The organism is Bacillus cereus group sp. BcHK124, assembly GCF_027712065.1.
Classification (GTDB): Bacteria; Bacillota; Bacilli; order Bacillales; family Bacillaceae_G; genus Bacillus_A; species Bacillus_A pacificus.
This window is the reverse complement of record NZ_JAQFPJ010000008.1, coordinates 1-115,343: the sequence shown is the minus strand read 5'-3', so window position 1 is coordinate 115,343 and position 115,343 is coordinate 1. Positions and strand designations below refer to the sequence as shown.

Sequence of the window (115,343 nt, the reverse complement as noted above, 5' to 3'; positions counted from 1 at the left end):
TCATCAATACGCTCTTTCATAAAACGTTCGACTTCCTCATATCCTTTATGATGTAACGAAAGTGGGTACGAGATAATTTGTTTTACATCACTTAATAACGTTTGAAACAACGGAGACCGATCCTCCCGAAACCATTGTCCGCCCTCGCCCGCAATGTGATTTAAATTTGGCAATAACTTTTTCCCTACTCGAAATCTTTTATTTAAACACACCATCATCGGAATTAAATGGATACGTGCTGAGCTACTCAATTCAAATATACTGAGGGGGGAATCATTCTGTAGAAACATGATTGGTGTTGGTAAATGAAAGAGTGAAGGATATTCATATTCTCCATGAATTGCTAATAAAAACTTCGTCATAAAATGAGCACGCGCCACGCCTCCGCGTTCCTTAATAAAATTTTCCGCTCGCTTCATATTCGCATCTTCTTTTGTATATTTTTTCGATGCTAGCAAGGCCGCATAAGATTGAATGGTAGCTGATAAATTACCTCCCACTTCATCTTCATACAATTTCCACGTTCCTTCATTTGTTTGAAGTGATGCTAACCTTTTTACAAACGGTTCTATCTCTTTATCTCTACCTAATAATTTTAATAAAAAAATCATATGGCAATCTGTTAATGGAGCTCCTTCAAAACAAAATCGCCACGTACCATCTTGCCGTTGCATCGTTTGAAGTGCATTTGCTCTTCTCGCTATTTCTTCATGCGCTTTTTCATATAATAACAAGTTACTCACCCACCCTTTCGAAATCCGTATAACGATATTCAAGAAGGTAGCTGAATATGTATGAATACAAAGAAAAGCAGAACATATAAGATGCTCTGCTCATAAACAATATCCTACTCCGACAATAATCCCTAATAAAGCACCAACTACTACTTCATACGGCGTATGCCCGACAAGCTCATTTAACTTCTTATATTCTGTTTGTCTACCGTGAAAAAACTCATTCAATATTTTCGCCTGTTTACTTACTGCCAGCCTTACTCCTGAAGCGTCATACATAACTATAATGGCAAAAATAGCAGCAATTGCAAATAAAGTACTTTCCACACCTTCCACAACGCCAACACCTGTCGCCAGTGCTGTAACAGTTGAAGCATGAGAACTTGGCATCCCACCTGAAGCGAAAAACTTTGCAAAATCAAATTCACCCGTTTTGAATAATTTAAAGACTACTTTCGTTAATTGTGCTAAAAACCATGAAATTACAGCAGCCATAAGCGGATCGTTATGTAAAATTGTTTCCACGTTCTCAGCTCCCTACTAGCTATAATGGAAATCCTATAGTATCAGTATAAAGAAAAATGCGTAGAAAATACTACGCATTACGATACTTTTGCTGATTTATTTTTTATAAATTTCGGTTGTTTCTGCACTAAGAACTTTGTTTTCGCTACCGAGAATACAACTAATGCAACCCATATACAGAAAAATGCAATCATATGAGTAGATGTGAAATGTTCACCAAATACGAATACACCTAAAATTAAACTAATTGTTGGCGCAATATATTGTAAAAAACCTACCATATAAAGTGGAATAAGTTGGGCTCCTTTTGCAAAATAAAAAAGTGGCAATGCTGTAACAATGCCCGCTCCTATTAATAGTAATGTCGATAACATTGAGATAGAGCCAAATGAGCCGAAACCATGTACTCCTGTCATTACTAGATAAATAATCGCAAACGGTGTCACTAACATCGTTTCCATCGTAAGTCCAATTGTCGCATCATAGTTTAACAATTTTTTTGTTAATCCATATAATCCAAATGAAAGGGCAAGTGATAAAGAAACCCATGGAATAGCCCCGAAACGTACTGTTAAAATGATAACTCCTACTCCAGCTAAACCAACTGCAACGTATTGCCAAAAGTTTAACTTTTCCTTTAAAACGACTGTACCAAGTAAAATACTAATAAGCGGATTAATATAATAGCCAAGACTTGCTTCAATGACATGATTATGATTAACGGCCCATATGTAGACAAACCAGTTTCCGCTAATCAAGACTGAAGCTATTGTTAATGACATTAATAATTTAGGTCGTTTAAAAAGATTCATGAACTCTCCAATAAACTGACGAAATCTCTTCGTAACACCTAATACGATTAACATAAACACGAACGCCCAAACGATGCGGTGTGCTAATATTTCATCTGCTGGGACTTCCTCAACCCATTTCCAATAGATTGGTAGTATTCCCCACATCGTATACGCACCAGCCGCATATATAATCCCTTTTTTTTGCTCTGCTGATTGACTCCCCATCTTCCTTTTTCTCCTCTTCTCATTTTTTCTCCATTATACGTTCCCACGTGCTCACTTTACCAATAATCAATCTGCATTTCTTTCGACATTTCTCATACAACGAATAATAAACATACCGTTATTACAACAAGTAACGGTATGCCGAAAACAAATTTCTTTTTATGAGTTTTATGATGAAACATATACATACCAATCCAAGCTCCAACTGCTCCCCCAGCTGCTGCTGATAAAAACAACGTACTTTCTGGCGTTCTCCACTGTTTCTTCTTCGCTTTTCGTTTATCAAGCCCCATAAGGCTAAAAGCTATAACGTTAATAATAATAAAATAAATCCATTTCATCGCTTTCTCTCCCTATGAAAAATTCGCTTAATGGTAACATGAAAAAATGATGGAAACAACTGAAGAACGCTTTTTATTGATTAGTTACCTTCATATTTACATAGCCAATTAAACAGAAAGATGTTATGGGCAAGATCTTATATTTCATTCCCTTCACCCACTACCATAGCATCGAAAAAACTTCTCTCAATCTCTTTTTCATCAAAATGAAGAACTACGATTAGCCCCACATATAAAGAAACGAAATTTAGAAACCATTCCTCATTATCATCTTTCTTAGCTAAACATTTAAATATCTCTTGAAATTGCATACGCTCGTCTACAGCAATAATCGGTCGCACGCCAAAATATTTCAATACAAGATGTAGGTTTAGCTGCACGGATAATGATAAAATATACTTTAATAGCTCCGTATAATGAGCAACATTTTTTTCACTATATAACTTCACAAGCTCTTGATGTAAAGTAGAAATCGATAATTCTTCTTTAGTCACTTTTGTTGCTTCTATCATTTCAATCATCTTTTTCATATCCATTACATTTACCCCTCCTGTTGCAAAACAAAAGCCAAAGTGTATTTATTTTATAATCAGCAATAATTGAGTATTTCTCGCCTCTCTTTCTTCTTCACTTACTAAGTCATACTTTTTTAAAAGGTGAAATACATCATTTAACATTTCTTGTGAGTGATTACCTTGCAAAAATTTTTTTAACCCTTTAAAAATATCTTCAGATAAAAAAATCTTTTGACTTTCAAGTTTATTCATTACATCTTCAATAGAATGATCGATATTACACGCCATAAAAAATTCCTCCTCTATCCTTTATAAATAATATCTTCTGCTAACGATGTAAACACTTCTCCAACAAGAGAATCTTCATCATATACAGATGAACCGCTATTTTCTTCACGTTTTGCAAAAGGTACTTGTGCGATTACTTCTGTTTGCAATTGTTCTGCTAACATTTCGCCTCCGCCTTTTCCAAACAGATAATTTTTCGATCCATCTTGTTCTTCATAATAAGCCATGTTTTCCACAATACCTAAAATCTCGTGTTTCGTATGTTTTGCCATTACGCCTACTCTAGATGCTACGAATGAAGCTACATTATGTGGTGTTGTAATAATAATTTCTTTCGCCTGCGGAATCATTGCTGCAACATCAATAGCAACATCTCCTGTACCAGGTGGTAAATCAAGAAGTAAATAATCTAATTCTCCCCAGTGCGTATTCGCAAGGAAATTTTGAATCCATTTATTTAACATCGGTCCGCGCCACATAACCGGATTATTTCCTTCTGTAAAAAATCCCATCGACATGATTTTAACACCGTGACTAATAACTGGAATTGCTGTTTGATCAATCATCGTTGGTTTTTGATTCGTTTCCATCATAGCTGGAATGCTAAAACCATATATATCTGCATCTAATATCCCCACTTTTTTGCCCATACGAGCTAAAGCTGTTGCAAGATTAATTGTTACAGTTGATTTTCCGACTCCACCTTTTCCGCTCGTTACAGTAATAAATCGTACTCCTGAATCAGGACGAAGCATGCTCGGCATACCAGTTTCTGTTCTACTATTTTTCTTTAACTTTTCTGTTAGCGCAGCTCGTTCTTCTTGTGTCATAGAACCAAACGTCAAATCTACTTTAGATGCACCTATTGCGTGAAGTGATTCTTCCACATCTTGTTGAATTTTTGCTTTTAACGGACAACCTTGAATCGTTAGCACTACTTCAAGTTTAACCTCTGTTCCATTCATTTGTATATTTCTAACCATGTTTAACTCTACAATACTTTTGTGTAATTCTGGATCCTCTACATGTTTTAACGCATTCATTATTTGTTCTTGAGTAATCATAAAACTCATCCCTTCTCGTATTCTAATTTATCCGACTTTAACTAATAATCAGTGGGGGATGAAGAACCCCCCCACTGATTAAAGTTTCACTTTATATACAACATCTTCTTGTCGTTGCAAGAAACACTTATTATCCACCACTAACAGGCGGGATAAATGCGACGATATCTCCAGCTTGTATCATCTCGTCATTCGTTACAAACTCTTCATTAACAGCCACCATCACTCTATCAAGCGATTGTAAACTATAGTTTGCTTTGAGCCATTCTTTTAATTGCTGCACTGTCATTTCTTCTTTTTCTGAAATTACGAATCGATCTAATTCGACTTCCTCACGCAAATTTGCAAACAGTAAAATTGTAATCATTTTCTCATTCTTCCTTCTTCGGTTTTCCTGCTGGATATGGTGTATTTTCAAGTTGATCGCCAATCCACATCGTCCCATCTTCCCAAAATTCTTTTTTCCATATTGGGACGATTCGCTTTATACGTTCAATTGCGTATTCATTCGCTTCATAAGCTACTTTGCGATGCGGTGATGAAACTGCAATGACTACCGCAATATCCATTATTTCTAGCCGGCCTACTCGGTGAGTAATTGCTACTTTTGCATCCGGCCATTTTTCACTAATTTCTTCACCAATTCTCATAAGTTGCTTTACTGCCATCGGTTTATATGCTTCATACTCTAAATGTAGCGTTCGTTTTCCTTTTGTTAATTCTCTCACTGTACCAATAAAAGTTGTAATCGCACCTGCCTCTCTTCTTGCAACTTTATTCGTTACTTCTTCAACTACAATCGGTATATCAACAATCTCAAATAGCACTTGTCCCATTGGAACCACCTCTCACTTTGCGAAATGTCCAAGGCCATTCACTACCTTCGTTATCTTCCAATAAAAGAACATCCACAAACATATCTTTTTTATATCCTCTTGTCCCACCTGGTAATACGATAAAAACATTCGATTCTGCTAATGAAGAGACCGAGCTAGATTTATCAAATCCTGAAGGACAAGCAATTAACTGACCTTCGTTATATGTCAGTTTCGCTCGTACAAATCTTGTAAATGGATTTGGCTTTAGAAAGTCTTCTCCTAATAACGCTTTTTCTCTCTTTACATGTGCTTTTTCACTAAACATATACGTCCGAATACAAGGTCTTACAAATAATTCAAACCCTACGTAACAAGCAGATGGATTTCCTGATAAACCAAATAATAACTTGCCATTTAATTGTGCTACAGTCGTAACACTTCCTGGCCTCATTGCAACTTTATTGAAAAGAACAGATGCACCTAACTCTTCATATATAGCTGGTAAATAATCGTAATCCCCTACTGATACACCGCCTGTTGTAATGAGCATATCTACTTGGCCAAGCGCTTCTTTTACAGCTTTGAAACATGTATGAAAATCGTCGCTAAACTTCCCAAAATACTTTACTCTTCCGCCCGCTCTTCGAATTTGAGACAATATCATATACGTATTACTGTTTCGAATTTTCCCTGGCTGTAATGAATCGTTTACGTCCAGTAATTCACTTCCAGTCGCTAATAGTCCAATTACAGGCTTTCTAGCCACCGGTACCTCGCTATACCCAAACGTAGCAAGAAGAGCTGAAATACCTGGATGAATGTATGACCCTTTCTTTGCAAGAACCGTGCCTCTACAAGCATCTTCACCTTGAAAAGAAATATTGTCGCCCGTTTTGAATGATCGCTTCACTTCCATATATTTGTTGCCATCCTCCTCATATTGACGAGTTAGCTCTAACATAACAACCGCATCACACCCATTCGGAATTTGCGCTCCTGTCATAATTCGAACTGCTTGAAATGGACCTACTTTCTCATCGAATAGCGATCCTGCACCGATTTCACCCACTACTTCAAATACACTTGGAGTTTCATAACTTGCTAAATCCGTATCTTTTGCTCTAATAGCAAACCCGTCATACGGTGAACGATTAAATGACGGCACATCATGGTCAGCTACTAAATCCTCTGCTAATATACGTCCATAAGCTAATTCAATAGGTAGTAGCTCCTTTAAGCCGTTATGAGCAAATCCCATCACTTTACGAACAGCCTCTTCAACTGTGATTGGTACTCTTCTTTCCATTGTTGACAACCCTTTCTATTAGCCAAATACGCGATAATATAGTTGTTTCGCTTTCGAAATATCATTTGTGCCATGAATAAAAACACGACCATCCTGAAAAACAACGATGCGGTACTCATCTAATTGGCAAGATAGTAAATACGGATTCCGATTTACTTCCCCCACTTTTTTTAATACTTTTTCTATATCATCAAAATTGTATTTTCTATTGTCTACTGATCTAATTTGAACTGTATTTCTTCCGCATAAAGCAGCTACCTTCGTTTGGTTTTCATATGATAAATAAGGATAAGTTCGATTCAAACCACATGAGAGACAAGCATCTGTTTTTATTTTCCCTAGTTTTATAAAATGGTTTTGATTACTCCATATATCAAACATGAAAAATGTTTTTCTAATTGCTGCAAAATCTTCTACTAAAATTTTGAGTGCTTCCGCCACTTGATATGCTGCGACGATTTGTACAGTCGGGCTAATAATTCCAGCTGTATCACACGTCACACCTGTAACTGGAACGTTCTTCAGCACACAATGTAAACACGGTGTCTCTTGTGGAATAATTGTACAACTCATACCGTACGAGCCAACGCAAGAACCATATACCCACGGGATATTATGTTTTTGTGATAAGTCATTTATTATAAATCGGATATCGAAATTATCTGTTGCATCAATGATTACATCGACATTTTCTAATAGCTCTTCCAAGTTTTCTACACATGCATCCATTACGAAAGCATGTATTTGTACTTCCGCATTAAGTTTTTCTAGCCGATTTTTAGCAGCGATTGCTTTTGGCAATTTCTCTCTTGCATCTTGTTCAGAGTACAATTGTTGCCTTTGTAAATTACTCCATTCAACGTAATCGCGATCTATAATCGTCAACTTGCCAATACCTGCACGTACGAAACTTTCGGCACTTGCACTTCCTAATGCGCCTACTCCTACAATTAACACATGTTTATTTCGAATTTTTTCTTGCCCTCTACTCCCAATTGGTTTAAACAAATGTTGTCGTGAATACCGCTCAGCCATTACATACCCTTCCTCTCACGAACTCTATTTCATATTAGAATGTTGTTTTTGATAACAAGCAAAGTACGCAAATCCAACAAAACCAGCTCCGCCAATTACATTTCCGATAAAGACAGGAACAAAATTTTTAGCAAGATCCATCCATGTCAAATGACCTGCAAAAATAACTGCTGAGATGACAAACATATTTGCTACCACTTGCTGAAATCCAATCACTACAAATGCCATAATTGGAATCCAAATTCCGATTATTTTTCCGACAAAATCACTCGTCCCATAAGCGAGCCAAAGCGCCAAACAAACGAGCCAATTACACCCAATTGCTAAAATTAAAGTTCTCCCAAATGATTCATGTAACTTTCCTTCTGCTATCGCTACCGTTTTATTTAAATAATCTCCCTCTGTTAATCCGCCAAGATGACCGAAACAATACGCTACGAAAATAGCTCCTACAAAATTCATGAAAGTAATCCAAATCCAGTTATTTAGCACACTAACCAATGTAATTTTCTTTGCATATAGCGCCATAGATAGTGACATCATATTTCCGGTAATTAATTCTCCTCCTGCTAATACGACGAGCATGAGTCCAACAGGAAAAACCGCTCCTCCTAAAACATTCACTAAACTCCCCCAGCGCTCAGGCAAATTACCTAAAACGCGAATGTTAAGTAAAAAACCTAGCGAAATAAACGCTCCTCCTAAAAAACCGAGAATAAGCATTGCTGGCAAGGTCTGACTTACTTTTTGAACACCGGCCTCAATTACAAGCTCAGCAATTTGTTCCGGTTTATGAAATGCCATTACTAATTCCTCCATTTTCTCCAAATAAAAAAGCAGCTTCAAAAAACCTCCTCAAAATAAAGGTTTTTGAATGCTGCTTAATTTCTCTGCACATCTTTTACAGAGAGATCAATCATCACTTTTACTATAAAATAGAAAATCTACAAACGTTGCACATCTTCCATTTTGTATATACTGCATCATAGTGTCACTTATATATATCAACCACCAATATGTGACATTTCAATTTTAGGTGCTCTTTTTTTACTTGTATGACTTAAGCGTTCATCTGAATAACGATCTTCTCGGTTGTTCCATATATCGCTTACGATATCTGTTATTTCTTCATCATTGTATTCAGATCGAAGCAATTCTCTCAAATCATTTCCTTTAGAAGCGAACAAACAAGTGTATAACTTTCCTTCTGCAGAAATACGGGCTCTCGTACATGAGGAGCAGAAGGAATCTGTTACTGATGAAATAATACCTATTTCTTCATCACTTCCAATATAACGATAGCGAGTCGCAACCTCTCCTGCATAATTCGCTTCTATTCGTTCTAATGGCATAACTTGATGAATCGTATCTACTATTTCTTGTTTAGAGACAACCTCTTTTAAATCCCAACCGTTATAATTTCCAACGTCCATATACTCAATAAAACGAAGAATATGTTTATTTTCCTTAAAGTATTGCGCCATCTGCAAGATATCCTGTTCGTTTTTCCCCTTTTGAACGACCATGTTTATTTTAATTTTCATACCGACTTCAGCTGCAGCTTGTATTCCTTCCAGAACCCTTTGTACTTTGCTTCTATTACCATTCAAATAGAAAAACCGCTCTTCTTCTAAGGAATCTAAACTAACTGTCACACGTGATAAACCCGCCTTATATAAATCAGGAGCAAACTTTTTAAGTAACGATCCATTAGTTGTTAAACCGATATCCTCCACACCATTTATTTTATTCAGGCGCTCGATAAGCTGCGGAAGACCTCTTCGAAGTAACGGTTCTCCGCCTGTAATCCGTAATTTTCTAACACCTAAAGAAACGAAAATACGCGTTATCCTTTCAATTTCATCAAAAGATAAAATTTTATCATTAGACAAAAACGAGTAATCCGGACCAAATATTTCTTCTGGCATACAATATCGACAGCGAAAATTACAGCGATCAGTAACTGAAATACGTAAATCCTTTAACGGACGTTGTAGTTTGTCTAATGTGACAGATTTCATATTTATTGCCTCGCTTTTACTTATTTTATATTTAAAACACGCTCCGGATGCGTATATACATTTAAGGATTCATTCCGAATAAACCCTATCGTAGTAATACCTAATTCTTCAGCTAGCTGTAAAGCCAACTCAGTTGGAGCTGATTTTGACAGTATAATTTCACAACCAATTTTTGCAACCTTCAATAGTATTTCCGAAGAAATACGACCACTAAAAACAATGATTTTATCTCTTATAGAAATATTATTTTTTAAGCAATAACCGTAAATTTTATCTAACGCATTATGTCTACCGATATCCATTCGGCTTAAAATAATACCATTCACATTGCACAAAGATGCATTATGAACGCCGCCTGTATGATGAAATGTCTCTGCAGATTGCTGCATTTCTTTCATTAATCGAAAACAGTCTTCTGCAGCAACCTGTACATGAACGCCATTCATTTTCTTTGCGCTTAATGCATCATTTGCAAAAACAAACCCTTGTCTACTCATGCCACAGCATGAAGTAATATAGCGTTTATTTTGCATTTGTTCGTAATAAGGATTTACTTTTGTCGTCGTGACATGTACAAATCCTTCTTTCTCTTGTACCCATATGTCATCAATATCTTCATACTTCCGAATAATTCCTTCAGATGCTAGGAAGCCTATTACCATATCTTCTATATATTCTGGAGTACTAACCATTGTAACAAACTCCTGTCCGTTCATTTTAATCGTGACTGGAAACTCTGTTACAATGCTGTCCTCTATATGCTTAAACGCCCCTTGTTCATAACGAAAGATTTCTCTTTCTACCTGTATCGGTTTCACGATCAGTATCCTTCTCTCACGTTATATTTTTATCAAAAACAAATACCGAAACTGCAATATCTTCTTCTACTTTCATATCTGAAAACAAATTCACTAATTTCGCTCCAACAAGTTCCTCCAAATGTTCACGGGAATTCGCAGCATACACTTCTTGAATCATTTTCGTTCTAGCCATATGAACCATTTCCGCACCGTCCATCGTACTTGAAATGAATTTCTCAGTAGGTGTTAAGTTTCCGTAAAGAGTCGCAATCGCCATATTTTCAGCAAAAACAGTATGAATTCGTTCTGGCCCTTTTCCGAAAAGTTCCTTTCGAAGTTTTCGAATCATATCATTAAATTCATGTACTTTTTTTGACATACCATTATACCTCCCAAAAGCCTCATTTTACTTTATTATATATTTTACCAAAATGAGCCTTCCGCCCAAACTATTTCGTACAAACATTTGGGCGAAAGGATTCACCTCGTGAAGGTTACTCGTCTTTTAACCCTTTACCCATACCTTTTAAGAAATGAAGCCCAAATCCAATAGCACGGTTAATGTCTGGATCTTTCAATACTTTCATAAGATCGAATACCCCTACTTTTTTATTACTCTCTAGATGTTCATTACCTTCTTCTAGCCCTACTAATAAGCTACCTATAAGCTTTTTCGTAAGTTCCGGATCAAGTTCTGTTAAAGCACCTGCAGCCCCCATCATATTATTAATTAAATTTGTAACAGGCTCACGAGTCACTTGGCCAAGAACAATTTTTGCGATTGGTTCTTTCGCCTTTAGCATAGAATTAGCTGCTTCTAACATGCCAATATCATTCAATTCCCCTACAATGTTAAACATTTGATTTAGAGCGTCTTCATTATTAGCTAGAAGCTCTTTTAAATCATCTAATTTTTTCTGTTTTATTTCTTCCTCAGTTAATTCTTGTTTTTGAATCATTTTTATAGGTGCAGCCATATTTTTCTCCTCCTACTTATCCGTTAAATGCACATACCCTGGACGTGCCCACTTACGATGTACCTCAATACCAGCTTGAGGGTGACGTTTTTTATTACGCGGATTCGCTTTTGGCATCGGATTTTCACCCTCAACTTCCAGCACTTCCATACGCACTTTCGTCTGTTTATAAGCAGGTGTGTTCGTACGCGTATCAACGGCAGGACCTGTTAAGAAATTAATTGCTGTTTCATTATCTGTAGAGTTCATCGGTAAATATAACTCATTCGCTTTTACACGATCTGTTACAAGTGCACGTAATTTTAACGCTCCAAACGGAGAGACAAGACGGACTAATGAACCAGTTTTTACTCCACGTTCTTTTGCAAGTGCTGGAGAAACTTCGACGAAAACGCCAGGCACTTTCGTTTGAATACCTGTTGATTTATTTGTCATATTCCCTTCATGGAAGTGCTCAAGCATACGACCATTGTTAATATGAAGGTCGAACTCAGCTGGGAATTCAGCTGGGCGCACCCAGTCAGCAATCGCAAAACGAGCTTTTTTATCTGGGAAGTTAAATCCATCTTGGAAAAGTAATGGTGTATTCGTGCCGTCAAAACTTCCCCAATGGAAACTATTCCATCCTTCCAGTACTTCATAGTTTGCTTGTGAGAATAGTGGTGATAAACTTGCCATTTCAGCAAAGATTTCACTTGGATGGCTATAATTCCAGTTTGCACCTAATTTATTCGCAACTTCCTGCACGATCCACCAGTCTGGCTTCGCATCTCCAAGCGTAGGAAGAACTTGATATAGTCTTTGAACACGACGCTCTGTATTTGTGAAAGTACCTTCTTTTTCAAGAGATGGCGCTGCTGGTAATACAACATCTGCATATTGAGCCGTTTTAGATAAGAAAACATCTTGCACAACGAAGAAATCAAGGCTTGATAATACTTCATGTACATGATTTGCATTAGAGTCTACAAGAGCCATGTCTTCTCCAACAAGATACATAGCTTTCATTTTCCCTTCGTCAATCGCGTGAAGCATTTCAATATTATTCAGACCTGGTTCACTATTAATTTTCACTCCGTAAGCCATTTCAAATTTCGCACGTTCCATATCGTTCGTAACGTGCTGATATCCAGGAAGCCATCCTGGTAAAGTACCCATATCACAAGCACCTTGTACGTTATTATGACCTCGAAGCGGATATGCACCAGCGCCTGGACGACGATAATTACCTGTTGCAAGTAGTAAGTTTGAAATCGCAGCGGAAGTATCAGATCCACCTGTATTTTGCGTTACCCCCATTCCCCAAAGGATACATGTACCATCTGCATCACGAATCATTTCAGCCATTTGAATCAGTGTTTCTTTTGAAATACCAGTCATTTCTTCTGCATATTCAAGTGTATATGCTGTAAGGCTCTCTTTGAAATCTTCAAAGAAATTTACATTCTCATCAATAAATCGTTGATCGTGCCAGCCTTGATCAATCATATATTTTGTAACAGCCATTAACCATACTTGATCTGTTCCTTGTTTTGGACTAATAAAGACATCTGAACGCTCTGCCATTTCTGTTTTACGAAGATCAGCTACAATTAATTTTTGTCCGTGTAATTTATGTGCACGTTTAATACGTGTAGCTAAAACAGGATGACCTTCTGTCGGATTACAACCTACAATAATAACAAGACCAGATTGTGCAATATCTTTAATCGTTCCAGCATCTCCGCCCATACCAATTGTCCGGAATAATCCGTCTGTCGCTGGTGATTGACAATAACGTGAGCAGTTATCAATATTATTCGTTTCAAATACTTGTCGAGCTAATTTTTGAATCACATAATTGTCTTCATTCGTAATTTTAGATGAAGAAATAAAACCGATAGCATCTTTACCGTACTCTTCTTTAATCGCTCCTAATTTACTTGCAACTACATTCAATGCTTCTTCCCATGTAGATTCAACAAACGTTCCATTTTTACGAATTAAAGGTTTCGTAATTCGTTCTTTAGAATTTACGAAGTCCCAACCGAATTTTCCTTTTACACAAGTAGAAATTGCGTTAACTGGCGCATCAGAAGAAGGTTGTACTTTAAGAATTTTACGTCCTTTCGTCCACACTTCAAATGAACACCCTACACCACAAAATGTACATACTGTTTTCGTTTTCTTCGTACGAGTATCACGCATGGCCGCTTCCACTTCTGATACCGCAAAAATACCGCTATATCCAGGCTCAACTTCTTTAATTAAATCTACCATTGGTTCAAGAATATCTGGTTTTAATCCCGTCATAAATCCAGCTTCACCAAGCATCGTTTTTTCCATTAAAGCGTTACAAGGGCAAATCGTTACACATTGACCACAGCTCACGCATGAAGAATCATTAATATTTACTCCTTCATCCCAAATCACTCGTGGTCGCTCCGCTTCCCAGTCTATCGATAACGTTTCATTTACTTGTAAGTTTTGACACACCTCAACGCATTGGCCACATGCAATACATTGATTCGGGTCATAGCGATAAAACGGATGCGTCATATCAACTTTACTTACATCTACTTTCGGTTCATAAGGATATTTTTGATGTTCGATTTCCATTAATTCTGCTGTATTATGCAGTTTACAGTTCCCATTGTTGTTGTCACATACTGTACAGTATAATAAATGATTTTCTAATAACCGATCCATCGCCTCTGTTTGTGCTTCTTTCGCACGAGTAGAGTTACGTTCAATGTTCATACCTTCTGTCGCTACTGTCGAACAAGAGCGCATTAACTTTCCGTCAACTTCTACAATACAAGTGTCACATGTTTGAATAGGATCTACTTCTGGCACGTAACAAATTTGCGGATGTTCAATCCCGTTCTCGTTCATAACACCCAATATCGTTGAACCGGGCTCCGCTGTATACTTTTTTCCGTCAATTGTAATATGAACCATGTTGTTATTCATGGTCTTTCCCCCTTTTTGAGAATAAAAAAACTCCACCACGAAAATATACGCACCACATTTCGGCACGTTATTATCATGGTGGAGTAGTTTATTAGCACATCTTGCTAAAATACCAATCCATTTATTCATAAATAAAACGATAGATTCATAACAGGTCATATCACGATTCCATCTTTAACACTATAATTATAGCGTTAAAGTTAAAAATATACAATATAAAATTTAAACTACGCATATGTGAGCTTGGAACTATCCATAATAACCCATATAAAGTGAAACTTTAATCAGCCCTCACCAATCGGGATAAAACATAACAAGGAGTAAGCAAACAAATGGGGTCTTTTAATAAATGGATTCGTGGTGAAAAATCTTTTTCTACCCAAGAGCAAGCTGATCATACATTAAATAAACTTATCTCTTCTTCCCTTTCCCTTAATTTAAAGCATTTGTCCAAACTGTTTAGCGGTATTCCAGAATTAATAACACGCACTTTTCCATTAAAAAACGGACAGGAAGCTGCACTTATATATATGGAAGGACTTGTAGACAAAACTGTTATTAACGTAAACATCCTTCGTCCTCTCTTATTTAAAGAGTGGAATGAAGACGATTTTTGGGAAGCCTCTGTTTCTATCGGAAATATTAAAAAAGTTCAACAGTGGACAGACATTGAACAATCTCTTTTGCACGGCAAAAGTATTTTATTTATAAACGGGCAACTATCCGCTTTAGAGCTTGATACGCAAGCGGCACCAAAAAGGAGCATTGAAGAACCTACAACAGAAAGCGCCATAAAAAGCTCACACGAAGGATTTAATGAAGTAGCAAGCGACAGCCTTGCACTTATTCGTCGATATATTCCAAATCGCGAATTGAAAGTAAAGGAATTCACTGTTGGTGAACGAGCTACTTCAAAAGTTTTTTTGCTGTACTTAGCAGACATTGCAAACGAAGATGTTGTACAAGAGATGGCCTGCCGCATCGAATCAATCAAAGTAGATGCCATTCTTACTACCGGAGAATTAGAAGGATTTGTTGAAGATAATTCCTATACTCTCTTTCCGCAATTATCAATAACTGAACGCCCTGACACAACAGCACATCATATTCTGGATGGGCGAATTGCTGTTGTTGTAGATCGTTCACCAGGCGTATTAATAGGACCAATGACTTTTTCAGCTTTTTTTCAGACGATAGATGATTACAGCTTCAGACCAATGATTCCATCTTTTATACGATTACTTCGTTTCACTGGATTATTTATTGCAATTTTTGCTCCTGCTCTTTATATTGCTATGATTTCCTTTCATTATGAAGTGATTCCCCTTAAATTATTGTTAACGATTGGAGAATCTCGAGCTAAAATTCCTTTTCCTCCTATATTAGAAGCACTTTTGATGGAATTAGTACTTGAAATGCTCCGCGAAGCTGCAGTTCGGCTTCCTGGACCCGTTGGACAAACCATTGGTGTCGTAGGAGGAATTGTTATTGGACAAGCTGCAGTTCAAGCAGGAATAGTAAGTAATGTTATGGTTATCGTCGTATCTATTACTGCAGTCGCTTCTTTCATCATCCCTAACCTAGAAATGTCTGCAGGAATTCGCCTTCTTCGATTCCCAATGATGATAATTGCCTCTTTATTTGGTGTCATTGGCATTATGGTTGGGATGGCAATCATTATTATTCATATACTTTCCATGGAATCTCTCGGTGTTCCTTATGGTAGTCCGTTTTCTCCGTTATTTGCTTCGGATTTAAAAGATATTCTTATACGTTTACCATGGAAAATAATGAAGAAACGCCCATTATCCCTTAACTTAAAACAAGAGAATCGACAAAGCGATATAGAAGGAACGGAGGAAGAGAAGTGACAAAGCGTGCAAAGAGGGAGATTAGTTTATTTCAATACATTTTAACGATTAGTGGTGTTCAAGTAGGATTCGGTGTCCTTACACTTCCTCGTGAAGTTGCACAAGGGGCAAATACAGATGGATGGATTTCTATTATTATTGGATGCGCTATCACTACTTTAGTCAGTCTATGTATTGTGAAAATCATGGAAAAACACCCTGGGTATACTTTACTCGATGTGCTAACTCGTTATCTTGGGAAGTGGCTAGGAAGAGCAGGAATGATTTTTTGGATTTTATATGCTGTCCTTGCAGCTATTTCCTTAATTTTTTCCCTCTTATACGTTATTCACATTTGGATTTTACCTAGAACTCCAATGTTTTTAATTATGATTTTACTATCTATTCCCATGCTTATGCTCGCATGTAAAGGCGTTCTTATTATAAGTCGCTATGCTGTTTTCACTGTGTTTTTCACACTGTGGATGCCTTTGCTATTGTTTATCCCTCTTAAAGATGGGCATTGGATATACCTTCTCCCTCTCCTCAAAGAGGGCTGGATACCAGTTTTAAACACCGTAAAATCAACTATTATTGCATTTCTTGGATTTGAGTTTGCATTTATCCTTTATCCTTATTTGAATAACAAATCCTCTGCAAAAAAAGGGATTGTTATCGCAAATTTAATTACACTATTTCTCTATCTTCAAGTCACGTTCGTTTCTTTCGTTTATTTTAGTCCAGATGGTATAACAAAGTTTTTATGGCCCACCCTTTCTCTTGTTACACCATTTCACTTTTCATTTCTTGAACGGTTTGAAATTATCTTTTTATCTTTTTATCTCTTCATTATTTTTGATTCTTGCATTCCTTACATATTTACTGCTTCAGATGGAATCAATCAATTACTTAACAAAAAAGGGAGTTCCTTACCTATTTGGTTTTTATTATTCGGGTGTATTGTTGTCTTATTCTTTTATATCCCTTCCTCTTACCAAATAAGTGCTTTGCGAGACTTTTGGGGAACTGCCAGTTATTTTATCGTTTTTCTATTTCCAGTCGTATTTCTCTTATACATGACACTTTATCAGCATTGGAAAAGGAGAAGAGTTTAAATGAGGCGCTTTATTCATTTCACTATACTTTACTTTCTCATAACCTTTTTAACAGGCTGTGGAGATCGACTCGACTTAGAAAAACAATCGATTTCATTAATTTACGGCTTTGACGCAAAAGCAAAAGGAAAATTAATTGTGTACCACGTAAATCCTATTTTTAATGAAGACGTAGAAAAAAAGTACGAAACACATGAAGCGAAAGTACGTACACCTCGAGAAGCAAAAGCAACGTTTAATAGTTCAAGTGGCGGTTTAGTATCTACAGAAAAGTTACAGCTCATTTTATTTAGCACAAATTTTTTAAAACAAGAAGGGGCTATGCCTTACCTTGATGTTTGGTATCGTGATCCTAAAAACACTGGAAACATGCGTATGGTTGCAGTAGACGGTCCAATTTCTTCAGTTATATATAATAACTTTAAAGACAAGCCTGCCCTTCCCGAGTATTTAACAGATTTAATTAATACGAACAAACTGTACAATCGGACCGTTTTTACAACATTCCATGAATTTCACAGGCAAACGTTTAATAAAGGTATAACACCTGCTATTTCAGAAATAAAAAAAGGTAAAAAAGATGTTATCGTTACCGGTTCCGCGCTATTAACTTCTCGCGGAATTTATAAAATGTCATTAAATCGTTATGAAAGCGCCCTTCTTCTTTTGTTACAAAAGAAAGCGAATACACCGGTTTCGCTTACATTGAAAATCCCTTCTACTTCAGTTGAAAGTAATAGTGATTTAAAAGATACCGATGGCGGCGATTTCGTAACAATAAATGTTCTTAGCATGAATCGTGATATCCATACAGACTATAGCGATAACCGCTTCAAATTTAATGTTAAAATGAATTTAAAAATCGCTGTATCTGAACTTACATTCAATATGGATATAGACAAAGATAGAAAGAAATTAACTTCTCTTATTACAAAACAACTAAACAAAGATTTGAACGATTTAATCCACAACATTCAAAAACAGCAGCTTGATCCATTCGGATTTGGTGATTATGCGAGAGCGTTTCAATATGAAGAATGGAAAAAAGTTGAAGACGATTGGCCGAGTGCCTTTTCAAAAGCTAACGTAAAAGTAGCACCTACTATTAAAATTTTAGAAAATGGGATTATTAAATAGCAAAAACACGCTACTCGTTCTTATACGTTTAAAGAACAAGTAGCGTGTTATCATTTTTATTTTGAAGCTTCTTATACAGTTACACTTCTGTTTCTGGTTCTTCGTTTTCCACTTCTTCCAATCTTTGCTGCTCTGCAAGCTCAGCTGAAATCATTCCATAATAAATTTCTGGATACAATCCAAATATTTGATATACACTTCCTAAAAACGGCATCGGAATCCCTCTTTTCTAAAGTTGTATTGCCACTTTTAAGGATTCCCTTTTCATTCATTATACATTCGTTTTTGGCGTTTCTTCTTCATCATGAACGCTTAATAAATTTTGCCACTTTTTATAAGGCGCACTATTTGGATCTACATATCCTTTCGCGTACGAACGATCCCACAATTGTTTAATAAACATCTCTTTCTCTTTCTTGGCAACCATATCAGCACCTGTACCGTAATAGTTTTGGAAATATAACTCAATTTCATCAAGGAACAGCCTTAATAATTCATCAGAAGTTTCTTCTAACGTTGGATCATATTTCGCTTCACGGTCATACATTAAAATCATATCTAAAATATTATGGACATGCTCTTTACGTAGCCATCTAATATCTTGAGCACCTAATACAAATGGATGCGTATATAAATGTCCACCTTGTATCATCGCCTTTTCTTGTTCTTCTTCAAATCTGGACAAAATGTTTTCATAAATAAATGGGTTATGAAGCAATGCTCTGTGTAATTTATAACTTTCACTTGAAATATTTTTACCCATCGACTGAATTAAGAAGCTACGTCCAACACCGTTATATTGATACACGAACTGACCATCAACAGCAACTAAACTTATCCAGCGATACATATACGCGTATAGAAGAGCTCGATTACATTTATCATAATCTAACTTCGTTTGCGTTGCATTTAAGTCTGGCATGAATGCTGGTAAGTGCCAATACTTATCTAAATGCGGTGTTAAACTAGATTTTTTACTATTCAACTTGTTTACACGGCGATAGTACGACTGAAAATAATCACCTTTATCATTCATAAATCCATTTGCAATATGTCCAGACGAAAGCTTAGGAAAGTCTTGTAGTGATAAACCATAATGTGCACGATAACAAATGACTTCAAATGGCGAGAAAGCTTCATTTACTGTATCTTTTTCTTTAAACATTTCTTGCATTAATTCCTCTTGCAGTTCTTTCTTTAAAGATGGATGTATGCCCCAATATTGTAATTCCCTATGATGAGAAACTTTCGGCACGAATGGACTTGCTAAATGGAACAAGTCTTCAATTTTTTCACGAACATATTCATCACGATCACGATTCTTATAATCCGCTTCTTTTCGTAATGCCTCAACGATATTCAGCTCTAATTTATCGCGATAGCGTATTTGTAATTCGTCATAGCAATAGCTTAGTATGTGCTCACGATAAAAGTCTTCTACCTTTTTCGATTGAATCTCTTCTGTTTTCGCATCCCGGCAATATTCCCCGTATAAGCTCATATAAATTTCTGCTGATATATCTTTCGGTAATACACCTAAATTTAAATGTTGTTGCATATCTTGCCATATCTTTTCTTGTAACTTCTCTTCCGCTAATACGTATACATTCGTTGGGTTTGTTTTCCCTTCAAATTCTTTGCTTCGTTTTTGAATTTCGAACAATAAATTTTCACGTGTTTCATGTAAATTATCAAAAAACCTTTCCCAATATTGAATCATTTTATTAACCGCTTGATATAGCGATTGATAAACGAGTTCTAATAGCATTTCTTTACGGTATTCGTTTAATTTGTGTACGTACTGCGTTACAATATCTTCAAATTCCTTTTTAAATAAACGCTGCTGGTTATTAATCATTTTTCCGAACCAACCTTGTTGTTGCGCAATTTCTACTCGGCGTACAGCTGTTACCGTTCCATCAATGTTACTCACATTAAATTTCTTATCGTAGTTTTGAATTAAATTACGCTTTTGTTCATTATTTTCATGTAGTCGATTCATTTTTTCCACTAACTGCTTTCGAATTTCATACAACATAAAACGAGCTGCTACTGGATGAACTGGATCTGTTTTCTTTAAAAACCATGTATTTAATTGATATGACTGGCCTTCAGAACCACTCGGTGAAAAACGGTCTGATTCAATCATGTCATATAAAAGTGTCGTTACATGTTCATGTACACGGCTCGGAATCGCATACGCATATAAACGAACCGCATGATCGACCCTTGCTACTTCACCTTTCATTTGTTCCATCATTTTCAGTTTCGCAGCCGAAATTTTACACTCATGCTGCAGACGATTTAATTCCTCGTCTTTTTGTACCGTACGCTGTACATAGCTTTCTACAGCTTCTAAAAACAGTTTAGATTTCGCAACACCAACCTTACCGCCTTCTGCTCCTTCACGCGTTTCATTGTACATTTGTCTATAGAAAATATGAGCCTGCTCTGGACGAGTAGCAAGATGTTCTAAATCTTCTAAATAACTTTTCCCGCGCTCTGGCTTTTCACGCTGCATACCACGTTTTACATCTTGGTCATATCTATGCTTTTTCTCTTGAAACAATTGATCTAAATGAAGCCACGATTCATCTAAACCTTGCACGGCCCATTTTAAAGCACAATATTTTAACACATGCTCATACGGATAAATAATCTTTGCCGTTCCTGCTCCGCAATATCGTCCTTTCCCACTTGATTCTGCTAATTGCTGAATTTGATTATCTTCCTGTGCAAAATGATTTGCGGACATCGGACTAAATAACTGTAAATAAATCGTATTTGCCATTTGCTCCATATAATCTGATAAATTGTGCAGATGGTGTCCATGTAAATTTTCGTAATCATATAAGAAACAATAATTGTACGGTAAATGGTGTTGTTTAATTGTATGATTCGTTCTTCCGTCCTCATCTACTTGATCCGGTCGATACTCTAATTCAATCGTAACCCCGCCGCGTTTTGATAATTCTCCAGTAGAGCCAAGCGTAATAGCATGTAATTCTTTTAACGAGGCATAGCCATTTGCTTGCACCGTTTCAAACTCTTTCGCACTAACCGTTCTCGTCTTCACTAACACATCCGGCATTAGAAATGCACCGCGTATTAAAATGTTGTGATGCTGCAGTTTTTTCCGAAGCATTTCACGTAAATATAATGCAATTTGTAGAAACATTCCTGAACCTGTTCCGCCCGCTAGTGATGTTACGATAATGACACGCACTCCATATTCTGTTTGATCGCTCGTAACTGGAAAAATCTTCTCAATTTCTTGCCAAAAGGACGTGAGTTTATCTTCTTTCATCGCAGCACGTAACGCTAAACGGGAAATAACGCGTAACTGTCCTGCCCCTTCTGTCAGTGGTTTATCAAGTATAGTCGGGTCCATCGGAAACCATTCTGGAATCGTTGGATCTCCTGCAATATACTCCCTAGGCGTTTTGCTCGAACTCGTTTGCGTCTTAAACTTTCGAATATGATCAAATTTACTCAATGTATTCACGTCTGTATCAAATACGTGCATTGCTACCTTTTTTCGACGCTCCTCAGGCAGTCTTTCATATATTTGATGTGTCACAGTACTACCGATTCCACCTAAACCAATTAATATCGTTGGAACTTGTAACGTCATGTGAACCACCTTCCTATTCTTGCTTGTTTGAAAAGAGGAGGGAAAGATAACATTCTCCTCTTCTCCCCACCTACTATTCACACTCGTATTTGTAAATCTCCTTACCATATCCTCTATCAATTACTAAAAGTTCATTTGGATATAGTGTCTTATGTTCCATTCCAACCTCATCCTCTGTTATAAACATCCCATCAATAATCATTCCTACTACTTGTGACTCTTTCGCTACAAATATCGATTTTGATCCTTTCTTCGCTATAAACGTAACGGATTGCACAGTCTTTCTTTCTGCCCTAAACGGAATACCAAAATAATGCTTCCACCATTTATTTTTCAGTAATTCTGGCTCAGATTGATATAACCAATCTTTCGCTACCTCTTGATCCCATTCGTAATACAATAGTGCTTTACGGTGAAATCTCGGACGGACAATCCATCCTAAAACGATTATTCCTACTATTAACAGTAATAAAGTGATAGGAATAACAAACTTAAAAATAAGCGCATACTTTTCATAAAACGGTGCATCTTGAATGTGGAGTTTTATGTTTTTCTTTACTTCTTGTAACTTTGAATCCTGCACTACGATGGTAGCTTCTACGGTGCCGGTATCTGTAAAATTGAACGTGTCGGAGTAATGAGGTCGAGGATAAATATAAATTTGATTACCATGTTGTTTTATTTCATAGTTGATGGATTGTTTAGATGTGACACCAGTAGATTTTAATAGTTTTTTTACAGCCTCTTCTGTCATCGGCTTATCATCTAACTGTGGTTGTATAATAAATGGTTTACTACTCTCTAAATTCGTTACTTTTTCTTCATAATCTTTCGTGACAGTTCGAAGAGATAATTCAGGCTTTTTCGTTGTTTCGATTTTAAATTCTTTCGTCTGTCTGTAAAATCCTTTTATGTTCATATGAACTTTCCCGCGTACTAATCCTTTAGTAAGCTTCGTTTCGTAATAAAATACATGTCTTTTATCGTCCCACTTCATCGCATATTGCTTTCCGCCTATTTCTACTTCTGCCTGAAAGTAAGAAGACTGAACTGGCAACTCAGTAGGTTTTGCTTCAATAACAGCTGTCACACCTTCATACATTTCCTCAACATTTTTTCTATCCTTATCCTCTTTGTCATAAGTAGAAACAGTATAATTAAGCGCCGGTTCGACTAGTACTTGTAACCCTTCTTTCTCAATATCTCGATCCACTTCTATCGTATACGTTCCTGGTTTAATAACTTCTTCATTTTCCGTACTGATATGAACTATATTTCCGAACAATTTCGCTTCACCTGGTGCATGTATGGAAAAAGAAGATTGTAATTGTAATGGTTTAGAAATTTGTGTGACCTGATAATTAGACAAAGAAGGCGATTGTCGCACAAGCGTCATACGTTTTAACGGAAATGGTGTTGTAATCTCTACTTTCTTTCCTACCACTTTCGTTTTCACAATCGATTCAACAGAGGAGAACGGATCACGATTTGCAACTAATGCCGCCACTTGATTGACGCTTTTTACAATACCATCCTCTCCACTAGATGGCATCGTAACTCCATTTATCTCTTTTTTCCATATTTCTTTAAACGTATTTAGTTGTGCCTTTTCTTGCTGTCCTAAATCCTCTTCCATCGTAATTAAAATTGGATGTAACGATATCTTTTTTGCATCCATTTCTTTCTTAAACTGTGCTAACTTTTGTGTAATTTGTTCTTTTCCGCCAATCTTATCTTTCTCTAAATCATTAAATGCCCCGTCAGTTAAGACAATAAGCCAAAATTCACGTTTCCCATCTATATCTGCTTCCTTTTTTATAGATTGCATCGCCGTTTCTACTGCGCTAAACGGAGTATTTAAATACGTTTTCCACGCTCCAATTCCCTCAATTTCCGTTTGTCTCTTATCCTTCGTTAACGAAATGTTTAATGGATCATTCGGCTTGCTCATTGGAACGTAAGAAAATTTATCTTTTTCATCTAATAGCGCAACTAAACTTTGCAAAGCATAATTGGCATATTTCCAGCGATCGTTATTTCTCATGCTGCCCGAATCATCATATACAAGTGAAACGACCCTTTCCTTTGCCTCCTCTCCTTTTGCAAAAGTCCAAAAAGGATGTAACCATATAAATAGAAACAACATGAATGTGGCACAAATTCGAATTTTCATGATGAGGCTTCGCCACCTTTGTAGACAAATTCCTATGTTTAAATTTATGAGAGGATACAAGATATATGACTTGTATTTTAGGACAACGAACACAGCATAACTTTATTATGTAAACAGTTATAAAAGCTGAATATGATTCCTTCTAGCGTTTTCTATCCGATACTATAAGTAAAAAAGCCTGTTTAAGCTCTACACTTAAAACAGACTTTTCCTACTTTTTATTTTAAAAACACATAGCAAAAAGTTTGATTTTTGAATTAACACATCACTTCTATTGTAAATCCACCAGGTGCTTCCACGTCAACTACCCCCACTGAGATAAAGCCTTTCAGTAGGGGCTTGAGTTCGAACACTAGGTCTTTTCGTCTATCGCTAGACAGTTTGACGCTCTAGCATTCATGCTACCCTACGGTAACACCCCAAGTATGTTTTTGGTTGGTACTGACAAAGAACGATTGTTTTCCCACTTGCACCACCCTTTCGAAAAAGAGCAGTTCTCCCTTGTGGAAGAAGCCACCACTCAGATGACTCCGGCGTGTGCTACAAGCCCCGACAAGTCGCGTACACATGGATGGTTGACGCACCCACTAAGCTATGCGCGAAGTAACAGCCTTACGTTTTTTCACTTCTAATAGAATCGGCGTTTTCACTTTCAGATTGTCATCCAATTCTACAACTCCTGATTTTTTCAATATATTCAGCGCACCATTAATATCAGCATGGATACATGTTCCTGCTTTACTTTGATACAGACCACGCGTAATTCGTTTGCCACTAAAGCGATACTGCGTCTTATCATCCTTAGACCAAACCGGAACCGGATCTTTATCAAGAAAACTAGCTTTTGAAGTATAGCTTTCTTCTTGTTTAAAAAAGCGAATGCCTTCTTTTACACATTTATTCTCAATCGCTGCAATCAATTTCTGAAATGGGATTTGAACAAACTTTTGATTATTCTTTTTCCCCATATGAGATTTTTGTTTCCAACCAGCGTTATACCCTATAACAATCGTATCTATATCGAATTCTTTCACTTTTTTGAACAATAGGCCCACAGTTTGTGCAATGTAACCGTTTATTTGTCTTTCTCGTTTATGCCAAAGTGCAGCGATTTTATTCGTTACAATACGTTTTGCAATTCCATTGTCCATATTTTTCTGTTGGAGGTTACATATCATTTTGTTGAAGTACTGGTTTATGGATTTTAGTTTTTTTCCATCAATTAAGAAGGCATCACCTGTATTGGTTACGCAACTTACTAATCTGTCTACACCTAAATCGCAACTCAAAGCGTTACTCGTAGTCGTGGGTGGTTTCTTCATTTGAGAAACGTGCATTTCATATGTATAATGCACCTCAAAGAACCGACCTTTTTGCTTCGGTACAATCTCAATGTAGGAGATGTTTTTATTTCTTAAATTTTTTGGCATACGTATTTTAATAGAACCGAATTTTTTTCTAAATGCAACATTCATCGGAATCATCCAATACCCGTTCTCATCCACTTTTGGCACTTGATAGATTTCAATAATTCGTTTGTCAGTGGAACGAGAATAATTCGGAAACTTCGGACGACCTGTGAACTTCTCGGGATTTTTCTTCCACTGTTCCAATGCCTTAAAAAAGCTCTTCCCTTCTGTAAATAAGGCTCTACGAATCGCTTGAACAGAGTTTGATTGAATGCCCGAGTAGTTCATATCATTTTGCATGGCAGTGTCCACTTCTTTGACAGTAGCCATCCTGTTATGATTCAAGTAACTTTGTTTCATCGTGTACAATCCAACATTTCGCAACGCTTTTGAACTATGCGACATACGCTGAAGTAAACGAAATTCTTTTGCAGTCAGACAAGCTCGTCCGATATTCTGTTTCTGCGTGAATCGTTGCATCGTTTCTCTTTTCTTTTGTTTCCGTAATACTTTCACTGCTTTCTTTCTAGCCATTGTTTTCACCACCTTTCTTAGAAGGAGTATTAAAATTATTTTTGACAAATTAATATTTAGAAAGAAATGGAACAAGTAGCGGAATGAGAATCATTATCTAATTTCGTTGTCTTACAATCTATTTCCTCTTTATCTACATGATATCGTAAGAAAAAAAGAAACAAACATTCGTCCTCAAATATTATTATGAGCGAAACAAAAGAGTTCAGCCTACCTGCTGACGGCAATTCATCTCCACCTGAATTGTTGGGTTTCACCCGTAATACAAATCAGATGGAGTCTTCTTTCCGAAAGGATAAACCCATCATTATCACGCATAACTGCAAAGCCATTTCCCCTTGTTCCGCTACAAGTTAAGCCAAAATACTTTTCTAAAAACTCTCTAGCTGCTGTTACATCTGTAACTGTTAAATTAAGATGTTTAATTCCCAATCCTTCACCTTCTTTCTTAATTTTCTAATATTTTATCATATAAAGTGAAACTTGAATCAGTGGGAGTTTTGTTCATTTCCCACTGATTATTAGCCCTCACCAATCGGGCTTTTACGGGCAGTTAATCCTCTACCTAACTTCTTTGCTTCCGCTGAATTTTGAGGTGAGGGGCTTACTGCCCACAAATAGCGGGACAATTAAAAAACACGCCTTTCACAGCGTGTTTCATTTCTTCACATACACTTCAACAATTGGATTATCTTTATGATCCGCATGCAAACGTATATTCTCTTCACTTGTACTATAAATACTAGCTAATAACATAATCGTTAGCACATTAGGAGTTTTTGCATCGCTCCCGTATTTCCTTTCCAGTGCTTCCTTATATTCAAAATCCAAATCCCCTTGCACATATGTATACACTTCAAAACCGTCTTCTAAATTGCAAACTACTGTATCAATAATATCTGCCCCTACTTGTTTCTTCATTTCCTCTCGCAATGCTTCAATAAACTCTTCCCATGATACTTCGTATGTCTGAAACTGATCTGTAGATTTCATGCCTTTTCCTCCTTATATATCCTCTTCCTATATTTCCCCTTTCCTATAACAATTATGATAGATAGGGCATTCGTACAAGCCGCACTTGTCCCCTTTACATATCGTATTACTGTAATGCGGAAGGAGAAGAAACATGCATAGACAAAAATGTTATGATACGTGCCGACGTTATTTCGGTAAAGTTGTTCGAATTGAAGACATTGATGGTCGTATTCATTTAGGTAAAATAATCGATGTGACAAAAGATTCCGTATGGATTGAGCCCATGCAACAGCATTCATCTTTTGATACAGGATTCGGATACTATGACGCATATGCAAACGGTGGCTGTGACCTTTGCGGTGGCCTTAGTAGATGTGACAGCTGTGGATTCGGTTGCGGCGGTGGATTCAGTGGTTGCGGTTGTGGTGGTCGAGGTTGTGGTAATTGTGATGGCGGCGGTTGTGGCTGGGGCGGCGGTTGCGGCTGGGGTGTTGAACTCGGATTTGGTTTTATCTTCGGAATTACATTAGCTGCATTATTTTTCATTTAATATAAGTAAAGAGTTGACTATTTTTAGCCAACTCTTTTTCTTCATTTTTCACATATAAAAATACGATGCCCTAAAATGTGTTGGTACATAAGCCTTATATTTTCATGTTGCACCCATGCCTCATATAACTCATTCGGAATAAATTGTGATACATTCCATTCCGGCTCTTCTATATAAGCAGTGATTGTTTCTGCAATTGTACCACCGCCAGCAATAGTAACCCGCTTAAAATTTGCTTTCTGAAATAATTGTACCCACTCGCTCTCAGTTAATAGTTCTTTCATCCCGTATAATTGAGCGATTTTTTCTTCCTCTTCCCTCCCAATGTGGGCATTAATAATCATTTCAATTACAACTAACTTTCCGTCCTTCTGTAATACACGATAGCACTCCGAGATAACCCTTGCTTTCTCTGTAAAAGCAAGTATCGATTCTCCGAGTACGAACTCAAATGAATCATGTAAACAAGGTAATTGCTCTACATTTCCTTCAATTAATTGAATGTCCAGTCCTTCAAACAACCATCTATCTTTCGCCTTTTGAATCATAATTTCATTCTTTTCAACCGCCGTTACTTTATAACCACACTCTTTTGTCATATACGCTGCTGTTTTCCCCGTACCGCAGCCGAGTTCAAGGACATTTGCTCCATATCTAAAAGGCAATTGTGCTAACAGTTGTTTTGTTAACGTAAAACCACCAGGATGAGCACTCCCTATTCCATAATAAGCTAGGAAATCGATGTATGTGTTTCGTTTCATAAAATTCTCCTTTAAATTTTCTATAATACATATATTCACCCATCCATAATTAGTGCACATAAAAAAGCATTCCCAAGTGCGATACCGCAACTTGAAAATGCTCTTCTCTTTTTTATTTCTCTTCAATATACGCCCATTTAAAGCTATATTCCGGACTAATATTATGTTTCACAATTCCCTTTACATTCGGTTTCATAACATATGATTTAGCACTTTGATATAAAGGTACAAGTGCTACATCTTCCTCAAGTAACAATTTCTCTGCCTTCCCTAATTCTGTCCAACGTTTTTTTGCATCAGCCATCCATTCTGTCTTACTTTTATTAATAACGTCATCATATTTTGAATTTGAGTAGCTCATCTGGTTTTGCGAATTTTTTGTTTCAAACATATCAAGGTATGTCATTGGATCCGCATAATCTGGATTCCAGCCACCATATGAAAAATCATAATCTTGGTCTGATTCTAATTTTAGTTTTTGCTTAAATGGTTGCAACTTAATATTTACTGTCACACCTTTTAAATTCTTTTCAACTTGATCTTTTACATACTCCCCAACTTTTTTCGCATTACCAGTATCATAATTTAAAAGTTCAATTGTCACTTGATCTTTTCCAAGTTCTTTTTTCGCTTCTTCCCATGCTGCTGCTGCCTTTTTGGAGTCTTGTTTTAAACCATTCTTAAACGTTTCTGCGAAATCTTTACCGTCTGGTCCACTTGCTAAACCTTTTGGTACTAAGTAATCCACTGGTTTTGAACCATCATTTAAAATAACATTCGTTAAAGCTTTCTTATCAATTGATAATGCAATTGCTTCACGTAGTTTTTTGCTCTTTAACGGTGTATCTTGCCCACCACGTTTTTGATTTAGACGTAAGTAAAACGTACTTGTTTCCGAATATGCGCCAAACTCTTCTTTATTATTTCTATACTTATCAACAAATTCACCTGATAAAAGCGCGAAATCAATCGCACCTGTATCATATAAGTTCACTCTAGTAGCTGGTTCTTTTACTACACTATAATTGATTTCTTCTAGCTTCACAGTCTTTTTGTCCCAATACTGCTCATTTTTCTTTAATTTCCAGCCTTGCTCATGCTTCCAATCAGTAAGCACAAATGGACCATTATAAAGTGTTGTATCAGACTCTAAACCAAATTTATTCCCTTTTTCTTTCACGAACTTTTCATTTAATGGATAGTATGACGCAAATGCCATTAAGTTCAAGAAATATGGTACTGGTCTTTCTAGTTCTACTTCAAGCGTATAATCATCTACCGCTTTTACACCTAATGTCGAAACTTCTCCTTTTCCTTGATTAATCGCTTCTGCATTTTTAAGATAGTAAGCAATAAATGCATACTCAGCAGCTGTTTTTGGATCTACTAGACGTTGCCATGCAAATACGAAATCTTTCGCTGTTACAGGATCACCATTTGACCATTTTGCATCTTTCCGTAATTTAAATGTATATTTTTTGCCATCCTCGCTTTTTGTGCTAGATTCCGCTACAGCTGGGATTGGCTTATTATCTTTATCAAGGCGATATAAACCTTCCATTGTATTCCCTAAAATTTGTGAGCCAAGTGTATCTGTATTTTTTGAAGTATCCATCGTCGGAATTTCATTCGTTTCTGTACGATTTAACACTTGCTTTGCTGCATATTTAATATCAGATTTCTTCTCTTCCCCACCATTATTAGACGTTGTAGTCGTTTTTTTCTCCCCACCAGAAGATCCAGAACATGCCGTTAAAGCCATACTCATTGCTAAAACTGGCGCTACAACCGCCGTAAACTTTTTCATCTTTTTCTTCATTTTTGTACCCTCCCCAATTTATATGTACGAAACTAACTTTGAGAGATTTTTCTATGAACTTAGTTATTAATACCTTTTCACTAATTAACATCCTGTTAATTATCCTCATTTTTGAAGTTTCACTTATTTTATTTTTATAGTAACTAAGTATTTTACTATTACTACTATACGAATTCTCCCCCATCTACTATATGTCAGTACCACTTTTCTTATTCTTCTCTATTTAATTTAATAGAAAAAGAGCGTGTTAAAGGTAATTATCTTTTAACACGCTCCTTTTTATTATTTCCCTTCCGTTACATAAGCCCACTTAAAGCTATACTCTGGACTAATGTTATGTTTCACAATGCCTTTTACATTCGGTTTCATTACATATGCTCTACCTGTTTGATATAAAGGTACCATTCCTGCATCTTCTTCAAGTAATAATTTTTCTGCTTTCCCTAACGTTTCCCAACGCTTCTTCGCATCAGACATTAATTCATTCCCTGCTTTTTTCACCATTTCATCATATTTTGGATTCGAATAACTCATTTGGTTATATGGGCTCTTCGATTCGAACATATCAATAAATGTCATTGGATCCGCATAGTCCGGACTCCAACCAGCAAATGAAATTTCATAATCTTGTGCCGATTCTAATTTTAGTTTTTGTTTGAACGGCTGAATTTTCGTATTAACCGTTACACCTTTTAAGTTTTTCTCAATTTGATCTTTAAAGTAGTCAGCAATTTTTTTCGCTGTTCCATCATCATAGCTTAGTAATTCAATTGTAACTTGATCTTTACCAAGCTCTTTTTTCGCTTCTTCCCAAGCTGCTGCACCTTTTTTCGGGTTATATTTCAGACCATTTTTAAATGTATCTTGGTAATCTTTACCATCAGGTCCTGTCGCAAGCCCTTTTGGAACCAATTGATCTGTTGCTTTTGAACCGTTATTTAAAATAACGTTTGCTAAACCTTTTTTATCAATTGATAATGCGATTGCTTCCCGTAGTTTTTTACTCTTTAACGGTGTGTCTTGTCCATTACGTTTTTGATTTAAACGTAAGAAGAATGTACTTGCTTCTGAGTACTCACCATACTCTTCTTTGTTCGATTTATATTTATCAACAAATTCTCCTGATAATAGTGTGAAATCAATTGATCCTGTATCATATAAGTTTACTTTCGTCGCAACTTCTTTTACTACACTATAGTTAATTTCTTCTAATTTTACAGTCTTATTATCCCAATACTTATCATTTTTCTTTAGCTGCCATCCTTGTTCATGTTTCCATGAAGACATAACGAACGGCCCGTTATACAACGTTGTATCTGCTTCTAAACCGTACTTATCACCTTTTTCTTTTACAAACTTCTCATTTAACGGGTAGTATGATGGGAATGCTACTAAGTTTAAGAAATACGGTACTGGCTTTTCTAATTCTACTTCTAGCGTATAATCATCTACCGCTTTTGCTCCTAAATCTGTTAGAGGTTTTTCACCTTTATTAATTGCTTCTGCATTTTTAATATAGTAAGCAATAAACGCATATTCTGCTGCTGTATTTTTATCCAGTAAGCGCTGCCATGCATATACAAAATCTTTCGCTGTTACTGGATCACCATTTGACCATTTTGCATCTTTCCGTAATTTAAATGTATATTTTTTGCCATCCTCGCTCTTCGTACTAGATTCCGCTGCAGCTGGGATTGGCTTATTATCTTTATCAAGACGATATAATCCTTCCATCGTATTTCCTAAAATTTGTGCCCCTAACGTATCAGTAGATTTAGAAGTATCCATCGTCGGAATTTCTTGGTTTTCTGTACGATTTAACACTTGCTTCGCTGCGTATTTAATTTCGGATTTTTTCTCGTCCCCACCACCACTAGACGTCGTAGTTGTTTTCTTCTCCCCACCAGATCCAGAACACGCTGTTAACGCCATACTCATTGCTAAAACTGGCGCTACAACTGCCGTGAACTTTTTCATCTTTTTCTTCATTTTTATACCCTCCCCAATTATATGTACGAAACTCATTTTGAGAGATTTTCTAATAACTAGTTATCAGAAAATTCTTATTAATTAATATTCTACTAATTTTTCTGGTTTTGTAAAGTTATTTTTAAAATATTCTAAAAATTATTTTTTTGTAATAGTAAAAGACATTTTTCACAGTTGTTACTATACAAATTATCTATCGGTTCATTTACATTTAATCTCATAATAAAAGAGCATTCCAAAAGTCAATAGTCTACTTTTGGAATGCTCTATCATTTTATCTTTCTATCGTGGACAACGAGATTCTTACTACAAAATAAGCTAAGAAACTTGTATGCATCCACTTCAAGATAGTATTATTCTTTAAAATTATTTCCCATCTTTTTCAGTCATATATGCCCACTTGAAGCTATACTCTGGGCTAATGTTATGGTGAACGATGCCTTTTGCATTTGGTTTTTGAACGTATGCATCACCACGTTGATATAAAGGTACAAGTGCTACATCTTGCTCAAGAAGTAATTTCTCAGCTTTTCCTAGCTCTTCCCAACGTTTCTTCGCATCACCCATTAATTCTCCGCCAGCTTTTTTGATCATATCATCATATTTCGGATCAGCGAAGCTCATTTGGTTATGAGAATGATTAGACTGGAACATATCTAAGAATGTCATTGGGTCAGCGTAGTCAGGTCCCCAACCAGCATATGATAAATCATAATCTTGCTCTGTTTCTAATTTCAGTTTTTGTTTGAATGGTTGAAGTTTAATATTAACAGTTACACCTTTTAAGTTTTTCTCAATTTGATCTTTTACATATTCCCCAACTTTTTTCGCATTACCAGTGTCATAGTTTAATAACTCAATTGTAACTTGGTCTTTTCCAAGCTCTTTTTTCGCTTCTTCCCATGCAGCTGCTGCTTTTTTCGCATCTGGTTTAATACCATTTTTAAATGTTTCTTGGAAGTCTTTACCGTCTGGTCCAGTCGCTAATCCTTTTGGTACTAAGAAGTCCGCAGGCTTAGATCCATCATTTAAAATAACATTTGATAAATTCTTTTTATCAATTGATAATGCAATTGCTTCACGTAATTTTTGGCTCTTTAACGGTGTATCTTGCCCGCCACGTTTTTGGTTCATACGTAAGAAGTAAGTACTTACTTGTGAGTATGTGCCAAACTCTTCTTTATTGTTTCTATACTTATCAACGAATTCACCCGATAATAGCGCGAAGTCAATTGCATTTGTATCATATAAGTTTACTCTTGTCGCTACTTCTTTTACTACACTATAGTTAATTTCGTCTAGTTTTACAGTCTTTTTATCCCAATATTGATCGTTTTTCTTTAGTTTCCAGCCTTGCTCATGCTTCCAATCAGTAAGAACGAACGGTCCGTTATATACTGTCGTATCAGACTCTAAACCGAATTTATCCCCTTTTTCTGTTACAAATTTCTCATTTAACGGATAGTACGATGGGAATGCTACTAAGTTTAAGAAGTATGGCACTGCTTGTTCTAATTCAACTTCTAAAGTAAGATCGTCTACTGCCTTTACTCCTAGTTCCGTTACAGGTTTTTCGCCTTTATTAACCGCTTCTGCATTTTTAATTGGGAATGCGATAAATGCATACTCAGCAGCTGTTTTTGGATCTAGTAAACGTTGCCATGCATATACGAAATCTTTCGCTGTTACAGGATCACCATTTGACCATTTTGCATCTTTACGTAATTTGAATGTATATTTTTTACCATCCTCACTCTTCGTGCTTGATTCTGCCGCAGCTGGGATTGGTTTGTTATCTTTATCTAATCGATATAAACCTTCCATCGTGTTCCCTAAAATTTGAGAACCTAATGTATCTGTATTTTTAGAAGTATCCATTGTTGGAATCTCATTTGTTTCAGTACGATTTAGTACTTGTTTCGCTGCTAATTTTTCTTCTGATTTGCTATCTCCGCCTGAGCTAGAATTTGTGCTTGTCTTCTTATCTCCACCTGATGTAGAACATGCTGTTAATGCCATACTCATTGCTAAAACTGGTGCTACAACTGCTGTTAGTTTTTTCATTTTTTTCTTTTTCACTTTCTGTACCCTCCCTAATTCTTAACGCTCTCATTTAAGAATTTTCTGATAATTCTGTTTTTCTTTATATATTTATCAGAAGATTCTTATTAACTATTATTCTACTAATTTTTTGAGTTTTGTAAAGTGTTATTATTGAAAATTTTTAAAAAATTATTTTATTACAGTAATATTCATAAAAATTCCATAATCTTTCGAAACACTATATCTTATTGAATCTTATGTATTGATTTAATAGTCTTTATGTCCTTTCACTATAAAACACTTGTAAATTATTGTTAGTAAATAATGTATATCGTAACAAACCTCTTTTCTACAAAAATAAAAAAGTCAGCTTTGCTGACTTTTTACCCGGCCATTTTTTCTCTTTTCATTTCCTCTACTACTTTCATATACTTCTCGTTATCAAATTCATTTTCACTTTTTGCAACAACTACAGTCGCAATACCGTTACCAATTAAATTAACGATAGCACGTGCTTCTGACATGAAACGATCTACACCAAGTAATAGCGCTAACCCTTCTAGTGGGATAACATTCATCGCTGACAAAGTAGAGGCTAATACAATAAATCCCCCGCCTGTTACTGCCGCTGCTCCTTTAGATGTAACTAATAAAATAGCTATTATAGTTAATTGTTGACCTAGTGAAAGGTCGACGTGAAAGACTTGCGCTAAAAATATAGTAGCCATGGATAAATAAATTGTTGTTCCATCTAAATTAAAAGAGTACCCCGTCGGAATGACTAAACCTACTACCGGCTTCGAACATCCGAAGTCTTCCATCTTTGTCATCATTCGCGGCAATACTGATTCTGATGATGATGTCCCAAGAACAATAAGTAATTCTTCTTTAATATGCGCTAAATATTTCCACAAACTAAATTTGTACAGTTTACAAATAAAATTTAAAACAATAAAAACAAATAATGCCATTGTCGCATATACACAAATCATTAATTTACCAAGTGGAATAAGTGTACTTAAACCATATTTGCCAATTGTAAACGCCATCCCGCCGAATGCTCCAATCGGTGCTAATTTCATTACAATTGATAAAATGTTAAAAAATACTTTCGATAATCTTTCAAAAAAATCGATTACCGGTTGTCCATTTTTCCCTAACATCGTTAACCCAGCACCGAATAAAATGGAGAAGAACAGCACTTGTAAAATATCACCTTTTGCAAATGCTTCAAACATGTTAGACGGTACAATATGTAAAAAGAAATCCACCCACTTCATTTCTTGCCCGCTTTGTACATATTGCGAAACATCTCCGCCCTTTAGCTTTGAGGGATCTAATCCATCTCCGGGACGTACAACATTCGCTATGATGATACCAATAATTAAAGCCGCAGTTGTAACAATTTCAAAATATAATAATGCCTTACCACCAACACGACCTACCTTTTTCATACTTCCCATACTTGCAATACCAAGCACAATTGTTAAAAAGATAATCGGTGCAATAACCATTTTAATCATATTGATGAACGTTTCACCAATTGGCTTCATCTCTTGTCCAACACTCGGCCAAATAGCTCCTACTGCAATACCACAAATAATGGCCACAATAACTTGAAATGTTAAATTCTTTACGATTCTCATTTTTGATACTCCCCTGCTTCTTTCATTTCTCCCATACTTTTTCAATAATTGCTAATGATATATTCTATGTAATAGCCCCCCTGTTATGTAACTTAAACTACAATTTTATGTTACACTATTATCTTAAATTCGGAAATAGTATATAACATTAATGAATAAAGTACATACTATTAAACGTAATAAAAAAGCAGACATTACATCTGCTTTAATTTTCCTCAATCTGTTTTTCACTTAATCCTAAATGTGTTCTAAGCGTATTACTCAAACTCTGCAAATCTTTTTTATTAGGATTATAATAATATACACGTTGCCCATTTGGACCATTAGGTAAGTATAAATCATCACCTGCTAATTGAATTTTTTCAATCGAACAATTTAAACCGTATTTATAAAAAGATAAAATATCATCCATTACTAAATTTGTTTTAAAATCACCATCAACCGCCTCGACTATTTTTTCTAGCTTCGTAATTGATCCTACACTTTTTAATTTACTTAAAATCGCCTCAATAACAAGTTGTTGGCGCTGTCCTCTCATTGCATCACTATCAATATGGCGCGTTCTTGCTAAGGCAAGCGCTTCTTCCCCTGTTAATTTTTGTAGTCCTTTTTTCAAATGGATCGCGTCAGGTTCATCTTTACTATTTTGCTCCGTAAATTCAACTGGGACATCTACTTCAATCCCATCTAATCCATCAACAATTTTAGTAAATGAATTAAAATTAAACTTTACAAAATAATCAACAGGCACTTGTAATAACTTTTCTACCGCTTCCACTGAAGCTTGCGGCCCTCCATCTTTACCATTTTTAACGAAACCACTTCCATATGCATGCGTTATTTTATCTTTTTTCTTTTCAACCGGAACATATGTGTATGTATCACGTGGTATACTCGTTAATTTCACAGTCTTATCATCTTTATTAAAAGTAGCTAACAGTAGTGCATCTGTATGAAATGCACCATTATACTCCTTTTGTCGTTCTTGATTTTCATCAATTCCCATAATTAAAAGTGAAACATTATTCGTAATCGGTTTTACAGTTTCCTCACGTAAATTTGATTTTTCACCACGTGCTAAATTAACATTTGATTTTTGTACGAGATTAGAAGTTTTCATATATACGTAAGTACCATATCCAAATCCGCAAAATAGTAATATCGCTAACAATACACTTATTATCGTTGTCTTTTTATATTTTCGTTTATTTTTCTGTTCTCTTGAAGAAGAATGATTCTCCATATAGTTTCCTCCGTTTTCTATTCATCTAATATATTTTTCAATTTTTCATACTTAGCGCTATCCTTTTGAAATGCATTCTCTTTCAACCCTTTGTTTATTTGTATCCATTCAGTCGTAATCGAATATTGAATCATACCTTCGTGGAAACTAAGGAATTTTAGCATAATCCCTGTATTTTTCTCTACAACCATTTCAAATTTCCCTCGTAAATCTTCAGATGTACTTACAGGCATTTCTATATTTATTGTCCCTTCTATTTTGTAGCAATCAAGTCCAAGATACTTCGCTTCTTTATAATTCCAATCTTTATATCGAATTAATAGATCGGCAAATTCGGATTGAATACTATACTTCGCGAATCCCACATATTCATCATCATATCTTTTTTTCTCACCTGATTTTCTCAATAACCTTTCCGTAGGATTTAATTTTAATAGTTCATAGTTTCTTTCTTTCGGGCTCCATTTTGTTTCTTTGTATGTATACTTCTCGTCATCAAACTCTTTTTTCTTGCCCTCGTTATATATAATGGTTCGTTTTTTCGCTAGTTTATCTTCTTTCGAAGAGATACCTCTTTGTTGCTCCGTATCAATCGCATATTTGTATGTTGTAGCAATCCTTGAAGAACTAGAATATTCCTCAAATTGTCCTGAAATATTATTAAAATGATCAATAGAATCTAGCATCTTTTCATGAATCTTTTCTTTATCTGGATAATTTGCATTCGCTTTTATTTCCTCTTCGTTTTCGTAATCAGAAAATGCCTTTTTCTTTACATATTCAAACACTCCGCCGTTTTGAGCAAAAATTTGATCAGAAAACTCCGACATAGACACAATGGAAAGTGCTAGAACCGCAGCACTTATAGCCATCATATAAACTCTGTAACCTTTCTTTTTTACCGGGAGATTATGTAGTGTACAATTGATCTTTTCATTTAACTCTGGTGGCACTATAACACTCTCTTCTTTTATTCTCTTTTTTAATTTCTCATCAAATATTTTTTCATTATCCATCCTTTGCACCCCCTATTCCATCTTTAATCGTTTCTGTAGTTGTTCCCTCGCACGTGCCAATCTCGATTTCACTGTTCCTTTTGGTACTTCTAAAAGCTTCGCTATACTCTCTTGATTCATATCTTCATAATAATAAAGCACCGTAACAGCTCTTAACTCTTCATGTAACGATTGAATCGCATTACACAAATCTATATCTTCATACTGATCGCACGCACTCATATTGTAATCATTCTCTTCTGTCACAATTATCTTTTTATACGTTCTAATAATGTTATTACATTCATTCATTAAAATTCGAATCAACCAAGTTTGAAAAAACTCTTCTTTCTTTAATTTTTTTATATTTTCATAGGCTTTTAAAATTGTTGTTTGTATCGCATCCTCTATATTTGTCTCATCACGTAACATAGCCTTTGCAATACGATACATCTTTACTTTTTCTGTATGTATAAGCCTCATAAATGCTTCATGATCACCTTTTTTCGCTAAAGAAACATCGGTTTCTTCTTTTACAAGCATTTTATATAAAGGGATTACTTTCACAATTGCTCCTCCTGTTTCATCCTCACTTCAAATTTAACTTTACATGTATTAGACGGATGAGCCTAGAAAAAGGTTCATTTTTTTGAATATTTTCATAAAAAAAGGTAAACATTTTTCATGTTTACCTTTACTTAGATGTAATTCTAAGGAAATACCCATCTGGATCCACAATTTTAAATCCTCTCATCTCCCATGGATAAGTTTGAATTTCTTCTTGTATTGTGCACCGATTCTCTTTACAACGTTCATATACTTCTTCAATCCGATTGACAACAATAATTAGTTCAAAGCCATTCCCCTTCATCTCTTTTCGATTGTAAAAATAGTGATTTTCATTCAATCTTGAATCACTAACTAGTAATAAAGAAAACTGGTCGAAATTAAAACGTGCTGCATGCATATTTCGTTTATACAACTTTAAACCAATTACTTCTTCATAGAACAATAATGACTTTTCTATATCATTTACATATAGCTGCACCCGGAATAAATGATCCACTAGTTTCCTCCTCATCAAAAAAAGTCCACTCATATAGTGGACTTTCTACTCTATAACGGTAAATCCCTCTTTCTAAACACCACAATTGCTGCTATAAAAATACAAAGTGCTCCCGCAGTTAAACCTATACTTACCGGCCATATATTATACGTTCCCTCAGCAATTTCTTTTGGACGAAACAATGTAAATAATGATAGGTTTTTCATCCATTCTAACTTATCACTTAACTTCCCTACCATATCCAGCACGAAAAATAAGATCGTTAAACTTGCTGAATAACTTAATGCCTTTCTTTCGTCATTACATATACAAGAAAAGAAAAATGAATAAGCACTAACGACTAAAAATATGAGCCCTCCTACTATATTTATCTTCAAGAATAATTCTTTAATTAAGTTATTATCTTGTAAAAACCATTCCGCACCTACTATGCCCGCTACATACGTAACAACTACAATGATCGATAGTCCCAATATGAGAACAGCGGCTTGCGTGATTGCAATTCGTACTCTAGATACAGGCGTTGCCAGCAAGTATGCCATTGCTCCTTTATCTACATGCCGTGCAATTAAATGTGTTGCAACTGTTACACAAAAAATCGTTAAAATAATAATAAACAATAGACTATAATATTCGCCAGCTAAAAAATCCATTACGTTTTGAATCGGACTTTCCATACCAACGATTTTTTTCATACTATCAGGCATAGCACTTATTAATTCATTTAAACCTTTCGCTGATACCATTGAAGGGAAGATCCAAATTAACAACCATAAATAAAGTGCAGCACCCATAGCATAACTTAAAATACTTTTTTGCGCTTCTTTCAAACTAGCTAAAAACAATTGCTTATTCATGCTTTACCCCTTCTTTCTTATCGTAATAATGCATAAATAAATGTTCTAAATCCATTGCTCTCGTTTGAAGTGCCGTTACATTATAGTTTGAAAGTATTTGTAAAACAGTTTGATAATTTCCTTGTACAATAATAGATGCCGCTCTACCTTTCACCGCTTCAAATTGTAAATTACATTGCGCGAGAGAGGCAATCTCTTCCTCTGATGATACAGTTACATCTATCACCTGTCGTCTCATACTTTGTAAATCATGAATATTTTCAACCGTTACAAGGCGCCCATCTTTAATAATCGCTACTCGGTCACATGTACGCTCAATTTCAGTGAAAATATGTGAAGACATAAGAATTGTTTTTCCTCTTTGCTTTTCCTCTACTATTAAATCTATAAACACTTGCTGCATAAGTGGATCAAGTCCTGATGTCGGTTCATCTAAAATTAACACCTCTGGATCATGCATAAATGCAGCGACAATCCCTACTTTTTGCTTCATTCCTTTAGACATTTTTCGAATTGGTGTTTTCACATCAAATTGAAGACGTTCTATTAATTCATCTCGTCTTTTCGTATCCTTTAGCCCACGCATTCCTTGCATTAACTTCAAAAACTCTAATCCGTTCATTCCTTCAATAAAAGAGATTTCTCCTGGTAGATAGCCAACTTCTCTTTGAATTTTCGCTGCTTCATTCCAACAATCCAATCCAAAAATTGTCGCTTTACCATCTGTCGGTTTTATAAACCCCATTAAATTACGAATTGTTGTGGATTTCCCGGCACCATTTGGTCCTAAGTAACCGAATACTTCCCCTTCTTTCACTTCAAATGTAATATGAAACAAACCTTTTCCATTTGAAAATTTTTTTGTGACATTTTGAACTGAAATCATAATTCCACCTCATTTTTTGAAATATTTAATATGTGATATTTCAAAATTATTGTACTCCTCCTCTTTCATATTCGCAACAACTTTTTGAAATATTTATATGTCCATATTTCAAAATTATTGTTTTCCATTATTTTTTCTTGTATATTTTAATTGAGGTGATTGCATTGAACGGCTTTGAAAAAGTGAAAGAAAAGAAAAAACGTGCTATTAAAGAGGCAGCCTTCTTATTATTTTCAGAACGCGGATTTAATGAAGTGAAAATAGAACATATTGCAAAAGAAGCAAACGTTTCTCAAGTTACCATTTATAATCATTTCGGAAGTAAAGATGCGTTATTTCGAGAGCTTATACAAGAATTTATTATATCTGAATTTCAATATTATAAAGATCTTGCAGCGGAAAAATTACCTTTTCATGATATGATGCAAAAAATGATTGTAAGAAAAATGAATACTGGTGGGTTATTTCAGCCGGATATGTTACTACAAATGATGCAAAGAGATGAAGAGCTCCGAGAGTTTATTTATAGTTATCAAAACGAAAAAATTTTGCCTTGGTATTTAGAAATATTAGAACAAGCACAGCAAAAAAATGAAATTAATCCCCACCTTACTAAAGAAATGATGTTACTTTACATTCAAATGTTCACTAAATTAGGGGATGATTTCGGAGCACAACTTCTTGAAAGAGATCGTGAAAAACATATACAAGATATCGTTACGATGTTCTTTTATGGACTGTCCGTCCCAGAAAAATAATTGTATCTAAAGAACAAATAAAATCAACAAAAAGCCCTTTGATATTTAAATCTCAAGGGCTTTTTCATGTCAAATAAATGGCTAAAACTAACTTTATCTTAAAGAAGTGAAATGCTGCTTTATAGATAACACCTTATTATAGATTAACTCTTTTAGCATAACAGGCTGAATTGAGATAATCGTTTCACCGAAATTCAGAAAATAGTTCGAGATAAAATCAACTTCTTGTTTATTGAAATAGCCTGTTATAATATAATGTTCATTTTCTTTTTGTATCCTCATGGAAGGATAATTCTCTTTATCAAAAATGTCTTTTCCTCTTTGATTAACAATGACAATAAAATCAATTGCATCAGGTTTTCTGTGAAAAGTAGCAAGATAATTTAATAATTCCTCAAGATTTTTTGGCTTCGTATTACTTGTTTCCACAATAGAAAGAATTTTATCACATCTAATTATTTGAACATTATTTGTCTCAAAATTAAAGATTTTAGCATACCACTGGCCAAATTTAGATTCTATTCGAATAAATTGTGCAATCAAGGCTTTCTCCACATCTTTTTTTAAATATGTTAAATGATAAACTCGCTCAGCAAAAATCCCCTGCAAAATTTCTTTTAAGAACGGACTAAAATTACTATGATTTGTTACTTCAAAAGAAAGCGTTCGTTCCATAATTGCAATATTTTTACGCACATTATCAGGTAAGACATGTTTAAATTTATTTTCAAGCGCAATACTTTCTATATTGAATGGTTTTGTCTTGTATCCATTTAATGTAAGAATTAAAAAATATAATGCATACATTTCATCCACACTAAAATAAATTGGTGACAACACACTATTTTCTATAATTTTATAACTTCCATTTCTTCCTAGTTCAGAATATATTGGTACACCTATTTCTTCTAATGATTGAATATCTCGCAACGCGGTACTTTTAGAAATATCATATCTAACCATTAAATCTTTTAAATTAAAATATCTTTTATTATTTAAGAAAATAAGCATATCATTTATTCGTTCCGTTTTTTTCATATTTCCCTCCTCGAAAGGTGTCATGTATTGAAACCTTTTTAGTCTATATTATAATTATTAACTAATAAAGGAGTTATAAATTTATGACATTAGAAATAGCTATTTTTCTTTCAATGAATGGGCAAGCAAAGGAGGCAATTCATTTTTATATACGTAATTTAGAAGCCAAAAAGTTAATGGTTGTTACGTATGAAGAACTGGCGAAAAGAGATAGTTCTTTCAAAATTACAAGTGAAAATAAAGATCATATTGCTCACTCTGTTTTACAAATTGGGAATACAAAGCTAATGATAGCAGAAGATACAATGAATCCTAACGAAGGTTATAACATTGGAAATAACATGTCACTTTGCATTCAAAGCGCTAATTTAGAAGAAATACAAAGATTTTATAATAATTTAATTTCCTATAAGAATGTGAAGGTAATCTCTCCACTAGAAAAAAATGTATTTAGTGAAGCATATGGTATTATTGAAGATCCTTACGGCATCCAAATCCAGTTAATGTATGATAAGCGATTAAACTAAATAATTTTTCATATTCCTAATAAAAAAGACACGAAATTCGTGTCTTTTTATTTTACAGTGATAACTCTACCCGTTTCACTACTTTCAACCGCTAATTGAATTAGCTTAATTACTTCTAAACCTTCTTGTGCTGTTACAGGTGGTTTCTCACCATTTATAATGCTATCTCTTACACCTTTATAGTACATGTCATAACAGCCAACTTCTGATGGAATACGTACTAACTCTTCTTCTGTTTGTAGAGTAACAAAATTCTCTTCAGCGTCTACTCCATAACCGTTATCCCCTGGCTTCATTCCCTTTTTTAATTGTTCTTCCTGTGAATCCATACCATATTTTACGATAGAACCTTTATCTCCATGCAGTGTAAAATGTGGACCTGCCTTTTTCACATAACTGCTACTACGTAAAATGACACGTTTAACTCCGTAGTGAAGTACTATGTGGAAATAATCATCCACCTCTGCACCTGGTCGCTGCTTAATTACATCTGCACGTATCGCATTTGGTTTCCCAAATAATGATAATGCTTGGTCAATTAAATGCGATCCTAAATCATATAATATTCCTGATCCTGGTAAGTTCTTTTCTCTCCAGCGATCACGTACATGTGGACGGAAACGATCAAAATGCGCTTCATATGCGTATAGATTCCCTATTCTATTTTCTTCTAATAATTTCTTAATTGTTAAGAAATCATTATCAAAACGGCGATTATGATATACACTTAATACCACATTATGTTTCTTTGCTAATGAAATAAGCTCTTCCCCTTCTTCAATTGAAACAACAAATGGTTTTTCTACAACAACATGCTTACCGTTTAATATTGCTTCTTTTACATATGGAAAATGAGTTGTATTTGGTGAAGTAATGACGACTAAGTCAATATCAGCTCGCTTCACCAATTCATCAATTGTACTAACGACGTTAGCACTCGGTAATGTTTCTTTTACTACCTCTTCTTTTGAAGATAATATGGCACGAATATCGTATTCTTCTATCGTTTGTAATAATGGGATATGAAATGTTGTACTAGAAAATCCAAAACCTACAATCCCTACACCTATTTTTTTCATGTTGCCCCTCCATTTATCCCGCTATTTGTGGGCAGTTAGACCCCCACTCATTTAAGTTTCACTTCATGAGAACGATTTCATTCAATTATTATAACAAGATTATTATTCACATAATAAATTGCCTAGAAAAAAGCATCTTGCCATTATTCATGGCAAGATGCTTTTTTTATTCCGGGCGTTTTTTCGTCCACGTTTCAATAACTTCACCAGTATCATTAACATCTAGTACTAAACTACCGTTACTATACCTGTCCTTATTTCGATACGCTTTCGGATCAATTTCTTCTACGATATGTTTCTCTGTCTTCATGTAAACTAGTTCATCGTCTCTAACGATTTCAATACCGACAATGCGGTATGGATTACGTTTTAACTCTTTGAAAATAACAAGACCTCGCTTCGCCCTCGTTGATTTCTCAATTTCTGATGCTTTTAGGCGTTTTACAGCACCACGCTGCGTTACGAGAATAAGTTGATCTTTGTCACCATTTAATGGCTTACCAGCAGCAACATAGTCATCTTCTTTTAAATTAATTGCTTTCACACCAGCGGCTCTTACACCGACTGGACTTACTTCATCTTCATGGAAAATAAGTGCATATGCACCGTGTGTAGCAAGAACGATATCACTCGTTCCATCTGTCGCAAATATATCAACAACTTCATCATCTTTTTTCAAGTTTACAGCAACGAACGCTCTTGAGTAACGCTGTACTTTATATTGGTTTAATTCTGTCTTCTTAATCATACCATTCTTTGTTACAAATACGATAAATCGCTTTTCTTCCTCAAAGTTCGGTACGACAGTTGCCCAAATAATGGTTTCATCCCGGTCGAGTGAAACGATATTAGCAACGTGTTGACCTAAATCTTTCCAACGAATATCTGGCATTTCGTATACTGGCAAATATATATAGTTTCCTTTATTCGTAAATAAGAGGACTGTCTCTGTCGTATTCGTATCGAATCGTTCAAGTAAGATGTCACCCTCTTTCATACCGAAGTCTTTGCCGTTTGAGGCATTATGTGAGCGCCATCCAGTACGTTTCACATATCCTTCTTTCGTTACAGTAACGATGACATCTTCTTGTGGGATCATCACTTCTACATCGATTTTAATTTCCTCGATTTGATCTTCAATAATCGCGCGTCGATCATCACTATATGTTTTCTTAACTCTCTTTAAATCTGTTTTAATTACTTGAAGTAATCTTTTTTCACTTTGTAAAATTGCCTGTAGCTCAATAATTTTCTTATTAAGCTCATCTGCCTCTTGTTGTAGTGCTGTAATATCTGTATTCGTTAAACGATATAATTGCAAGGATACAATTGCTTCCGCTTGCGCTTCTGTAAATCCAAATTTCGCACTTAAATTATCTTTTGCATTACGCTTATCTTTTGAAGCTCGAATCGTTTCAATAACTTGGTCTAAAATCGATAATGCTTTCTTTAAACCTTCCACAATATGTTGACGATTTTCTGCCTTTCGTAATTCATATTGCGAACGTCTCGTAACAACTTCTTTTTGATGTCCAATATATGCATCCAAAATTTTCGGTAATGTCATAAGCGTTGGACGGCGATTATTAATCGCTACCATATTAAAGTTATATGGTATTTGCAAATCTGTATTTTTATATAAATAATTTAAAATACCTTCAGAATTTGCTTCTTTTTTTAATTCTACGACAATGCGAAGACCTGTACGATCTGTCTCATCACGCACTTCAGCAATGCCATCTAATTTTTTATCTAGACGTAACTCATCCATTTTCTTAACAAGGTTTGCTTTATTTACTTCGTATGGAATTTCAGTAATTACGATTTGCTGTTTCCCACCACGAACCGTTTCAACTTCTGCTTTCCCGCGAATAATAATTTTACCTTTACCTGTTTCATACGCCTTTTTAATACCGTCAATCCCTTGAATAATACCACCTGTTGGGAAATCAGGTCCTTTCATAACTGTTAATAAATCATCAACAGTACTATTCGGTTTATCAATACGCATCATTGTAGCGTCAATAACTTCTCCAAGATGATGCGGAGGAATTTCTGTTGCATAACCAGCGGAAATCCCTGTAGATCCGTTCACTAATAAGTTCGGGAACGCTGCTGGTAAAACAACCGGTTCTTCACTCGTATCATCAAAGTTGGATACGAATTCTACTGTTTCTTTATCAAGATCACGTAATAACTCAGATGCAATTGGTGATAATCGGGCTTCCGTATAACGCATTGCTGCTGCTGGATCCCCGTCAACACTACCGTTATTACCATGCATCTCAACTAAAACATTACGCACTTTCCAAGTTTGGCTTAAACGTACCATCGCCTCATATACAGAGGAATCACCATGCGGATGATAATTACCAATAACGTTACCGACTGTTTTAGCTGACTTACGGAACGCTTTATCGTGTACGTTTCCTTCTACATACATAGAATATAAAATACGTCTTTGTACCGGCTTTAAACCGTCACGCGCATCTGGAAGCGCGCGATCTTGAATAATATATTTACTATAACGTGCAAAGCGATCACCTAACACGTCTTCAAGCGGGAGGTCATGAAACTTCTCTGCTTGCATGTTATTCCACCTCCGTCTCCATGATCATTTCATTTTCTAAAATATTTCCTTCTTCTTGCATACCAAACTGTACATTGCGCTCAATCCATTTACGACGCGGTTCTACTTTATCACCCATTAATGTTGTAACGCGGCGCTCTGCCCTCGCTGCATCATCAATTTTCACACGAATTAATGTACGCGTTTCAGGATTCATCGTTGTTTCCCATAATTGATCCGCATTCATTTCGCCAAGTCCTTTGTAACGCTGTAACATGTAACCTTTTCCAACTTTTTTCGTTACTTCATCTAATTCATCATCTGACCATGCGTATTCAATTACTTCACTTTTTCCTTTTCCTTTACTTACTTTGTATAAAGGAGGAAGTGCGATAAACACTTTACCAGCTTCGATAAGTGGTTTCATATATCTGTAGAAGAATGTTAATAACAATACTTGAATATGCGCCCCGTCTGTATCAGCATCGGTCATAATGACAACTTTATCGTAGTTAATGTCTTCCACATCAAATTCATTGCCTACACCGCCGCCAATTGCATAAATGATTGTATTAATCTCTTCATTTTTAAAGATATCAGCAAGCTTTGCTTTTTCTGTATTAATTACTTTACCACGTAATGGTAATACCGCTTGGAAACGTCGATCTCGTCCTTGCTTCGCAGAACCACCGGCAGAGTCACCCTCTACTAGGTACAGTTCATTTTTCTGCGGATTACGTGATTGTGCGGGTGTTAATTTACCACTTAATGTACCTTCTGATTTCTTTTTCTTTTTACCAGTACGCGCTTCTTCTCTCGCTTTACGAGCGGCTTCACGTGCCTGTGCTGCTTTAATTGCTTTTCTCACAAGAAGTGTAGCTACGTCCGGGTTTTCTTCTAAAAAGTAAGCTAAATGCTCTGATACAATGGCATCAATTGAAGAACGAGCTTCACTTGTACCTAGTTTCCCCTTCGTTTGTCCTTCAAACTGAAGTACTTCTTCTGGTACACGTACAGAAACAATAGCCGCTACACCTTCACGAATATCTGTACCTTCTAAGTTTTTATCTTTTTCTTTTAATAGCGAAACTTTACGAGCATACTCATTAAACACACGTGTCATTGCTGTCTTAAATCCAGCTTCATGTGTTCCACCATCTTTTGTACGTACGTTATTTACAAACGATAGAATATTTTCTGAGTAGCCATCGTTAAATTGAAATGCTAGCTCTGCCTCAATTCCATTTTGTTCACCAGAGAAATATACAACTGGATGAATCGAATCTTTCTCTTCGTTTAAGTATGAAACGAAAGCTTCAATTCCTGTTTCATAATGAAACACATCTTCTAAATCATTTCGTTCATCTTTTATTGAGATTTTCATCCCTTTTAATAAAAATGCAGATTCGCGTAATCTTTCACATAAAGTTTCATAGTTATAATTTGTTGTACTGAAAATTGTTGTATCTGGTTTAAAATGCATTGTCGTACCAGATTCTTTCGTCTTTCCGATTTTTTCAAGCGTCGTTACAGGAACACCACCATTTTCAAAGCGTTGTTCATAAATATTTCCGTCACGCTTAATCGTTACGACTAACCATTCTGATAAGGCGTTTACAACTGATGCCCCAACACCGTGTAAACCACCGCTTGTTTTATAGCCACCTTGACCAAACTTACCGCCTGCATGAAGTACAGTTAAAATAACTTCAGGTGTCGGTTTCCCAAGTTTATGCATTCCCGTAGGCATTCCTCGCCCTTTATCAATAACGCTAATACTATTATCTTTATGTATTACGACAGAAATTTCGTCGCCAAATCCCGCTAACGCTTCATCAACGGAGTTATCTACTATTTCGTATACTAAATGATGCAATCCACGGCTGTCCGTGCTCCCGATATACATACCCGGGCGTTTTCGAACGGCTTCAAGTCCTTCTAACACTTGAATCGCATCTTCATTATATTGGAACTGATGCTTCGCCAAACTCCTTGCCCCTTTCCTAATCCAAAATCAGAACATATGTTTCTATTATAGAATAACGCCTCGACTATAGTTTTGGCAAGTTATCTTATCTCTTTTATATACCATTTTCAATAGAAAAATCCTTGTTTTTTCACAAGGATTCCTCTAGGCTACTATTTCAGAAAAATAATCGTTTGTCAACGAGAAATGGATATGTATTCCAAGATTACACATTCCAAACCTTTATTATGATCCAAATGATCAATATCCAAAACGGGATTACAAGTAACAATCCCCAAAAACAGCCTTTAAAAAATCTCATGATGAACACCTCGTTCATCGGCCCTACTTATCTATAATAAGGGCTGAAGCAATCTTTCTAACTTTACAATCTATACTATTTTGTCATTGCATGTTCTACTTTTATGCAACGATCCATTATTACAGTATAGTCTTTTTCTTTTAAAAGTTGATATGTATCTTCATCTTGTACTCCTAATTGTGCCCAAAAAACATCTGCATCAATCTCCACAAATTCTTTTGCAACATCCATTAAAAATTCTGAACGGCGGAATATATTTACAATGTCAACATGTTCCTTAATATCTTTTAGTGAAGCAACTGCCTTTTCTCCAAGCACTTCATCTACTGTTGGGTTTACTGGAATAATGCGATACCCAGCATCTTGCATTGCTTTTGAAACCATATACGATGTACGTTCTGGCTTATCTGATAATCCAACAACCGCAATTGTTTTGCTTTTCTTTAATACTTCACCAATTTCCGTACGAGTTGGGTTTTCAATCATCATAATTAATCCCTCCTATTCCTTTAGTATAGCCGATAAAGAAAGTCTCTTTCAATATGAAAGAGACTTTCTTTTATTCCGATTATTGATTCTTTGTAGCTGAGTTATCTGCTAAAGTAGCTGTTTTCGTCATTTTTTGACCGTTACGATAGAATGTAACTTCCACTTTCTCGCCTACTTTTTTCTTTTCATATAAATATTTACGGAATTGAAGAGCATTCTCTACTTTTTGATTATCTAATGCTACTACAATATCATATTGCTCTAAACCAGCTTTTTCGGCCGGTGATATTGGGTAAATTTTACCTAATACAACACCGTTTGTTACGTCTTTCGGTACTTTCAATTGATTTACTGCATAAGCTTGCACATCTTCTAATGAAACAACACCTACTCCAAGGGCTGGACGTTTCACTACTCCGTCTTTTTCAAGTGATTCAATAACTGGCTTTGCGATATTAATTGGAATAGCAAATCCAATTCCTTCAACTTCTTGTTGTGCAATTTTACTTGAATTAATCCCAATTATTTCACCGTTTTGGTTAAATAACGCACCACCACTATTACCTGGATTGATCGCTGCATCTGTTTGAATAACTTGTGCTTGCCAATCTGGACGTTTGTCCCCATCAATATCAACTGGAATTTCACGTTCTTTACTACTGATTATACCTTCCGTTACACTTCCATCAAACCCTAGTGGGTTACCGATCGCAATTGCTTTTTCACCCGCACGGATTTTACTTGAATCACCTAAAGTGGCAACTTTATTTACATTAGATCCATCAATTTCTACAACCGCTAAATCTAACCAAGGGTCTTTCCCTACAAGCTTTGCATCTACTTTTTTACCATCACTTAGTTTTACAGCAAGTTTATTTGCTCCATCTACTACGTGGTTGTTTGTTACAATATATGCTTTATTTCCTGCTTTTTTATAAATCACACCTGACCCTGAACCGGCTTGTTGTTCTTGACCTGTCGGTTGCATTGCAAATGGATCAATGCTTTGTTGCATATTAATAACACCTACAACAACATCTTTCGCGCCTTCAATCATCCCAGGTAAATCAGTCTCATTTTTTGCTTTATTGACAACAGGAACTACAGTACCTTCTACTTTCGAATCTGAACTAAATGATGATACCGCCGCTCCATTATTTTGAGCCCATGGCATATATGGTGCTGCAAAACTAATTGAAACAGCCCCAACTACAGCTCCGACTAAACCTGTGAAAAAATAACCTTTTTTACTTCCTGATTTTCTCACTTCTCTCGTTTCACTATGCTCTTCATTTAAATTTGGTCCGTCGTAATATCCCATGTTTACTTCCCCTCTCTGGTGAATTCGTATTTTCAGTATAGTCACGTTTTGTGTCCTTCTTGTGAACTCATCGTGAAATCCAATTAAAAAAATACTCTTATCTAACATTGTAGACAAGAAATGTATTTTTTGTACATTCTGCCTGCCAAAGAGGATATAAAATCGACATTTCCCTAGGCTAAAGTACACAATCCGTTACGATTATTCTTCAAACTTATAACCTACTCGAATAACAGTACCAATATGCTTCGCTTTATCTCCTAGCTTATTTCGTAGTTTTTTAATATGAGTATCAACCGTTCGGTCATCACCGTAATAGTCATATCCCCATAACTGATCTAATAAATGTTGACGTGATAACACAATTCCTTTGTTCTCCATTAAATAAACGAGAAGTTCAAATTCTTTATGTGTTAATATAATTTCTTCTCCATCTACTAAAACGGTTCTAGATAGACGATTCACTTCTATTCCAGCTAAAGACATAGCATTTTCTTCTGCTACCCCTACCACGCCATCCGCACGTTTCAGTAACGTCTTCGCGCGAGCTACTAACACTTTCGGGCTGAAAGGTTTCGTTACATACTCATCTGCACCTAATTCGAACCCTAGTAATGTATCATCCTCATCCGAACGTGCTGTTAGCATAATAATTGGTACTGCTGATTCTTTTCTAATTCGTCTACAAACAGACCATCCATCTATTTCTGGTAACATAATATCTAACATAATTAAATCAATTTCATGCTCTGCAAATAATTCTAACGCTTTTTTTCCGTCTTCTGCTTCGATTACTTCAAAGCCTTCATTGCGAAAATAATCGCTAACAATTTCACGTAATCTTCTTTCATCTTCAACAAGTAATACTGTTTTATTCATATAATCTATCCCGCCTTTTTACTCTTTCAATCGAATAATACGTTGATTGGAGCTTCCGCGAAATGGAAGTGTTAAATCTTTTTTCTCGATTTCAAATCTTCCATCGACTAAAATATCCCCATAATGTAACAACTCTATCATATCATTATTTTGAGAACTCTGTATCTCTTCTAACGTATAACCTGTATACATCCATAAATTTTTTTTCAAATCTTTCACTGCTCTTGCTACTTGTTTCACTTCAGCAGCTTGAAAAAATGGATCTCCACCTGAAAATGTTACATCAGTTAATGGATTACTTGCAATCTCTTTCACAATTTCTTCTACTGTCATTTCAGTTCCATTACAAATATTCCACGATTTCGGATTATGGCAGCCGAAACAACGATGCGGACAGCCCGCAAAAAACACGACTGTCCGCAACCCTTCTCCATCTACTACACTATCATGAATGATGTTCATCACTTTCATTTATGCTTCACCCGATCCATCTCTTCACTACGTTTCGCACTATTCCACTTCGACATATCTCCTACAAGATAACCTGTTATACGGCGAATTCTTTCTATGTTAGCCTCATCTTCATTTCCGCAGCTCGGACATTCATTTCCAATAACTCCGTGATAACTACAGCACTTACAACGGTCAACAGGGTGATTAATTGAACCGTATCCAACGCCATTCTCTGCCATCGCTTGTACAATTTGTTTTAATGCCTTTTTGTTATGCATTGCTGCTCCATCTAGTTCAATATACGTAATATGTCCCCCGTTACATAGAGCGTGGAACGGGCCTTCTAAACGAATTTTATTTATCGCCTGAATGTTATAATAAACTGGAATATGGAATGAATTCGTATAATAATTATGGTTCGTTATACCGCTAATCACGCCAAATTCTTCCCTATCCTTTTTCACAAACTTCCCTGATAACCCTTCTGCAGGAGTTGCAATGACTGAGAAATTCAGTTCATGTTCTTCTGTCGCTTTATCCATTCTATCTCTCATAAAGGAAATAATTTCATATCCGAGTTTCCATGATTCTTCATCTTCTCCGTGATGCTTTCCTGTTAAAGCTACTAAACACTCCGCAAGACCGATAAAACCAAGACTTAACGTCCCTTGCTTTAAAATCGATGCTACAGAATCTTCAGGCTGTAACTTTTCTCCACCACGCCATACACCTTGTGAATATAAAAATCGAAAATCTCTTGCTCGTTTCGTACATTGATACTCAAATCTCTCTAATAATTGCTGGATTCCTACATCTAAGTAATAATTTAACGCTTCAAAAAACGCTTCTTGTGAACCACTAATGAGTGCTAATTTCACTAAGTTAATGGACGTAAATGATAAATTCCCTCTTCCAATCGCCGTTTCTTCTCCATGTATGTTAGACATAACACGAGTACGACATCCCATGTAACATACTTCACTTTCCGGTCTTCCATCATAATGCACAGCATTAAATGGCGCATCTAAAAATGAAAAGTTAGGGAATAATCGTTCAGCCGTTGTCTCTAACGCTAATTCAAATAAATCATAGTTCGGATCGCATTCTTCAAAATTCACACCTTTTTTCATTTTAAAAATTTGAATAGGAAAAATTGGTGTTTCCCCTTTACCAAGACCAGCTTGTGTCGCTTTTAAAAGTTGTTTAATTAAAAGTCTTCCTTCTTTCGATGTGTCTGTTCCATAATTAATAGAAATAAACGGTACTTGCCCCCCGCCCCTACTATGCATACTATTTGAATTATGAATGAAAGCTTCACAAGCCTGATACGTATCATTTTCTGTTTCTTTCCACGCAAACTCTTCTATTTGTTCTTTCGTAAGCGGATATGACTGTAATCGTTTCTTATGTCTCTCTACTGTTTTTCTCACATATGGAGCTAAATCGACATCAAAGAGTGCAAACGATTGACCACCATGCTGCATATTTTGATTCGCTTGAAAAATAATAGATGAAAGAGCTAATGCACTTTTAATGTCTTGCGGTTGTCTCATATGTCCATGTCCGGTATGAAAACCATTCGCAAGCATTTGCGCTAACGGAATTTGTGAACAAGTTGTCGTTCCTGTCGCATAAAAATCTAAATCATGTGGATATAATATATTTTCATTTATCGCTTTTTTCACTTGATCTGACAATAAATTTTCAACAGCGTAATATTTCGCACTCTCAGATGCGAACGTTCCCATTACTCCCATCGGAGAGCGGCCATCTACATTTGCATTTTCTTGCATTAAATCTTGTTCATTTCCGTGGACTATTGTCTCAAACACTTTCATTAATTCTTCTTCTCCACGTGTATTATTTTGTAACATTTATAACCCTCCACCAATATGTTGTTGTCTTTTGATTAAAATGTTACTACATATAGTCTTAGTGTTTCTGTGAGAAATGTAACATTCCTGTGAAATTTTTTGCACGAAATAATGAATTTTTCATTTACAAAAAAGAAATGTGCTCTTTACAAATGTATGGTACAATATACGGGAAAAACTCTTTTTACCCTTTATCAACACATTTGAATAAAGGAGACTGAACTTATGGTTACTACATATCTTTTATTTATCGTTGCCTACTTACTTGGCTCGATTCCATTTGCACTAGTCGTTGGAAAGATTGGTTATGGAATTGATATTCGTGAGCACGGAAGCGGTAATTTAGGCGGAACCAATACATTCCGCACACTAGGGAAAAAAGCAGGTTTTATCGTTACAATTGCTGACATTTTAAAAGGTACATTAGCAACGAGTCTACCGATTATTTTCGCGTTAGACATTCATCCACTATGGTTCGGATTAGCAGCTGTTCTTGGACATGTGTATCCGATTTTCGCGAAATTCCGTGGTGGTAAAGCAGTTGCAACTTCTGCTGGCGTGCTATTATGCTACTCACCAGTTGTTTTTGCAATTTTAGCTGTTGTCTTTTTCAGCCTTTTATTTACAACAAGATACGTATCACTTTCTTCTATGGTAACAGCTGTCGTTGCCGTTATCGCATCAATTGTTAGCGGGGATAAAATCTTCATTATTGCGATGTGTTTATTAGCAGGTATGGTTATTTATAAACACCGTGCAAATATTGGACGAATTATAAATAAAACTGAACCGAAAGCAAACTTTTCAAAAAAGCAAAAATAAGATCGTAACCCACATAACGCAAAAAGAAAACGTGAAGCATATTAATAGCGTCTTTTTGCGTTATTTTTTATACTAAAGAAAAAGCAACATAATTTGGAGGAACTATACATGAATCTTTCCGTAACAAAAGAAGCAGCACAATGGTATAAAAACGAATTAAACTTACAATCGGGTGAAACACTGCGCCTTTTCGTACAATATGGCGGTTGTAGTACTGTGCAAAAAGGACTTTCTTTAGGTATTCGTAAAGATGATCCTGCACATCCTGCTGTTCAAATTCAAGAAGAAGGTATTAACTTCTTTATTGAAAGCGATGATGAATGGTTCTTCGATGGACATAATTTATCTGTTACATTTAACGACGGTGATGATTTCCCGCAATTTAATTATGAAAAATAAAAAAACGTGGCTTCCGCCACGCTTTTTTATTTTTTCTTAATTTCCTCATATTTCGCATACCACTCTGGATAGAACTTTTTAAATGATACAGGGCGAAATCCTTCTTTTTTCGCACAAATATTTGTCGTACTTGCCGTAATACAAAGTTCACCTTCACCATTATATATTTCATATCCATATACAACGCGAAGCGGGCTCACTGTATCAACCCACGTTTTTACAATTGCTTTTTCCCCGTAACGCATTGCTTTACGATAAGAAATTTGCAAATCTAACACAGGAGAAATAATTCCTTCTTTCTCCATTTCAACATATGAAAACCCTAAATCTTGTATAAGTTTCGTGCGACCTAATTCAAGCCACACCAAATAGTTTGAATGGTAAACAACACCCATTTGATCTGTTTCCGCATAACGGATTTCAACTTCATGTTCTGCTACAAACATATATATTCGCCTTCTTTCACTTCTGCTACCTTGCATACATTTAATCATAATACAGTGAAATCAAAAATAAAATAAAAACAGTGAATCTTTTACCGAAAGGAGCAAGCATATGATTCAAATTGTAACGGTTCGTAGCGGTGATAGCGTATATAGCTTGGCATCAAAATATGGATCAACACCTGACGAGATAGTAAAAGACAATGGATTAAATCCAGCTGAAACACTCGTTGTTGGTCAGGCACTGATCGTGAATACGAAAGGGAATAATTATTATGTACAGCCTGGCGATAGCCTATATCGAATCTCTCAAACATATAACGTTCCTCTCGCTAGTTTAGCTAAAGTGAATAACTTATCTTTAAAATCCATTCTCCACGTTGGACAGCAATTATATATACCGAAAGGGACGAAACGTGCAGTAGAATCCATCGCTTATTTACAACCTTCCACTATACCTATTAAAGAAAGTTTAGTTAATGCTACACGTGCTATTAATCCATTTTTAACATACTTAGCTTACTTCAGCTTCGAGGCAAAAAGAGATGGTACGTTAAAAGAACCAACTGAAACAGCTAAAATCGCTAATATTGCAACGCAAGGTAATACCATCCCTATGCTCGTTATTACGAACATCGAAAACGGAAATTTCAGTGCCGATCTAACATCCGTTATTTTACGGGACGCAACAATCCAAAACAAATTTATTACAAATATTTTGCAAACTGCTGAGAAGTACGGTATGCGAGACATTCATTTTGACTTTGAGAGCGTGGCACCTGAAGATCGCGAAGCGTATAATCGCTTTTTACGAAATGTAAAAACACGCTTGCCTAACGGGTACACATTAAGTACAACACTTGTACCGAAAACAAGTTCAAATCAAAAGGGAAAATTTTTTGAAGCTCACGATTATAAAGCACAAGGACAAATCGTTGATTTCGTCGTCATTATGACATATGACTGGGGTTGGCAAGGCGGACCACCGATGGCTATTTCTCCTATCGGTCCTGTAAAAGAAGTACTTCAATACGCAAAATCTCAAATGCCTCCACAAAAAATTATGATGGGGCAAAATTTGTACGGATTCGATTGGAAACTACCGTTCAAACAAGGAAACCCACCAGCAAAAGCAGTTAGCTCTGTTGCAGCTGTTGCACTTGCTCGTAAATACAATGTTCCTATCCGCTATGATTTCACAGCTCAAGCTCCACATTTCAACTACTTTGACGAAAACGGTGTACAACACGAAGTTTGGTTTGAAGATGCGAGATCTATTCAAAGTAAATTCAATTTAATGAAAGAACAAGGCATTGGCGGTATTAGTTATTGGAAGATCGGCTTGCCATTTCCACAAAATTGGCGTTTACTCGTTGAAAACTTTACAATTACGAAAAAGGGCTGACAAAAGTCAGCCCTTTCTGTACATTCTGTTAAGATTCATCTTTGATTTCACTTTTTAATGAGTCAATACTTTCTAAACGTCTTTGATTTTTTGCTTCAATAGCAGAACGGTCTTTTTCATTAGAAAGCTCCGCTGTTTCTTTTGCTTCATTAAAGTTATCAATTGTATTTTGCACCATTTCTTGTAACTTTTCAGCGTTATCACTTCGATTATCTGGATTTGGCATGTACTTTCCTCCTAATATTGTATATACACACCATCTTAAATTACCTATCTTCCCTCAAATTTATACATAAAAAAGGAGAATACAATATTCTCCTTTTCTTTAACCGTTATCAACAATCGGTTGTTTGCCCGTTTGGTCTTGCATTTGCTTTCCTTTATTGCCACCAGCTTTTTTTGATTGTGTTCCAATATGATTCGGTGCAAAGTCTTTTGAATTCTTTTTCGGATTACCCATTACTATCGCCTCCTTAACAGTAGTATCGTACTAGTGTTAAGAATTATTCAGCCTGCTTAAAAAGTTTCATTTCATAACGTTTTTCAATACGCTCTTCAATACGATCGATTGCATCGCGATCACTTAATAATTGTTGTTTATTTTCTTTCACAAGCTCGTCAAACGATTTACGGCGACTTCTTCTCATGCTGTTCACCCTCTCTCCTTCGCTTTCTTATTACATAGTATGAGCAAAGGAAAAACTATTTAATCAGATTTGCAAGAAAATTTTATGTTTTAGTACTCCTAAAAAAACTCCGTGTACAGTAAAATGTACACGGAGTTTATCACACCATAATATTCAAATATTCTTTTAGTTTTTCATCTGCATTCATTTCACTTTGTTTATAATCATGCAGCGCTTGCAATACAAAATCATACTGTTCTAAAATATAACTTTCTAATTTCAGGACGTCCTCTAAGCTATTCAGCATAATTCTCGTGTTACCAACTTCACTTTTTAACGCCGGTTCACAGGCTAAACTCGTACATATTTCTTTCACATCATCTTCTAATATGTCTGTTAATACGTATTTCTTTCGCCCTTTTACCTTTAATCTCATAACTGGATAAAAAGCTTTTATATCTAAATAGCTCCCTACATTCATGCAACGAATCCATTCAATATCACGTTTATTTCGTACAAGTATCTCTTTTACCACTTCATATACTGCTGTTTCATCAAGTACTTCTGTATTCGATTTCCTTTTCGCCTCTTCTTCAATAAAGGCACATTTTTGATAAACTGCTGCACAAGTAATACAATCATCAAATGCATTATGAGAACTTAAACGAATTCCAAGCATTCGCTTTAACGTTTCAAGTTTATGATTAGGCGCGTGCTTCATATATTTCTTTGCTAGAAACACAGTATCAATCACTTTATTTTGTGGTTCCGGTAAACCAAGCATATTCACATTACTTTTCAAAAAGCGCATATCAAAAGATGCATTATGAGCGACAATTACATTTGTATGTAAAAATGCTAAAAATAAAGGTAACACTTCTTCAATCGTCGGTGCATCCGAAACACGATAATTTGTAATACCTGTTAAACTCGTTATTCGGTCCGGAATTGGACGCTCCGGATTCACATAGGAAACAAATTGATCTACTAGTTCATGATTACGATATTTCACTGCTGCGACTTGAATAATTTTATCATTATAAGGGTTAAATCCTGTTGTTTCAAAGTCAATTACAACATAATCTAACGGTAAGGATATATTCCCCACTCCAAATACACTCCTTTATCTCTCAACGTTTATATTTCTTTCATCATATCATGAAGCTTTCACTACGTGAAAAAGAAAAGGCAGAAATGATTATATTCCATCTCTACCTTTTCACTGTTATTTTAATTTAGCAATCCGTTTCTCCATCTCTTTTTGCGTCATCGGTCCAATAAACTTATCTTGAATGACACCTTTTGTATCTATAAAATACGAAGTTGGGATCGTAATGACTTTATACGCTGTTGTTACATCAATGTTCTTGTCCAATAAAATAGGAAAAGTAATTCCTTTTTCCTTAGCAAAATTACTTACCTTTTCTATCCCCCCGCCTTTTTCTGAAGGCGTATAATTTATTGCTAAAATTTCTACATTTTCTTTATGCTCTTTATAGAAAGCCTCCATATCTGGCATTTCTTGCTGGCAAGGCCCACACCACGTTGCCCAAAAGTTTAAAATCACTTTCTTTCCTTTTAAATCTGATAACTTTACATTCGTTCCATCTAACTTCGTTAATTCAAAGTCTGGCGCACTCTTCCCTATTTCAATACCATTACTTGCAATCATTTCTTTCATAGCAGCTTCACTTTTTGTGCGCTCCCCTTGGACCTCCTGATCGTTTTTACCAAACTGTTCATAAGCTGCATATCCCGCTAAACAAAGTAATACTACAATAATCGTAAGCTTCCGCCACATGTTATATCACCCTAACGTATTTATCTTCTTTTAACATATTTATCAAAATACTATATACCTTATTTTAGCTTATACGGACAAGCTTGGAAATATTCACAGTCTAAATAATTAGAATATTCTTATTTAAAGTGCATTTTTTTCCTTTTTATCATATAATTAGAAAAATAAATGCAGTGTTGTTTATTTTCTTATGGACCTATTCACCTTTTTACTTTCGTAGTTATATAAACTTCAACAAAAGGGGGGTTTTTTATGAATTCATTCGAAAAAATAACATTATATATTCTTAGTTTTCTTTTATACCCAATCGGTATTATTACATGGATCATTTCACTCTTTAGTAACGATCTTGAAAAAAAGAAAGTAGGGCGTATTTGTCTCTACGTTTCTCTAGTCTCATTCGTCCTTTTCTTAATTCTTGGAATTGCAACTTTCCTTATGACAGCTACTTTTAACGTCGATCTGAATCATTCAGAATCTATCGAGTATCAAATAAATGACGCTGAATAAAGATAAGAGCATTGTTCTTATCTTTATTCACATCTCTTAAAAAATGAATGACTATTTATTAATTTTTCAGGACTTCCACATGCTACAATACTTCCTTCTTTCATGATGACAACGCGATCTGCTAGTATTACTTTCTCTACATCATGTGTCGCCACAATTCTCGTGACCTCGCCTCCCAGCCCTTCTATCATATTCCAAACAATTTCTTGATTGCTCGGATCTAATCCGGCAGTCGGTTCATCTAAAATAATAAGATTTGGATTTGAAACAATTGCTCGCAATAATGCAAGACGTTTCCTTTCTCCTCCCGAAAACTCTTCACCACTTTTATGTAATACAGTTTGAATCCCTTCAGGCAAGTCCCTAATAATTGATGTTCCATTTACAAGTTCAATATTTTTTTCTAACTGGTGTTCTATATACTCTTCACCGAAATACATATTCTCTTTTACTGTCGTCCGAAAAAAACGTGGTTCTTGCCACACTGTAGTCAATCGAGCCTCATTTCCATAATAAGCAACGCTACCGTTAGATGGTTTATACAAGCCTGCCATTAATTTTAAAAGCGTTGTTTTTCCTGCACCACTTTCTCCTACAATCATAATGAGTTCACCAGGTTTAATTTGCAAATCAATATTATAAATTCTGCATTTCTCTTCATCATTCTCCTGAAATGAAACATTTGTTAATGTCATCCCCATCGCTCTTTCTACATTACTATTTGCCACTCGCTTATCTAAAAAGGAAAAAACTCTATTTGCCGAAGCAATTGCAACTTGTGTCATCATTAATAAATCGCCCACATAACGGACAGGGAAAAAGAGCATTTCAATTGTCGCTAACGCTGCAACAAGTGAACCAACTTCTATTTCCCCCTTCATTATTTTTTGCACACCTATAATGAGAACAACGATATATGCTCCTGTTTCAATCACCGTTCCAACTACCCCAATGCAATGTTGCATCATCGTCTTCTTTACTTCTGTTTTATAAGATTGTGCTGTTACTCTCTTAAATAAGCGAATGGCCCACTTTTCTTTTTGTAAACTACGCAAATCTTGTACTCCTTTTACAAACTGTGACAACATCTCTACAACAGTTGACTGATTGTTTTGAGCAATACTTGCAATATTTCTTACCTTTTTCCCCATCAATATCGGAACCGTTGCACTTAAAAATAAAAACGGAGTTACCCACAATATAAACTGTATATCTATATGTTGTAGTGCTATGAACGCACCTATAAATTGTGCAATGGCATGTATATATTCTATTAATATAGAACCATATAATCTGACCCAGTTTGGAATATCAGACACAACTAACGTTTCTAACTCTCCTTGTTTGATTTTCTCACTCTCTTCAAATGGTAATAAGAAAAAATGGCGCAATACATCTATACGCTTCTTTTGCAATATTCGTTGACTTGCTTTTGAGCTTACATAATCAAATGAAAGATTGTTCACCCACATCAACAAGCGGCTAACTGCAAACAAAGTAATGTAAAGATACGCTCCCTTCAGCTCTCGTTGAATTAGGTTATCTACAATTAGTCCCATGAATAGTGGACGAGATAGATTTAAAATAGCTGCAAAAATCCCACTGCATACAGCTGCTATTACTAATATTTTTTCTTTCTGTAACGGTAACAAAATTCTTTTATATTCTTTCATAATATCCCCTCCATTTTTATAGTAAAAAGAAAGGGATGAAACCAAATGGTTTCATCCCTTTTCATAAAGTGAAACTTTAATCAGTGGGGGTTTTCTTCATCCCCCACTGATTATCAGCCCTCACCAATCGGACTTTAATGGACAGCCCGCCCCCCACCTAACTTCTTTGCTTTCGCTGCATTTTGAGGTGGGGGTCTTACTGCCCATTAAAGTCGGATAAAATAAGGAAGCTAACAGTTGTTAGCTTCCTTATCATTCATTTCAATTGTTTAGTTCGACACTTTAGACTCTTCGATTTTCTCACGAAGAACCATTTGCAGAATACCACCGTGACGGTAGTAGTCAATTTCTACTTCACTATCGAAACGAGCTACTACTTCAAATTGTTTTTCGTTGCCATCTGCATCAGTTGCAACTACTTTTACAAGATCGCGTGGTTTAACTGTTTTGTCGATTTGAATTTCAAATGACTCGTTACCAACAAGACCTAATGTTTCAGCGCTTTCACCATCTTTAAATTGAAGCGGTAATACGCCCATTAACACTAAGTTACTGCGGTGAATACGCTCGAAGCTTTCTGCGATTACTGCTTTAATACCTAATAAGTTTGTACCTTTTGCAGCCCAGTCACGAGAACTTCCCATACCGTAATCTTTACCTGCAACAACTAGAAGGCCTGTGCCGTCTTCTTTATATTTCATAGCAGCATCATAGATTGATGTTACTTCACCAGTTGGCCAGTATGTTGTATATCCGCCTTCTGTGCCTGGTGCAATTTGGTTTTTAATACGGATGTTCGCGAATGTACCACGCATCATCACTTCATGGTTACCACGACGAGAACCGTAAGAGTTAAAGTCAACTGGTTGTACGCCGTTTTCTAATAAGTAGCGTCCAGCTGGTGTATGCTTACCGATTGAACCTGCTGGTGAAATATGGTCTGTCGTTACAGAGTCACCAAATTTACCAACTACGCGTAAGCCTGATAACGTTTCAACTTCACCTGGCTCTTTAGATAAACCTTCAAAGAATGGTGGATTTTGAATGTATGTTGAATCATTATCCCAAGTATATAAAGCTTCGTTTGAAGTTTGGATTTCATTCCAACGCTCATTGCTATTAAATACTTGTGCATATTCTTTTTTGAATAGTTCAGATGTAACAACGCTTTGAACTACATCTTCAATTTCTTTAGCTGATGGCCAAATATCGTTGAAGTAAACAGCATTGCCATTTGCATCTTTACCGATTTCATCATTTTTCAGGTCAATATCAACAGTACCTGCAAGTGCATATGCCACAACAAGTGGTGGTGATGCTAAGTAGTTCGCTTTTACAAGTGGATGAATACGACCTTCAAAGTTACGGTTACCAGATAAAACAGATGTTACTAATAAGTCGTTTGCTGCGATTGCTTCTTCTAATTCTGGCGCTAATGGACCAGAGTTACCGATACAAGTCGTACAGCCGTAACCAACTGTTTGGAAACCTAATTGATCTAAATATGTTGTTAAACCAGACTTATCTAAGTACTCTGTAACAACTTTAGATCCTGGTGCTAATGATGTTTTTACGTATTCAGGTACTTTAAGTCCTTTTTCAATTGCTTTCTTCGCAACTAGACCTGCTCCAATTAATACGTACGGGTTTGATGTATTTGTACAGCTTGTAATTGCAGCGATTGCAATTGCACCTGTTTTCATCGTTACTTCTTTATCTTCTAATGTAACCTTCACCTCTTTATCGAACTCTTGCTCATTAAATCCAAGTCCTTGTGTTCCAACTGGTGCTACAACAGCTTTGTGGAACGCATCTTTCATATCTGAAAGTGGAATTAAATCTTGTGGGCGTTTCGGTCCAGAAAGGTTAGATTCAATTGTATTTAAATCAATTTCAACAAGATCAGTGTAAATTGGATCTTTGCTGTCTGCTGTATAGAATAAGCCGTTCGCTTTACAGTATTCTTCAACAACTCGAATTTGCTCTTCATCTCTACCTGTTAAACGTAAGTATTCTAATGAAATATCATCGATTGGGAAGAATCCACAAGTTGCGCCGTATTCTGGTGCCATGTTTGAAATTGTTGCACGGTCAGCTAAAGGCATGCTCTTTAGTCCATTACCGAAGAACTCAACGAATTTACCAACTACACCTTTTTGACGTAATACTTGCGTTACTTTTAATGCAACGTCAGTTGCTGTAGTACCACTTGGAAGTGTACCAGTTAATTTCACACCGATTACTTCAGGTACTGGGAAGTATGAAGGCTGTCCAAGCATTCCTGCTTCTGCTTCAATACCACCAACGCCCCATCCAAGAACACCGATACCGTTAATCATTGTTGTATGTGAGTCTGTTCCAACTAATGAATCTGGATATGCAACTAAGTCACCTTCCGCATTTTTCACAGCGTGAACAACTGGTGCTAAATATTCAAGGTTTACTTGGTGTACAATACCTGTAGCTGGTGGAACTGCACGATAGTTATCAAATGATTTTTGTGCCCAGCTTAAAAATTTATAACGTTCTTCATTACGTTTAAACTCTAAGTCCATGTTGAATGCAAGCGCGTCTGCCGTACCCGCTCTATCAACCTGTACAGAGTGATCAATTACAAGGTCTACAGTAATTTCTGGATTAATTTTATCAGGATCCCCACCCATGTCTGCCATTGCTTTACGAAGCGAAGCCAAATCAACAACAGCTGGAACACCAGTGAAATCTTGTAAAATTACACGAGATGGTTTAAATGGAACATCGATATCTTGCACATCTTTCGTTCCCCATTTCGCTAAATTTGTAACATGCTCTTCTGTAATTACACGTCCGTCTACTTGACGAAGTACTGATTCAAGTAAAACTTTCACGGAATATGGTAATTGAGATACGTTGCCAACCCCTGCGTTTTCAAGCGCTTTCAAATCATAATAATGATACGTTTTTCCATCTACTTCAAAAGTTGCGCGTGATTGAAATGGATTATGTTTGACCATTATGTTTCCCCCCTGTTAAACGTGACTAAGTTGTCTGAATATAAAATGTAGACAAACTTTTCAATACCTTACGATAATATCTTATTACAACTTTCTAAATAAGTAAATAATAAGAAACTTATAGATTATCATAAGTTTTCTTTATGTTTCTAAATTTGAATAGTGTTCATGCTCCTTATGAATACTATTACCATAAAGTAAAGTGCTCTATTAGCGCTTTACTTACAGTTCATACATACTATGAACTGCTCATCATTCAACTTACAAAAAAAGTTATAGAGGTGAAATAAAATGGGTAAAAGAAAAGCAAATCATACTATTTCAGGAATGAATGCGGCATCTGCACAAGGACAAGGTGCTGGTTATAACGAAGAGTTTGCAAATGAAAACTTAACTGCTGCAGAACGACAAAATAATAAGAAACGCAAAAAGAACCAGTAACGAAAAATCCCAAAAGGAACATTCACCTTTTGGGATTTTTTCTAATGTTTATAACGTAACAATTCCGAAACCTTTACAAATCGATAGCCTTGCTTTTGAAGCTCCGGTAAAATTTTTGCTAGCGCTGCTACTGTTTGACTACGATCATTTCCTCCATCATGTAACAATACAATATCTCCACTTTTAGCATTTTTCACTACATGATTTACAATGGATTCAACACCTGGATTTGCCCAATCACGTGGGTCTTGGTGCCATGACCATAGTACAGTTTGATACCCAGCTTCTTTCGCTGTTTTAAATACAGCATCGTTAATATATCCACCAGGTGGACGGAATAACAAAGGTTCTTTTACCCATTTTTCAAAATATTTCTTTCCATCTAAAATATCTTTTTTTAATTTTTCATCTGATGAACTATTCGCATATAAATGATTCATCGTATGATTTCCAATTTCATGTCCCTCTTTCAACACTTGTTTTACTAAATATGGATTGCGCTGCACTCGAAATCCGATCATAAAAAATGTCGCTTCCGCTTTATATTGACGTAATAAATGTAAAACTTGTGTTGTATAAGTTGGATCTGGTCCATCATCAAATGTAATGGCAATAATCTTTTCATTATTAGGTACTTCCCACGTTACATAGCCAGTTGGTTCTAGCTCTTTTCTGAGCAACATTTTCGCTTCCACTTTTTCCACTTGAAATATATGTACTGCGCATAGTAAAGAAAAAATTACTAAAAAAACTTTCTGTTTTAGCATAATATTCATTAAAGTAAGAGATTGTCGAACACCAACAATCTCATTTACTTTTCTAATTGATCTACATTTCGCATAATGTTTTGGAGATTACTTTCATATTGCTCAAGTTGTGGACGTTGTGTTTCTGAAGCTACCTCTAGTGCATTTTGAATTTGTTCATATGCTTCCTGAACCTCTTGGCGTAATTCTTTTAAATCATGACCGTAGTTTGGATCATTTTTCACAATGTTGTTAAATGCATTTTCTGCTTGTGTAACGCCTTGCTGCGCTGCTTGAAAAGCTTGTTGCTTATCTTTATGATATGGCATTATACAATCCCCTTTCCATAATAGTTAGTCCCACTTATCTTTACCTTTTTTTCTAAAAACATTCTCGTATAAATTTGCAAACTTCTCTCATTCTAAAAAGAAAGAGGAGGTGTCATAGACAATGAGCAAAAACAATCGTGAAGCGAAAGAAAAAAAAGGACAACCCGAACCATTAAGCGGATCTCATAAAGTAAAAAACCGTAACCATTCACGCCAAAAACATCATGCACATCATGATATGTAAAATAAAAAATGCACACTAGCTACCTTTTCCACATACAATGTTTATATTTTTCCATTTATTCTTCACCCCTACTTCATTCATGCATAACATAGTATGAATTGAGATTTTACGGAGGGTGTCTTACATGGGCAAGAAAAAGAAGGATTGTCTTTTTCATGTTGATGGTTTCGAAGAATGGATGGATCAGTTTTGTTCTGATTCTTGTAGCAACTTTAGTTTCCCAAATCAAATTCATATTGACCTTTGTGAAACGGAACAAGAATACATTTTGGAAACAGATGTACCAAATGTAAAAGAACAAAATGTAGTCATTAAAAAGATGAAGACAGGCCTAAACATTTGCATACTTCATAAAAATATTTCTTTGCAGAGAATCATTCCTTTACCCGATAATATTATTTATAAAAAGATGCTAGCCTGCTTAGAGAATGGATATTTAGCCATTCATATTTCCAAAAATGAAGTTGCTCATAAACATGAGGAAAAAGTTCTTTTTCAAATTGAGAAGTAAAATAAAGTAAAACTTTAACCAACAGGAGTTTTACTGCCCGTTAATAGCGGGATAAATACAAAAATAAGCCCCAGCAGGTGACTGGGGCTTATTTTATTTCGCATGTAATCCCATATTAGAATTTCCATCATATCTTTTTTTCAATAAACTTTTCGTAACTAACAGCACTGGAAACGCTACAGTTGAAAATATAGCTAGCGCTGAAAATACTACAAACCCATTTTGGTACCCGTAATAATCGAGAAGTATGCCCCCAAACCACGGACCAATTACTGCTCCAATTCCCGAAAAGCCCATCGCCCCGAAGTATGTTCCTTTTAGATGCGTGACAGCAATATCATCAATAAATACATCCGTCATTGAAAACATTAAGACTTCTCCAATTGTAAAAATAATTGTGCAAATGGCAGCACCTAGCGTAGATTCTATTATTCCAAATCCAAACAATCCTCCGCTCACAAATAAAGTTCCAACCATAATGGATACTAACGGTGTATACTTTTTACATATTTGAATAACAGGGTATTGAATTACGACTACAACAATCGCATTTAAAGCTAACATATATGAAAATAATGTCACTCCATCCTGGAATATATGTGCATTTGCAAAATATTGAGATACCGTCGTCGTCAAATGTGAAAAACCACAATTACTCAAAATAATACCGACTAAAGCAACTAAAAATACTATATCTTTTCGCAATATACGCATTGCATTTAGCATTGTAACAGGTTTTTCTGTACTCACTTTCTTTTTTTCCATTGGATACTTCTTAAATTGGAACGCTAGTATAGCTGTATATAGAATATATACCCCAGCTGCTACTAAAAAAGGAATTGTTGATTTTGCACTTCCAATCTGTAGTCCAACAATTGGTCCAATTGCAACTCCAACATTTATTGCACCATATCGCAAGTTATAGACGAGTAACCGATACTCAGGCTTTGTTAAATCTGATAATAATGCTCTTGATGTTGGCTCAAAAAACGACCTACATAATCCATTTAAAGCGTTTAATAAAAAGAAACTTAAAACATGATCTGCAAGTGAAAAACCTATAAACACAAACATCCAAACAATCATGGACCAGAGCATAATCATTTTCCGGCCAAATCGATCTGATAAATTCCCTCCGATAAAACTAGCAAAAACACCAACAAGTGCACTCGTTCCAATAATAGCACCAGTCATTCCAGCTGATACACCTTTAACAGTCGTTAAATAAATCGCTAAAAAAGGGATACTCATTGACGTGGCGAACCTCGCAAATAAAGTCCCTATTATAATTGTCATTCCTAACGGATGAATATTTTGTAACTTCCCCTTCATCTTAAAAACCTACTCTCCCTGTTATCACATAAAAAAAGAAAGCAAAGGATCTGCTTTCTTTTCCCTTTTTATACTTGAGCTGTTGATACCCGAGCTGTTCTCGTTATATCCATATCTATGCCATATGTAAACTGTAATTCTTTACAAACATCTTTAATTAAAATTGCTACATTATACTTTTCATTAAATTGTAAAACGATATTTTCTACTTCTTCATATGTATACTTATATTCCCCTGTAATAACACTTTTTAGATCAAAGCATTCATTTATACAAAGTTGCACAAGTAGCTGGTCATATTTCTCAATTACATCTTCTTTCTTCCACAGTACCTCTTTTACATATAACCGATCAAACTTCACACTTTCTCGATTACAATCCGTTAAAATCCGGGTCATTTCATTTAATTCTCGATACAATTCAGAAATATTTTTGCTTAAACTAAGCAGTTTATCTACGCCATTTTCATATAACATATTCATTCCACCCCCGCATTTTCTTTTTCTTATTATAGCAAGAAAATTCTAAAAAAAGTTTCTTTCTTCTGAAATATTAGGAAACTAATTTCGATTGCTTTACAATGAAACTAGTGAACACGAAAGGGGAAAGAAAATTGGAGCAAAAATTATATTACACTGACGCTTATAAACAAGACTTTACTACAAAAGTTATAAAGCAAGATTATGATAAAGACGGTAACTTATACGTTGTTTTAAACGAAACGGCATTTTATCCGACAGGCGGCGGACAACCACATGACACTGGAACTTTAAATGGTATTGCTGTACTCGATGTTGAAGAAGTCGATGAAGAAATCCGCCACTTCATTACAGAACAATTACATACAGAAGAAGTAGAAGGTAAAATTAATTGGGAGCGTCGTTTTGATCATATGCAGCAACATGCGGCTCAACACATTTTATCTGCTGCTTTTTGGGATCATTTTAACATACCTACGATTGGATTCCATCTTGGTAGAGAAACGGTAACAATTGATTTAGAAACAGAAAATCTGCATACAGAAACAGTTGAAAAAGCAGTACAAATTGCAAACAATATAGTTTTTGAAAACCATCCAATCCGTATAGAGTGGATGAACTTAAAAGAAGCGAAAACGTTACCCCTTCGTAAAGAACCGACTATGACTGAAAATATACGCGTTGTTATGATCGAAAACTTTGATTATAACGGCTGTGGCGGAACACACCCGAAACGTACTGGTGAAGTAGGTCCTATTCAAGTTCTTAGCTGGGAACGCAATAAAGGTGGCATACGACTAACGTTTATCGCTGGCTGGCGCACACTAAAACTTGTGGGGCAACAGCAACAAATTATGAAGGATGTTTCCAAACAATTAAACAGTAGCGAAAGTGATATTCCAGCAAAAGTAGCACAACTGCTTACTTCTCAAAAAGAAAACGAAAAAACAATACAAACAATGACTGAAAAATTATTATATGCAGAGGCAAACGAACTACTTCAACACCCTACCGAAATACATGCTGGCATACTTATTTCTAAAATGTTTACAAATCGTTCTATGCAAGAAGTCGCAAAGCTTTCTGCTATTATTACAGAACAACAAGAGCACGCCATTACATACTTTGTCATTGAAAATGATGACAAACTACAATGCATCCTCGCTTGCGGAAAAACAGTCACGCTCGATATGAATGCTCTTTTAAAAGAGGCACTTCCTACAATCGAAGGAAAAGGCGGCGGAAATAAAAAGAGTGCACGCGGCGGCGGAAAAGCGGTTATGACTGGGGATGAGTTTTTAAATCAACTTGTTTCTTCTTTACAGTCAGCAGTGTAAAACATGTTTATGAAGGATAGCTAACGGCTATCCTTCAACTATATTTACAGGCCTACATTTTGTTTCAAGCCTTGATAACTCCCTGCATTTGCAAACCCTTCATTTACCAATTTTATAAAAGTTTCCGAAAAACCATAATGACTTAATTCGTTAATCGGTACCATTTGCACATCATGAATTGGATTATGATCAAACTCATTAGAAGGTAGCGTAATTTCTCCCTCAATCCTTTCAAGCAGAAACGTAATATGTAATAAAGATGGCCTAACATCTGGTTTATCACAAACATAGAGTAGCTTCTTAATTTTAACTTCTAACCCTGTTTCTTCTCTCATTTCTCGAATCATCGCTACTTCTAACGTTTCACTATTCTCTACCCTTCCCCCAGGTAAAGACCAATTGCGATTAGCTACTTTTTGGTTTACTAGCAATAACTTTTCATCTTCAATTAAAATTCCAGTTACACGAACTTGCATTACATTTTCCATATATAATCTCCTCTTCCCGTTATATTTACAAATTAATCCTTCCACAAAAAGAACGTATGTTTTATAATTAAAGAAAATTATGGAAGAAAGAAGTTGTTACATTTATGCGTCCACTTTTAACAAAGTTTATATCACTTGAAGATTTCCAAAACTATTATTGGTTAAAAGCAGAACTCCAAACATTTTGTCGTGAGCATGGTTTGCCAGCTAGTGGCTCTAAGATTGAAATAACCGAGCGTATCTCCCATTATTTACATACTGGTAAAATATTAAAAAACAGCTCTGTTCAAAAGGTGAGTAAAGCTTCCCTCTCTTATAAAGACCTTTCTCTTCAAACAATTATTACTAACAATCACCGCTGTAGCGAAGATGTTCGTGCTTTTTTCAAAGAAAAAATCGGAGCAAACTTCCGCTTTACAGTAGCTCTTCAAAAGTTTTTTAAAGAGAATGTTGGCAAAACATATGAAGACGCGATAACGTTTTGGTATGAAGAGAACGAACGAAAAAAAGATCCTACTTATAAAACAACTATCAGCCCGCAGTTTGAATACAATCGCTTTACTCGCGACTTTTTCGAAGATCCAAATAACAAAGGGAAATCAAAAGCTGATGCTATCGCTGCTTGGAATGAAATAAAAGTAAAACCTGGTAGCAATGCTTATGTTCCTCAAAAAGTAGAAAACTAGTTCCTTTCTAGTCTTCTACTTTCTCAAATAATAAAGCAAGCCCTATTCCGCCCCCAATTCCTAACGTCGTAATTCCATACTTCATATACTCTCTTTGCGCTTGATAAAACAAACGTGTTACAAGCATAGCCCCAGATGCACCGTACGGATGACCGAGCGCAATTGCACCACCATTTACATTTAATTTCTCGTACGGAATTTGTAACGTCTTTGCACAAGCAACAACTTTTGAAGCAAATGCTTCATTTATTTCAAAATAATCAATGTCCTCTACTTTCATATTCATTTCGTTTAGTAATTTGTTCACCGCAAATATTGGACCAGTCCCCGGAAGGTTGGGATCCACTCCAACTACAGCACTGCGAACGAAACGAAGAACAGGTTTGTATCCTAACTTTCGAGCTTGCCGCTCTTCCATTACAAGAACCGCACATGCCCCATCATTTACACTACATGAGTTTCCTGCCGTTACTGTACCATTTTGTAAAAATGCAGGTTTTGTTCTTTTAATTATTCTTTCATACTTTATTTCTCGTTTTATAGCCTCATCTAAAGACCCATTAAAAGAAAGTATTTCATCTTGTAAATATTCATTTTCTAATGCTTGTAGTGTTCGTTTATAACTGAGGCAAGCATACTCGTCTTGCATTTCTCTCGTGATGTTATAACGTTCTGCAACATATTCAGCCGCTACTCCCATACTAGGATCGCCAGTTGTTTCCGGTGAAAATCGCGCTCTATTTTGAAAAGGTGATGTACTTGTACTCTCTACTCCTCCTGCAATATAACAATTACCTGCCCCGCCTTGAATGAAATAACATGCGGTGCGAATCGCTTCCAACCCGGCACCACATTGCCGGTCAATCGTTACACCCGGAATATGTTGACCAAGCCCTGCTTCTAAAGCAGATAATCTCGCAATATTCCCTCCTGGCCCAACAACATTCCCTAATATAACATCATCTATTTCTCTCTCAATTCCTTTACTTAAAAATGTGAGAAGCGGGGCTGATAGGTGCTGAACTTCATAGTCTTTTAACATCCCATTCTTCTTACCAATAGGTGTCCTTTTTGCTTCTACAATAACCGCTCTATTCATATATCTTCTCCCGGTTTTCAATCATACTTTTTGCTGCAATACGAGCGATTTTCCCGCTGTCTGTATACGGTATTTCATCTACAAAATGCCACTCTTTCGGTATTTTAAACGAGGATAATCGTTGTAAGCAAAAACTCCTTAATTGTTGCCTCGTAGCACTTCCTTTGACGATGGCGACAGGCTTTTCACCCCAATAACTATCATTCACACCAACTATAACTATTTCATCTACAGCTGGATGTTCATGTAATACACTTTCTATTTCTTCTGGAAAAATATTAATTCCTCCAAATAAAATCATATTCTTCTCTCTACCGACAATATAAATAAAGCCTTCTTCATCTTCATAACCTACATCTCGCACCGTCATCCAGCCATCTGCATTCAACTCTGGAACTAAACTTCCGCCCAATATGTATCCCATAAAAAACTGATCACTTTTCACATAAACAGTTCCTACCTCACCTTTCTGTACTTCTTCACCTGCTCCATTACATATTCGAACTTGCACATTGTGACAAGGTTTCCCTACTGAATTTGGCCTTCTTTCACTCTCTTCATCAACTAATGCTGTTACAAAACTTAGTTCCGATGCACCGTAAAATTCATATTTTTGCGCATAAGGAAATATACTCTTTATTTTTTCTTTCGCCTCAGCTTCCCATTTCGCTCCTGACGAAATAATTTTCAATGTATTTTCTATTACTCTCTTTTCTTTATATAAAGATTCTAGCATTGTCGGAACTGTATACATGACCGAAATTTTTTCCGTTTCTAACTTATCCAACACTTGATTTGGAATAAACTTTCTCATAATATGCACCGTTTGTCCTATATATAATGCACTTATTGCCCCGTATAAAAAAAGAGAATGAACGAGCGTTCCAGTTATTAAAATAGAATCTTCCTTTTTCATATGAAAGTCATGTACATTACAATCAAAGCTATGAATCCACGATTGTTGTGCACGTAAAAATGCTTTTGCCTTTCCAGTCGATCCTGATGTAAACCCCATATAAAAAGGAGCATGTTGTACATTTTCTACAGGATAATATGCAGGCAGTTTGTTCTCTATCATTCTTTTCCACTCATCAATTTCTATTACTCTTCCTTCCTCTCCCGATATATCATTCAACTTATATCGTTCCGTCACAATCATATCCGGATTACTGATTACTAGTCTTTCCTTTAGCTCATCCTTTTTCCATTTTATATCTAATGGCACACAAACCCATCCGGCCATAGCAGCACCAGCAAATAGTTGTAAAAACTCGATACGATTTTCTAATACAATTGCTATCGTTTTATTCTTTGACTTTTTTTCATCCAACCAGCTTGCTACTTTACACACTGACCCAAACCACTCTTTATATGTTAAAACTCGATCATTTTCCTTTATTGCTATTTTATTCGGTTGTAAGGAAGCATGCTTTTTATATTCTTTTGTAATCCCCATATGAGACGTCCTTTCTCTTAAAAATAATAAAAAGAAACACGCAATGAACGTGTTTCTTCTCTTTTTTATCCCGCATTTGTATATTTCCCACTCTTTAAAGCAGGCGTAATAATATGTTTCAATGAACGGTGTAATTTTGTTACAAGAACTGCTGCAATAATTACTTTTATACAATCCCCTGGTAAGAACACAGCACTTACTTTCATCGTCTGCCATATAGAAATATCCATTACGAAAGCTTGTACAATAATACCAAATACATAAACTACGAAAATACCACCAATTATATTAATGCATAGTACTTTTATTATAGAAACTTCACGTAAACGCTCAATTAAATAACCAATGACAAACGCTCCAACAATATAACCAAGTAAATATCCTGCACTTGGCCCAACAAATACACCAAAGCCACCACGTCCACCAGCAAGTAATGGTGCTCCAACTCCTACAATAAGTAAGAAAACAAGTTGACTTAATGCACCAAGACGTGATCCTAACAGTCCACCAGCAAGCATAACACCAAGTGATTGTAATGTAATTGGAACTGGTGTAATAGAAAGAGCAATTGGAGGAATTAATCCTAACACTCCCATAATAGAACTAAATAAAGCGACGAAAACTAAGTTTTTTGTATTCATATTTGCTTCTCCTATTTGTAAACTAAAAACGTTTTTCAGATAACATATTATAGAAGTTATATTATATTTCTATCTAGAATTTGTCAACTTATTTTCATAATAGGTTTACAAATATGAATTCCATTATTCCCCTTTACGCAAATGCTCAAGTTCTTTCCGAAGCGCTTGTTTTAAAAACTTCCCAACAGATGTTTTCGGTATTTCTTCCATAAATACAATATCGTCTGGCAACCACCACTTTGCAAACTGCGGTTTTAAAAACGCATATATTTCTTCTTTTGTTACTGTACTATTTTTCTTTTGAACAACGCAGGCAACTGGTCGCTCTTGCCACTGCGGATGAGGAACGGCAACGACAGCTGCTTCAAATATAGCATCATGTGCCATTAAAGCATTTTCAAGGTCCACTGAAGAAATCCATTCTCCCCCACTTTTAATAACATCTTTCGTACGGTCAACAATTTTCACGCAACCTTCCTCATCGACTGTGACAACATCTCCTGTATATAACCATCCATCACGAAAACCTTCGACAGTACGCTCATCGTTATAATAGCTTTCAGCGATCCATGGTGCTCGTAAACAAAGTTCTCCCATCTCTGTACCATCCCACTTCACTTCACCATTTGTACCGACTACTTTCATCTCTACACCAGGTACAAGATACCCTTGTTTTGATCGAATTTCTAATTGCTCTTCATACGATAATTCTGTTTCATAACTTTTTAAACGCGCAAGTGTTACGAGTGGGCTCGTTTCCGTCATACCATATGCATGGATGAAAGGAACATTATGTTTCTGTTCAAATGCTTTAATAACACTTTTCGGTGCAGCTGCACCACCACATAGTATTCTCGTCATACTAGATAAATCGTAACTATTATTTTCTAACTCTTGTAATACACCGAGCCAAATTGTCGGCACACCAGCAGCTAACGTCACTTTTTCAGATTGGATCATTTCTAATAAAATTTTTGGTGTAAACATCGGTCCTGGAAGAACTTGTTTTGATCCAAACCACGTAGCAGCGAAAGGAAGTCCCCAAGCATTCACATGGAACATCGGTACAATCGCCATTGCTGCATCACTTTCCGATAAAGCAGCTGTATCCGCTAAACCAAGTGCCATACAATGCAATACAGTACTACGATGCGTATATACAACACCTTTTGGATTTCCTGTAGTCGCCGACGTATAACACATACCAGCAGGTGTGTTTTCATCAATATCTTTTACAAATTGGAAATTTGGATCGCCTTCTTCTAATAGCTTTTCATAATGATATACAGGTTCTAGCGTAGTATTTGGAAGTTCATCTTTATCAGTCATAATAATGTAAGCTTGTACAGCTGATAGTTGTGATTGAATATTTTCAACGAGCGGTACGAGATCTTCATCTATAAGTAGAATGCGATCTTCTGCGTGCTGAATAATATATGAAATATGTTGAGGAGATAAACGAATATTAATTGTGTGCAAAACAGAAGCAATACCTGGAATAGCAAAATACGCTTCCACATGTCGATGATGATTCCACGCTAACGTTCCTATACGCTCGCCTTCCTTAATTCCTAACTTTTTTAACGCACTGGAAAGCCTTCTCGTCCTTTCACCTAACTGCTTATACGTTAACGTCGTAATTGTATCATGTGTCCGTGAAACAATTTCTTTCTTTGAAAACAATTTTTCTGCTCTTTCCATCATAGAACTAATTGTTAGCGGTACATTCATCATCATATTGGTTATATCCCCCTTTAAAGCGTTTTCATTTTTCGTTTATTATAACAGACTCTCGTAAATAATTACGACATTTTTCTGTATTTTCTGAATTATTTCTTTGGAAATAATTCAGAAAATACTAAGAGAAAATATACTAAAATTCCTTCTTACGATATATAAATACCGAAATAACAAAAGAAAAGATATATATGATAACGCCAAATATTGTATATAGAATTGAAACGTATACAGATAAATTTAAATTTGATATTGGAAATTGTTTTATTAAATAGCCAATTACACTTTGTAATCCAAAATAAATAACAAGTCCCCCACATGCGCCTCCAATTGTAATAGCATCAGATTTTTCTGCTCCAAAAATATAGAGGAGTGGATAGGCTATTGCTCCGGCATTAAGGATGATGAACGTCCCTAAAGAAACACTCTTAAATATATCATCATCAATTGGCGTATCTGAAACTGAAGCATGTACGTAAAATATGCTATACGATAATAAAGTACCAATAATTACAACTATAAAATAGAAAAGGTAGTGACTTTGCACAATGTTATTTCTAGTAACCGGTAAAGTAAGTACATATTTTTCATAACCCGACTTACTCTCATACTTAATAACTTCAAGTGCAGGAATTGCAGCAAATAAGATAATGAATGTAGCAATTAAACGGTACATTGAAGCATTACCAAAATAAAAAACAAATCCCGATCCTAATATCGCTATTCCCATAAACGTCAAGAAAGTTCGATACACTAGATAATAGTTTGTCAATAATAAACCTTTCATTTATTTTTCACTCCTTGTTAATAAAACACTTATTTCTTCTATCGAAATGGTTCTATGAGCAATCCCATTTGGTAGTTTATGCACATCTGATACAAGTACATTGAAATAAGAACCATTATTCCTTTTCACCACAACTATATCTTTGTTGATTAAAGTTAGTTGTTCCTCATCAACATCTACAATGGCATAATTGTCTAAAACCTTATCCTTTTCTTCATTCAATAAAATTTCTCCATCTTTTATCACAATAAGGTGACTAGCTATTTTTTCTACATCACTCATAATATGTGAAGAAAGTAATATACCACCATTACTTTTATTCACAAAACTTTTTAATTCCTCTAACACCTGCTCCCTAGATGAAGGATCAAGACCTCCCGTCGCTTCATCTAGAATTAATAATTTGGCATTATGTGATAATGCAACAGCTATAGATAGTTTCATCGACATTCCACGGGAAAACCTACCTACTTTTTCATAAGTAGGTAAAGAGAAAGAATGAACTAATCGGTAAAAATTTTCTCTATCCCAAGAGTCAAACATCTTTTCAAAAACCTTATTTAGTTGTTTTATTGTAAGATGAGCCGGGAGATTCATAGCATCAAATACGACTCCAATCTTCCCCTTATTCTTGGCATCTTTATTTATATTTTCTTTACCAAATATTTTGACTGTACCACTATCTTTAGAAATTAATTGTAGTACTGTTTTAAAAGTTGTTGATTTCCCTGCCCCATTGTCACCAATGAATCCAACAATTGATCCAGACGGCACATTGAAAGAAACATCTCTTAAAACAACTTTGTTTCCAAATGATTTACTTAAATTTTCAATTTCTAGAAGATTTGACATCATTACACTCCTATCTTAACTTTTCATAAAAGTATGTTTTCTCCTATTAAAAATTATCCACTTTTTCTCTCACTTTCTTTTTCAGTTTAAAAATAAGACGATTACTATATTCTTTATTTTCTACTAAAATTCGATACACCTCTAATACTCCTAACACACGAACAAAAAGATAGACTCCAATTGCAATAAGTACAACACAGTAAGGGTAATACTGCACTAATTCTCCTGAAGTGATATGCTTTTTCTCAAACAAAAACGGTATTGCGCCTGCGGCTATAAAACAAAATCCAATGATCATTACTGCCGCATACTTTTTCTTAATAATCGCATATCTTTTTGTCAATTCTTTTAGAAAGTTTTGATCAAATAATAGTTCTTCTTTTTTCAATACATTGTATCGACTCTCTTCTATCGTTGCAGGTACCATCATTGCTCCAATTCCAAGAACAGCAATAATAATGACAAGGAATGTCGACATTGTTGCATTTTCTTTAAATAATAAATACGGTATTGTCGATAAAATGAGCAAACTAAATCCTAACGCAATATATTTAGAAATCTTTTGTCCATACACTACATACCCTTCTGCCATTTCCTGACTTACGTAATATCCATCTACATTTTCATTACTTTGCTCAGCAGTTTCCTTTAATAAATAATCCAATGATACTTCAAATACATTTCCAATCATTATTAACTTTTCAGTTTCAGGAAAACCTTGACCGTTTTCCCATTTACTAACCGCTTGCCTTGTTGTGTTTAATTTCTCGGCTAATGCTTCTTGAGAAAGACCTTTTTCTTTTCTTAATTTAAAAAGCTTCTCACCAAATCCCATATGTGTGTCCCCCTTTGTTTTCTTACCTAAATTGTATGTAAACATTGCACTTATCTCTATCTTCCTATGGTTGCACTTTGTCAACTTACGGTTGCGATTGTGTTATATAGCCATTTTCTATACAATTTAGCTAGTTTTCTTTTATCATTATGGTGTGAACAAAAATACTCTATACCAATAACCAATTATAATAATTAAAGGTAATTATTGTTATAAAAAATAAAAACTCCCTTATTCATTTAAAGGAGTTTTCGATATGAAATATTCCAAGAAAGGCTAATTTTCTTTCTCATATTAATTCACAATTTCTTCTATACATTTTTGCATGTTGTGCAACGATTAATAAGCATCCCACACAGTATATGTTGTCATCTCTTTATATAAGGCGTATTCATATATATGTAAAATATTACTCCTATTAATTTCTCTAATAAAACCACTTCTCAATTATCATAACGGCTTCTGCTTAAACTTTTCATAATGTCGTACTTTTAATAAAAGGACATTCCCGCAATCTGTACAAATATAAGCATCTACTGGTGAAGATGTGAACATCGTCTCCTTTTTCCGTATTTGTGCATAACCGACAAACTCACCTTCTCCTATATTTTGAGAACCACAATTAGAGCATGTCTGCACGTCTTTCTGTTTCATGAGAGCACCACCTTTAATCTGTTTCTACTCCCTTCGACAGTTCACTTCCATTTCCCTTCCAAAAAACCTCTTATTCTCTTACATTTCAACAGGAATCTCAGAACAAACATCGTATATGTACTATGAAATATATTTATTGACGGAGGAACTTTATGGGTACGATTATGACGTTTAATACAGCTCAAGAAATTGAAAACGCAGAAATACATATGCTCTCTTCTAGATTAACGCTATTACAAGCAATAAACGGAAATCCAATGCAAGTACAAATGAAAAAGTTCGGTAGTGCCACTGCTTTTTCATCAAAAGTAATTGCTGGTCCGGCTTTTAATACGGTAAAAGGTATTACATTTACAAATACAGATGAGTTAGATGAAATTATCTCTTATTATCAATCACTACAAATCCCTTGTCGTTTTGAAATTACACCCGCTCAAGGTACAGCTGAACTATTTCATTACTTATCTGAAAAAGGTTTTTATCAATCTAGCTTCCATACCGCTTTATATAGTATACCGAGAGAAAATCCATCCCTTCTTCCTCCTAACATTTCAGTACGCCAACTAAAAGAAAATGAATTTCATATTTTTGCTGACATATATGTACGTGGTTTTAACATGCCATCCTTTACAAAAGATGGCGTGCGCCAAAATAACGAAATTCTTTACGATAAACCAGGATGGTATTTTTTCATAGCCGAAGTTCAAAATACTCCTGCAGGCATTGGTGTTCTGTACATAAATAATGGGATTGCTTCATTAGCTGCTTCTGCTACTTTGCCAGAATTTCAGCGTAAAGGCTGTCATACTGCCTTAATTCAAAAACGAATTGAGACAGCTATTGAATCCAATTGTCATTTAATAGTCGGACAAGCAAGGTTCGGTAGCGGCAGTCAAAATAATATGGAACGTGCCCATATGAAAATCGCTTATACGAAATCAATATGGACTGCAAAAGACATATAATTAACATTCCTTCTCCTTGCATTACAATTTTATACATTCTATGACAATTCTTTTTCTATACCATTAATCATTTGAATATTCAAACTAGATTTGTTACGCTATTATTAGATACATCATTCAACTTGCAATATGAAAAGAAAATTCTCATCAAACTACAAGGAGGAGAAATGTATGACTAAACATGATCATGGTTTAAAAGAAAAAGTAGAAGGTGCTATTGATAAAGTAAAAGGCGAAGTAAAAGAAGTTGTCGGGAAAGTAACTGACAATAAAAAATTACAAGCTGAAGGAAAATGGGATAAAGTAAAAGGCACTACTAAAGATACGGTTGGTAATGTGAAAGAAAAAGTACATGAATATAAAGAGCATAAAAATGAGAAATAAAAAAGAGCCCAATGGCTCTTTTTTATTTCCCTTCATTCTTCTCTAACACATACAAATCTTCTTCAATATTAGATAATTTCTCTGTTACAAGCTTTCTAGCATCTCCAATTGCTTGATTGTATGCAAATGGTCCTACTAATTTAATCATTTCTTCTATTAAACGCTCTGCTTGGAAGCGCCCAATTTCATCTAAATCTTCTTCAACGAAAAATTGCTGAATTTGTGCTACTAGCTCTTCTTTTTTATCATTTGGTATTTTTATATTCATCATTATTTATTACTCCTCTATATGTAAGATAGTACGTTTCTTAACTCTACCATAGAAAAACGCTTTCCAGGACAACTTTTTGTAACGCCTTCCAGCTCCCTATGACCGAGTATATTTTCTTTCTTTATAGCAAACTGCTTCATAAACATTTTACATAAAGAATATAATGCATTCATTTGCGCGGTCGTTGGATCATATTTATCAAAATTACCCGTCATACATATTCCAATTGTATCTCTATTATTATCTTTCGCATGTGCTCCAATATGTAAACCACGTCCTTCGACTACAGTTCCATCTTCTTCAATAAAATAATTATAACCGATCCCGCTCCACCCTCTTACTTTTTGATGAAATTCATGTGTTTTATACACATCCCATCCATCTTCGGATGTATGGTGGATAATCAGTTTATTTACTTTTTCTAAAGGAACTAATTCATCTTGAAATGTTAAATTAACACATTTAATTTCCATTTGAACATCCCCCTTAAAAATCAATCATCATAATTGTTTTATCATCTGGTCGTATTCTCTTTTCCCCTTCTAGCTCTTCAATAATTGCTACATATTCATTTATACTATTCTTTCTTATATATGCAACAGTTTGTTCGAGTGGCCAATCTGGGTGGAATAATCCGTCTGAACAAATAAAAATCCCACTCACTTCATCTATATGTAATTCCCCATGCTGCAAATAATGAATCGCTTCTTTCATTCCATTCGCAACGGAATACCCCTCCTCCACATTTGCAAGATAACGATTATATTTTAACTGTTCTCGCACATCTTGAAAAACATGTTCTTCCGGTACAGATAATCCCTTTTTACGATCTTCTTCTCTTTTCTTTTTTGCCCGTTGACTAATTCCTTCAACCGTGTCTTTCGTTAATACTTGCATCGTTCCATTTTGAAGTATTGCAACAATCATACAGTCCCCTAATTGTGCATATTCAATTTTCTCACCAACTATTTGGACTGCCGCGATACATGTGCACCACAAATGCTCTTTTTTTCTCGTGTCTACTTCATATTCTAACATTTTTCTTTGCAATGCTTCATTTGCTTTTGCAACTGTAACTGGTAAACTATGATTTTCACGTAATGAAGCAAAATAACTTGCAAATAAATGTGAAGCGATGTATGCTCCATTATGTCCCTTATCATCACAAAACGGGACAAGTGGTGTTGCACCGTCACATACACCATAAATCTTATTTTCTTCATTACAAAAATAAGAATCCTCACATTCTTGCTTCAATGGGCTTTTCTGTTGATATGTTTTTATCTCCACAACTGTATCCCCTTTCAAATAATAAAATACTCAAATTCTTTTGATTAATCTAATTTCCCGAAATAAACTGTTTTTACCCAAAACTTTCAATATCATATATAATCTTGAAATAATATGAATTTTCTAGTGAAGGACGGGAAAGAGATGGTCAGATTTCTTGGTGTTATTATTGGTTCTATTATTATTGCGATTGCCTTTAATCTTTTCCTTATCCCCCACAAAATTTTAAGTAGTGGAATTGGCGGAATTGCTATTATTTTAGGGATTGTAACTCCTGTAAACACAGGTATTATTAACTTTGTATTAAACTTACCTATCCTTATTTTAGGATACATAGGTCTTGGAAAAAAAGTAATTTTTAACACGATTATCTCTGTTATTGTATTATCTGTTGCATTATACTATGTTCCAGTGAAAGTCGTCGCAACAGATCCGCTTTTATCATCTATCTTTGGTGGTGTCATTGCCGGAGCTGGTATCGGTCTTGTTTTTAACTGTAATGGATCAACTGGTGGATTTGATATTATCGGTATGTTGTTATCTCGCAAACGAGACATTAAACTTGGCGGATTCCTTATTGTTTTAAATGCAGTCGTTGTAATCATTGCAGGATTCTTCTTCACTTGGGATGTCGCTCTTACAAGCTTACTTTCGATTTATGTAACTGGTAAAGTTATTGATGCTATTCATACGAAACATCGGAAGGTTACACTTATGATTGTAACAAATGAAGCAGAAAAAATGAAAAAACAACTTCTTTCAACTGTTGTACGTGGAATTACATTACTTGATGGCGAAGGTGCTTATTCTAGCGAAAAGAAACGTGTACTTATGACAGTTGTTTCTCGTGAAGAATTAGCAAGTATGAAATTAACAATTTCTGAAATTGATCCTCATGCATTCGTTAACATTACAGAAACGGTTGAAGTATTAGGATTATTTAGAAAAGCTTAAAAAACTAGGTGGATTTCCACCTAGTTTTTATTTTCCATAAATTCAATTCGATTTCCGAACGGGTCTGACACATAAAATCTAATTACATCTGGTCGTGCATGATCATCTATTACTTCAATACCTTTCTTTATTAACTCTTGTCTAAATTCATCTATTTTTAAAACATAAAAAGCTGGATGCGCCTTTTTAGCTGGATTGAAGTTTTGCTCAACTCCAATATGAATCTCTTGATTTCCACACTTAAACCAACATCCACCACGCTTCTTTAATTCCTCTGGCTTCGGGATTTCCTCCATACCTATTGTTTCACCATAAAACGCTCGTGCTTCTTCTTCACAACCTACAGGCGCAGCTACTTGTACATGATCGATACCTTGAATATAATTTCTCATTTTCTCTCCCCCTCCTCTACCCTAATGTTATACAGAAAACCCACTTTTGTATCTTACAAAAGGTTTATAAAACAATATAAGCTCCCCTTATTACCACCTGGCACTCACTTTGCAAAAAATAAAGAAAACAAAATTTATTATATAACTTCTATTTTTTATAGAAATACACGTTACATCTATATTATAGTTATGAATAGACAAATCTTTTTAGATGCTATTTGTACGGAGGAACTATTATGAGTCGTAAAAAATATTCATCAACTCAAAGAAAACGTCATCCGAACATTTCTAGACGTTTGCGAAACCATATACAAGATCGTTCATTAACAGAAATGTACGCATCTCTGTTCAAACATAATCCTGATAGTATTATTTCATTAAATTTGGAGGGCATTATTTTACATATAAATCCTTCTGCCGAAAAAACATTAGGTTACAGTTCCTTAGAATTAGAACAGAAAAATATTACCTCTATTTTAGAAGCCCATATTTCTGAACAAGTATTACAAAATATAAAGAATACGGAAGCGGATAATCAACAAGAGTATATTTTATCTATTTATCATAAAAATGGATTCTTATTAGACGTCGTAACAAAACTAGTTCCTATTTTTGTCCAAAATCGTCTAACTGGCGTATATGCCATTATGAAACCTCTTGAAAAATCAGAAAGAATTGAGAATATGCTAAAAGAAAGTGAGAAGAGATTACGTACATTAGTGGACTCCATGCCTGCGTTTGTTATATTTAAGGATCATGAAGGACGCTGGCTTGAAGCAAATGACTATGCACTTTCTTGTTTCAATTTCCACCATGTACCTTATCACGGGAAAAAAGATAGTGAACTCATTCAATATAACGAAGCCTACCGAGAAGCTTTTTTACATTGTGAAGAAGTCGACGAACTAGCATGGCAACAAAGACAAATTCTTCATGGTGAGGAATTCATTATTCATAGAGATGATTCCGACCTAATATTAAGTATATCGAAAGTTCCACTTTATCATCCTGACGGATCGCGAAAAGGTCTTATCGTAATGGGAAGAGACGTTACCGAGCTAAAAGAAACGGAAAAGTTATTACGAAAATCAGAAAAGCTCGCAGTAGTCGGACAACTGACAGCTGGAATCGCCCATGAAATTCGAAATCCACTCACTTCTCTAAAAGGTTTTCTAACATTGCTACTCCCTGAAATAAATGAGGAGCAAAAATGGTATATCGATGTTATGTTAAGTGAGATTTCACAGATGGAATCTATCACTAGTCAATTCATGGCGATGTCTAAACCACAAGTATTATCTATCCAAACTTGTAACATACAAGCTTTAATTGAAGAGGTTGTTACATTTATTTTACCAACTGCTATTATGCATAGTGTTCATATTATTATGGATCATTTTGATTACAAACATGATATTCAATGTGATGGTAACCAACTAAAACAAGTTTTTATAAATATATTAAAAAACGCGATAGAAGCGATGCCAAATGGCGGAAATATTTACATCCAAACAAAACCATTAGATGATACCTTTATTTTAATACGGATTATCGATGAAGGTTGCGGTATCCCAGAAGATCGTGTCTCTCGTCTAGGCGAACCATTTTACAGTTTAAAAGAAAAAGGAACGGGACTAGGATTAATGATGTGTTACAAAATAATTGAGGAACATCATGGTAAATTACACATTGCAAGCGAATTAAATAAAGGTACAATCGTTGACATTCAATTACCGCTTTCTTCGTCTCATCTTGCAATTCAGTCGTAAATAATAAAAGAAGCATCTGCTAAGTGTTAGCAGATGCTTCTTTTTTAAAATGCTTTGTCATACCATTCTTTTGCTTTTTCTACTTCACTCATTGTTAATTGATGCCCTCTATTTTCCCAATGCATTGTTACATTAGCGTTTGCATTTTCTAATAGTACCTGTAATTCCTCTGATTCTGCTGATGAACAAATCGGATCATTTGTCCCAGCAGCAATGAACACGGATTTCCCTACTAAATTAGGCAATTGTGTTCCTCTTCTAGGCACCATTGGGTGATGAAGCACAGCACCTTTTAATGCATTTTCGTAATGGAATAATAAGCTTGCCGCAATGTTTGCTCCATTTGAATACCCGATAGCTACAATGTTATTTCTATCAAATTCATATGCTTTTGCAGCTTCATCTAAAAAATCATTTAATTCCTTCGTACGGAAAATCAAATCTTCTTCATCAAAAATGCCTTCTGCCAATCTACGGAAGAAACGTGGCATGCCATTTTCTAATACATTTCCTCTAACACTTAATACAGATGCTTCCGGATCAACTATTTCTGCAAGTGGTAATAAATCTAATTCGTTTCCTCCTGTACCATGAAGTAATAACAACACTGGTTTTGACGTATCTTTTCCTTTTTGAAAAACATGTTTCATCATAATCCTTTTCCCCTTTCAATCACTTTAATCTAAATGTCTCACTTCAAACGGCAAAAGCGTTTGTTCAATCTGTTTTCTATGCTGTTCATATTGTTCCGGTAATTTTAATTCCTCACCCATCGTCTCCAACGATTCATCATGAGCGAAACCAGGAGGATCTGTTGCAATTTCAAATAAAATCTCACCATGTTCTCTAAAATAAATTGCGTTAAAATAATTACGATCTTTTACAGGAGTTACGTGGTATCCAAAACGGGACACATGCTCTTTCCAGTCTAGCTGATCAGCATCGTCACTCGCTCTCCAAGCAATATGATGCACTGTACCAACGCCCATTTGGCCACGACCGATTGTTGATAACCTCAAGTCGATAATATTTCCAATATTAGCAGAAGAACGGAATCGAACGAATTCACCCTCTTCTCCAATTTTCTCAAGACCCATAATATGTTCTAACAGTTCAGCAGTTTTTTGAGGCTGTGCCGATAATAGAACCGCACCACCAAATCCTTTAATTGCTACTTCTGGCGTAACTTCTCCAAACGTCCAATTATTTAATTCACCCTCTTCTCTTTCTACTAATTCTATATGCAAACCATGTGGATCATCAAATTCTAAATACCGCTCTCCAAATCGAGTCATTTTTGTATATGAAACATCGAATTTTTCTAATCTATTCTCCCAAAACTCCATTGCACCTTTTGGTACAACATAAGAAGTGATACCTACTTGACCGTCACCAATAACTCCTTGACGAGCACCTGCCCATGGGAAAAACGTAATAATTGTTCCAGGCTTTCCTCCTTCATTACCAAAATAAAGATGGTACGTACCCGGATCATCAAAATTTACTGTTTGTTTCACTAAACGTAAACCTAATACACCAGCATAAAAATCTACATTTTCTTGTGGATGTCCTACAATTGCTGTAATGTGATGTATCCCCATTGTTTTCTTTTCCATTTCGTCCACTCCTTTTTAATTCATTATAAAAATTGCTTTACATTAAAATTCATTATTCATTTTGTCCATACTAGAAAGTAAAATCCGTCATGATAATTTTATCTCGAATTCGAGATATTGATTGTAAAATTACACATTAACGTTTAACTTATCGAAATTATCTCGATTTCAAGATAGTTTCCAAAAAATTTACTCACTTTAATACCATAATCAGTGGGGGCTTACTGCCCATTAAAGTGGGATAAAACGTGGTTTAGAATATCATTTACCTCGAAATTAATACTTATTATAAGTTACTTACTTTTCTTTGTCAACAAGTTACTTATTTCATTTAAAATGAAAAGGGAGTAAACGCTATTCACCGTTTACTCCCTTTTCAAATCATTTCGTTTCTTCTTCCAGCACTGCTTCCATCTCATTAAATTCACGATGAATTGCTTTAACTGGTTCTTTCGTTACTAAACTTACAACAATCACAGCTAATAAGCTACAGAAGAATCCAGGTACCATTTCATACATAGTCGCTTTTAAACTTGGAATTTGTACCCAAGTAATTACAACTACTGCACCAACAATCATCCCAGCAAGAACGCCCCATTTGTTCGTTCTTTTCCAATATAAACTTAATAAAATGGCAGGTCCGAATGCTGAACCAAATCCTGCCCAAGCATAACCGACGAGTGTTAAAATTGTATCACTTGGATGATACGCTAAAACAACTGCGATCATAGCTACTACTAAAACTGACAGTCTACCGATAAATACAAGTTCTTTATCACTTGCGTTACGACGGAAAAATGTTTTATAGAAATCTTCCGTTACTGCACTTGAAATAACAAGTAATTGCGAGGAAATACTACTCATTATAGAAGCTAATATAGCTGACAATAAAAACCCGGTAATGTACGGATGGAATAAAATGTTTGAGAATGTTACAAAGACCATTTCTGGGTCTTGTAATGTCCCATTATTTTTAGCATAGTAGGCGATACCAACCAAGCCAGTAAGCATTGCACCTATAATGGAAATCGCCATCCAACCGATACCGATTCTACGAGAAGTTTTCAAATCTTTAATAGAGGCAATTGCCATAAAGCGGACAATAATATGTGGTTGACCAAAATACCCAAGACCCCATGCTAAAAAGGAAATAATACCAAGAATTGTGGTCCCTTTAAACATATCTAAATGCGATGCATCAACTTGCTTAATCGTATTGTATGTCTCTGTTACACCACCGACATCTGTAAAAGCAACAATTGGTACTAATACGAGAGCAATAAACATAATACACCCTTGCACAAAGTCGGTCCAACTTACTGCTAAAAAACCACCGAATAGTGTATAAGCAACTACGACACCGACAGTTACAAATAAACCAATTTTATAATCAAGGTTGAAAGAATTTTCAAACAAACGTCCACCTGATACTAAACCAGCCGACGCATAAAATGTGAAAAATACTAAAATGACGATAGCGGAGACAAAACGAAGTATTTTCGTACGATCTTTAAATCGATTCTCTAAAAAGTCTGGAATCGTAATTGAATCATTAGCCACTTCTGTATACGTTCGCAAACGCGGGGCAAGAATTAAATAGTTTGCATAAGCACCTATTAATAAACCTATCGCAATCCACACACTTGATAACCCTGTCGCATACATCGCACCAGGTAATCCCATTAGCATCCAACCACTCATGTCAGAAGCACCAGCTGATAAAGCTGTAACTGCTGGACCGAGTCCCCTTCCGCCTAACATATAATCTGATAAATCGGATGTCTTCTTATAAGACCAATAACCGATATACAACATACCTGCCATATAAATAGCAAGCGAAACCATAATCTCAATCTTCACCAAATCTCTCCCTTAGTTACATAAGCCATTCAAAATTTCGAAAAATGACTTTTTCTATTTTCTTGTTTTCGCTTATGGTTCCCTACCTTAACAAACATTTTTTGTTCTTTCAAGTGAACAGGTGTTTTTTACTACATATGAAAACCTTCATAAACGCCTTTATCCCAGTGGATTACCCGGGTTTCAAAAGAAATTAAAGTAAAAATATTCAGAAAATAACACGGTGTGTTTTTTCACATCTTATTTTCATTTTTCATCCGAAAAATTTTAAAAGAAAAAAGCCATACGAATGTATGACTTTCAGCTTATTGGCATCGCAAATCTCTCTTTCTCTACATATACTTTCCGGAATTTCATATAGCACCCAATACGCCAAGGTACTATATAACAAACCGCAAGGGTGTAGAAAAGAATGCCAATTGACTTTGGATCTAAACCTTGTAAATGTCTTCTAAAATAAGCACGTAAAAGAACGATAACTAAAAATGTAGCAATAAAAGCAATACTTTTTTTTGCATAAATTTGACCATCTTCTCTGATTTCATATCCACTTAAAATAATAAGTGGAATTGATAATAACAGTCCAATCCCAGCAACTATCCCAATTTTCCAACCAGCAAGTTGGATTGGTGCTGCATATAAAGAAAAACCTGGAAATAAAAAGAATAATGGCAATAATATTCGTCTTCCTTTATTTTTAATTGGTCGATTCATAGAACGCATACGTCTAAATATAACGAGCCCTATAACGAGTAAAAAAATTGTAATACTGTACGAACCTTGCTGCAAGTGAATCTCTCCCTAAAAATATTTATTTTTAAAAGCCTTTCCATTATACTCCTAATATTTTCTAAAGAATATGATTATTCCTCCTGAAAATCTTACATTTCAAATATACTTTTAAGTTCGATTTACTATAGGAAACAAATCTGAAAGAGAAACTACCCGCCCCATCTCATCCTTGAACACAATATGCTCTCTCGTTAAATGACGTGGACTCTTTACTCCCGCTGCTGCTGCAAGTGAGAACAAACTATATCTCATACTTATTATATAATTCATGACTCGCCACTTCTTCTCATACGGATCTAGCGCTTTTTGATAGTGCGGATTCGTCGTGGCAACACCAGATGGACATTGGCCAGAATTACATTGCAGCGCCATAATACAACCGCTTGCCATCATAAAACCACGTGCCGAGTTTACAGCATCTGCACCAATCGCTAAAGCAATTGCCACTTTATCTGGTGTAATTAATTTCCCCGAGGCAAACACTTTGAATTTATCACGAACACCATAATGATTCGCTGTATCAATACATGTCAGTAACGCTGGAATAAGCGGCATCCCCATACTATCTGCCATCGATTTATATGTTGCTCCTGATCCACCTTCTGAACCGTCAATTGTAATAAAATCCGGATAGATATTTAACTCTTTCATCGTTTTAAATAAATCTTCCAACGGCTCCTGCTGTCCAATTACAATTTTCATACCGATTGGTTTCCCGCCAGTTTCTTGCAAACGCTGAATAAAATAAAGTGTATCTGCTGCATTGTTCAAAAATGAAAATCGATTCGGAGAATTAATCGTCTCTCCTACTCGTACATTCCGAACAGAAGCAATTTTCTCATTTACTTTTTGCCCCTCTAAATGACCACCACGTATTTTCGCACCTTGCCCAAATTTCAATTCAAATGCTTTAATATTACTTTCTTTCACTTTCTCCATAAATTTCTCCATTGAAAAATTCCCGTCCTCATCACGGTATCCAAATAGCCCTGGACCAATTTGCGCCACGATATTCGCCCCTGTATGTAAATGTTCTGGAATAACGCCACCTTCACCAGTATTAATCCACGATCCGCCTGCCATTTTCGCTCCAAAGCCGCTCGCTAAAATATAATTTTCGCCAATCGCACCGTAAGAAGTTGCTGATGCCCCAAACATGCCATACAGTTTCCATGGATATTTACGATTTTCGCCGACGATAATTGCATCGTCTTCTTCGTATAACCAAAGATTCGTTGTATCCGCTGTCAATTTTTCTCTCCGTGAAAATAATCCTTCTTTATGAATCACATACTTTTTCCCTTCACGTTCTTGCGTTACGTTCACACTTAATTCTTCTGTTAATACCGGAAACAACGTATTAGCAATATAATAACCAGATGCTTCAAAATCTCGTTTCGACCCAAAACCAAGTATTTCAGAGCGATACTTCGCTAAAAACATAACACTTTGAAAATCGTAACGTGAAAAAGGTTTTCCATCTGTATCGTGATCAAACCAATATTGTCGGAATTCCGGCCCTATCTTTTCCAGTAAGTAACGCATTCTTCCTAAGTATGGATGTAATTTTAAAATAGAATGATGCGTCCGTTTTTTTATAAAAAATGTGATAATAAAAAAGACGATTAAAATCAACATTAATAATAGTAATATACTAATAATAACGAGTAGCGTTTCACTCATCTCGCTTCCCCCTATGAAATTCCATAATAAAAGGAGAACACTCCATGTGTTCTCCTTTTATCTTTATTCAAATTAATGTAGCAAGATGCTCTTTCGCGTCATATTCAACTAAACTTTCAGCATGTTTAATTCGATGAACAAAATCTGGATTAGCAATTAACGGTCTTCCGAATGCAGCTATGTCAATTGTTCCTTCTTGCAGTGCTTCTTCTGCCTCTTTCGGATTCAAATTACCAACCCCAACAATCGTACCATCCCAATATTTTCTTACTAATTGATGAAAATTCTTTCCGTCAGCAATCACTTGCGTATAATTCATCGTTGAAGGGTGAATCATCGTTAATCCAACTTCTTTAAACATATTTACGAATGTTTCAATTGCCAGCTCAGGGTTTTCCCACATATAAGTAGGATTATCCCCTTTAAAAGCAGAGAAACGAAGAAGTGTTTTATCAGCTCCAACTGCTTCTATTACAGCCTCTGTTACTTCTTTCATAAACGTTAACCTTTGCTTTAAGTCACCGCCATATTTATCAGTACGCTTATTAGCAAACTCATAAGTAAATTGATCAATTAAATATCCGTGTGCACCGTGAATTTCTACCCCATCAAATCCAGCTTCGATCGCGTTTTTCGCAGCTTGTGCGTATTGACTGATAACTTCTTGTATTTCTTCTAACGTCATTGCTTCTGGTGTATCAAATGGTTTACGAAAACGCGGAACATTCCCTTCTGCAGCGATTGCAGAAGGCGCTTGCGGCATTTGCCCACCAATTATTTCGTGATGACTCATACGTCCAACATGCCATATTTGAGCAATAATCGTTCCGCCTTCTTTATGTACTGCCTCTGTAACAGGTTTCCAAGAATCGATTTGTTCTTGCGTATAAATCCCTGGTACTCCTGGATTCCCTTTCGCTCTCGGACTAATGACAATTCCTTCTGTAATAATTAATCCAACTCCGTCAGCAGCACGTTTTCTGTAGTATTCCGCTACATCAGCACCAACTACTCCAGTTTCATTATCTGCAAAGCATCTTGTCATTGGTGCCATTGCTATGCGATTACGAAGAGACCAAGCTCCGACTTGAATCTGATCAAACAACTTCGTTTCTTCAATATTTTCAAAAGATCCCCAAGCGTTTACATTTGTTCCTTCATAAATACTTGCCGCTTTCTTGTTCGAACTTGTCATGTTTTTTCCCCCTAAAAAAATTCTTACTACAATCGCATCATACTTACTTTTAGATAGTAACGTCAATTTATACGCTCTTACCTAGTAATATTCGTATATAGAAAAACCTCTCTAATAAAATAGAGAGGTTTCTCCTTATATACGAATCTCTTTCCTGATCGTCTCCCTCGCCAAAAGAAAACTCATAATCACTTGCGCAGCTACTCGGCTCGTCATATCTCTGAAATCAAGAGTTGGATCAATTTCTACAATATCCATCCCTTGAACGAGAGGTTCTTTGCCAAGAAATTCAATCGCATCCAGTAAAGTCGCGCTATCCATTCCCCCAGGACCAATCGCTGGACAACCTGGCGCAAATGCTTGATCTAGTACATCCATATCAAGAGAAATATATATAGAAGTCACGCCTTGCTTTCTTAATACTTCGATACTTTCCGTCATAATATCTTTTATTTCTCGCTCTCGTACATCTTTCATTGTATACACTGTCACGCCATGTTCTTTTGCATATTCATGGTACGCTCGTGCATTTGAAAAATTACGAATACCGATTTGAACGAGTTGTTTTCCTGTAATAACACCATTTTCTAGTAAACTACGGAACGGTGTACCATTTGACGGACCACCATCTTCTAAGTTGCGCAAATCATGATGGGCATCAAATTGAATAATACCGACCTTCCCTTTACTATTTGCAAATCCTGTTATACTCGGAAAACTAATCGAATGATCCCCACCAAGAACGATTGGTATCATGTTCGGATTTACTTTCGTTACATGACCAACTGTTTTCGCAATTCGGTTATGACTTTCTTTTATATCCGTCACATGCATCGTAATATCTCCGCAATCATATAAGACACTTTCTTTCATATCATGTTCTTCTGTAATTGCGTACGTGCTATATGCATCTAACATCGCACGAATTGTTTTTGGAGCAAAACTTGCTCCTGAATGACTAATAGATGGTTTAGAAAGGGGTGCTCCAATTAAGGCCGCACCGAATATTTCCACGCCTTCCTCCCAATCTTTAATCATTTCACTCCATTTTGTCACTTCACGATCGATAAACTTGGCATTTTTCTTTAAATAGTGGCCGTGCTCCACGATTGTTCACCTCTTGTATATGCGATATTACCATTCTTCCATACTGTATTTACATGACTTACGCCGTAATGATACGGTACGTAAGCATAATTGTAAGCATCCCATAGCACTAGATCTGCCTTGCGACCTACTCTAATTTTCCCAGCTACATCGCCACGATTGATTGCGTAAGAAGAGTTAACTGTTACGGCATTCCAAACTTCTTCTGGTGTCATTTTCAACTTCAGCATTGCGATGCTCATAATAAGCTGAATGTTTTCCGTTGGACAGCTGCCCGGGTTAAAGTCTGTAGCTAACGCAACTGCAACACCTTCATCAATCATTTTTCGGCCGCGTGCAAAGCTTTCTTTATTTAAATAGAAAGTTGTTCCTGGTAATAAAGTCGCTACTGTATTAGAGTTTGCAAGCATTTCAATTCCTTTATCAGAAGCACCAACTAAATGGTCCGCTGATGCTGCACCAATTTCAGCCGCTGCTTCCGCACCACCAAGAGGGTCAATTTCATCCGCATGAATTTTCACATCAAATCCAAGCTCTTTCGCTTTTAATAAAAACTCTTTTGACTCTTCAACAGAGAACACACCTGTTTCACAGAAAATATCAACGAATTCCGCTAATTGCTTCTCTTTCATTTCTGGTAATAAATCTAACATCCATTGTAAAAATTCTTTCGATCTACCTTTATACTCTTTTGGAACTGCATGAGCACCTAAAAACGTTGACACTAAATCGATTGGATGTTCTTTTTGTAATTGTGCAGTTGCCTCTAATTGTTTCCATTCCGTCTCATCATCTAATCCGTAACCACTCTTCGCTTCTACAGTTGTAACTCCGAAAGATAGCATACGGTCTAAATGGAATTTCGCCTTTTGAACAAGCTCTTCTTTCGACGATTGTTTCGTTGCATTTACAGTTGAAAGAATACCTCCGCCTTGTTCTAAAATTTCTAAGTATGGAACTCCTTGTAATTTTAGCGCGATTTCATTTTCACGAGATCCACCAAATACAAGGTGGGTATGCGGATCAACAAGACCAGGAGAAACCATTTTCCCGCCACAATCAATAACTTCTTTTGCCTGAAGTCCTTTTGCTTCTTCTGCTGTCCCAACGAAAGTGATTACACCATTTTCAATTCCAACCGCACCGTTTTCGATAACAGGAAGCGTGTTCATCGCTTCCCGTCTTAACAAGCCATCTTCTTGATCCATTGTTAGTAATTGACCGATATTTATTAGTAAAGTGTCCAGCATGTTTTTCTCCTCCTTATTTCATCATTGGAATGTTAACGCCTTTTTCTTTCGCAGTTTCCACAGCTAAGTCATACCCTGCATCCACGTGACGAACAACACCCATACCAGGGTCAGAAGTTAATACGCGCTCAATACGTTTTGCTGCTGCTTCTGTTCCATCTGCAACGATAACCATTCCAGCGTGAAGTGAATAACCCATACCAACGCCGCCACCGTGGTGAACAGATACCCAGCTTGCACCGTTTACACTGTTAATTAATGCATTCAAAATTGGCCAGTCAGCTACTGCATCACTACCATCTTTCATCGCTTCTGTTTCACGGTTTGGAGATGCTACTGATCCGCAATCTAAATGGTCACGACCGATAACGATTGGTGCTGATAATTCACCATTTGCAACCATTTCATTAATAATGCGACCAAATTTCGCGCGCTCACCGTAACCAAGCCAACAAATACGTGACGGAAGACCTTGGAACTCAACTTGCTGACGAGCCATACGGATCCAGTTACATAAATGCTCATTATCAGCAAACTCACGTAAAATTACTTCGTCTGTTTTATAAATATCTTCTGGGTCACCAGAAAGTGCTACCCAGCGGAATGGTCCTTTTCCTTCGCAGAATAATGGACGGATAAATGCTGGAACGAATCCTGGGAAATCGAATGCATTTTTCAAACCTTCATCAAAAGCAACTTGGCGAATGTTATTTCCGTAATCAAATGTAATTGCGCCTTTTGCTTGCATAGTAAGCATGGCTTCTACATGTTTTGTCATGCTTTCTTTTGATAATTGTACGTAGCGCTCCGGATCTTCTTCACGAAGTTTTGCTGCTTCTTCTAACGTGTAACCTATTGGAATATAACCGTTTAATGGATCATGAGCAGATGTTTGATCTGTAACTAAATCTGGCGTAATATTACGCTTCACTAGCTCTGGTAAAATCTCTGCCGCATTTCCTAATAAACCAATAGAAATCGGTTCTTTCTTCTCTTTATACTCGTTCGCAACCGTTAATGCTTCTTCTAATGATTCTGTATACATATCACAGTATCTCTTTTCAATACGACGATCAATGCTGCGCTTATCAACATCAATAGCGATAACAACACCGCCATTCATCGTTACAGCAAGAGGTTGTGCACCGCCCATACCACCTAAACCAGCAGTAAGTGTTAATGTACCTTTTAATGAACCACCGAAATGTTGACGTGCCGCTTCACCAAACGTTTCATATGTTCCTTGTAAAATACCTTGTGTTCCAATGTAAATCCAGCTACCTGCTGTCATTTGTCCATACATCATAAGACCTTTTTTCTCTAGTTCACGGAAGTGATTCCAGTTCGCCCACTTCGGTACTAAGTTTGAGTTCGCTAAAAGAACGCGAGGTGCATCTTCATGTGATTTAAAGATTGCAACTGGTTTTCCTGATTGAACAAGTAATGTTTCATCGCTTTCTAACGTTTTTAATGAATCTACAATTGCATTGTAGCTTTCCCAGTTACGAGCTGCCCGGCCGATTCCACCATATACAACTAATTCTTCTGGCTTTTCAGCAACTTCCGGATCTAAATTGTTCATTAACATACGAAGTGCAGCTTCTTGCACCCACCCTTTCGTTTGTAACTCCGTACCTCTTGGCGCGCGAATTGTTTGTTTAACTTTTTCCATTTCAATCTCTCCCTTTTCTCATTTTATAGTGCTGCGTTTACATCTAATCTTTCTTTGATCGAATAATTCGTTTTTAACCAATGCGCAATATTTTCAATATCCGTTGAGAATATACGGTCATTTGTAATAGAAGGCACTTGCTGACGACCTTGATGATAGAAACTTTTCGTCACTGTACTCATGTTTTCAATACCGCGATATTCTGCAGCTTGCATCGCACAAATCATCTCAATTGAAAGAACACGTCTTACGTTTTGAATAATTTGATGTGCATGGCGTGAAGCGATTGTTCCCATACTTACGTGATCTTCTTGGTTAGCTGATGACGGGATTGAATCAACACTCGCCGGATGTGCTAACGTTTTATTTTCAGAAACTAGTGACGCTGCAGCATATTGCATAATCATTGCACCAGACTGAAGTCCTGGTTCTGGACTTAAAAATGGTGGTAAATCGTTTAATTGCGGATTCACTAAACGCTCAATACGACGCTCTGAAATATTTGCAAGTTCTGCCATTCCTACTTTTAAGAAGTCCATCGCAAATGCAATTGGTTGACCGTGGAAATTACCACCTGAAATTACTTTTTCCCCGCCATCAAAGATTAGCGGATTATCCGTTGCTGCATTCATTTCAATTTCTAATTTTTCTTTCACATAATTTAAAACTTGCCAAGAAGCACCGTGTACTTGCGGAATACAGCGAAGTGAATATGCATCCTGCACACGTAGTTCTCCTTGTTTTGTTGTTAATTTACTATCATGAAGGATGTCACGAATTCTGCTCGCTACTTCCACTTGCTCTTTATAACCACGTGCTTTATGAACATTTTCATCAAATGCATCAATAATGCCTTGTAAACCTTCAATTGTCATAGATGCAATTAATTCAGCTTGATAAGCCGTTGCTTCTGCTTCTATATAAGAAAGAACTCCTTGCGCTGTCATCGCCTGCGTACCATTAATTAACGCTAGGCCTTCTTTCGCTTCAAGTTCAATTGGCTCAAGACCTTCTTCTGTAAGAGCGACCATTGCATGAACGCGTTTTCCTTTATAGAACACTTCACCTTCGCCTAATAATACGAGCGCAAGATGAGATAAAGGTGCTAAATCGCCACTCGCACCAAGTGAGCCTTGTTGTGGAACAACTGGGTGAATTTTACGATTTACAAACTCAAGAAGCATATTTACAACGAGCGGTCTAACACCAGATACTCCTTTAAGCATCGTGTTTGCTCGTAAAATTAACATACCGCGTGATACTTCTTCAGGGAATGGCTCGCCTATCCCACATGCATGTGACTGAATTAAATTATGTTGAAGTGCCTTTACATCATCTTTTTGAATTAGCACATCACTAAACTTTCCAAATCCAGTTGTAATACCGTAAACGACTTTTCCGTCCTCTACAATTTTCTCAACTACTTCGCGGCACTCCGCCACCTTTTGCATACTAGTTGGACAAGCTGTTACACCTTCTCCTTCAAGTAACAACCTCTTCATTTCTTCAATTGTCAATGTGTGTCCTGTTAACGTAATCATTGTTTTTCCTCCTTAAAAAGGCAAAAGGGGACCTTATCTTTTTAAGACAGACTTCTGTCCTAAAAAAGTAAGGCCCCCTTCTAACTAATAGACTATGGGCAAATCATATGTGATTAATTCCTAAACCAATCGCCTCATGCTCAGATCCTTTTACAGGTGCACCAATCGTTCCATATAATGCAACAGCAACCCATTCGCCCTCTTTTTTTCCGTCGTATGGTGTACCGCGCACAATCGCAAAGCGAAGTCCTACTGTACGAAGAACGTCTGCTAACTGAATTTGACCTCTCGTCACTCCGTACAAAGCTTCCATAATTGCGTGATAAAGTGCATGTGTTTCTCTGTAAACGTCTGTTTCAATAACTTGGTTGCTCTTAGCCGCTGTTTCCATTGCTGCGACAACCTTTTGCGAATTCATCGAACCCACTTTCCCCGTACAATACTTCCAACCTTTTGGGATAGATAATACAGGGCTTTCATTCTCATCCGCAAGTGCCAACAGCATGGCCATACGACCAATTCGATGTGTTCCTTGAAGAAGCATGTGACTCTCTCATTTCTTTTAATTATTTGAATATTTCTTAATTTAAGAATATATGAAAACGGTTAAATCGTCAATAGTTTAAACTCACATTCAAACAATTTTTTCATCTCCTCCATTTGTGTACACAAATGATTTACACAAATTTTTCAGGCGTGTTATAGTCTCACTAACCGATACAAAGGGGAGAGATTTCAGTGACAAAGCGAAAAGATATTCATTTTCGAATTGAAGAAAAATTACTTGAAAGGTTTGAAGCTGCACTCCATTACGAAGGCTTAAAGAAAACCGACGTATTAACGCACGCAATTCAGCAATTTTGCACGAAGGTGGAATGCGAAAAGATGAATGATGTAAAACGCCAATACAACGTAAGCAAACATTTACAAACTCGTATCGATACGCATAAACATTATGAAGAAAAACATGTGAATTTAGATAAAGTCGTCATGGATCATTTACAACTTCAAGGAGACGAGAAAATATTAGAGGTTGGATGCGCTAACGGAAAATTTCTTTCCCTTTTGCAAGCGAATGGCCATAAAGGTCAATTAACAGGTTTTGATCAATCAGAAGCCATGCTCTCTGAAGCCACTAAAACGAATACTTTAATTGAATGGAGACTAGGTGACGCTGAAAAACTTCCTTTTGAAGCCAATTGCTACGACTGGATCGTCGCAAGACATATGTTATATTACATGAAAGATGTTGAAAAAACCATCCAAGGGTTCCATAAAGTAATACGTCCTGGTGGCTCACTTTTAGCTACAACAAATTCTGACGTTACATTACCTCGTATAGTTGAAATGTGTAACCGCATGTTAGACGCATTTGATTTACCGAAAACAACATCTTCAGTCACGCCATTTTGTTTGGAAAATGGTAAAGAGATATTACAGTCTGTTTTTCCAACTGTTGAAGAAGCAGTTATTCATAATGCTCTCGTTTTTCATCATGCTACTCCAATTGTAAACTATATTTCTAGCATGTTTCCGTCGCTAAATATACCTGATAATACACATCTTCACGAGGAAATGAAGGAATGGCTAAAAGAAGAAGTAAAAAATGAATTGTTACTTCATAACGGTATATGGCGCGATCCAAAAACGTTAGCCATTTATCGATGTCAAAAAGAAAAAAGCTAGCATTCGCTAGCTTTTACATATTTTTAAGTAAAAGCTCCTCCATCATCACATTCCCCTTACCGCTGTAAAAATTTATATTATGTTCGTTTGTTACCCCAAAATAAGAGGCAATCGCTATTCCAAATGGCACAAATGCATGCCCCTGTGCTGTAATAATATTTGAATGTTGCACAACTTCTTCATACACAAAATTTTCTACTGGAAAACAATCTAATTTTCTATAATCCATAGTTACTGTATATGAGTTTTCTTTGAATAAGCCTGCTTTTGCTAGCGCATACGGTCCAGCACAAATAGCAGCTACTAATTTTTCTTGTTCGTGAAATTGACGGATGACTGCAAAGAGTCCTGCCGCATCCTTCATATGTATCGCATCTCCGCCTGGAATAATAATTCCCTCATATTCTTCCACACGCACTTCTCTTAATTCTATATGTGGTTGCACTTGCAAACCCGTTTCACTTATAATCAATTCTTTTGTTAAACCTGCTGTAATGATTTCATATTTGTTTTTCAGCAATGCCGTTGCTACTGTTATTTCAAACTCCGCAAATGTTGGGTATACAAATAAAAGTATTTTTTTCATAGCCCTCTTTCCTTTAACCAATCCATAAAATATACTTCTAATTCTTCTGCTGTTAATCTATTCGTGTCCACATAAGTTATAGGAAATTGTTTATACCAGTCTTTTTCAGTTTCTACTAATTTAAATTGCTCCTCAAATGTACTTCGCTTTCTTGTTCTATCGTTATTTTTTCTATCATATACATTCTTTTTCGTCACATCTAAATAAAAAATAGCATCTGAACGGCATTCTCTTAATTTATATAATTCATCTTTCAATTCAGTTTCTATATCCCACTCTTTCCCTATAATCATTGGATAAAAAAGTGTATAAAATTCAATATCTTCAGGTCCACGATCAAAAATAACGACTGAACCCTTCGCATTTTGAAACTCCTTTATTTTAGCTTCTATAAACATTTTTTGATTTACTATAAACCCTTCTTTTGAATTCATATCCAAATTTAATTGTTTTCGCTTTTCTACAATTGGATAAGGATTTTCATATATAACTGAAAGCCCATATCGTTCTAATCTTTTAGCCAATGTTGTTTTTCCACTTGCCATCGGTCCTTGGAGTGAAATTACATATGCCATCCCTCTCATTCCCTTGCACTTTAGTACATTCATAATATACAGAATTTTTAAAACTATCAACAAAATATATATCATCTTGTTTCTTATTCTTATGTAACTTATAATAAAAAATAGAGATTATGACGGACGCATCAATAATGTAAGCTTGGAAATCCAAGCTTACATTATTTTTTGCTTTCCCTTTTCTAATAAAAAGAGTATACTAGTTTAGAACGTATGTTCTTAATGATTACATACAGTAAGGAGATAAGACAATGGTATACGATACAAAAGCAATTTCTTGGAATGAGTCTTTAAAACAACTTCAACGCCACTATACAAACAAACAAGTTGACCGAAAAGAATTTGAGGATATTGAACTGATGGAATTCTTCCGCGATAACGACTACATTTCTTTACCTACACATATAAGTGGCCTATCAACAGCACGTTTTACTTCTTACTCTATTTTCACAACTGAAGATAAAGATCGTAAAGTTGGCACATTAATCATTGAATATGTAGAAGATGATAATAATAATTTATGTGTTGAACAACTATACTTTGTTTAAATGATAACGCTTGGTCAAAATGACCAAGCGTTCTTGCTTTCTATGAATCTCACTGTTTATAATATGAATAAAAGAAAACCGCAATCATTAAGGGGGGATACGCTTGCTCGAAGGATGGTTCAGTTGGTTTATTGTGCTATGGACTGTTATTTTATTAGGACTTATGTCTATCGGTGGATACTTTATGTTCAGAAAATTTTTAAAACGATTACCAAAAGAAGATGGTATGTCCATTTTAGATTGGGAAGAGCACTATATTAATAAAACTAGGCATTTATGGAATGATGAACAAAAACAATTATTAGAAGAGCTCGTAAGTCCTGTTCCAGAACTATTTCGCGATGTCGCTAAATCAAAAATTGCTGGCAAAATCGGAGAACTTGCCTTACAAGAAAAAGCCTCTCAAATTACACAAGATTTAATTATTAAAGGGTATATTATCGCTACACCAAAACGTGATCATAAATTTTTAGTAAAAAAACTACAAGAAAAAGAAATTGATTATTCTCATTATGAATCTTTACTGACAAAATCCTCCTCATAAAAGAAAGATTGCTAGCTTATAGCAATCTTTTTTAACTTACAGTTACAGATTTTTCGGCTGTTAATCTAGCTTCTGCCAAATCTATTTGTAATCCAACCGCACTTGTATAAATCGTATCCCCTGTACCTGTAATATTTACTTGTGTAGATGTCGTATTTGGTGCAATAGAACCTGTTGCATTTACATTTGTAATATCAAATTCAGCTCTTGCATTTGCATTTGTAGTTGTTCCTGAAAAATTCCGATCCGCAAAACTACCAATTGTATTTAAATTTCCGTTAATATCATTCACTTGCCCTCTAAAAAAATTTCCTGATGGATTATTCGGTCCCGTTAATGTCACAGAATTCAACTGAAAATTATCACCCGTAAAGTTCGGATCACCATTTACTGCCATTACAAAGGCTCGCGCTGTCACTGTTCCTGTAGCTGGCGTAAAAAATCCTGAAATGGTTTGTGGTGTACCTGATAATAAAAAACCTGGAAATAAGCTTACATTTCTCATTGGATAAGAGGAATCACGATAAACTACAATTAAAGACCATCCAGCACCATAACCAACTGGCTGACGCGTAGGTAATCTCGTTACACTATATCTTCCTGCCGCTCGATTCGGTAAACCTTGCAGTAAAGATGTGACGTCTGCTGCTCGGTTATAAACATTTGCTATAAAAGGGAGATTTGTCCCTTCTGATGACCATGCTGAATTAATTGTCACTTGTGTACTCGTTCCATCAGGCGTAACTAAATTTGGAGGATTCGCATCAACAACAGCAGTTGTAACAGCCGTATCCAATCCACCTGACCAAACAAGTAACGCAAAATCTACAACCGCCGTAGCTGGAACGATAGTAGTCGATGGATTTAATTCAGCCCATGAGCCATCTAATGTCCAATCATTTGTTGTACCTCCAAATGTATTCGGATCTGTCGATGAAGGAACTCCTCCAAAAGTAGAATCCGTATTTAATGTTATAAGTGCATTGTAAGCAAAGTTTGTATTTGCAGTACCGCGCATTCCCATCGTATTACCCGTATGCATCATAAATAAGTTATCATTTTTACCGTAAGCTTGAACGAAAGCCAAAAGAATTCCTCCCTATTAATTTACGAGAATTTTTCTATCAATTTAACTTACAGTTACTGATTTTGTAGCAGTTAGACGTGCCTCTCCTAACTCTATTTGCAAACCTACAGCACCAGCATAAAGATAGTCAAATGTATTTGGGATATTTCACTGTCGTAGAAGTTGATCCAGCTGTTAACACCCCATTTGCAGGTACATTTGTCACATCAAATTCTGCACGCCGATTAGTCGCAGAAGTACCAATGGGCATATTTCTATCCCCAAAACTTCCGACTGTATTTAAATTCCCCAAATAATTATTTACTTGTGAAGCAAAAAAGTTGTTTATTAAATTATTAGGTCCTGAAAGTCCCGTACCATTTAAGTTAAATCTATCACCTGTCGCATCTGTATCACCATTTATCGCCATTGTAAATACACGAGCATTAACTGGTGCTACAGCAGGAGTGATAAAATTTGAAATCGTCGCCGTCTCACCCAATGTAGAAATGAGTAACCCAGTATATAAACTAACATTCCTAACAGGATATGAATTATCACGATATACAACAACTAATGCCCACCCTACCCCTGTTCCTTGCAAAGGTGGATTTGCTGTTGGAACACGTTCTACAAAATAATCACCTACAGCACGATTAGGAAGTCCTTGAAGAATACTCGTCACATTAGCTGCACGTGTATAAATCGTACCTTGAAATGTCCCACTCGACCTTGTTTCTCCCCACGCAGGCGTACTTGTAATAGTGTGAGTCACATCATCCGGAGTTCTGAATGTTGGAGTATTCGCATTTACTACCTCTTCTGTAACAGTACCTCCCAATGTTCCTTGCCAAACTAACATCGCAAAATCTACAGTTGCTGTTGCTGGTACGTCTGTTAGTGAAGGATTTAACTTTGCCCATGAACCATTTAATGTCCAATCATTCGTCGTTCCTGCAAAGGTATCCGCATCTGTGGAAGACGGCACCCCAGCAAAACTCAAATTTGTATTTGTGGAAATTAATGCGTTATATTGATATGCAGTAGCTGTCGTAATACCGCGCATCCCTAACGTATTTCCTGTATGCACCATAAAAAGCGAATCTGTTTTTGTATATGTTTGTACAAAGGCCAACAACCTCACTTCCTTTCTATTAAAAGTAATATTTTCTCGCTATTTCATTTAATGCGAGCAAAACGAAAAAGTTCCATTTATATACGTACGAGCTAATTTAGGCAAAAAAAAAGCCTTTGCCTATTCCTATTCATTTATATTTGAATAGGATGCAATGACGAGCTCATTTTTCATATTTTTTTACAAATAGAACCAGCTTTCAATTTTAAATGGATACTATTTGTAAATGTCTAACTATTGATCGGATTTAAATTCATTTAGAAAGGACGAATCTAATGGCAATAGCAACAATAGGAAGTCGTTTAACCTATACAATCGTTGTCCAAAATACCGGAACACTACCTGCACAAAACGTTACATTTACAGACCCTATACCTGCTGGCACCACTTTCGTTCCAAACAGTGTAACTGTTAATGGTACTCCAACAGCCGGCAATCCTTCAACTGGAATTCCTATTAATAATATTCCGGCTGGTGGCTCTGTTACAATTACTTTCCAAGTAGATGTAACAAGTATTCCTACCCCACCTGTCGCCAGTAACGTAGCATCATTTGGATACGAATTTCAACCTGCACCTAACGCACCCACTATCACACGTACAACAACAAGCAATATAGTTAATACAGATATTTTCACAGCTAATGTCGCATTAACAAAAGCAGTAGATAAAACAATTGCTACTATCGGTGATACGATTACGTATACAATTACGGCCACAAATCAAGCCCCATTAGCTGCTAATAATGTTATCATTACAGACACACCTCCTGCCGGCACATCGTTCGTACCGGGTAGCGTTACAGTTAATGGTACTTCTACTACAGATAATCCTGCTACTGGAATAAATATAGGAACGATTGCTGCAAACGGGAATGCTACAATTACGTTTCAAGTTCGAGTTAATACTCTCCCTACACCTAACCCTATTCCAAATAGTGCAACTTCAAGTTTTCAATATAATCCACCAAACCAACCACCAATTAACAGAAACTCTACAAGTAATATAGTTGAAACACAAATTAATGCTACTATCATTAATCCAACTAAAAGTGCAAACCAACAAATTGTAAATATTGGTGACATCATTACGTATACGATTACCATTCCAAATAACGGTAATATTTCAGCGACAAACGTTTCTATCACAGACCCTATCCCTACTGGCACTACTTTTATTCCCAACAGTGTTACAGTTAATGGAACGGCACAATCTGGCGTAACTCCAACAAATATTCCGCTAGGTACAATTCCTGCTGGTCAAACTACAACTGTCACATTTCAAGTCCAAGTCACTTCCCTTCCAGCTAACGGAACGATTACTAACGAAGCAAATGTAACATTTACGTCGCAACCGAATCCGGCTGAACCCCCAACAACCACTACGATAACACCACCTCCAACAACTACTTCTGTACGAACTGCAATTGTAAATCCAACAAAAACTGCTAGTCCACAAATTGCTGATATCGGTGATATTATTACGTATACGATTACTGTACCAAATACAGGAAACATCGCTGCAACGAACGTTATTGTAACTGATCCAATTCCAAGTAGCACTACATTTATTCCGAATAGCGTCACAATTAACGGTACTTCACAACCTGGCGTAAATCCTTCTGGTGGTATACAAATTGGTACAATCGCAGCTGGTAATACTGTCACTGTCACTTTCCAAGTTCAAGTTACCTCTCTCCCAGAGAATGGCCTAATCCGAAATATCGGAACCACAACATTTACGTATCAACCAGATCCTACAAAACCAGCTATTACAACAACAAAACCTACACCACCTACTACTACTCCTGTTAACACCGCTATTACAAACCCTGTTAAAACGGCGGATAAAACTACTGTTGATATTGGTGATGTTATTACGTATACGATTACTTTCACTAATGATGGTACGATCCCTGCTACAAATGTAGTTTTTACTGATACCATTCCTACTGGTACAACATTCATTCCGAATAGCGTAATCTTAAATAATGTACCGGTTCCAAATTCAAATCCCGCACTAGGAATCCCGGTTGGAACAATTAATCCCGGTGAAACCAAAACACTATCTTTCCAAGTTCTTGTTACACAAATTCCAGCTGGCGGTGTTATTACAAACGAAGCTTCAACGACATATACGTACCAGCCAGATCCAACAAGACCGCCGGTTACCACAACCGAACCGACAGCACCTACTACAGTCTCTGTTAATACCGCTACAGTTAACCCTACAAAATCTGCTAATCGTACTTTCGTTGATATTGGTGATGTTATTACGTATACAATTAGTTTACAAAATAACGGCACTGTTCCCTCAACAAATATTGTACTAACAGATCCAATTCCAAACGGTACAACATTTATTCCAAATAGCGTCACGATTGATGGTGTCTCACAACCTAACAGTAATCCTGAAAACGGTATATCAATCGGTACTTTAAATCCAAATCAAGCAAAAACAATTACATTCCAAGTTCAAGTTACAAGTGTCCCGCCAAATGGAATTATAGAAAACCAAGGCAGTGTATCATTTAATTATATTGTTAATCCAAATGAGCCTCCTGTTACAACAACTACCCCAACTCCTAAAACTGAAACTCAAGTTGGGACCGTTATTACAGCGCCTACAAAATCTGCCGACAAACAAGTTGCTGATTTAGGAGATACGATTACCTACACGGTCACATTTACAAATAACGGGACCGTTCCGGCTACAAATGTAGTCGTTACAGACCCTACACCTAACGGGACTATTTTCGTTCCAAATAGTGTTACAATCGATGGCATTACAACGCCAGGAGCAGCCCCATCACTTGGTATACCACTTGGTACCATTTCTGTCGGAGAAACGAAAACAATCACGTATCAAGTTGTCGTTACAAACTTACCACCTGATGGAATAATTAGAAACCAAGCATCCTTCACTTACCAATATCAACCGAACCCAAGTGAGCCTCCTGTTACAACAACTACTACCACTCCAAGTGTAAACATTCCAATTAATAATCCTAATCCAACGACTACAAAATCTGCTGATCGACAAGTTGCTGATATAGGGGATACGATTACTTTTACTGTAACATTCCAAAATAGAGGGACCGTCCCCTCTACAAATGTTATTATAAAAGATGCACTTCCATCTGGTGTTTCTTTCGTTCCAGGTAGCGTTGTCGTAAATGGCACATCACAACTTGGAGAAAACCCTGAAATTGGTATACCCGTCGGCACTGTAAATCCCGGTCAAAGTATTACAGTTACGTTCCAAGGTGTAGTAAATAGTATCCCGCCCGGAGGAGTTATTAGAAATCAAGCAAATATTACATTCACATACGAGCCAAATCCAAATGAACCTCCCGTTACGACAACTATTACAACTCCTGAAACAGAAACAGCAGTTAATACCGCTACACTAAATCCACAAAAAACAGCAGATCGCTCCTTCGTTGCATTAAATGATGTCATTACCTATACTCTCTCATTTCAAAACACCGGTACTGTTCCTGCTACGAATATAACAGTAATAGATTCTATCCCTGCCGGTACTGTATTTATTCCAGATAGTGTTACGATTAATGGGATTCCTCAAGCAGGAACAAATCCATCATCAGGAATTTCACTTGGAACTTTAGCGCCATCCGAACGCGCAACGATTACTTTCCAAGTACGAGTAATAAACATCCCTGCTAGCGGCGAAATCCGAAATCAAGGTAGTGCAACATTTAATTATCAACCGGATCCAAATTTACCTCCAGTCACAAAAACAGAAACAACTCCTGAAACAACGACTCCTATCCAAACTGTAGTCATAAGTCCAACAAAAACAGCAAACCTTACGTTTGCAGAAATTGACGATATTGTAACTTATACTGTCACATTTACAAACCAAGGAACTATACCTGCTACTGGTGTAACAATTACAGATTCTTTGCCACCGGGTACAACTTTTATTACGAATAGTGTTACTGTAAACAATGCCGCTCAACCCGGCGTAAGTCCAGTCACAGGAATTCCTGTTAGAACAGTTAATCCCGGCGAGACAGTTACTGTTACATTCCAGATTCAAATAAACGCTATTCCTCCTAATGGAAAAATAGAAAATACAGCAAGTGTTACCTACACTTCTCAGCCTAATCCAAGCGAACCTCCTATTACAACAACAGAAACGACTCCTACCGTAACTTTACCTGTTCGTACCGCTAACCCGAACCCGCAAAAAACAGTGGATCGTGAGTTTGCAAGTATTGGTGATACGCTCACTTATACAATTACCCTTCAAAATACCGGTAATATACCTGCAACTGATGTCATTATTACAGATTCTGTCCCTACTGGAACTACATTTATCCTTGGTAGCATTACGATTAATGGCATTCCACAACCTAATTTGACCCCTGAAACAGGAATCCCAGTTGGCACATTAAACCCTAGACAAATAGTGACTGTTACTTTAGAAGTACAAATAACAGCTTTACCACCAAATGGCATTATCTCAAATGAAGCAAATGTCACTTACACATCTCAACCAGATCCGACACTCCCGCCTATTACAACAACCACACCGACTCCAATCGCAGAAACAATTGTACAAAATGCAGAATTAGAGTCAACAAAAACAGTAGATTTGCCAATCGCTAACATTGGCGATGCACTCACTTATACAATCACCCTTGAAAACACTGGAAATATTCCTATGACAAATGTATCTGTCATTGATCAACCACCAGTAGGCACACAATTTATTGTAGATTCTGTTACAGTAAATGGCCTTTCACAACCAGGTGTTGATCCAAGCATTGGGATACTCATTGGTACAATACAACCAAATCAAATAATAACCATTACGTTCCAAGTAACGATTACGAATATACCTCCTAACGGGGTTGTTACAAATGTTGGTTCAGTCAACTTTACCTCTCAGCCTAATCCAAATGAACCTCCTATTACAGAAACAGAAGAAACACCACCAGTTAATACTGAAATCATTAACACCATTATTAATCCAGCAAAAACAGCTGATCGTAACAATGTTGATATAGGTGATATTATTACGTACACTGTTACATTCCAAAATTTACAAACAGTACAACTGACAGACATCGTCTTTACAGACCCAATCCCAACAGGAGCTACTTTCATTCCAAATAGCGTTACAATTAACGGCACTCCAACTAGTAATGTAGATCCAGCTCTTGGCATACCTCTTGGCACATTAAACCCTAGTGAATCGATCATTGTAACTTTCCAAGTTCGTGTTGTTTCAATACCCCCAAACGGAATTCTTATAAATGAAGCTACTATCACCTACACATTCCAGCCTAATCCTGGAGAACCTCCAGTAACAGTAACTACACCGACTCCACCTACTACTACAAATGTCAATACCGCAACAACGAACCCTACAAAATCCGCTGATAAAGCATTTGCTTTATTAGGTGACACAATCACCTATACAATCTCCTTACAAAATACAGGAACTGTCCCTGCAACAAATGTACTTGTAACCGATCCTATTCCAGCTGGTACTACTTTCATTCCGAATAGCGTTACGATAAACGGCATTCCACAACCAGGTATCGTTCCTAGTTCCGGAATTCTTATCGGTACATTAGAACCTAACACTTCAGCCGTCGTAACTTTCCAAGTTCAAGTAACTTCGATACCACCGACAGGTTTTATTGAAAATGAAGGGATCGTTTCATTCCAATATCAGCCAGACCCTACTAGACCACCTGTATCTGTTACTACACCTACACCTACTACAAAGACGCAAGTAAGTGAAGTTACTATTAATCCTAACAAACAAGCTAACCCTCAAGTTATTAATCTCGGTGATACTGTCACATATACAATTACGTTCCAAAATGTCGGGAATATTAATGCGACAGATGTTATTATTACAGACCCTACTCCATCTGGTACTACTTTCATTCCGAACAGCGTTACGATTAATGGCGTCACGCAACCTGGAACAAATCCAAATAATGGTGTAAACGTTGGGACTGTAACTCCAGGACAAATTGTTACATTAACTTATCAAGTTACTGTAACTGAACTCCCACCAGACGGTATTATTAAAAACACTGCAACTGTCACTTACACATTCCAGCCAAACCCTAGCGAACCCCCTATTACTATTACAGATCCTACTCCAACTGTTGAAGTAGCCGTTATTACACCTACACCTAACCCAAATAAACTAGCAGACAAACAAATTGTAGATATAAATGAAATCATAACGTATACTGTAACCTTCCAAAATCGCGGATCAGTCCCTGCAACTTCCGTTATCATTACTGATCCGTTAGCAAATGGATTAACGTTTCTTCCAGGTACTGTTGTAATAAATGGCATTCCAGATCTTGGAGCAAATCCTGTTGTAGGTATACCTGTTGGAACAGTCAATCCAAACGATACAATTACTGTTCAATTCCAAGCAAGAGTCACAAGTGTACCACCTGGTGGTATTATTCGAAATCAAGCAACTGTTACTTTCACATATGAACCAGGTCCTGGTGAACCTCCTATTACAATTACAGACCCTACTCCAATTAACACAACGAATGTAAATACAGCTATATTAAATCCGAAAAAAACAGCCACGCCGGAAACAGTTACTTTAGGTGATATCATTACGTATACGATTTCTCTCCAAAATACAGGTACCATTCCTGCTAATCATATACTTGTAACTGATACAATTCCTATCGGTACTTCGTTCATCCAAAATAGTGTCACAATTAACAACGTGCCGCAACCAACTGCAAATCCATCAGCAGGCATCCCAATTTCAACACTTGCTCCTTCTGAATCCGCAACGATTTCTTTCCGTGTCCTAGTTACTTCAATTCCACCAAGCGGAGAAATTCAAAACCAAGGTAACGTTTCCTTCCAGTACCAACCCGATCCTACTAAACCACCTGTATCCGTTACTACGCCTACACCTACTACAATTACTCCTGTAAACGTTGGGACTATTAATCCGATAAAAACCGCTGATAAATCCATCGTTTCAGTAGGTGATACGATTACATTTACTATCACATTCCAAAATGAAGGTACGATTCCTGTCACTGACATTTCTGTTACAGACTCACTTCCTGTCGGCACATCATTCGTTCCAAATAGTGTCACAATTAATAACATTCCCGTTCCAAACGCAAATCCATCCACAGGCATTCCAGTCGGAACTCTTAATCCAACAGCATCCGTAACTATTTCATTCCAAGTACAGGTTATTACACTTCCAGCTAATAGAATGATTACAAATATCGCATCCATTACGTATACTTCTCAACCCGACCCGACTAGACCACCTATCACAACAACGACTACAACACCACCAATTACGATAGAAGTAAACCCTAATGAGCCAAACACATTTATTAAGACCGCAAATGTAAATAGCGCCCATCTCGGTGATTTCATCACATATACACTTACCTTTACTAACAATGGCACCATCCCAGTAAATAACGTACTCATTACCGACCCACTTCCTCCTGAAGTTACTTTCTATCCAAATTCAGTAACTGTAAATGGAGTAGCACGTCCCGGAACTAACCCAACTATCGGTATTCTTATCAATACTGTTAATCCAAGTGAATCCGTTGTTGTTCGTTTTATCGTTCAAGTAACAGCAGAGCCACGAAATGGTCTCATTCGAAATACCGCCCGCATTCGCTATACACTCAGACCAGATCCTACTAAACCACCGATTTCCGTTGATGAAACTTCAGAGCCAAACATTATTCCGTTTATCGGTCCGTTCGTCTCACCAAATTTAAATTGTTTCTTTAATGGGGAACGTTTTATCCGGCGCGGTTGGAATAGAAGATGTTAGCAATATAAAATAAAAAGACAGCGCCTTTGACGCTGTCTTTTTATTTTATACATATACAGTTTTTAAGTTAATTTCATATCTTTTTCATTATAAAAACCATCTTCTTTTTCCATTTCCTTCTGTAATTTCGTAAAGGAACGGTACATTGCAATTCTCCATGACACAATCATCGCAAATGCCAGTAAGAAGAACATACCACTAAGTTGTCCTAAATCAAGAGATTGGCTTAAGTATGTTTTAAATACAATCCGCACGACAAGTAATCCAATTAATATAAAAACAAATGCTTTGGAACGCTTCAAATAAATCTCTTGTCCTCTAATCTCAAATTTAGATGTTTTAATAAGAAAAATAGAGAAAAACAAACCGACGCCAATTGCTTCTAACATTTCTGCTGGAGTTAATCGAAATTCAGGAAAAACATACATCAACGCTCCCGTACTCATAAAAAATGGTGGAAGTATAATTTTTTTCAATGTTGCAGGTTTCTTAGCTGCTTTTAAACGAATAAACATCGCACCAACAGCCATACAAACAGCAACGATACTGGATAAAACAACTATGTTCATATTTTCTCATCCTTTTTTGTGGCTATATGCAAAATATACTTTCATTATATGCTTTTCCGTTAGTATTTCCAACATTTTCACAGAATAATACTAAAAACCCGTAAAACCACCAAATAAACTTGAGAAATATACGATAATTTTTGTCATCCAGTTAAAATATAAGAAGATACCCATGATAATCATAATGTATCCCCCGATTTTCATGAACTTCATACTGTTTCTTTTAATCCAAGACATTTTCGTAATAAAGAATGATAGTACGAAGAACGGGATAGCAAATCCAAGTATGTATGCGATCATATAAATCATTGCTGATTCTGGATTTGTTGCTGCTAATCCAATAACCGATACTAAAATAGGTCCTGTACAAGGTGTCCATCCTGCCGCAAATGCCAATCCAATTAGAACAGATCCAAAATAACCACTCGGACGATTCTTAAATGTAAATTTACGGTCTTGCATTAAAAACTTCGGCTTAAATACACCGACAATAATGAAACCGAACACGATGATAAATATACCACCTAACTGTCTAATTAAATCTTTATAATTCGTAAAAATGCCCCCGATAAAGCTTGTACCAAATCCAATTGCAATAAATATAATTGAAAATCCAAGTAAGAAAAACGCTGTATGTATCATACTTCTTTTGCGAAGCATTGCATTTTCTTCTTTCAACTCAGAAACCGACATACCTGTTATGTACGATAAAAATGCCGGATAAAGCGGTAAGCAACATGGGGAAATAAATGATAAAAACCCAGCACCAAACGCTAAAAAAATACTAATATCTTGCATTATTCCACTCCTCTCCTTACATATTGTAGCAAAAACATATAAAAATACTATGAACAATTCGTGAAATCACTTTTCCAACGTGATAATAAGAAAAACTACCCTTTCACACTTTTTCTAAAAAAACGTTTTCATTTCCTTCTATTTATATAGAAAAATCTCAATTACACTACAAAACCTCTCTAATGTTATTAACATAACAAAGGTAATATAGTTTCTCAAATGATTAGCATGTTATTCGTACGTTTATATACATATTGATTAAAAAATATTTTTTTCAAATGCTGTCTTTATACAATACAAACTTGATTTTACAATACTTCTATTATTACTAATTTCAAGATTATGCATAAATATCATACTTTTATTATTATTCTATAAAATGTCACACTTTTCTTTTATTTGACCCTTCATTTTTAATTTTGTATACTTCCCTCTAGTTATATATGTCCGTTACGGAACAATTTCATATAGATAGGAGGACTATTTCATGCTTCGTTATTCTCTTTTAGTTTTATTAGGAGCGTGTAGTTATGGGATTTTAGCTATTTTCGTTAAACTTGCATATGCAGAAGGATTTTCACTTGGAGAGGTAATTGGCAGCCAATATTTGTTCGGTTGGATTATTTTGCTTGCTATTACACTTCTATTTTCTAGACATCGTGTTCCATTAAAACAAGCTTTAATTTTATTCGTTGCAGGTACATCTGCAAGTTTCACTGGAATTTTTTATTATGCTTCATTAAAAACTGTACCAGCATCTATCGCCATTATACTTTTATTCCAATTCGTTTGGGTCGGAATTATTATTGAAGCAGTCGCAACAAAAACTTTACCTTCACGAGAAAAAGTTATTTCTGTTATTTTCTTACTTGCAGGTACATTTTTATCAAGTGGTTTACTAGAAAAATCAGCAGGTGATTTCGATACGACTGGAATTATATTAGGCCTATTATCTGCTGTTACATTTGCAACATACATTTTCGTGAGCGGAAAAGTTGCTGTTGAAGTACCTTCATTACCACGCGGTGTTCTTTTAATGGCTGGTGCTTTAACTTTAGTAATGATCGTATTCCCTCCAACATTTATTTTTAACGGTGCAATTTCTGAAGGACTTTGGAAATACGGTTTAGGTTTAGGAACATTCAGTATCGTCATTCCTTCTATCGCCTTTACAATTGGTATTCCAAAGATTGGTTCTGGCTTAGCGACTATTCTTGGCGCTGCAGAACTACCAGTTACAACTATTATGTCTGTATTCGTTTTAAAAGAAGCTGTACTATCTTCACAATGGTTCGGTGTATCCCTTATTTTAATCGGGATTGCAATCCCGCAAATTGCCTATGCAATGCGTGGACGTTATCGTGAACATCATACACATAAAAAAGTTGCTGCATAAAGTAAAGACTTACACAAGATAAACGAGAGAGGATTTTCATTTGAGAATCCTCTCTTTTATCAATTTGGCCAAGAAGACTCCTTCCTCAAGGAGCGTGAAGGGCGTAGCCCAGCGAGTAGGTGGGAGATGAATTGGCTTCGAACAAGAGATGGCAGGAAGTCATCTTAATTGTTCGACATA

At 36.0% G+C, this 115,343-nt stretch carries 107 protein-coding genes and 3 pseudogenes (1 of these 110 running past the window's edge); 24 read left to right on the top strand and 86 right to left on the bottom strand.

Features of this window, described 5'->3' with window-relative positions; genetic code table 11:
- The 17 genes from shc to fdhF form a co-directional block, all read right to left on the bottom strand.
- Positions 1-734, bottom strand: partial view of a squalene--hopene cyclase gene (gene shc, locus PDK19_RS14795; protein WP_049111862.1) — the beginning only. The gene continues 1,120 nt to the left of window position 1, outside the view; only the first 734 of its 1,854 coding nucleotides appear in the window; its start codon is at positions 732-734; the stop codon falls past the left edge of the window.
- 99 nt (positions 735-833) lie between these two features.
- Positions 834-1,259, bottom strand: a complete 426-nt coding sequence (locus PDK19_RS14790; RefSeq protein ID WP_000447815.1) for a divergent PAP2 family protein — start codon at positions 1,257-1,259, stop codon at positions 834-836.
- 77 nt (positions 1,260-1,336) lie between these two features.
- The gene (gene rarD / locus PDK19_RS14785) at positions 1,337-2,278 is read right to left on the bottom strand and encodes an EamA family transporter RarD (protein ID WP_000535529.1); all 942 of its coding nucleotides are present in this window, start codon (positions 2,276-2,278) and stop codon (positions 1,337-1,339) included.
- A 92-nt stretch (positions 2,279-2,370) separates the two neighbouring features.
- A complete protein-coding gene (locus tag PDK19_RS14780) occupies positions 2,371-2,619 on the bottom strand; it encodes a DUF1294 domain-containing protein (protein WP_000871327.1) in 249 nt (82 codons plus the stop codon).
- A 137-nt stretch (positions 2,620-2,756) separates the two neighbouring features.
- Positions 2,757-3,155: a hypothetical protein gene (locus PDK19_RS14775; RefSeq protein WP_000367286.1), complete on the bottom strand. Its 399-nt coding sequence runs from the start codon at positions 3,153-3,155 to the stop codon at positions 2,757-2,759.
- 42 nt (positions 3,156-3,197) lie between these two features.
- Positions 3,198-3,422: a hypothetical protein gene (locus tag PDK19_RS14770; RefSeq protein WP_000752372.1), complete on the bottom strand. Its 225-nt coding sequence runs from the start codon at positions 3,420-3,422 to the stop codon at positions 3,198-3,200.
- Positions 3,423-3,436: 14 nt separating this feature from the next.
- Positions 3,437-4,486 (bottom strand): P-loop NTPase, encoded by a 1,050-nt coding sequence (locus PDK19_RS14765; protein WP_074567564.1) that lies wholly within the window; start codon positions 4,484-4,486, stop codon positions 3,437-3,439.
- Positions 4,487-4,616: 130 nt separating this feature from the next.
- Entirely contained in the window at positions 4,617-4,853 is a 237-nt protein-coding gene (gene moaD / locus PDK19_RS14760; RefSeq protein WP_049112407.1) for a molybdopterin converting factor subunit 1, read from the bottom strand.
- Between the two features lie 4 nt (positions 4,854-4,857).
- Positions 4,858-5,322: a molybdopterin synthase catalytic subunit MoaE gene (gene moaE, locus PDK19_RS14755; RefSeq protein WP_049112405.1), complete on the bottom strand. Its 465-nt coding sequence runs from the start codon at positions 5,320-5,322 to the stop codon at positions 4,858-4,860.
- Positions 5,303-6,610, bottom strand: a complete 1,308-nt coding sequence (locus PDK19_RS14750; protein ID WP_270707435.1) for a molybdopterin molybdotransferase MoeA — start codon at positions 6,608-6,610, stop codon at positions 5,303-5,305. The genes moaE and PDK19_RS14750 overlap by 20 nt, the downstream gene beginning before the upstream one ends.
- A gap of 18 nt (positions 6,611-6,628) precedes the next feature.
- Positions 6,629-7,645 (bottom strand): molybdopterin-synthase adenylyltransferase MoeB, encoded by a 1,017-nt coding sequence (locus tag PDK19_RS14745; protein WP_000840939.1) that lies wholly within the window; start codon positions 7,643-7,645, stop codon positions 6,629-6,631.
- 24 nt (positions 7,646-7,669) lie between these two features.
- The gene (locus PDK19_RS14740) at positions 7,670-8,449 is read right to left on the bottom strand and encodes a formate/nitrite transporter family protein (RefSeq protein WP_000864003.1); all 780 of its coding nucleotides are present in this window, start codon (positions 8,447-8,449) and stop codon (positions 7,670-7,672) included.
- A 200-nt stretch (positions 8,450-8,649) separates the two neighbouring features.
- Entirely contained in the window at positions 8,650-9,666 is a 1,017-nt protein-coding gene (moaA, locus tag PDK19_RS14735) for a GTP 3',8-cyclase MoaA (RefSeq protein WP_270707433.1), read from the bottom strand.
- A 20-nt stretch (positions 9,667-9,686) separates the two neighbouring features.
- Positions 9,687-10,484 (bottom strand): formate dehydrogenase accessory sulfurtransferase FdhD, encoded by a 798-nt coding sequence (fdhD, locus tag PDK19_RS14730; RefSeq protein WP_000802679.1) that lies wholly within the window; start codon positions 10,482-10,484, stop codon positions 9,687-9,689.
- Between the two features lie 16 nt (positions 10,485-10,500).
- Entirely contained in the window at positions 10,501-10,845 is a 345-nt protein-coding gene (locus PDK19_RS14725; RefSeq protein WP_000039582.1) for a DUF2294 domain-containing protein, read from the bottom strand.
- Between the two features lie 115 nt (positions 10,846-10,960).
- Positions 10,961-11,443 carry a DUF1641 domain-containing protein gene (locus PDK19_RS14720; protein ID WP_000729887.1) on the bottom strand — a complete coding sequence of 161 codons (483 nt, stop codon included), beginning with the start codon at positions 11,441-11,443 and terminating at the stop codon, positions 10,961-10,963.
- A gap of 12 nt (positions 11,444-11,455) precedes the next feature.
- Positions 11,456-14,395, bottom strand: a complete 2,940-nt coding sequence (fdhF, locus tag PDK19_RS14715) for a formate dehydrogenase subunit alpha (protein WP_270707432.1) — start codon at positions 14,393-14,395, stop codon at positions 11,456-11,458.
- 332 nt (positions 14,396-14,727) lie between these two features.
- Here fdhF and gerSA point away from each other — a divergent pair, with 332 nt between their 5' ends.
- The 3 genes from gerSA to gerSC are packed head-to-tail and all read left to right on the top strand — an operon-like array spanning position 14,728 to position 18,497.
- Positions 14,728-16,266 carry a spore germination protein GerSA gene (gerSA, locus tag PDK19_RS14710; protein WP_000534509.1) on the top strand — a complete coding sequence of 513 codons (1,539 nt, stop codon included), beginning with the start codon at positions 14,728-14,730 and terminating at the stop codon, positions 16,264-16,266.
- Complete coding sequence (locus tag PDK19_RS14705; protein WP_000166502.1) at positions 16,263-17,360, top strand: endospore germination permease; 1,098 nt, start codon at positions 16,263-16,265, stop codon at positions 17,358-17,360. Before gerSA ends, PDK19_RS14705 begins: the two co-directional genes overlap by 4 nt.
- Positions 17,361-18,497, top strand: coding sequence for a spore germination protein GerSC (gene gerSC / locus PDK19_RS14700; protein ID WP_001252219.1), 1,137 nt, complete (start codon positions 17,361-17,363; stop codon positions 18,495-18,497).
- A 79-nt stretch (positions 18,498-18,576) separates the two neighbouring features.
- Here the strand turns inward: gerSC and PDK19_RS14695 are convergent, their stop codons facing one another.
- The 6 genes and pseudogenes from PDK19_RS14695 to PDK19_RS14670 form a co-directional block, all read right to left on the bottom strand.
- Entirely contained in the window at positions 18,577-18,711 is a 135-nt protein-coding gene (locus PDK19_RS14695) for a hypothetical protein (RefSeq protein ID WP_001116176.1), read from the bottom strand.
- A 57-nt stretch (positions 18,712-18,768) separates the two neighbouring features.
- Positions 18,769-22,131, bottom strand: a complete 3,363-nt coding sequence (locus PDK19_RS14690; protein WP_000175139.1) for a tubulin-like doman-containing protein — start codon at positions 22,129-22,131, stop codon at positions 18,769-18,771.
- 73 nt (positions 22,132-22,204) lie between these two features.
- Entirely contained in the window at positions 22,205-24,304 is a 2,100-nt protein-coding gene (locus tag PDK19_RS14685) for a vWA domain-containing protein (protein WP_000702086.1), read from the bottom strand.
- Positions 24,305-24,891: 587 nt separating this feature from the next.
- Positions 24,892-26,247 (bottom strand): RNA-guided endonuclease TnpB family protein, encoded by a 1,356-nt coding sequence (locus PDK19_RS14680; protein WP_000101453.1) that lies wholly within the window; start codon positions 26,245-26,247, stop codon positions 24,892-24,894.
- Between the two features lie 288 nt (positions 26,248-26,535).
- A pseudogene (locus PDK19_RS14675) lies at positions 26,536-26,679 on the bottom strand (VOC family protein); the annotation flags it as partial.
- Positions 26,680-26,904: 225 nt separating this feature from the next.
- Complete coding sequence (locus PDK19_RS14670; protein ID WP_000842919.1) at positions 26,905-27,240, bottom strand: hypothetical protein; 336 nt, start codon at positions 27,238-27,240, stop codon at positions 26,905-26,907.
- A 133-nt stretch (positions 27,241-27,373) separates the two neighbouring features.
- Here PDK19_RS14670 and PDK19_RS14665 point away from each other — a divergent pair, with 133 nt between their 5' ends.
- On the top strand, positions 27,374-27,772 hold the full coding sequence (locus PDK19_RS14665; RefSeq protein ID WP_000554981.1) for a hypothetical protein: 399 nt from the start codon (positions 27,374-27,376) through the stop codon (positions 27,770-27,772).
- Positions 27,773-27,813: 41 nt separating this feature from the next.
- Here PDK19_RS14665 and PDK19_RS14660 read toward each other — a convergent pair whose 3' ends face one another.
- The 11 genes from PDK19_RS14660 to PDK19_RS14610 form a co-directional block, all read right to left on the bottom strand.
- Positions 27,814-28,533 (bottom strand): class I SAM-dependent methyltransferase, encoded by a 720-nt coding sequence (locus PDK19_RS14660; protein ID WP_270707429.1) that lies wholly within the window; start codon positions 28,531-28,533, stop codon positions 27,814-27,816.
- A 112-nt stretch (positions 28,534-28,645) separates the two neighbouring features.
- Positions 28,646-30,352 (bottom strand): peptide ABC transporter substrate-binding protein, encoded by a 1,707-nt coding sequence (locus PDK19_RS14655; RefSeq protein ID WP_074532786.1) that lies wholly within the window; start codon positions 30,350-30,352, stop codon positions 28,646-28,648.
- A gap of 282 nt (positions 30,353-30,634) precedes the next feature.
- Positions 30,635-32,341, bottom strand: a complete 1,707-nt coding sequence (locus tag PDK19_RS14650; protein ID WP_000728457.1) for a peptide ABC transporter substrate-binding protein — start codon at positions 32,339-32,341, stop codon at positions 30,635-30,637.
- 366 nt (positions 32,342-32,707) lie between these two features.
- A complete protein-coding gene (locus PDK19_RS14645; RefSeq protein ID WP_000727524.1) occupies positions 32,708-34,420 on the bottom strand; it encodes a peptide ABC transporter substrate-binding protein in 1,713 nt (570 codons plus the stop codon).
- 347 nt (positions 34,421-34,767) lie between these two features.
- Positions 34,768-36,030, bottom strand: a complete 1,263-nt coding sequence (locus PDK19_RS14640; RefSeq protein WP_001223615.1) for a dicarboxylate/amino acid:cation symporter — start codon at positions 36,028-36,030, stop codon at positions 34,768-34,770.
- Positions 36,031-36,235: 205 nt separating this feature from the next.
- Positions 36,236-37,273, bottom strand: a complete 1,038-nt coding sequence (locus PDK19_RS14635; RefSeq protein WP_000427605.1) for an LCP family protein — start codon at positions 37,271-37,273, stop codon at positions 36,236-36,238.
- A 17-nt stretch (positions 37,274-37,290) separates the two neighbouring features.
- Positions 37,291-38,289: a hypothetical protein gene (locus PDK19_RS14630; RefSeq protein WP_000368230.1), complete on the bottom strand. Its 999-nt coding sequence runs from the start codon at positions 38,287-38,289 to the stop codon at positions 37,291-37,293.
- Between the two features lie 12 nt (positions 38,290-38,301).
- A complete protein-coding gene (locus tag PDK19_RS14625; RefSeq protein WP_270707428.1) occupies positions 38,302-38,835 on the bottom strand; it encodes a sigma-70 family RNA polymerase sigma factor in 534 nt (177 codons plus the stop codon).
- Positions 38,836-38,962: 127 nt separating this feature from the next.
- Positions 38,963-39,334 carry a VOC family protein gene (locus PDK19_RS14620; protein WP_016718213.1) on the bottom strand — a complete coding sequence of 124 codons (372 nt, stop codon included), beginning with the start codon at positions 39,332-39,334 and terminating at the stop codon, positions 38,963-38,965.
- A gap of 50 nt (positions 39,335-39,384) precedes the next feature.
- Complete coding sequence (locus tag PDK19_RS14615) at positions 39,385-40,191, bottom strand: ABC transporter permease subunit (protein ID WP_270707425.1); 807 nt, start codon at positions 40,189-40,191, stop codon at positions 39,385-39,387.
- The gene (locus PDK19_RS14610) at positions 40,184-41,077 is read right to left on the bottom strand and encodes an ABC transporter ATP-binding protein (protein WP_000626589.1); all 894 of its coding nucleotides are present in this window, start codon (positions 41,075-41,077) and stop codon (positions 40,184-40,186) included. Before PDK19_RS14610 ends, PDK19_RS14615 begins: the two co-directional genes overlap by 8 nt.
- Before the next feature lie 155 nt (positions 41,078-41,232).
- Here PDK19_RS14610 and PDK19_RS14605 point away from each other — a divergent pair, with 155 nt between their 5' ends.
- Complete coding sequence (locus PDK19_RS14605) at positions 41,233-41,835, top strand: TetR/AcrR family transcriptional regulator (protein WP_270707423.1); 603 nt, start codon at positions 41,233-41,235, stop codon at positions 41,833-41,835.
- Positions 41,836-41,928: 93 nt separating this feature from the next.
- Here the strand turns inward: PDK19_RS14605 and PDK19_RS14600 are convergent, their stop codons facing one another.
- A complete protein-coding gene (locus PDK19_RS14600; protein ID WP_270707421.1) occupies positions 41,929-42,897 on the bottom strand; it encodes a helix-turn-helix transcriptional regulator in 969 nt (322 codons plus the stop codon).
- A gap of 59 nt (positions 42,898-42,956) precedes the next feature.
- Between PDK19_RS14600 and PDK19_RS14595 the strand changes: the two genes are divergently transcribed.
- On the top strand, positions 42,957-43,400 hold the full coding sequence (locus tag PDK19_RS14595; RefSeq protein WP_000171334.1) for a VOC family protein: 444 nt from the start codon (positions 42,957-42,959) through the stop codon (positions 43,398-43,400).
- Between the two features lie 47 nt (positions 43,401-43,447).
- Here PDK19_RS14595 and PDK19_RS14590 read toward each other — a convergent pair whose 3' ends face one another.
- The 8 genes from PDK19_RS14590 to PDK19_RS14555 form a co-directional block, all read right to left on the bottom strand.
- The gene (locus PDK19_RS14590) at positions 43,448-44,479 is read right to left on the bottom strand and encodes an oxidoreductase (RefSeq protein ID WP_270707419.1); all 1,032 of its coding nucleotides are present in this window, start codon (positions 44,477-44,479) and stop codon (positions 43,448-43,450) included.
- 166 nt (positions 44,480-44,645) lie between these two features.
- The gene (gene parC / locus PDK19_RS14585) at positions 44,646-47,069 is read right to left on the bottom strand and encodes a DNA topoisomerase IV subunit A (protein WP_001147473.1); all 2,424 of its coding nucleotides are present in this window, start codon (positions 47,067-47,069) and stop codon (positions 44,646-44,648) included.
- A gap of 1 nt (position 47,070) precedes the next feature.
- Positions 47,071-49,035: a DNA topoisomerase IV subunit B gene (gene parE, locus PDK19_RS14580; RefSeq protein ID WP_001062200.1), complete on the bottom strand. Its 1,965-nt coding sequence runs from the start codon at positions 49,033-49,035 to the stop codon at positions 47,071-47,073.
- Between the two features lie 376 nt (positions 49,036-49,411).
- The gene (locus tag PDK19_RS14575; protein WP_000972423.1) at positions 49,412-49,825 is read right to left on the bottom strand and encodes a CoA-binding protein; all 414 of its coding nucleotides are present in this window, start codon (positions 49,823-49,825) and stop codon (positions 49,412-49,414) included.
- A 79-nt stretch (positions 49,826-49,904) separates the two neighbouring features.
- Positions 49,905-51,146 (bottom strand): S1C family serine protease, encoded by a 1,242-nt coding sequence (locus PDK19_RS14570; protein WP_000542636.1) that lies wholly within the window; start codon positions 51,144-51,146, stop codon positions 49,905-49,907.
- A gap of 201 nt (positions 51,147-51,347) precedes the next feature.
- The gene (locus tag PDK19_RS14565) at positions 51,348-52,025 is read right to left on the bottom strand and encodes a response regulator transcription factor (RefSeq protein WP_001044683.1); all 678 of its coding nucleotides are present in this window, start codon (positions 52,023-52,025) and stop codon (positions 51,348-51,350) included.
- An 18-nt stretch (positions 52,026-52,043) separates the two neighbouring features.
- Entirely contained in the window at positions 52,044-52,496 is a 453-nt protein-coding gene (gene nrdG, locus PDK19_RS14560) for an anaerobic ribonucleoside-triphosphate reductase activating protein (protein ID WP_074615062.1), read from the bottom strand.
- Positions 52,493-54,352, bottom strand: a complete 1,860-nt coding sequence (locus PDK19_RS14555; protein ID WP_074615063.1) for an anaerobic ribonucleoside triphosphate reductase — start codon at positions 54,350-54,352, stop codon at positions 52,493-52,495. Before PDK19_RS14555 ends, nrdG begins: the two co-directional genes overlap by 4 nt.
- Before the next feature lie 225 nt (positions 54,353-54,577).
- On the opposite strand from PDK19_RS14555, the gene plsY reads away from it, so the two are divergent.
- Complete coding sequence (gene plsY, locus PDK19_RS14550) at positions 54,578-55,174, top strand: glycerol-3-phosphate 1-O-acyltransferase PlsY (protein ID WP_000258965.1); 597 nt, start codon at positions 54,578-54,580, stop codon at positions 55,172-55,174.
- Positions 55,175-55,282: 108 nt separating this feature from the next.
- A complete protein-coding gene (locus tag PDK19_RS14545) occupies positions 55,283-55,573 on the top strand; it encodes a HesB/YadR/YfhF family protein (RefSeq protein ID WP_001054446.1) in 291 nt (96 codons plus the stop codon).
- A gap of 26 nt (positions 55,574-55,599) precedes the next feature.
- Here PDK19_RS14545 and PDK19_RS14540 read toward each other — a convergent pair whose 3' ends face one another.
- The gene (locus tag PDK19_RS14540; RefSeq protein ID WP_000495815.1) at positions 55,600-56,019 is read right to left on the bottom strand and encodes an acyl-CoA thioesterase; all 420 of its coding nucleotides are present in this window, start codon (positions 56,017-56,019) and stop codon (positions 55,600-55,602) included.
- Positions 56,020-56,128: 109 nt separating this feature from the next.
- On the opposite strand from PDK19_RS14540, the gene PDK19_RS14535 reads away from it, so the two are divergent.
- Positions 56,129-57,421, top strand: coding sequence for a glycosyl hydrolase family 18 protein (locus tag PDK19_RS14535; protein WP_000614837.1), 1,293 nt, complete (start codon positions 56,129-56,131; stop codon positions 57,419-57,421).
- A 28-nt stretch (positions 57,422-57,449) separates the two neighbouring features.
- Here the strand turns inward: PDK19_RS14535 and tlp are convergent, their stop codons facing one another.
- The 5 genes from tlp to PDK19_RS14510 form a co-directional block, all read right to left on the bottom strand.
- On the bottom strand, positions 57,450-57,647 hold the full coding sequence (gene tlp / locus PDK19_RS14530; RefSeq protein ID WP_001133509.1) for a small acid-soluble spore protein Tlp: 198 nt from the start codon (positions 57,645-57,647) through the stop codon (positions 57,450-57,452).
- A gap of 99 nt (positions 57,648-57,746) precedes the next feature.
- Positions 57,747-57,881: an acid-soluble spore protein SspN gene (gene sspN / locus PDK19_RS14525; protein WP_000527987.1), complete on the bottom strand. Its 135-nt coding sequence runs from the start codon at positions 57,879-57,881 to the stop codon at positions 57,747-57,749.
- A 43-nt stretch (positions 57,882-57,924) separates the two neighbouring features.
- Positions 57,925-58,068, bottom strand: coding sequence for an FbpB family small basic protein (locus tag PDK19_RS14520; protein WP_001254697.1), 144 nt, complete (start codon positions 58,066-58,068; stop codon positions 57,925-57,927).
- A 139-nt stretch (positions 58,069-58,207) separates the two neighbouring features.
- Positions 58,208-59,155 (bottom strand): 3'-5' exonuclease, encoded by a 948-nt coding sequence (locus PDK19_RS14515; protein ID WP_270707416.1) that lies wholly within the window; start codon positions 59,153-59,155, stop codon positions 58,208-58,210.
- Between the two features lie 117 nt (positions 59,156-59,272).
- The gene (locus PDK19_RS14510; protein WP_074615064.1) at positions 59,273-59,848 is read right to left on the bottom strand and encodes a TlpA family protein disulfide reductase; all 576 of its coding nucleotides are present in this window, start codon (positions 59,846-59,848) and stop codon (positions 59,273-59,275) included.
- A gap of 252 nt (positions 59,849-60,100) precedes the next feature.
- Between PDK19_RS14510 and PDK19_RS14505 the strand changes: the two genes are divergently transcribed.
- Positions 60,101-60,358: a hypothetical protein gene (locus PDK19_RS14505; RefSeq protein WP_001083879.1), complete on the top strand. Its 258-nt coding sequence runs from the start codon at positions 60,101-60,103 to the stop codon at positions 60,356-60,358.
- Between the two features lie 23 nt (positions 60,359-60,381).
- Here the strand turns inward: PDK19_RS14505 and PDK19_RS14500 are convergent, their stop codons facing one another.
- Both PDK19_RS14500 and acnA read right to left on the bottom strand, forming a co-directional pair.
- Positions 60,382-62,031 carry an ABC transporter ATP-binding protein gene (locus tag PDK19_RS14500; RefSeq protein ID WP_270707414.1) on the bottom strand — a complete coding sequence of 550 codons (1,650 nt, stop codon included), beginning with the start codon at positions 62,029-62,031 and terminating at the stop codon, positions 60,382-60,384.
- Positions 62,032-62,300: 269 nt separating this feature from the next.
- Entirely contained in the window at positions 62,301-65,024 is a 2,724-nt protein-coding gene (gene acnA / locus PDK19_RS14495; RefSeq protein ID WP_000238560.1) for an aconitate hydratase AcnA, read from the bottom strand.
- Positions 65,025-65,315: 291 nt separating this feature from the next.
- On the opposite strand from acnA, the gene sspO reads away from it, so the two are divergent.
- A complete protein-coding gene (gene sspO, locus PDK19_RS14490; protein ID WP_000518051.1) occupies positions 65,316-65,465 on the top strand; it encodes an acid-soluble spore protein SspO in 150 nt (49 codons plus the stop codon).
- A gap of 41 nt (positions 65,466-65,506) precedes the next feature.
- On the opposite strand, the gene pdaB is transcribed toward sspO, so the two are convergent.
- On the bottom strand, positions 65,507-66,232 hold the full coding sequence (gene pdaB, locus PDK19_RS14485; protein ID WP_123805654.1) for a polysaccharide deacetylase family sporulation protein PdaB: 726 nt from the start codon (positions 66,230-66,232) through the stop codon (positions 65,507-65,509).
- A gap of 44 nt (positions 66,233-66,276) precedes the next feature.
- Positions 66,277-66,540 (bottom strand): hypothetical protein, encoded by a 264-nt coding sequence (locus PDK19_RS14480; protein WP_001146297.1) that lies wholly within the window; start codon positions 66,538-66,540, stop codon positions 66,277-66,279.
- A gap of 121 nt (positions 66,541-66,661) precedes the next feature.
- Here PDK19_RS14480 and PDK19_RS14475 point away from each other — a divergent pair, with 121 nt between their 5' ends.
- Positions 66,662-66,784 carry a small acid-soluble spore protein P gene (locus PDK19_RS14475; protein ID WP_000042141.1) on the top strand — a complete coding sequence of 41 codons (123 nt, stop codon included), beginning with the start codon at positions 66,662-66,664 and terminating at the stop codon, positions 66,782-66,784.
- A 124-nt stretch (positions 66,785-66,908) separates the two neighbouring features.
- Positions 66,909-67,295, top strand: a complete 387-nt coding sequence (locus tag PDK19_RS14470) for an Hsp20/alpha crystallin family protein (protein WP_139303003.1) — start codon at positions 66,909-66,911, stop codon at positions 67,293-67,295.
- A gap of 93 nt (positions 67,296-67,388) precedes the next feature.
- Here the strand turns inward: PDK19_RS14470 and PDK19_RS14465 are convergent, their stop codons facing one another.
- Together PDK19_RS14465 and PDK19_RS14460 are read right to left on the bottom strand one after the other, a co-directional pair.
- Entirely contained in the window at positions 67,389-68,627 is a 1,239-nt protein-coding gene (locus PDK19_RS14465) for an MDR family MFS transporter (RefSeq protein WP_074615238.1), read from the bottom strand.
- A 68-nt stretch (positions 68,628-68,695) separates the two neighbouring features.
- A complete protein-coding gene (locus tag PDK19_RS14460; RefSeq protein ID WP_000965140.1) occupies positions 68,696-69,103 on the bottom strand; it encodes a hypothetical protein in 408 nt (135 codons plus the stop codon).
- 137 nt (positions 69,104-69,240) lie between these two features.
- Here PDK19_RS14460 and PDK19_RS14455 point away from each other — a divergent pair, with 137 nt between their 5' ends.
- A complete protein-coding gene (locus PDK19_RS14455; protein ID WP_270707412.1) occupies positions 69,241-70,443 on the top strand; it encodes an alanyl-tRNA editing protein in 1,203 nt (400 codons plus the stop codon).
- Positions 70,444-70,487: 44 nt separating this feature from the next.
- Here PDK19_RS14455 and PDK19_RS14450 read toward each other — a convergent pair whose 3' ends face one another.
- Positions 70,488-70,931 (bottom strand): NUDIX hydrolase, encoded by a 444-nt coding sequence (locus PDK19_RS14450; RefSeq protein ID WP_000432556.1) that lies wholly within the window; start codon positions 70,929-70,931, stop codon positions 70,488-70,490.
- Positions 70,932-71,035: 104 nt separating this feature from the next.
- On the opposite strand from PDK19_RS14450, the gene PDK19_RS14445 reads away from it, so the two are divergent.
- Positions 71,036-71,617 carry a DUF6434 domain-containing protein gene (locus PDK19_RS14445; protein ID WP_074615240.1) on the top strand — a complete coding sequence of 194 codons (582 nt, stop codon included), beginning with the start codon at positions 71,036-71,038 and terminating at the stop codon, positions 71,615-71,617.
- Positions 71,618-71,624: 7 nt separating this feature from the next.
- Here the strand turns inward: PDK19_RS14445 and PDK19_RS14440 are convergent, their stop codons facing one another.
- The 8 genes from PDK19_RS14440 to PDK19_RS14405 form a co-directional block, all read right to left on the bottom strand.
- Complete coding sequence (locus PDK19_RS14440; RefSeq protein ID WP_074615241.1) at positions 71,625-72,716, bottom strand: acetyl-CoA C-acyltransferase; 1,092 nt, start codon at positions 72,714-72,716, stop codon at positions 71,625-71,627.
- Positions 72,709-74,172: an acyl-CoA synthetase gene (locus PDK19_RS14435; protein WP_074615242.1), complete on the bottom strand. Its 1,464-nt coding sequence runs from the start codon at positions 74,170-74,172 to the stop codon at positions 72,709-72,711. Before PDK19_RS14435 ends, PDK19_RS14440 begins: the two co-directional genes overlap by 8 nt.
- Positions 74,173-74,237: 65 nt before the next feature.
- Complete coding sequence (locus PDK19_RS14430) at positions 74,238-74,813, bottom strand: biotin transporter BioY (RefSeq protein WP_074615243.1); 576 nt, start codon at positions 74,811-74,813, stop codon at positions 74,238-74,240.
- 123 nt (positions 74,814-74,936) lie between these two features.
- The gene (locus PDK19_RS14425) at positions 74,937-76,550 is read right to left on the bottom strand and encodes a long-chain fatty acid--CoA ligase (protein ID WP_000980170.1); all 1,614 of its coding nucleotides are present in this window, start codon (positions 76,548-76,550) and stop codon (positions 74,937-74,939) included.
- Between the two features lie 136 nt (positions 76,551-76,686).
- Positions 76,687-77,337: an ABC-2 transporter permease gene (locus tag PDK19_RS14420; RefSeq protein ID WP_088300205.1), complete on the bottom strand. Its 651-nt coding sequence runs from the start codon at positions 77,335-77,337 to the stop codon at positions 76,687-76,689.
- A complete protein-coding gene (locus PDK19_RS14415; protein WP_000067336.1) occupies positions 77,338-78,189 on the bottom strand; it encodes an ABC transporter ATP-binding protein in 852 nt (283 codons plus the stop codon). It abuts the gene before it with no gap.
- A gap of 46 nt (positions 78,190-78,235) precedes the next feature.
- Complete coding sequence (locus PDK19_RS14410; protein ID WP_016718231.1) at positions 78,236-79,024, bottom strand: helix-turn-helix domain-containing protein; 789 nt, start codon at positions 79,022-79,024, stop codon at positions 78,236-78,238.
- 450 nt (positions 79,025-79,474) lie between these two features.
- Positions 79,475-79,678, bottom strand: a complete 204-nt coding sequence (locus tag PDK19_RS14405) for a hypothetical protein (protein ID WP_000810212.1) — start codon at positions 79,676-79,678, stop codon at positions 79,475-79,477.
- Positions 79,679-79,830: 152 nt separating this feature from the next.
- Here PDK19_RS14405 and PDK19_RS14400 point away from each other — a divergent pair, with 152 nt between their 5' ends.
- Together PDK19_RS14400 and PDK19_RS14395 are read left to right on the top strand one after the other, a co-directional pair.
- Positions 79,831-80,643: a GNAT family N-acetyltransferase gene (locus tag PDK19_RS14400; RefSeq protein ID WP_074615275.1), complete on the top strand. Its 813-nt coding sequence runs from the start codon at positions 79,831-79,833 to the stop codon at positions 80,641-80,643.
- Between the two features lie 171 nt (positions 80,644-80,814).
- Positions 80,815-81,027, top strand: coding sequence for a CsbD family protein (locus tag PDK19_RS14395; protein WP_074615274.1), 213 nt, complete (start codon positions 80,815-80,817; stop codon positions 81,025-81,027).
- Positions 81,028-81,049: 22 nt separating this feature from the next.
- Here the strand turns inward: PDK19_RS14395 and PDK19_RS14390 are convergent, their stop codons facing one another.
- Genes PDK19_RS14390 through PDK19_RS14380 form a run of 3 tightly spaced genes read right to left on the bottom strand, consistent with a single transcriptional unit; the run spans position 81,050 to position 82,606 of the window.
- Positions 81,050-81,298: a DUF2164 domain-containing protein gene (locus tag PDK19_RS14390; RefSeq protein ID WP_000981070.1), complete on the bottom strand. Its 249-nt coding sequence runs from the start codon at positions 81,296-81,298 to the stop codon at positions 81,050-81,052.
- 14 nt (positions 81,299-81,312) lie between these two features.
- Positions 81,313-81,771 carry a peptidoglycan recognition protein family protein gene (locus tag PDK19_RS14385; RefSeq protein WP_102719331.1) on the bottom strand — a complete coding sequence of 153 codons (459 nt, stop codon included), beginning with the start codon at positions 81,769-81,771 and terminating at the stop codon, positions 81,313-81,315.
- A gap of 13 nt (positions 81,772-81,784) precedes the next feature.
- Complete coding sequence (locus tag PDK19_RS14380) at positions 81,785-82,606, bottom strand: protein phosphatase 2C domain-containing protein (RefSeq protein WP_270707410.1); 822 nt, start codon at positions 82,604-82,606, stop codon at positions 81,785-81,787.
- Positions 82,607-82,702: 96 nt separating this feature from the next.
- Here PDK19_RS14380 and PDK19_RS14375 point away from each other — a divergent pair, with 96 nt between their 5' ends.
- Entirely contained in the window at positions 82,703-83,542 is an 840-nt protein-coding gene (locus PDK19_RS14375) for a YitT family protein (protein WP_270707409.1), read from the top strand.
- Between the two features lie 20 nt (positions 83,543-83,562).
- Here PDK19_RS14375 and PDK19_RS14370 read toward each other — a convergent pair whose 3' ends face one another.
- Complete coding sequence (locus tag PDK19_RS14370; RefSeq protein ID WP_270707408.1) at positions 83,563-83,934, bottom strand: VOC family protein; 372 nt, start codon at positions 83,932-83,934, stop codon at positions 83,563-83,565.
- Between the two features lie 236 nt (positions 83,935-84,170).
- On the opposite strand from PDK19_RS14370, the gene PDK19_RS14365 reads away from it, so the two are divergent.
- Positions 84,171-85,703 carry a BA3702 family sensor histidine kinase gene (locus PDK19_RS14365; RefSeq protein ID WP_270707407.1) on the top strand — a complete coding sequence of 511 codons (1,533 nt, stop codon included), beginning with the start codon at positions 84,171-84,173 and terminating at the stop codon, positions 85,701-85,703.
- Positions 85,704-85,747: 44 nt separating this feature from the next.
- On the opposite strand, the gene PDK19_RS14360 is transcribed toward PDK19_RS14365, so the two are convergent.
- From PDK19_RS14360 to hutP, 11 genes are all read right to left on the bottom strand, one after another.
- Positions 85,748-86,356 carry an alpha/beta hydrolase gene (locus tag PDK19_RS14360; RefSeq protein ID WP_270707406.1) on the bottom strand — a complete coding sequence of 203 codons (609 nt, stop codon included), beginning with the start codon at positions 86,354-86,356 and terminating at the stop codon, positions 85,748-85,750.
- 24 nt (positions 86,357-86,380) lie between these two features.
- Positions 86,381-87,319 carry a ring-cleaving dioxygenase gene (locus tag PDK19_RS14355; protein WP_074615271.1) on the bottom strand — a complete coding sequence of 313 codons (939 nt, stop codon included), beginning with the start codon at positions 87,317-87,319 and terminating at the stop codon, positions 86,381-86,383.
- 381 nt (positions 87,320-87,700) lie between these two features.
- On the bottom strand, positions 87,701-89,179 hold the full coding sequence (gene putP / locus PDK19_RS14350; protein ID WP_270707405.1) for a sodium/proline symporter PutP: 1,479 nt from the start codon (positions 89,177-89,179) through the stop codon (positions 87,701-87,703).
- Positions 89,180-89,479: 300 nt separating this feature from the next.
- Positions 89,480-89,968, bottom strand: coding sequence for a CcdC family protein (locus PDK19_RS14345; protein WP_074615270.1), 489 nt, complete (start codon positions 89,966-89,968; stop codon positions 89,480-89,482).
- Between the two features lie 111 nt (positions 89,969-90,079).
- On the bottom strand, positions 90,080-91,654 hold the full coding sequence (locus tag PDK19_RS14340) for an FMN-binding glutamate synthase family protein (RefSeq protein ID WP_061183398.1): 1,575 nt from the start codon (positions 91,652-91,654) through the stop codon (positions 90,080-90,082).
- Between the two features lie 67 nt (positions 91,655-91,721).
- Positions 91,722-92,849 (bottom strand): alkene reductase, encoded by a 1,128-nt coding sequence (locus PDK19_RS14335; RefSeq protein ID WP_000204379.1) that lies wholly within the window; start codon positions 92,847-92,849, stop codon positions 91,722-91,724.
- Between the two features lie 135 nt (positions 92,850-92,984).
- Positions 92,985-93,956, bottom strand: a complete 972-nt coding sequence (gene hutG / locus PDK19_RS14330) for a formimidoylglutamase (protein WP_016718245.1) — start codon at positions 93,954-93,956, stop codon at positions 92,985-92,987.
- Entirely contained in the window at positions 93,935-95,206 is a 1,272-nt protein-coding gene (hutI, locus tag PDK19_RS14325) for an imidazolonepropionase (RefSeq protein WP_000887535.1), read from the bottom strand. The genes hutG and hutI overlap by 22 nt, the downstream gene beginning before the upstream one ends.
- A gap of 13 nt (positions 95,207-95,219) precedes the next feature.
- On the bottom strand, positions 95,220-96,878 hold the full coding sequence (gene hutU / locus PDK19_RS14320; RefSeq protein WP_074615268.1) for a urocanate hydratase: 1,659 nt from the start codon (positions 96,876-96,878) through the stop codon (positions 95,220-95,222).
- Between the two features lie 23 nt (positions 96,879-96,901).
- On the bottom strand, positions 96,902-98,419 hold the full coding sequence (gene hutH / locus PDK19_RS14315) for a histidine ammonia-lyase (RefSeq protein ID WP_000631849.1): 1,518 nt from the start codon (positions 98,417-98,419) through the stop codon (positions 96,902-96,904).
- A gap of 103 nt (positions 98,420-98,522) precedes the next feature.
- Positions 98,523-98,963: a hut operon transcriptional regulator HutP gene (gene hutP, locus PDK19_RS14310; protein WP_000926516.1), complete on the bottom strand. Its 441-nt coding sequence runs from the start codon at positions 98,961-98,963 to the stop codon at positions 98,523-98,525.
- Positions 98,964-99,157: 194 nt separating this feature from the next.
- Here hutP and PDK19_RS14305 point away from each other — a divergent pair, with 194 nt between their 5' ends.
- Entirely contained in the window at positions 99,158-100,105 is a 948-nt protein-coding gene (locus PDK19_RS14305; RefSeq protein WP_139303008.1) for a class I SAM-dependent methyltransferase, read from the top strand.
- Positions 100,106-100,118: 13 nt separating this feature from the next.
- Here PDK19_RS14305 and PDK19_RS14300 read toward each other — a convergent pair whose 3' ends face one another.
- Together PDK19_RS14300 and PDK19_RS14295 are read right to left on the bottom strand one after the other, a co-directional pair.
- Complete coding sequence (locus tag PDK19_RS14300; RefSeq protein WP_270707402.1) at positions 100,119-100,691, bottom strand: DJ-1/PfpI family protein; 573 nt, start codon at positions 100,689-100,691, stop codon at positions 100,119-100,121.
- The gene (locus tag PDK19_RS14295; RefSeq protein ID WP_000332135.1) at positions 100,688-101,266 is read right to left on the bottom strand and encodes an AAA family ATPase; all 579 of its coding nucleotides are present in this window, start codon (positions 101,264-101,266) and stop codon (positions 100,688-100,690) included. The genes PDK19_RS14300 and PDK19_RS14295 overlap by 4 nt, the downstream gene beginning before the upstream one ends.
- 254 nt (positions 101,267-101,520) lie before the next feature.
- Between PDK19_RS14295 and PDK19_RS14290 the strand changes: the two genes are divergently transcribed.
- Together PDK19_RS14290 and PDK19_RS14285 are read left to right on the top strand one after the other, a co-directional pair.
- On the top strand, positions 101,521-101,817 hold the full coding sequence (locus PDK19_RS14290) for a hypothetical protein (protein ID WP_000262396.1): 297 nt from the start codon (positions 101,521-101,523) through the stop codon (positions 101,815-101,817).
- Between the two features lie 103 nt (positions 101,818-101,920).
- The gene (locus PDK19_RS14285; RefSeq protein WP_270707400.1) at positions 101,921-102,361 is read left to right on the top strand and encodes a DUF2621 domain-containing protein; all 441 of its coding nucleotides are present in this window, start codon (positions 101,921-101,923) and stop codon (positions 102,359-102,361) included.
- A gap of 31 nt (positions 102,362-102,392) precedes the next feature.
- On the opposite strand, the gene PDK19_RS14280 is transcribed toward PDK19_RS14285, so the two are convergent.
- Positions 102,393-103,448, bottom strand: a complete 1,056-nt coding sequence (locus tag PDK19_RS14280) for a hypothetical protein (RefSeq protein WP_000896226.1) — start codon at positions 103,446-103,448, stop codon at positions 102,393-102,395.
- A 42-nt stretch (positions 103,449-103,490) separates the two neighbouring features.
- Positions 103,491-104,562: pseudogene (locus tag PDK19_RS14275) on the bottom strand (hypothetical protein).
- Positions 104,563-104,837: 275 nt separating this feature from the next.
- On the opposite strand from PDK19_RS14275, the gene PDK19_RS14270 reads away from it, so the two are divergent.
- On the top strand, positions 104,838-112,400 hold the full coding sequence (locus PDK19_RS14270) for a DUF7507 domain-containing protein (protein WP_074615262.1): 7,563 nt from the start codon (positions 104,838-104,840) through the stop codon (positions 112,398-112,400).
- Positions 112,401-112,462: 62 nt separating this feature from the next.
- On the opposite strand, the gene PDK19_RS14265 is transcribed toward PDK19_RS14270, so the two are convergent.
- The 3 genes and pseudogenes from PDK19_RS14265 to PDK19_RS27305 form a co-directional block, all read right to left on the bottom strand.
- Positions 112,463-112,969 carry a CcdC family protein gene (locus tag PDK19_RS14265; protein ID WP_001028639.1) on the bottom strand — a complete coding sequence of 169 codons (507 nt, stop codon included), beginning with the start codon at positions 112,967-112,969 and terminating at the stop codon, positions 112,463-112,465.
- Between the two features lie 90 nt (positions 112,970-113,059).
- Positions 113,060-113,767, bottom strand: coding sequence for a cytochrome c-type biogenesis protein CcdA (ccdA, locus tag PDK19_RS14260; protein ID WP_016718254.1), 708 nt, complete (start codon positions 113,765-113,767; stop codon positions 113,060-113,062).
- A gap of 16 nt (positions 113,768-113,783) precedes the next feature.
- A pseudogene (locus tag PDK19_RS27305) lies at positions 113,784-113,928 on the bottom strand (peptidase T).
- A gap of 326 nt (positions 113,929-114,254) precedes the next feature.
- Between PDK19_RS27305 and PDK19_RS14255 the strand changes: the two are divergent.
- Positions 114,255-115,163: an EamA family transporter gene (locus PDK19_RS14255; RefSeq protein WP_000947029.1), complete on the top strand. Its 909-nt coding sequence runs from the start codon at positions 114,255-114,257 to the stop codon at positions 115,161-115,163.
- Positions 115,164-115,343 lie beyond the last annotated feature (180 nt).

Coding starts and splice junctions, on each gene's coding strand:
- pdaB (WP_123805654.1), bottom strand. CDS start 66,232: ATGCTAAAACAGAAAGTTTTTTTAGTAATTTTTTCTTTACTATGCGCA.
- PDK19_RS14370 (WP_270707408.1), bottom strand. CDS start 83,934: ATGAGAAATTATATTCAAGGTATCGATCATGTACAAGTAGCTGCGCCT.
- plsY (WP_000258965.1), top strand. CDS start 54,578: ATGGTTACTACATATCTTTTATTTATCGTTGCCTACTTACTTGGCTCG.
- PDK19_RS14420 (WP_088300205.1), bottom strand. CDS start 77,337: ATGAAAGGTTTATTATTGACAAACTATTATCTAGTGTATCGAACTTTC.
- PDK19_RS14680 (WP_000101453.1), bottom strand. CDS start 26,247: ATGGCTAGAAAGAAAGCAGTGAAAGTATTACGGAAACAAAAGAAAAGA.
- PDK19_RS14615 (WP_270707425.1), bottom strand. CDS start 40,191: ATGAATAAGCAATTGTTTTTAGCTAGTTTGAAAGAAGCGCAAAAAAGT.
- PDK19_RS14540 (WP_000495815.1), bottom strand. CDS start 56,019: ATGTTTGTAGCAGAACATGAAGTTGAAATCCGTTATGCGGAAACAGAT.
- PDK19_RS14775 (WP_000367286.1), bottom strand. CDS start 3,155: ATGGATATGAAAAAGATGATTGAAATGATAGAAGCAACAAAAGTGACT.
- hutI (WP_000887535.1), bottom strand. CDS start 95,206: ATGCTGGACACTTTACTAATAAATATCGGTCAATTACTAACAATGGAT.
- PDK19_RS14770 (WP_000752372.1), bottom strand. CDS start 3,422: ATGGCGTGTAATATCGATCATTCTATTGAAGATGTAATGAATAAACTT.
- PDK19_RS14435 (WP_074615242.1), bottom strand. CDS start 74,172: ATGGGGATTACAAAAGAATATAAAAAGCATGCTTCCTTACAACCGAAT.
- PDK19_RS14255 (WP_000947029.1), top strand. CDS start 114,255: ATGCTTCGTTATTCTCTTTTAGTTTTATTAGGAGCGTGTAGTTATGGG.
- PDK19_RS14640 (WP_001223615.1), bottom strand. CDS start 36,030: ATGAGAATCGTAAAGAATTTAACATTTCAAGTTATTGTGGCCATTATT.
- PDK19_RS14290 (WP_000262396.1), top strand. CDS start 101,521: ATGGTATACGATACAAAAGCAATTTCTTGGAATGAGTCTTTAAAACAA.
- PDK19_RS14335 (WP_000204379.1), bottom strand. CDS start 92,849: ATGACAAGTTCGAACAAGAAAGCGGCAAGTATTTATGAAGGAACAAAT.
- PDK19_RS14575 (WP_000972423.1), bottom strand. CDS start 49,825: ATGATGATTGAAAACCCAACTCGTACGGAAATTGGTGAAGTATTAAAG.
- PDK19_RS14430 (WP_074615243.1), bottom strand. CDS start 74,813: ATGAATACAAAAAACTTAGTTTTCGTCGCTTTATTTAGTTCTATTATG.
- PDK19_RS14425 (WP_000980170.1), bottom strand. CDS start 76,550: ATGATGATGAATGTACCGCTAACAATTAGTTCTATGATGGAAAGAGCA.
- PDK19_RS14740 (WP_000864003.1), bottom strand. CDS start 8,449: ATGGCATTTCATAAACCGGAACAAATTGCTGAGCTTGTAATTGAGGCC.
- PDK19_RS14595 (WP_000171334.1), top strand. CDS start 42,957: ATGACATTAGAAATAGCTATTTTTCTTTCAATGAATGGGCAAGCAAAG.
- PDK19_RS14535 (WP_000614837.1), top strand. CDS start 56,129: ATGATTCAAATTGTAACGGTTCGTAGCGGTGATAGCGTATATAGCTTG.
- PDK19_RS14470 (WP_139303003.1), top strand. CDS start 66,909: ATGGGCAAGAAAAAGAAGGATTGTCTTTTTCATGTTGATGGTTTCGAA.
- gerSA (WP_000534509.1), top strand. CDS start 14,728: ATGGGGTCTTTTAATAAATGGATTCGTGGTGAAAAATCTTTTTCTACC.
- hutP (WP_000926516.1), bottom strand. CDS start 98,963: ATGCTTCTTCAAGGAACACATCGAATTGGTCGTATGGCCATGCTGTTG.
- PDK19_RS14410 (WP_016718231.1), bottom strand. CDS start 79,024: ATGGGATTTGGTGAGAAGCTTTTTAAATTAAGAAAAGAAAAAGGTCTT.
- PDK19_RS14685 (WP_000702086.1), bottom strand. CDS start 24,304: ATGAAAATTCGAATTTGTGCCACATTCATGTTGTTTCTATTTATATGG.
- PDK19_RS14510 (WP_074615064.1), bottom strand. CDS start 59,848: ATGTGGCGGAAGCTTACGATTATTGTAGTATTACTTTGTTTAGCGGGA.
- PDK19_RS14270 (WP_074615262.1), top strand. CDS start 104,838: ATGGCAATAGCAACAATAGGAAGTCGTTTAACCTATACAATCGTTGTC.
- PDK19_RS14590 (WP_270707419.1), bottom strand. CDS start 44,479: ATGAAAAAAATAGGTGTAGGGATTGTAGGTTTTGGATTTTCTAGTACA.
- PDK19_RS14400 (WP_074615275.1), top strand. CDS start 79,831: ATGGGTACGATTATGACGTTTAATACAGCTCAAGAAATTGAAAACGCA.
- PDK19_RS14520 (WP_001254697.1), bottom strand. CDS start 58,068: ATGAGAAGAAGTCGCCGTAAATCGTTTGACGAGCTTGTGAAAGAAAAT.
- sspO (WP_000518051.1), top strand. CDS start 65,316: ATGGGTAAAAGAAAAGCAAATCATACTATTTCAGGAATGAATGCGGCA.
- PDK19_RS14670 (WP_000842919.1), bottom strand. CDS start 27,240: ATGAAATCTACAGATCAGTTTCAGACATACGAAGTATCATGGGAAGAG.
- PDK19_RS14610 (WP_000626589.1), bottom strand. CDS start 41,077: ATGATTTCAGTTCAAAATGTCACAAAAAAATTTTCAAATGGAAAAGGT.
- PDK19_RS14360 (WP_270707406.1), bottom strand. CDS start 86,356: ATGATGAAACATGTTTTTCAAAAAGGAAAAGATACGTCAAAACCAGTG.
- PDK19_RS14295 (WP_000332135.1), bottom strand. CDS start 101,266: ATGGCATATGTAATTTCACTCCAAGGACCGATGGCAAGTGGAAAAACA.
- PDK19_RS14340 (WP_061183398.1), bottom strand. CDS start 91,654: ATGAGTGAAACGCTACTCGTTATTATTAGTATATTACTATTATTAATG.
- moaE (WP_049112405.1), bottom strand. CDS start 5,322: ATGGGACAAGTGCTATTTGAGATTGTTGATATACCGATTGTAGTTGAA.
- PDK19_RS14460 (WP_000965140.1), bottom strand. CDS start 69,103: ATGTTATATGAAAATGGCGTAGATAAACTGCTTAGTTTAAGCAAAAAT.
- PDK19_RS14630 (WP_000368230.1), bottom strand. CDS start 38,289: ATGGATAATGAAAAAATATTTGATGAGAAATTAAAAAAGAGAATAAAA.
- PDK19_RS14475 (WP_000042141.1), top strand. CDS start 66,662: ATGAGCAAAAACAATCGTGAAGCGAAAGAAAAAAAAGGACAACCCGAA.
- PDK19_RS14385 (WP_102719331.1), bottom strand. CDS start 81,771: ATGGAAATTAAATGTGTTAATTTAACATTTCAAGATGAATTAGTTCCT.
- moaD (WP_049112407.1), bottom strand. CDS start 4,853: ATGATTACAATTTTACTGTTTGCAAATTTGCGTGAGGAAGTCGAATTA.
- PDK19_RS14445 (WP_074615240.1), top strand. CDS start 71,036: ATGCGTCCACTTTTAACAAAGTTTATATCACTTGAAGATTTCCAAAAC.
- PDK19_RS14365 (WP_270707407.1), top strand. CDS start 84,171: ATGAGTCGTAAAAAATATTCATCAACTCAAAGAAAACGTCATCCGAAC.
- ccdA (WP_016718254.1), bottom strand. CDS start 113,767: ATGCAAGATATTAGTATTTTTTTAGCGTTTGGTGCTGGGTTTTTATCA.
- PDK19_RS14555 (WP_074615063.1), bottom strand. CDS start 54,352: ATGTTACAAAATAATACACGTGGAGAAGAAGAATTAATGAAAGTGTTT.
- parC (WP_001147473.1), bottom strand. CDS start 47,069: ATGCAAGCAGAGAAGTTTCATGACCTCCCGCTTGAAGACGTGTTAGGT.
- PDK19_RS14720 (WP_000729887.1), bottom strand. CDS start 11,443: ATGGCTGCACCTATAAAAATGATTCAAAAACAAGAATTAACTGAGGAA.
- PDK19_RS14545 (WP_001054446.1), top strand. CDS start 55,283: ATGAATCTTTCCGTAACAAAAGAAGCAGCACAATGGTATAAAAACGAA.
- PDK19_RS14750 (WP_270707435.1), bottom strand. CDS start 6,610: ATGGAAAGAAGAGTACCAATCACAGTTGAAGAGGCTGTTCGTAAAGTG.
- PDK19_RS14405 (WP_000810212.1), bottom strand. CDS start 79,678: ATGAAACAGAAAGACGTGCAGACATGCTCTAATTGTGGTTCTCAAAAT.
- PDK19_RS14635 (WP_000427605.1), bottom strand. CDS start 37,273: ATGGAGAATCATTCTTCTTCAAGAGAACAGAAAAATAAACGAAAATAT.
- hutH (WP_000631849.1), bottom strand. CDS start 98,419: ATGATTACGTTAACAGGACACACATTGACAATTGAAGAAATGAAGAGG.
- PDK19_RS14300 (WP_270707402.1), bottom strand. CDS start 100,691: ATGAAAAAAATACTTTTATTTGTATACCCAACATTTGCGGAGTTTGAA.
- PDK19_RS14695 (WP_001116176.1), bottom strand. CDS start 18,711: ATGCCGTTTTTAGGAAGTGTATATCAAATATTTGGATTGTATCCAGAA.
- PDK19_RS14415 (WP_000067336.1), bottom strand. CDS start 78,189: ATGTCAAATCTTCTAGAAATTGAAAATTTAAGTAAATCATTTGGAAAC.
- PDK19_RS14450 (WP_000432556.1), bottom strand. CDS start 70,931: ATGGAAAATGTAATGCAAGTTCGTGTAACTGGAATTTTAATTGAAGAT.
- gerSC (WP_001252219.1), top strand. CDS start 17,361: ATGAGGCGCTTTATTCATTTCACTATACTTTACTTTCTCATAACCTTT.
- PDK19_RS14650 (WP_000728457.1), bottom strand. CDS start 32,341: ATGAAGAAAAAGATGAAAAAGTTCACGGCAGTTGTAGCGCCAGTTTTA.
- PDK19_RS14660 (WP_270707429.1), bottom strand. CDS start 28,533: ATGAAACGAAACACATACATCGATTTCCTAGCTTATTATGGAATAGGG.
- PDK19_RS14780 (WP_000871327.1), bottom strand. CDS start 2,619: ATGAAATGGATTTATTTTATTATTATTAACGTTATAGCTTTTAGCCTT.
- PDK19_RS14745 (WP_000840939.1), bottom strand. CDS start 7,645: ATGGCTGAGCGGTATTCACGACAACATTTGTTTAAACCAATTGGGAGT.
- PDK19_RS14665 (WP_000554981.1), top strand. CDS start 27,374: ATGCATAGACAAAAATGTTATGATACGTGCCGACGTTATTTCGGTAAA.
- PDK19_RS14265 (WP_001028639.1), bottom strand. CDS start 112,969: ATGAACATAGTTGTTTTATCCAGTATCGTTGCTGTTTGTATGGCTGTT.
- PDK19_RS14375 (WP_270707409.1), top strand. CDS start 82,703: ATGAATTTTCTAGTGAAGGACGGGAAAGAGATGGTCAGATTTCTTGGT.
- PDK19_RS14500 (WP_270707414.1), bottom strand. CDS start 62,031: ATGAAAGAATATAAAAGAATTTTGTTACCGTTACAGAAAGAAAAAATA.
- PDK19_RS14765 (WP_074567564.1), bottom strand. CDS start 4,486: ATGATTACTCAAGAACAAATAATGAATGCGTTAAAACATGTAGAGGAT.
- PDK19_RS14725 (WP_000039582.1), bottom strand. CDS start 10,845: ATGTCAAAAAAAGTACATGAATTTAATGATATGATTCGAAAACTTCGA.
- PDK19_RS14395 (WP_074615274.1), top strand. CDS start 80,815: ATGACTAAACATGATCATGGTTTAAAAGAAAAAGTAGAAGGTGCTATT.
- PDK19_RS14565 (WP_001044683.1), bottom strand. CDS start 52,025: ATGAATAAAACAGTATTACTTGTTGAAGATGAAAGAAGATTACGTGAA.
- fdhF (WP_270707432.1), bottom strand. CDS start 14,395: ATGAATAACAACATGGTTCATATTACAATTGACGGAAAAAAGTATACA.
- PDK19_RS14440 (WP_074615241.1), bottom strand. CDS start 72,716: ATGAATAGAGCGGTTATTGTAGAAGCAAAAAGGACACCTATTGGTAAG.
- PDK19_RS14465 (WP_074615238.1), bottom strand. CDS start 68,627: ATGAAGGGGAAGTTACAAAATATTCATCCGTTAGGAATGACAATTATA.
- PDK19_RS14600 (WP_270707421.1), bottom strand. CDS start 42,897: ATGACACCTTTCGAGGAGGGAAATATGAAAAAAACGGAACGAATAAAT.
- nrdG (WP_074615062.1), bottom strand. CDS start 52,496: ATGAAAGTGATGAACATCATTCATGATAGTGTAGTAGATGGAGAAGGG.
- PDK19_RS14570 (WP_000542636.1), bottom strand. CDS start 51,146: ATGGGATATTACGACGGACCAAATTTAAATGAAGAGCATAGTGAAACG.
- sspN (WP_000527987.1), bottom strand. CDS start 57,881: ATGGGTAATCCGAAAAAGAATTCAAAAGACTTTGCACCGAATCATATT.
- tlp (WP_001133509.1), bottom strand. CDS start 57,647: ATGCCAAATCCAGATAATCGAAGTGATAACGCTGAAAAGTTACAAGAA.
- acnA (WP_000238560.1), bottom strand. CDS start 65,024: ATGGTCAAACATAATCCATTTCAATCACGCGCAACTTTTGAAGTAGAT.
- PDK19_RS14690 (WP_000175139.1), bottom strand. CDS start 22,131: ATGACGTTACAAGTTCCAACGATATTAATTGGTTTAGGTGGAATCGGT.
- rarD (WP_000535529.1), bottom strand. CDS start 2,278: ATGGGGAGTCAATCAGCAGAGCAAAAAAAAGGGATTATATATGCGGCT.
- PDK19_RS14480 (WP_001146297.1), bottom strand. CDS start 66,540: ATGCCATATCATAAAGATAAGCAACAAGCTTTTCAAGCAGCGCAGCAA.
- PDK19_RS14355 (WP_074615271.1), bottom strand. CDS start 87,319: ATGGAAAAGAAAACAATGGGGATACATCACATTACAGCAATTGTAGGA.
- PDK19_RS14390 (WP_000981070.1), bottom strand. CDS start 81,298: ATGATGAATATAAAAATACCAAATGATAAAAAAGAAGAGCTAGTAGCA.
- PDK19_RS14505 (WP_001083879.1), top strand. CDS start 60,101: ATGAATTCATTCGAAAAAATAACATTATATATTCTTAGTTTTCTTTTA.
- hutU (WP_074615268.1), bottom strand. CDS start 96,878: ATGGAAAAAGTTAAACAAACAATTCGCGCGCCAAGAGGTACGGAGTTA.
- PDK19_RS14655 (WP_074532786.1), bottom strand. CDS start 30,352: ATGAAGAAAAAGATGAAAAAGTTTACGGCGGTTGTAGCGCCAGTTTTA.
- moaA (WP_270707433.1), bottom strand. CDS start 9,666: ATGAAATCTGTCACATTAGACAAACTACAACGTCCGTTAAAGGATTTA.